The sequence below is a fragment of the Paraburkholderia phymatum genome, from assembly GCF_040965635.1.
Classification (GTDB): domain Bacteria; phylum Pseudomonadota; class Gammaproteobacteria; order Burkholderiales; family Burkholderiaceae; genus Paraburkholderia; species Paraburkholderia phymatum_B.
Genome location: NZ_JBFRCH010000006.1, coordinates 284,960 through 372,345 on the forward strand (window position 1 = coordinate 284,960; position 87,386 = coordinate 372,345).

Here is an 87,386-nt window from a genome sequence, read left to right on the forward strand (position 1 = left end):
CACTCCCTTGGTGTTCTTGACCAGCACCTTGACCGCGACGTCGAACAGCCGCCCCGGCTGCGGCGCCCACGCGACGTCGATCCAGCGGCCCGGGTCGCGCCTGTGAATGCGCTGAGCGACGCGGCAATCCGTCGTGTGGATCGCCATGCCGAGGCCGATGCCGATATAGCCCATGATGTCGTCGCCGGGAATGGGCCGGCAGCAGGCGGAAAGCTGCACCGACATCCCTTCCGTGCCCGTGATGACGACGGGTGGCGCAGTCGGCGCCGCGCCCTGCTCGGCACGCGGGCTCTCGTCGTCGGCTTCGTGGCCTTCGCGGCCGCTCATCAGCACTTCGATGCGCTTGGCCATCACCGCGGCGACGCGCCGGCCGAGGCCGATGTCCGCGAAGATTTCCTGACGGTTCTTGTTACCCGTCCACAGCACGAGCTTGTCCCAGACTTCCGGCGTGACGTCGGTGAGCGACAGTCCGTAGCCCTTGAGCGACTGATCGACGAGGCGTTCGCCCAACTGCACCGACTCGTTCAGGCGCATCGTCTTCAGATAGTGGCGGATCGCGGTACGCGCCTTGCCCGTGCGCACGAAGCCCAGCCAGGCGGGATTCGGCTTCGAATACGGCGCGGTGATCACTTCGACGATATCGCCGCTCTTCAGCTCGGTGCGCAGCGGCAGCAGTTCGTTGTTGATCTTCACCGCGACGCACTGGTTGCCCAGATCGCTGTGGATCGAATACGCGAAGTCGAGGGCCGTGGCGCCGCGCGGCAGCGCCATGATCTTCGACTTCGGCGTGAACACGTAGACGGCATCTGGAAACAGATCGATCTTCACGTGTTCGAGGAATTCGCTCGAATCGCCGACTTCGCTCTGAATGTCGAGCAGCGACTTGAGCCACTGATGCGCGCGCTTTTGCACGTCGTTCAGATCTGCGCCGCCGTTCTTGTACAGCCAGTGCGCGGCGACGCCCGCCTCCGCGATCTCGTGCATCTTGCGTGTGCGCACCTGGAACTCGATCGGCGCGCCGAACGGCCCCACCAGTGTCGTATGCAGCGACTGGTAGCCGTTGACCTTCGGAATCGCGATGTAGTCCTTGAACTTGCCCGGCACCGGCTTGTAGAGCGCATGCAACGCGCCGAGGCACGTATAGCATTCGAGCGCGTTCTCGACGACCACGCGAAAGCCGTACACGTCGAGCACCTGCGAGAACGACAGCTGCTTGTCGCGCATCTTCTTGTAGATGCTGAAGATGGTTTTCTCGCGGCCCGTCACTTCGGCGTCGAGCTTCGCATCCGAAATCGCGCGCTGCACGGATTCGAGAATCTTGCCGACCACTTCCCGGCGATTGCCGCGCGCCGCCTTCACGGCCTTTTCGAGCGTCGCGTAACGATGCGGATTGAAGTTCGCGAAGCTCAGGTCCTGCAACTCGCGATACGTGTTGTTGAGGCCGAGCCGGTGTGCGATCGGCGCATAGATGTCGAGCGTCTCGCGTGCGACGCGGCGGCGTTTTTCCGGCGGCACGGCGCCGAGCGTGCGCATGTTGTGAAGCCGGTCCGCGAGCTTCACGAGAATCACGCGCACGTCGCGCGCCATCGCGAGCAGCATCTTGCGGAAGTTCTCCGCCTGCGCTTCCTCGCGATTGCGGAACTCCATTTTGTCCAGCTTCGACAACCCGTCGACCAGTTCCGCGACCTTCGCGCCGAAGCGCTCCGCGAGCTCGGTCTTGGTCACGCCCTGGTCTTCCATCACGTCGTGCAGGAGCGCGGCCATGATCGACTGCGCGTCGAGCTTCCAGGCCGCGCAGATCTCCGCGACAGCCACTGGGTGCGTGATGTAGGGTTCGCCGCTTTGACGGTATTGCCCGAGGTGGGCTTCGTCGCTGAAGTGGAAAGCCGCTTTGACTTCCTTGATCTCTTCCGGGCTCAGATAGCCGGATAGCGCGGACGTCAGCTTGGCAATGGAGACGACGTCATGCCGGCGCGGCTGCTCTGGCGTGGCGGTCGGTCCGAACAGATGGCGAAACGATTGTTCGAGGACCGCGTCGATGTACTTGCGTGCAGACGATGGCGATTCGCTATCGTGTTCGTGGGCAGCGTGTTCCACTTCCGTTGCGGATGGCGAGGGGTTGGTGCTCATGGTCGCCTCCGTTTTGCGATTGTGCCGTCTGCACGCGTTGGGTTGAGTTACATGACGATCGAAAGTTGAAGCGCGCCTTAGACGGGCACCTTCTTCAGCATTTCGACGCCGACCTGGCCAGCCGCAATCTCACGCAGCGCGAGGACCGTGGGCTTGTCGCGGCTTTCGATTTTCGGCGTGTGGCCTTGAGCGAGCTGACGTGCGCGATAGGTCGCGGCAAGCGCCAGTTCAAAACGATTCGGGATCTGTTTCAGACAGTCTTCGACGGTAATGCGGGCCATGTTGAAAATTCCTTCTCTGTATGTCGGTTATTCTACCTTATGTCCTCGAGAGCTCGCCCGTATCAGGCGTGCGGCAAGTGAATGCCGAGCTGCATGAAGAGGTCCGTGTGGCGCGCGTATTGCGACGTGAAGCGCGAACGCGTCGCCGAGACGAGGCATTGCAGTTCGGCAAGCGCGTGATTGAAGTTTTCGTTGATCACGACGTACTCCGCTTCCGCTGCATGCGCCATCTCGCCACCCGCTGCGAGAAGGCGTCGCGTGATTACATTCGGCTCGTCCTGCCCACGCTTTTTGAGGCGCTCTTCGAGCGCTTCGAGCGACGGCGGCAAGATGAAAATCTCGACGGCATTGCGGAACTGCTTCTTCACCTGCTGCGCGCCCTGCCAGTCGATTTCGAGCAGCACGTCATGGCCGCTCTTCATCTGCTCTTCGATCCACACGCGCGAAGTCGCGTAGTAGTTGCCGTGCACTTCCGCGCTTTCGAGAAATTCGCCCGCATCGTGACGCGCGAGGAAATCTTCGACGGTCGTGAAGTGATAGTGCTCGCCGTCCTGCTCCTTCGGACGAGGCGGACGCGTCGTGTATGAAATCGACAGACGGATCGCCGGGTCGCGCGCGAGCAGCGCGTTGACGAGCGTCGACTTGCCGGCGCCCGACGGCGCGACGACCATGAACAGGTTGCCGGGATAGACGCCTGCGTACGGATTGCGCGGCGCGCTGCTTTCGCGTTTGGTTTCGGTCATGCTGGTGAGACTCCCGTATTACTCCAGGTTTTGTACTTGTTCGCGCATCTGCTCGATGAGCAGCTTGAGCGTCATCGACGAATCGGCGAGCTCCTTCGCGGCCGCCTTCGAGCCGAGCGTGTTCGCTTCGCGGTTCAGCTCCTGCATCATGAAGTCGAGACGCTTGCCGACCTTGCCGCCCTTCTGGATGACGTGGCGCGTTTCGTTCAGATGCGCGGTGAGGCGCGACAGCTCTTCCGCGATGTCGATGCGAATGCCGTACATCGTCACTTCCTGACGGATGCGCTCGGCGATCTCTTCGCGCGACACGATCGTTGCCGCCGTATCCGGCGCGGCGATGCCGAGCGCTTCCTGCAGGCGCTCGACGATCTTCTGCTGATGCTTCGCGATCAGATCCGGCACGAGCGGCGTGATCTTCGTGACGATGGCTTCCATCTCGCTGACGTTGTTGAGCAGCATCGTCGCGAGCTGCGCGCCTTCGCGGCCGCGCACGTCGATCAGATCGCCGATCGCCTGCTTGCCGCATTCGAGCACGGCATCGCGCAGCACTTCCGGCGACACGCCGCTTTCGGCGAGCACGCCCGGCCAGCGCAGGATTTCGCCAGTACGCAAACGTCCCGCGTCGGGAAACGCATCGAGTACCGCGCGTTCCAGCACCGCGAGCTGAGCGAGCGCATCGCGGTTGAGCGCGCCCGCGTTCGCCGCCTGCTCGCTGCGCTGCAGGTTGATGCGGATGTCGACCTTGCCGCGCGAGAGCTTGTTCATCAGCATTTCGCGCAGCGTCGGCTCGCAGACGCGCACGTCTTCCGGCATCCGGAAGTTGAGGTCCAGGAAGCGCGAGTTCACCGTGCGCAACTCCACGGACACGCTGACGCCGCCGTTGCCCGATGCCGCTGCGAGTTCGCGCGTGGCGCTCGCATAGCCAGTCATACTGTAGATCATGATCAGTCTCGCGATTGCGGTCGCGCGAATGTGCGATCACATTGCACGACCAGGGATTCGAGTCGCCCGGCGTGTACGAGACGCGAGGCGGAGAACGCGCATTATCCCATTTTTGCCGGGCCGGCCGGGCGCAGCGACCCGCCGGACGGCGTCTGCAGCCGAAGCCGGCCACGAGGCATTTTGCATGCGCTGCGACGCGAGCAAAAATCGCATAGCGCGACGGCGCTTGTATCGACGTCGTTCGGCGCTCGTGCTCGCCGCGCATGCGCCGATGCACCGGGCCGCGTGACTATCGGCGAGGCAGCCGGAAAGCAGTTGCGCATGGGCGTCGCCGGATCGATCGGCGGTAAAATTGCAGTTTCCTTCCGCCCCTTTCTTCCCTTTTGATTCCGACGATGAACGACATCACGAAACGCCCCAGCGGCCGCGCCGCCGATCAGCTGCGCGACGTGCGCATCACGCGCCACTATACGAAGCACGCGGAAGGCTCCGTGCTGGTCGAATTCGGCGACACCAAGGTGATCTGCACGGCGAGCATCGCCGAGACCGTTCCCGCGTTCCTGCGCGATCGCGGCCAGGGATGGCTCACGGCCGAGTACGGGATGCTGCCGCGCGCGACGCACACGCGCAGCGACCGCGAAGCCGCGCGCGGCAAGCAGACGGGACGCACGCAGGAAATCCAGCGCCTGATCGGCCGCGCGCTGCGCTCCGTGTTCGATCTCGAACGCCTGGGCACGCGCACGCTGAACATCGATTGCGACGTGATCCAGGCCGACGGCGGCACGCGCACGGCGAGCATCACGGGTGCCTTCGTCGCCGCGCACGATGCCGTCGCGAAGCTGCTTGCGACGGGCCGCATCGAAACGTCGCCGATCACCGACTACGTCGCTGCCGTGTCCGTCGGCGTGTTCGACGGCGTGCCCGTGCTCGATCTCGACTACGACGAGGACTCGCAGTGCGACACCGACATGAACGTCGTGATGACGGGCGACGGCGGCTTCGTCGAGATTCAGGGCACGGCGGAAGGCGTGCCGTTCTCGCGCGGCGAAATGAACGCGCTGCTCGATCTCGCGCAAAACGGTATCGCGGCGCTGATCGCGAAGCAGAAGGCGGCGCTGGAGATAAAGGATGAGTGATCGTCGCGAAAGCGCGGCGCTTTCGATGCAACCGGCGCTGCACAAGATCGTCCTGGCGTCGAACAACGCGGGCAAGTTGCGCGAGTTCGCGGCGCTCTTCGGCAAGGCGGGAATCGAGCTGATTCCGCAAGGCGCGCTGAACGTGCCCGAGGCGGAAGAGCCGCATCCGACCTTCGTCGAAAACGCGCTCGCGAAGGCGCGCCATGCGTCGAAGCTGACGGGCCTGCCCGCAATCGCCGACGATTCCGGCTTGTGCGTGCGCGCGTTGCGCGGCGCGCCGGGCGTGTATTCGGCGCGTTACGCGCAGCTCGCGGGCGGCGAGAAGAGCGACGCTGCCAACAACGCGCGCCTCGTCGAGCAACTGAAGGACGTGGTTGATCGTCGCGCGTACTACTTCTGCGTGCTCGCGCTCGTGCGCCACGCGGACGACCCAGAGCCGCTGATCGCCGAAGGCCGCTGGCACGGCGAGATTCTCGACGCGCCGCGCGGCGCGAACGGCTTCGGCTACGACCCGCACTTCTACCTGAGCGCGCTGAACGCGACGGCAGCCGAACTCGACCCTGCCGTGAAGAACGCGAGCAGCCATCGCGCGGTCGCGTTGCAGCAATTGTTCGCGCGGCTAAAGGAGGAAGCGTGAGCCACGCATCGACGACGGGAGCCGGCGTGATCAAGGCGTTCACGTCGCCCGGCAGCATCCGTTTGACGTCGCTGCCGCCGCTCGCGCTCTACGTGCATTTCCCGTGGTGCGTGCGCAAGTGCCCGTACTGCGATTTCAACTCGCACGAGTCGAAGGGCGGCACGTTCCCCGAGGACGATTACCTCGACGCGCTGCACAGCGATCTCGAACAGGCGCTGCCGCTCGTGTGGGGCCGGCAGGTGCATACCGTGTTCATCGGCGGCGGAACGCCGAGCCTCATGTCCGCGAAAGGACTCGATCGGCTGCTGTCGGACGTGCGCGCGCTGCTGCCGCTCGATGCCGACGCCGAGATCACGCTCGAAGCGAACCCCGGCACGTTCGAAGCCGACAAGTTCGCGCAGTTTCGCGCGAGCGGCGTGAACCGGCTGTCGGTCGGCATACAGAGCTTCAACGAAACGCATCTGAAGGCGCTGGGCCGCATTCACGATGCCGCGCAGGCACGCCATGCCGTCGAGGTCGCGACGACGACGTTCGACAATTTCAATCTCGATCTGATGTTCGCGCTGCCGAAGCAGACGCTGGCCGAATGCCAGGCGGACATCGAGACGGCGCTGTCGTTCGCGCCGCCGCATCTGTCGCTGTATCACCTGACGCTCGAGCCGAACACGCTGTTCGCGAAGTTCCCGCCGCCGCTGCCCGACGACGACGCTTCCGCGGATATGCAGGACTGGATTCACGAGCGCACGCGTGAAGCGGGCTATGAGCGCTATGAGGTGTCGGCGTATGCGAAGCCGCATCGGCAGAGCAAGCACAACCTGAACTACTGGCGCTTCGGCGACTATCTCGGCATCGGCGCGGGCGCGCATACGAAGCTGTCGTTTCCGAACCGTATCCTGCGGCAGATGCGCTTCAAGCATCCCGCGACGTTCATCGAAGAAGCGCGTTCGGGCAACGCCGTGCAGGAAGAGCATGAAGTCGGCGCGCGCGATCTGCCGTTCGAATTCATGTTGAACGCGCTGCGCCTGGTGGAGGGCTTTCCCGTGCATCGGTTCATCGAGCGCACGGGTCTCTCCATGACGTCGATCGAGCCTGCGTTGCAGGAAGCGGAGCGTCGCGGACTGATCTCTCGCGACCATGAGAAGATCGCGCCGACGCCGCTCGGACAGGCATTCCTCAACGATCTTCAAGCGCTCTTTCTGAAGGAGCCTTGATCGGCTCCTTCGTTTGTTGCCCGTGAGCGAAGCGTTTCAGGTTACAATTTCGGGCTCGGAGGGTTGGCAGAGCGGTTGAATGCACCGGTCTTGAAAACCGGCAAGGCTTTACGGCCTTCGTGGGTTCGAATCCCACACCCTCCGCCACCTCGCCTCAAGCAGCGCTTCGAGCGCCCCCGCCTCTCACTCCTCTCCTGGTTGCTTCAACCTTCGCTTGCGGACACGCGAAACCTCCTCATTCGAATTCCGGTCCTGCCCGCACCACACGATCGTCAAACAACGCATGTCGCTCAAGCCGCGAGAGAATGACGACAAGCAACGCCATCCTGCCACCGACGCCCCCATTGCGCGCTACCTCTCACATCCGTAGCAACGCTCATTGAATCGCAACATGCATCGCCTACGATGAAGAGACATCTCGCGTGCGAGTTATTGCGATGCCCATCCTCTCGCTTCACAGCCGCGTCCATCCAGCAATCAGGCGAGCGGCGGCACTCGCTATTGCGCTGTTCGGTACGGCAGCGTGCAACTTCACGATCACGCCGCCCCAACGGCCGGCGGCCGTCGTGCCGCCCGCCGCGATCAACAGCGCGACGCTCGATCAGTACCGTTCGGCCGTCGCGCAACGCATCGTCGAACGCAACCCGTCGTATGTGCTGCGCGGCAACCCGCAAGCGATGCTGCGCTCGCTCGTCGTCGTGTCGTTCGTCGTCGATCGCGATGGACAGATCGTGGCATCGTCGGTGTATCGCACGAACGGCGACGATGAAGCGGAGAGCACCGCGCTCGCCACGCTGCGACGCTCGGCGCCGTTGCCGCTGCCGCCCGTGAAACTGCTGAACGCGAAAGGCCAGGTCGAGTTGTTCGAAGATTGGCTCTTCAACGACAACGGCAAATTCCAGTTGCGTACGTTCGCATCGCCGCAGGCGCAGACGCTCGAGTAACAGAAAAGCGCGCCGCAGCCGGCCGCGCTCCGAACGCGCGCCTTGCTGCGCGCCACCCGCCGTCGCTATAATTTTTTAAACACCCGCCGGGTTCGCCGGCAATCGCTGCGTGTCACGAGCCTACCCGCTCGCCTCGCGCAGTCCGACCGCCACGTTGCCGCGCCACCCGCGCGCGCGTCCGTCCCGTTTGCATCGTGCTTCGCTTCGACGCTATGTGTTCTTCACGACGCTCGAAGACGTCAGCATGATGCAAGCTGTCGAATCGTTGCAGTTGCAACGTCTCGCGTCGCGAGTCCACCGCCTGAATCGAGCTTGCATCGCGCTTGCACCGTCTGCATCGCCGTTTGAACCACGGTTTGCACGCGACCCGTGCCACGGTTTGCATCGCGGTCTGTGCCACGGTTTGCACCGCCGTTTGCACCGCTGTTCGCACGATCACGCGCGCACCCGCTACGCTCACACCAGACACACAAAGACGCACCGCCCGCCCCTCGCGGCAGCGTCAACGACATTTGGAGACCCTGCATGTCCACCTCGCCCCTCTCCCGCGCGCAGTCCGGCGCGGGCCGCCAGAGCAGCGCTTCGCGCGTGATCTTCGCGAGCTTCATCGGCACCGCGATCGAGTTCTACGATTTCTATGTGTACGCGACGGCCGCCGCGCTCGTCATCGGTCCCGTGTTCTTCCCGCACGGCTCGGCGACGGCTCAGGCGCTGTCGGCGTTCGTCACGTTCGGCATCGCGTTCATCGCGCGGCCGATCGGCTCGTTTCTGTTCGGGCACTTCGGCGACCGCATTGGCCGCAAATCGACGCTCGTCGCCTCGCTGCTCGTGATGGGCGTGTCGACGACGCTGATCGGCTTCGTGCCCGGCTACGATTCGATCGGCAGCCTCGCGCCCGTGCTGCTGTGCGTGCTGCGCTTCGGCCAGGGCATCGGCCTCGGCGGCGAATGGGGCGGCGCTGCGCTGCTCGCTACCGAGAACGCGCCCGCAGGCAAGCGCGGATGGTTCGGCATGTTCCCGCAACTCGGACCGTCGATCGGCTTTCTCGCGTCGAACGGCCTGTTCTTCGGTCTCGCGCTGTCGCTGTCGGACGAGCAGTTTCGCAGCTGGGGCTGGCGCGTGCCGTTCATCGTCAGTGCGGTGCTGGTCGCGCTCGGCCTGTACGTGCGCCTGAAGATCGCCGAGACGCCCGCGTTCCAGGCCGCGATCGAGCGTCAGGAGCGCGTGCGCGTCCCCATCGCGACGCTGCTCGGCCGCCATCTGTCGCCGGTGTTGCTCGGCGCGTTGGCTATGGTCGTCTGCTACACGCTGTTCTATATCTCGACGGTGTTCTCGCTGTCGTACGGCGTGTCGACGCTGCACGTCTCGCGTCAGAGCTTCCTCGGCATGCTGTGCGTCGCCGTCGTGTTCATGGCGCTCGCGACGCCGCTCTCCGCATGGGCAAGCGACCGCTTCGGCCGCAAGCCGGTGCTGATCGTCGGCTGCATCGCCGCGATCCTGTCGGGCTTCACCATGGCACCGTTGCTCGGCAGCGGCTCGATGCCGCTCGTGCAGCTGTTCCTCATCATCGAGCTGTTCCTGATGGGCGTGACGTTCGCGCCGATGGGCGCGCTGCTGCCTGAACTGTTCCCGACCAACGTCCGCTATACGGGTGCGGGCGTCGCCTACAACCTCGGCGGGATTCTGGGCGCGTCGGTTGCGCCATACATCGCGCAGATGCTCGCCGCACAGGGCGGTCTGTCGTGGGTCGGCCTGTATGTGTCGGCTGCCGCTGTGCTGAGTCTGCTCGGCGTGCTTTGCATGCGCGAGACGCGCGATGCAAGGTTGATGTAACCTCTCGCGCCGCCATCGATTCCGACGATGCAAACGGCCCCGGCGCAAGCGATCTGCGCCGGGGCCGTTCTGTTTGAAGCCTCGCGCAATGCGAACCGCCAGATGCGGACACCGGCGCGGAAAACCCGACTCCGGGCGAACGCGGGCAGGGAAACTCCCGTTTTCGCGGCCCTTTTTGGCATGCCTATACTCGAATCGACAACAAGGCGGTTTGAGGGAGGCATCGATGGACTTACATCTTCACAACGCGGACGTCGTCGTGATCATCGCACTGGCGCTGCTCGGCTCGCTGCTGCTCGCGCTGCGCTTCAAGCCGGCGACGTGGAAAGGCATTGTCGTCGAAGCGGTTGCGGCGAACGCGGCGGCCATCGCCGCCGTCGTCGCCTTCGAAATGCTGATGGCCTGAGCGGCGTCCATCAGCATCCGTTACGCGATCAGCGATAGTAGTAGTCGTGATGATGGTGATAGCCGCCGCCTTCCGGCACCACGATACAGCCACTGAGCGATGCAGCCAGCAGCGCGCCCGTCACCAGAGCCAACATCAAGCGTTTCACGTTTTTTCTCCCTTTGAGTCAATGTCGTTATTCGAGCGAACCCCGAATGACCTCGATTGAACACGAACCCGTCCGGGACGAACGTTGCAATTTGTAAGCGTCCACCGAGGTTGTGTTACACGGGAGAAAAAGCCTCGCGACGCGCTGTGCCGTCGTCCGGCCGGCAATCCGCGCGCCGCGACCTGACCCGATCCGCATGAAGGCCGCCCGGAAAGCCTCGGCAGGCAGGCCAATGCGCGACCGGGGTGGCAACCGCGTCACTAGCCCGAGCCGATTGGTCGAAAGGCGGCGCTGACGGCGAATGAAAAGCGACAGTTTTAACAGCCGTGTAATGAGGGAAAACGGTGGGGAGCGAGGTGGGCGCAAAGTGCGGAAAGGTCCGCGGAACGGCAACAGACGAACGGCCGCGAGACCCGCGCTGAACCGGCATATAAGCGGCGCCTAAGGTCGCCGAAAAAAATCAAAATGGTTGAACTTGTCCGTACTCGCGTTGTCTTTACGGATGTTGTACCGGTTTGTTCTGCAGGTTTCCTCTCGGTCCGCGCTTAGGGCGCGGGCTTTTCAGAGGCGTTTCGCGACGGCGTCCGAAATTGGGCGAACTGCGCGTGCGCCTCTTTTCTTTTTTGCGGGTCAGCCTGATCCACGCGAACAGGCCTTAGGCCGCCGCTACCGACTTTCCGTGTCCGTTCAACGTCAGTGGGTCCGTGTGCACGTGATCGATGGCTGCGAGCGCCTCGGCGATGGGCGGCACCGAGTTGCCATCTCCAATCGACACTGACCGGAACGGCACGTTGTTGCCGAAGATTTCGCGCGACGTCGCGATGAAGATCATCACCGTGCGCTTCTGGAGCGCGTGCGCGAGGTGGACGAAGCCGGTGTCGACGCCGATCACGAAGTCCGACGCCGCAATCACCTGCGCGATTTCGGTGACGCTCAGTTGCGGCAGCAGTTCCGCACCTTCCACTTCGTTGACGATCGCAAGACCTTCTTCGCGCTCGGCAGGCGATCCCCACGGCACGGCGACATGAAAGCCGCGCCGCACGAGATCGCGCGCGATCGCGATCCAGTGATCGGCCGGCCACTTCTTGTCGTCCTTCGACGCAGCGTGAAACAGCATCGCGAGCGGCCGGCCGCCCGTGTCGACGAGTGGCTTTGCAGGCGCGGGAATGTGCAGGTTGTAGTCGGCGGGGCCTTCGAGCGGGTAGCCGAGCGCCGTGCTCACCGTCTCGCGCATGGCGTTCCAGGCGTTCCTGTCACGCGGCGGCGCGAAGCGGCCGGTGTACGCGAACGCAGCGCCGCGCTCGCCCAGGTCTTTCGACCGGTAACCGAGCCGTCGCCGCGAACGCGACAGGAACGAGATGATCGCGCTCTTGTAGACGCCGTGAATGTCGAGGGCGAAGTCGTAGCGGTACGCGCGCAATTCGCCGATGGACTGCGCGATGGCCTTGAAGTCTCCCCAGCGGCGCGCCTTCTTGAAGCGGCGCAGCGGCGCGCAGAGCACGCGGTCGGTGCCCGGATTCCAGCGGGCGATTTCCGCAAAGGATTCGTCGACGGCCCAGTCCACCTTTACGCCAGGAAACGCGCGCTTGAGGTCCGAGACGATCGGTTGCGCCTGTATTACGTCGCCCATGGAGGTGACTTTGACGATGAGAATTCGCTTCATTGATTGCCCATTGAGCCTGCGCGGTCGCAATCGACAATTTTAGCCGAGATCAAAAGAATTGCCTGAATTGCGTGCAGAGGCAATTCTTGCGAGCGCCGCTCTGTCGTTACCCGACGTTACGACTCTTGACGGACGGCCGCCGCCGGGCGCCCGCGAGGCTTCCTGCTGGCTCGCATCCGTCGCGGCCTTTTCGCGTGTGCATAGCGCGCCCATCGCGCCCGGTGCACCCATCACGCCCCTTTCGCGGCATCGACACGGCTCCCGCCACTATAATTTGCGCTTTGCCCTTCGCCCGATTTCCATGTCACGGACACCCATGCTGTCCTCGAGCATCGGCCGGCGCATACGGCGTCTTTGGCGCCAGTACGGCATCTTCTGGCTGGGCGCGATCGCCGTCGGCCTGACGGCCGTCTTTTATGCGCGGCTGATCGATCTGGGCTACAACGCTTTCCTCGGTCTGCAGAAAGAGCACTGGTGGCTGCCGCTGGCGTTGACGCCCGCCGTCGCGGCCGCGTCCGTGTGGCTCACGCGGCGCTTCTTCCCCGGCGCGGAAGGCAGCGGCATCCCGCAGGTCATCGCGACGCTGCACACGAACCCGGGCGCGTCCGGCGCGCGGCTGCTGACGTTCCCCATCCTGCTCGGCAAGATCGCCGTTTCGTTTCTCGCGATTCTCGGCGGCTTCACGATCGGACGCGAAGGGCCGACCGTGCAGGTCGGCGCGGCGCTGATGTTCAACCTGCGCCGGCTCTACCCGCGCTCGAACGCGCAGATCGAACGGCAGCTCGTGCTGGCGGGCGCGGCGGCGGGTCTGTCGGCGGCGTTCAACACGCCGCTCGCCGGAATCGTCTTCGCCATCGAAGAACTCACGCGCAGCTTCGAAGCGCGCGCGAGCGGCGTGCTGATCACGGCGATCATCATCGCGGGTATCGTCGCGCTCGGACTGAACGGCAACTACACGTACTTCGGCACGATCGACATCGGCACGCACTTTCTCGATCTGTTCGCGGTGGCCGTCGTCATCACGGGCATCGTCACGGGTATTGCGGGCGGCGTGTTCGGCTGGCTGCTGCTCAACACCGCGCGCTGGATTCCGGCGCCGCTGCGGCAGATGCACGCCGAGCGGCCGGTCGCCTTCGCCGCGCTGTGCGGCGTCGTGATTGCGCTGATCGGACTGATCTCGGGCGGCACGACGTTCGGCAGCGGCTACGCGGAAGCGCGCGGACTGCTGTACGGCAGTGAGCATCTGTCGGTGTTCTACCCGCTGCTGAAGCTGGCGTCGGTGGTCGGCTCGTATCTGCCGGGCATTCCGGGCGGCATTTTTGCGCCGTCGCTGTCGATCGGCGCGGGCTTCGGCAATGTGCTACACATGCTGTTCACCGACATGCCGCTGCCGATGCTGATTGCGCTTGCAATGGTCGGCTATCTCGCGGCTGTGACGCAGTCGCCCATTACGTCGTTCGTGATCGTGATGGAGATGATCAACGGGCATGCGCTCGTGATTTCGCTGATGGCGACTGCGCTGATTTCGAGCCGCGTCGCGAGGCTGTTTGCGCCGCCTTTGTACGAGGCGCTTTCGTTGCGCTATATGGCGCCGCTGCCGGCGCCCGCCGCTTCGCCGGAACTGCCCGCGGAGCCTTCCGAATCCGAAGCGCAAGGTGAGCATGAGTAGTCAGCAACCGCCGGCAACAGCAACACGCACGCGAAATAATCGGGCGCCGTCCCATGCGGAACGCGCGCCCGACCTCCCACAACGTCAATACACGACGACGCCCATCGGCTGATAGTAGACAGGGCGTGCCGGTACGACGACGCAACCGGCCAACGTGACCGCCAGCACGGCGATCGCGAGCAAGGTCCTTTTTCTCATGTGATGACTCCCTTGATGGTTGCGTATGCGCGCTCTCGGGCGCGTTCAGGCAACGGACATCGACGTGCCGCACGCAATGGCGTCAACGCGCGGCATCGACATCCGCTCAACGTTCATTCAGCCGATCAGGCCCAATGGCCCTCGATCCAGCGCCAGTTCGGACCATGCTCGACCCAGTGGCCAGGCACCCAGTGATACCCGACGCGCTGGACCTGCCAGTGACCCGGCACCCACGCGTAACGGCCGTGGTCCCAACGCCAGTGCCCCTTGTCCCATGCGTAGCCCGCGCGCGGTGCGGGCACGGCTTCGAAGCGCTCGACGGGCGGCGCGCCCGGCGCCACGACAACCACTTCTGCAGCCGATGCGGACGCGACGGCGGACAGCCCGGATACCGCGAGCACAGCGGAAGCGGCGAGCAGACGAATCGATCGGTTCATGTTTTCACCTCATGTGTCAGCGCCGGATGGTGGCGTTGTCCGTTCAATGCGCGAGGTGATGAAGGGGCTGACAGAAGCCGTGTTACGGCATGCCCTCAAGTGCAACGGTTTATTTCGGAGGAGCTTGAGAAGACGCGCAGAAAGAAGCGCAGAAGAACGCGCGCAAAGATAACGCCCGATGAAAACTCACGATGAATACGCACGCCGACGACGCGCGAACCGCACACACGAAAATGCGCGCCACCGTACGACGATGGCGCGCATCACGCGATAGACGAAGCTGAAGCTACGGGCCGATCAGGCCTGCGGAATCTCGATCTTGACCTCGAGCACTTCGAGATCGTCGTGGCGTTCGAGATTGACGCGGATATCGTCGTCCGAGATTTTCACGTACTTCGAAATCACGGCGACGAGTTCACGTTGCAACGCGGGCAGATAATCGGCGGGCGCTTTGCCGCCGACGCGCTCATGCGCGATGATCAGCTGCAGGCGTTCCTTCGCTATCGACGCGGACTTTTTCTTTTCGCCCAGCAAAAACGAAAGAATCGACATCAGGTGCGCCTCCCTTTACTTGGTGCCGAAGAGGCGCTGCAGCAGGCCCGGCTTTTGATAATCGGTAAAGCGAAGCGACTTCTGCTCGCCGAGGAAACGCGACACGACATCCTTATAGGATTCCGCGACATCCGTGCCGTCCATGTGCACGGCGGGAAGGCCCTGATTCGACGCGTGCAGCACAGCTTCCGATTCCGGGATCACGCCGATCAGCTCGATGCGCAGGATTTCCTGAATGTCGCTGAGCGACAGCATCTCGCCTTCGCTGACGCGCTTCGGGTTGTAGCGCGTGATCAGCAGATGCTCCTTGATCGGCTCCTTGCCTTCGATCGCGCGCTTCGTCTTCGACGACAGAATGCCGAGGATGCGATCCGAGTCGCGCACCGACGACACTTCCGGATTCGTCACGATCAGCGCTTCGTCGGCGAAGTGCATCGCGAGCAGCGCGCCCGATTCGATACCCGCCGGCGAATCGCAGATGATGTATTCGAAATCCATCTTGATCAGGTTGTCGATGACCTTCTCGACGCCTTCCATCGTCAGCGCATCCTTATCGCGCGTCTGCGACGCGGGCAGGATGTAGAGGTTCTCGCACTTCTTGTCCTTGATCAGCGCCTGGTTCAGATTCGCTTCGCCCTGGATCACGTTGATCAGGTCGTACACCACGCGACGTTCGCAGCCCATGATGAGATCGAGATTGCGCAGGCCGACGTCGAAATCGATCACCGCCGTTTTCGAGCCGCGCAGTGCGAGACCCGAGGCGAAACTCGCGCTGGTTGTCGTCTTGCCTACGCCACCCTTGCCCGAAGTCACCACAATGATTTTTGCCATTACCCTTTACCTTGTGTTCGTCAATTCGTCTATTGAGTCCGGCGGTAGTTCCATCGCGCGACACACGCACTGCATGCGCGGCCCACGCATCAGGTGAGCCGCAGCGGCTCGATCATCAGTTTTTCGTCTTCGAGCCAGATCTGCACCGGCTTGCCGTGCACGTCGGCGGGCAGCGGGTTTTCGGTCGTCCGGTAAATGCCCGCGATCGAGATCAGTTCCGGTTCGAGACACGTGCAGAAGATGCGCGCGTCGTGATTGCCGTGCACGCCCGCGAGCGCGCGGCCGCGCAACGGCGCATAAATATGGATATTGCCTTCGGCGATCACTTCGGCACCGTTGCTCACCATGCCGAGCACAACGAGATCGCCCTTCGCGTAAATGCGCTGGCCCGAGCGCAGCGGCTTGTCGACCACCATCGTCTGCGACGAAATGCGCACGGGTTCGGCAGCGGCTGACGGCACCTGCTCCGGCTCGGGCGCCGCGCTTTCGGCCGTGGGCGCCGCGCTTTTTTCCGCCGCGCTCTTTTCCGCCACACGCTTGCCCGCTTGATCGCCTGCTTCGTCGCCGTTGCCTTTGCTTGCGCGCGGATCGCGCGCATCGAGCAGCGGCAGCCCCGCTTCGTTCGCCCACGCGTGCTGCGTGCTGTCCGCGACGACGCCGATCGGCCGCATGCGCACGCTGTCGAGCAGCTTCGCGATGTCGGCGAGCGGCACGCGTTCATTCTCGGCGAGACGGCGCACGTCGATCGCAACGGTATCGTTGGCGAAGAATTCGGGCGTCGCCTCGAAGCGCCGGGTCAGTTCGGCACGCATCTCATCGAGGTTGGTCGTCTTGACGACAAACAGCAGCGTGTCGACCGCGCCACTGCGCAGTTCAAAAAATGGCGATTTCCTGGGCGACATAGCGTTCGGCAAAAAATTTTGCGTATTTTACAGGCGTCCAGGCGAACGGTGAGCTTTTTTGCCAATAAGTCTTCACGCGACAGCCAAATGCCGCGTGCGCGCTAGATCGGCGCGGTACAGATCGAAAAAAAGCCTGAAGAACGAGGCTGGCCGGAGCGCGCTGGACAGGCGCCCCGCGAAGCCGTCGTGCACGAGGCGGCTAGAGAGGCGCGTCGGTATCGTCGGCCGATGCCGCGTGGTGCGGCACGTGCCGAACGAGCAGTGTCTGAAACTGGGCCGGCGCGCGCGGAATGCGTTCGCGCTCGCCCGTCGGGCCAAAGCCGAGCCGCTCGTAGAAGCGCATCGCGTTGCGGTTCTCGTCGGCGATCCACGCGTAGATCTCCGTCGCGCCGCCTGCCGCGAGCCAGTCGCTCGCCGTGTTGACGAGCAGCTCGCCGCCGCGCAGATGCCGCACGGCGGGCGCCACCCAAAGCTCGCTCACGAACGCGCGGTGCGGCGCAGCGTCTTCGAAGCAGGCGCCGATCAGGCCGGCCGGATGGCCTTCCGTGTAGAGGATGAACGACGTCGACGTGGTGGAAGCAGCATGCCGCGCGGCCGTCTGTTCGAACGTGGACGCATCGGCGGACATCGCTTCTTCCAGTGTCTCGTCGAATGCGTAAGGCGCTTCGCGCAGCGATGCGGTACGAAGCTCACGGAAGACAGCACCCTGATCGGCTGCAATGCGGCGAACGGTGAGTGAAGGACTCATGCGGTCGAAATCCCTTGAAATCCCTTATGTCATCCGGGTGAAACGCTAGGGCGTAGCTTCAACCGAACGAGCGCGCGAGTCAAATCTTTAATTCGGCGCAGTGCGCGCGGGCGCGCATGGGTTGACAGCCGGTAACAAAGCCGTCACGCCTGTCCGCCCGTTTTTGTGCATTGCGTCGAGCGCGCGAAGCGCCCGCCGGGAGTCTGCTGCGCTCCGGCCTTGCCGCGCGCAACGACGCGAGCCGCCAGACGCCAGATACCAGACGCGAGCCAACCGACACAGCGCCGCGCGCGTCAGGGCGTCTCGTAGCGCCCCGTGCCGTCGGGCCACGGCGTGAGCAGCTCGTAGCCGTCGTCGGTGACGGCAACCATGTGCTCCCATTGAGCGGACAGCGAACGGTCTTTGGTAACGACAGTCCAGCCGTCGCGCATCACCGTCGTGCCGGCGCGGCCCGCGTTGACCATCGGCTCGATCGTGAACACCATGCCCGGCTTCAGGCGCACGCCCTGCCCCGGCTGGCCGTAGTGCAGCACCTGCGGGTCCTCGTGATACACCTTGCCGATGCCGTGTCCGCAGTAGTCGCGCACGATCGAGAAGCCCTCGCGTTGCGCGAGCTTCTGGATCGCATGGCCGACGTCGCCGAGCGTCGCGCCCGGCTTCACCTGGCGGATGCCCGCGAGCATCGCTTCATAGGTCGTGTCGATCAGTTGCTTCGCGACCGCGCTCGGCTCGCCGACCGTGTACATGCGGCTCGTGTCGCCGAAATAGCCGTCCTTGATGACGGCCACGTCGATGTTGATGATGTCGCCGTCCTTGAGAACCTCGCTGCGATCGGGAATGCCGTGGCACACGACGGAATTGACCGACGTGCAGATTGTCTTCGGAAAGCCCATATAGCCGACGTTCGCGGCAATCGCCTTCTGCGTGTTGACGATGTAGTCATGGCAGATGGCGTCGAGTTCGCCCGTCGAGATGCCGGGCTTCACGTGTTCGCCGATCATCGCGAGCACGTCGGCGGCGAGCCGGCCGGAAATGCGCAAACGCGCGAGGTCTTCGGAAGTCTTGTAGGTGATGGCCATGTCGGAAAAACGTTGGCGGCACGCAGCGCGCGGTGCGCGCAGGCTGTGCGATCAGGCGATCGTGCTGGCGCGCCGTCTTGCGTTGGTGGCGCTGGACGCGGCCCGCATCGCGGTCCTGCGCCCGGTTGTCGATCAGTCCATTGTACAGAGTCTTCCCGCGAGACCGGACCGCACTATGCGCCAACCACAGGCCAAACCATCCGCGAGACCACGCACCCGTCACGCCCCGTCACGCCGGCGCTCACCCCGGAGGCGAACGCCGGATCGCCTGGGCGATGTCGCGGCTCACCGACGCCAGCGCCCGGCTGTGCGCCGCCACGAGCGCCGCCTCGTCCGTGCCCTGCACCTGTTCGCGCACCGTCGAGCGGCCCGTCAGCAGCGCCGTGTGGCCGGCGAGGCGCACGGTCCACAGCGCGTCGATCGCGACCGCCTCGCCCGGCATCGAATCGAACTGCACGATATCGACGCGCACGCGGCAGGCCTCCGTGCCCGCCACCGTTTGCGACGACACCGACACACGCTGCGAGCCGAGCAGCCGCGACAGATCGGCGGCGATCACATCGGCGACGCCGCTCTTGAGCGGCTCGCCCCAGCGCGCGAATTCGTTGAGCCTCACCTCGTTGCCCGACATGCGCGTCACGAGCTGCGGCCGGTCGACGAGTTCCGGCACCGTCACGGGACCGACCACCACCGACATGGACAGCGGCGTGCCCGTGCTTTCGAGCGTCGCGTCGGAGCTCAACGTATAGAAGCTCGAACGCGGCGACCCGCACGCGGCCAGCACCGCCGCTGCCGCGACGCAGAGGCACGCGCCGCGCGAGAGCATCGATGGCGTCACTTTGCGTCCTCCCGCTTGCCGCGCAGCAGCGCTTCGGGATGCCGTTGCAGATAATCGGAAAGCGCGCGGAACGATGCCGCCGTGCGCGCAAGTTCGCGGATCGCATCGCTCGTGTCCTGCTGCAGCGCCGAATCGGGCTGAAGCGCGCTGTTTGCCGTATTGAGCGTGGTCTGCGCGGCCGACAGCGCGCCCTTCGCCTGCGGCACGACCTGCGTATTGAGGCTCTGCAGCAGCGCGCTGGCGTTGGCGAACGTCTGTTGCGTGTTCTTGCCGATCTGCTCGAGCGGCAGCTTGTCGATGCGCGCGACAATCCGGTTGACCGAGTCCTGCAGCGATTGCAGGCCGCTCGGCTCGGTCGGCAGTTCGGGCGGCGTGCGGCTCCAGTCGATCTTCGCCTGCGGCGCGTGCTGGAAGAAATCGAACGAGATGTACAGCTGGCCCGTCAGCAGGCTTCCCGTCCTGAGTTGCGCGCGGAAGCCCCGCGACACGAGGAAGTCGGCCACGGCTTTCGGATCTTTCACGAGGCGTCCCTCGGACGGCTCCGGATAACGCGACGTGAAGCGCTCCGGATAGAACTTGATCTCGACGGGAATGCTGATCTCCTTCGTCACGGGGTCGAAGCGCGTGTAGATGGCCGATACTTCGCCGATCACGATGCCCCTGAAGTCGACGGGCGCGCCCACCGTCAGGCCGCGCACCGACTGCTTGAACTCGAGCACGTACGTATCGACGATGCGGTCCTGCACCTTTAATGCATCGGCGCGCGTCGGGAAGAGCGTGAACGACGTGCGCACCTGCGCTTCGGGCTCCGAGAGCGACGACGAAGGCGTTTCGAACGCGAGGCCGCCGATCAGGATCGACACCAGCGATTGCGTGTTGATCTTCACGCCTTCCGTGCCCAGCGCGACGTCGATGCCGCCCGCCTCCCAGAAGCGCGAATTGCTCTTCACGTATTGGTCGTAGGGCGCGTTGACGAAAATATGCAACGTCACGCCGCCGCCGTTCTTGTCCAGTTCGAACGACGTGACCTGGCCGACGCGCAGGCGCCGGAAATAGACGGGCGAACCGACGTCGAGCGAAGCGAGGTTCTCCGCGTGCAGCACGAATTCGCGGCCCGGCACGTCGCTCGCGAACACAGGCGGCGTTTCGAGCCCGACGTAGTCGCGCCGCTCCTGCTTCGCATGGCCGATGTCCATGCCGATGAACGCCCCCGACAGCAGCGTGCTGATGCCCGATACGTTGCCGCCCGCGATGCGCGGACGCTCGACCCAGAAGCGCGTATCGTTGACCAGCATGTCGGTCGCGTCGCGCGTCAGTTCCGCCGTGGCGATCACGTTCTTGTAGTCCCGCGAAAGCGCTACCTTCTTCACGACGCCGATATCGACGGCCTTGAACTTGATCTTCGTCTTGCCCGCTTCGAGCCCTTCACCCGTCTTGAACTGGATCGTGATGGTCGGGCCTTGCGACAGCACGGCTTGCACGGCAAGCCAGATGCCGATCAGCACCGCGACGACGGGCACGAGCCAGATCCACTGGATGCGCCAACGCTTGCGCGGCACCGCCACGGCGTCGGGCAGATCGGGCGGCCTGCTCATTGCGTTTCCCTCGTGTCCCAGATGAGCCGCGGATCGAACGACATCGCGGAGAACATGGTCAGCACGACGACCGCGCCGAATGCGATCGCAGCGGGGCCGGCGCGCACGGTGGCGAGCGCATTGAATTGCACGAGCGCCGTGAGCATGGCGACCACGTAGATGTCGACCATCGACCAGCGCCCGATCAGTTCGACGATGCGATAGATGCGCGCGCGCTGATCGGGCTGCCACGTCGAGCGGAAGTTCGCCGACAGGGCGAGAAAGCTGATCGCGAGAATCTTCAGCATCGGCACGGCGATGCTCGCGATGAAGACCAGCACGGCAAGCGGCCACGAACCCGACGTCCACAGATAGACGACGCCGCTCATGATCGTGTCCTTCTGCGCGCCGAACAGCGAGCTCGTATCCATCACGGGCAGCACGTTCGCCGGGATGTACAGGATTATCGCGGCAATCAGATAGGCCCACGTTCGCGCAAGACTATCGGGCTTGCGCAGATGCAGATGCGCGCCGCAGCGCGGGCAATGGCCGGGATGCGCGTGCAGACGCAGGGGTGCGTGCACGTTCGCGTAGTCGCGCGCGTCGCGGGCTTCCGTGGGCGCGGCGCGCGTGAGCAGGCCGCAGTCGTGGCACACGCACAGGCCGCAGGCCGCTGCCGTCGCAGCGGGAAACGGCGTGTCGCTGTCGAACCCGGGACCGGCATCGGGTATCCCTTCGAGACGCGTCCACAGATCGTGCACGTCGAACGAGGACGCCGCGGCCGCGAGCATCAGCATCAGCGCGCCGAACGACCACAACGCCGGGCCCGTCACCACCGACGCGATATGCGCGAGCTTCACGAGCGCGACGAGCAGGCCGAGGATCAGCACCTCCGTCATGCCCCACTCCTGCGCGATGCGCAGCGTGCGGAACACGACGTCCGCGCGATACGGCGTGCGCCCGAGCCGCAGCGGCAACAGCAGCCACACGAGGCCCAGCGCCTGGCACGCGGGCATCAGTATCGTCGTAAAGAAGATCAGTGCCGACAGCGGCCACATGCCGTCCCGGTACAGAACGCGCACGGCGCCGAACAACGTCGTCTCGACGAGATCGCCGTTCACCGAAAGCCCAACGATCGGAAACGAGTTCGAGATGATCCACAGCACGCAGGCCGCAAGCGCATACGCGAGCGTGCGATCGAGGCTGTTCGCATGATGCCGGTACAGCGTCGCGCGGCAGCGGCAGCAGTGCAGCACGCCTTCGGGCGGCACGTCGCTCTCGCGCTGGAGCAGATCGCATTCGCGGCACGCGATCACGGGCATCGTCCGCGCCACATGCCCGAGATAGCCGGAAGACATTGCATCGCTCATTTCACGTCCTGCGGCGATGCATCGGCGGGACGGGTATCGTCGCTCGCATGCGCCGGCTGTGCCGCCGCTTGCGCCGCCTGTGTCACTTGTGCCACCTGCCCCGCTTGCGCCGCTTGCGTGGTGAGCCCTTCCGCATCGACGACCCAGCCGCCGCCCATCGCCTTGTACAGGCTCACATACGACACCAGCACGCCCGCCTGCGTCTGCGTCTGGCTCAGTTGCGCGTTGAAGAGACTGCGCTCGGCATCGAGCACTTCGATATAGCTCGTGTAGCCGCCCTCGTAGCGCAACCGCGCAAAGTGCGCGTAACTGGCGAGCGCATCGACCTGGCGTCCCTGCACCTCGAATTGCTCGCGCAGCTTCTGCGACGAGATCAACGCGTCATCCACTTCCTGGAACGCGACCTGGATCGCCTTGCGATACGAGTGCAGCGCCTGCTGCTGCACCGCTTCGGCCTGCTTCACCTGGCCCGTGATCGCGCCGCCCGTGAAAATCGGCTGCGTGACGGAGCCGGCGAACGACCACGCGCGCGCCGGCCCTGTGAAGAGCTTCGAGAACTGGCCGCTTTGCGTGCCGAACAGACCCGTCAGCGAAATCTGCGGAAAGTACAGCGCCTTGGCTGCGCCGATCTGCGCATTCGCCGCAATCAGGTCCTGCTCGGCCTGGCGCAGGTCGGGGCGCCGCTCGAGCAGATCCGACGGCAACCCGGCAGGCACCGCGGGCGCCACGAGTTCGGCAAGCGCGCGTCCGCGCAGGATGTCGCCCGGATTGCGCCCGAGCAGCACCGACAGCGCGTCTTCCTGCTGCGCGATCTGCGACTCGATCTGCGGAATCCGCGAGCGCGAGTCCTCGTATTCGGACTGGCTCTGCGCGAGCTCCATCTGCGAGACCTCGCCGCCCTTGAAGCGCAGCTCGAACACGTGCACGGAATCGGCCCGGCTTTCGGTGGTCGCCTTCGCGATCTCCAGTTGCCGGTCGAGACTGCGCAGATTGATATACGACGACGCCACCGACGACACCAGCGTCAGGATCGTGCCGCGCTTCGCCTCCTCGCTCGAAAGCAGGCTCGCGCGCGCGGACTCCGTGAGGCGCCGGTTATGGCCGAACAGGTCGATCTCCCATGACGCCGACAGCGCCGCCGCGTACGTGTTGAACACCGGGTTGTTGACGTTCGCGAGCAGCGGCGAGCCCGTCGGCAGACGCTGGCGCTCGGCGTCGAAGCTCGCGCCGACCTGCGGCAGCAGCGCCGCGCGGGTCGTGACGAACTGGCCGAGGAACTGGTCGACGCGCGCGGCGGCGACCTTCACGTCGTTGTTGTTCGCGAGCGCCGTCGTGATCAGGTCGTTCAGCACGGGATCGTCGAACTGCTTCCACCATTCGGTGTTCGCGACATCCGACGCGTAGTTGTCGGGGAAGCGATACGTCGCGGGCACGTCGAGCTGCGGGCGCGAGTAGTTCGGCCCGAGCAGGCAGCCGCTCAGCGCGAAGGTGCACAGCACGCACGCGAGCGCGCCGGCGACGGGCATAGGCAAAGCGTGGCGCAAGCGGCGCACGCGGAGCGGAGGAAGCGAAACGCGGCGCATGTCAGTCGCCCTCGCGTGGAGCGGACGGCGTGATCGTCGGTCCGCCCGTGCCCGCCCGTCCGGGCACCGAGGGCGGCACCGTCGTCGAAGAAGGCGGTGCTTCAGGCGAAGCAGGCGGCGTCTCCCCCTTCTTCTTGCCGCTCTTCTCCGACATCGATTCGAGCGCCCAGAAGAACATCGGGATGAAGAACACGGCGATCGCCGTCGCGCCCAGCATCCCGCCGATCACGCCCGTGCCGATCGAGTGACGGCTGTTGGCGGACGCGCCCGTCGCGATCGCAAGCGGCACGCAGCCGAGAATGAACGCGAGCGAGGTCATCACGATCGGGCGCAGCCGCTCCTCGGCCGCCGTCATCGTCGCGTCGAACACGGACTTGCCCGCCTCGCGGTTGATTACCGCGAACTCGAAGATCAGGATCGCGTTCTTCGCCGCGAGCGCCACCAGCATCGTGAGGCCGATCTGGAAGTACACGTCGTTGTTGAGCCCGCGCAGCATGATCGCGAGCAGCGCGCCGAAGAGCGCGAACGGCACAGCCATCAGCACGCCGAACGGCAGGCTCCACTTCTCGTACTGCGCCGCGAGGATCAGGAACACCATGATCAGCCCGAACACGAACACGAGCCCCGACGTGCCGCCCGACTGCTTCGCCTCGAACGCCTCGCCGCTCCACGCGATGCCGTAGTCCGATGGCATCGACGCAGCGAGTTCCTCGAGCGCGCTGATCACCTGGCCCGACGCGTAGCCGGGCGCCGCGTTCGCGGTGATCTTCACGGCCGGGAAGTTGTTGAAGCGCGTGATCAAGTCCGGACCCGTCACGTAGTGCGACGTCACCACCGACTTGAGCGGCACCATGCTGCCCGTCTTGCTGCGCACGAAGATCTGCGTGAGGTCTTCGGGCTTCAGCCGATACGACGGCTCCGCCTGCAGGATCACCTGCCACAGACGGCTCGAACGGTTGAACTGAGACACGTACAGCGAGCCGAACATCGTCTGCATCGCGCTGTAGACGTCCTCGACGGGCACGCCCAGCGTTTCGGCCTTGTCGCGGTCGACGTCCACGAGCAGTTGCTGCGAGTCCGCGTTGAAGGTCGACGTAACGCCCGTCAGCTCGGGGCGCTGCTTGGCCCTCGCGACGAAATCGTTGACGACGGCGGCGAACTGCGCGATGGTCGCGTCGCCCTTGCTCTGTATCCACATCTCGGTGCCGCCCGTCGTGCCGAGACCGGGGATCGACGGTGGATTCAGCGGCACGACGAGACCCTCGCGAATCTGCGACAGCGCCTTGTACGCGTCGACGAGCACGGCGCGCGCGTTCTGCGTGCGGATGTTGTCGGACTTGTAGCGCTCGTCGAAACTCTTGAAGCCCACGAAGAAGGTCGACGAGTTGTTCTTGTTCTGGCTGTCGAGAATGCTGAAGCCGTCGACGGTCGTGATGCTGCCGACGGCCGGCTGCTTCATGAAGTACTCGGACACGCGGTCCGACACCTGCCCCGTGCGGTCCAGCGACGCCGCATCGGGCATGATCACGGCGCCCAGCAAGTAGCCCTGGTCCTCGGGCGGCAGGAACGCGGTCGGGATCGAGCGCATCATCATGACGGCCAGCGCGATCATGCCGGCAAAGAGCAGCAGCGCGATCACGAAGCGCTTGATGATGACGCGCACTGCACGCGTGTAGCCTGCCGTCATCCGCGCGAACTGGTTGTCGAACCAGCGGAAAAAGCCCTTCTTCTCGTGATGCCCGGGCTTGAGCAACAGCGACGCGAGCGCGGGCGACAGCGTGAGCGCGACGATGCCCGAGATCACCACCGAAATCGCGATCGTGATCGCGAACTGCTTGTACATCTGCCCGGTGATGCCGCCGAGAAACGCCACGGGCACGAACACCGCGCACAGCACGAGCACGATCGCGACCACGGGGCCCGCCACTTCGTCCATTGCCTGCTTGGCGGCTGTTTTCGGGTCGAGCTTGTGCACCGTCATGTTGCGCTCGACGTTCTCGATCACGACGATTGCGTCGTCCACCACGATACCGATTGCGAGCACCATGCCGAACAGCGTGAGCATGTTGATCGAAAATCCGAGCGCATCCATCCCCATAAACGTGCCGACGATCGAAACGGGTACGGCCAGCACCGGAATCAGCGTCGCGCGCAGGCTCTGCAGGAACACGAACACGACGATCACCACCAGCACGACGGCCTCGAAGAACGTATGCACCACATCCGAGATCGACGCCCGCGTGAACTCGGTGGTGTCCATCGCGATCTCGTAGTCGATGCCCTCGGGGAACGACTTCTTCATCTCGGCGAGCGCCGCGCGCACCTGCTTCGACACGTCGAGCGCGTTGGCGCCCGGCTGCTGATAGACGGCGAGCACGGTGGCGGGCTTGCCCTGGAAGCGGCTGCGGATCGAATAATCCTTCTGGCCAAGCTCGGCGCGCCCAATGTCCTTCAGGCGCACGATCGCGGCGCCCCCGCTCTGCGCGCGAATGATGATGTTCTCGAACTCGGAGGGCTCGGTGAGCCGCCCCGATGTGGTCACGGCGAACGACTGCTCGACGGGGTTGCCCGTCGGCGACTGGCCGAGCCGCCCGACCGCGAACTGCTGGTTCTGGTTGGCGACGGCGCGCTGCACGTCGGAGGCTGTGATGCCTAGCTGCGCCATGCGGTCGGGGCGCAGCCAGATGCGCATCGCGTAGTCGGGCGTGCCGAAGATGCTCGACTGGTTCGCGCCGGGTATGCGCTTGAGCGCATCGAGCACGTAGACGTTCGCGTAGTTCGCGATGTAGGTCGCGTCGTAGCGCTCGGTGGGCGAGTAGATCGCGATCACCATCATGAACGCCTGCGACTTCTTCTGCACCTGCACGCCCTGCGCCGTCACCGACTGCGGCAGTTGTGGCAGCGCGAGATTCACGCGGTTCTGCACGTCGACCTGTGCGAGCTCGGGGTTCGTGCCGATCTCGAAGTACGCGTTGATCGTCAGGTTGCCCGTCGACGAGCTCGACGAGCTCATGTAGATCATGTTGTCCGCGCCGTTGACCTGCTGCTCGATCGGCGCGGCGACGTTGTTGGCGACCACGTCGGCGCTCGCGCCCGGATAGGTCGCGGAGATCGTGATCTGCGGCGGCGTGATGTCGGGGTACTGCGCGGTCGGCAGCGCGAGCATCGTCAGCGCGCCGCCCAGCGTGATGACGATCGAGATGACCGAGGCGAAGATCGGACGGTCGATGCAGAAGTGAGAGATGTTCATCGGATCGGTTGCGCCGAACGGCGTCGGGTCGTCATCGGATCAGGGACTTGTGCTGCTGCTCGTTCCGCTGCTGCCGGGATGCGCCTGCGTTTGTGTCTGCGTTTGTGTCTGCGCTTGTGTTTGTGGTTGTGCTTGTGGTTCTGCTTGTGCTTGTGTTTGTGCCTGGGCCAGCGTCGATGCCGGTGCCGACGCCGCGGCAGCAGGCGTGGATGCGGGCGCTGGAGCGCCAGGTGCAGCGGGTGCGCTCACCACCTTGATCGTCGAATCCGACGACACGCGGATCGCGCCGTCGACCACCACGCGCTCGCCCGCCTTCAGCCCTTCGTTGACGAACCAGTCGTCGCCGTGCCAGTCGCCGACATCGATCACGCGCTGATGTGGCTTCCCGTTCTGGTCGAGCACCCATACGAAGTGGCTCTTCGCGCCTTGCAGCACCGCGCGCTGCGGCACGAGAATCGCGTTCGGCCGCACGGCGCCCGACACCTTAGCGCGCACGAACTGGCCGGGCTTGAGCGTGCCGCTTGGATTCCCGAACACGGCGCGCACGAGGAAGGTGCCCGTCTCCTGGCTAAACGCGGGGTTCGTGAAGTCGATACGCCCCTGCTGCGGATAGATCGAGCCGTCGGCGAGTATCACCGTCACGTCGAACTGGTTGTCAGGTGGAAAGCGCAGCAGGCCTTTCGTGACCTGCTCGCGATAGCGCAGCAGCTCGTTCTCCGAGATGCTGAAGTTCACCCACATCGGATCGAGCTGATAAACGTAAGTAAGCAGCCCCGACTGCGTGGGCGTCACATAGCTGCCGTCCTGCACGCGCGCGAAGCTGGAAAGGCCTTTGAGCGGCGAGCGGATCGTCGTGTAGCTCAGGTTCAGCTCGGCCGTCTGCACTTCGCCCTGCGCGGCGATGACGGAGGCTTCTGCCTGCTTCTCGTTGCCCGTCGCATCGTCGAGGTCCTTCTTGCTCAACGCGTTCTGCGCGGCAAGCGGGACCACGCGCGCGAGGTTCTGCTTGGTCACGAGCAGGCGCGCCTGCTGTTGCGCGAGCGCGCCCTTCGCCGTTTGCAGCGCGGCCTCGAACGGCTTTCGGTCCATCACGAACAGCACCTGGCCGGGCTGCACGAGCGCGCCTTCCGTGTACATGCGCTTCTCGAGAAAGCCCTCGACGCGCGCGCGAATCTCGACCTCGCGCGAGCTTTGCGTCTGCGCGGTGAATTCGAATGCGACGGGTGTTTCCTTTTGCGCGACCGTGACAACCGTCACCTCGACGGGCGGACGGGCTGCCTCCGCGGGGGCCTTCTTGCAGGCGTTGAGGGAAAGGATGCACGCGAGCGCCGACGCCAGCGCGAGACGCGGCATCAGGCGGCCCGCGCGCCGCACGGCGGCTGAGTCCGCCCCGAACAACGCAACTTGCGATCGACAGTTCATCGTGGCCCCCTTCGATCGCCGCGTCATTGCACCGTATATCCGCGTCCGTTCATGCTTGCTGCAAGCGCGCGGTTCCATGTGGCCATCTGCTGCGACGTCTGCTGTTGAGCGGCCTGCTGCTGCTCCTGCGCGGCGGCCACCTGGCGGCGCTGTCGCGAGCCGCCCACTACCGTGCCCGCGATGGCGCCCGCTGCCGCGCCCTTGCCGGCGTCGCCCGCGATGGCGCCCGTCGCCGCGCCGCCTGCCGCGCCGCGCAAGCGCTGTCCCGACTGCTGGGGCGGCGGCTGATTCGCCGGGTTCTGCGCGAGCACGGCGGGATTGACGCCCGTGTTCTGCGTCGCCCAGCTCTGGCATTGCGATATGTCGTTAGCCTGCTTTTGCTGACTCTGGCCTTTGGCCGAGGAGAAGATCGGCTGCTGCGCCGATGCAACGTCTGCCAGCAGCAACGCGGCAAGCATCCACGTGACAGGAAGCGCTTGTTTCATGACCAATCTCCCCAAGTCGATACGATTGCGCCCGGCGCACCCGTTGCTCGCGCATCGCGCGGCGGGCCAATCCAGATGCGCCAGTCGGCCTGGCAACTCCAATGCAATGAAGTGTGGAATCCGGCCATGGCAAAGACAATTGGACCTTGGTCCAATACCCTTTTTTGGCCGCGCGGAACTTGCACGCAAGCGTTCGACGCCGTTCGTTCTCGCGACGAGAAGTGTCATAGCGGCGCAGCGATGCCGAGCACGGCACACACTGTCCTGATGAAAAGCACGTCGTTGAACGGCTTGCGCAGATACGCCCTCGCACCCGCCGCAAGCGCGGCTTCGCGCACGCCCGCGTCGTCGTGGGCCGTGATGAAAATGACGGGCACAGTGCTGCCCGCCAGCCGGCGCTGGACCTCGATCCCGTTGGAGCCGGGCATCTGCACATCGAGTATCACGCAGTGGGGGCGATACGCAGGCGTGGCCGACAGCACGTCGAGAAACTCATCGCCACTCGCGTACGTGTCGGCCGCAATCCCGACGGAGCGCAACAGACGCTTGATCGCCCTGCCCACCGACGCATCGTCGTCGACGACGACGACGAATGGTTGGTCTGTGCCCATTCTGAATAGTCCATTGACCGGCCACGCGCACGCAGCGATACGTGAACGCTTCAGCAATAGACTATGAGACTGCGGGCGCTCGCGGTATTGGACCTTGGTCCCGTATCCGCGCGCGTGTGTCCTCACGCGCAACGTGAGGTGCGCTCGTATGCGGTACCTGCGGACTGAAGGGATTGCGTGTGACACTCGCGACGGCAATCTTGTCGACGATACGTACGAGCTCGGCGAGCGAACCGACTTCCATCTTCTGCATCACGCGCGCGCGATGCGCCTTGACGGTCTTCTCGACGGTGCCGAGTTCGCACGCAACCTGCTTGTTCAGACGGCCGAGCACGATGAGATTCATCACCTCGCGCTCGCGCACTGTCAGACGCCCGACGCGGCCGAGCAGCACTTCGAGCTCGTGCATCGCGTTCGACACTTGCACCGAATGCGCGAGCGCCTGTTCGATCGCGCGCAACAGGTCGTCGTCGCGCACGGGCTTGGTGAGGAAATCGGTCGCGCCCGCCTTGATTGCGCCGACCGTCATCGCGATGTCGCCGTGTCCCGTCAGAAAGATGATGGGCAAACGCTCATCGAGTTCGCGCTGCAATTCGAGCCCGCTCAGATCGGGCAACTGCACGTCGAGGACCACGCAGGCGGGCGCATGCCCGGCGCACGCATGATCCAGAAAGTCGCGCGCCGAGCCATACGCCTCGACGCCGTAGCCGGCGGATTTCACGAGACGCGACAGCGCGCGGCGCACCGACGGGTCGTCGTCGACGACATAAACGAGCGCGGCAGCTTCCGTCGCGGATTCGCTGACCGTGCCGCTCATGTCGCTTATGTCGCTCATGACGTCACCTGCGCAACGCCCGCTTTGCATGCGTCTCGCGATATGGGCAACGCGATATAGAACGTCACGCCCCGGTCCGGATTGGTCTCGGCCCACAAGCGGCCGCCGTGCATCTGCACAATCGAGCGGCTGATCGACAGACCGAGCCCCAGCCCCTGCGGCTTCGACGTGACGAACGGCTTGAAGATGCATTCGAGCTTGTCGTCCGTCAGTCCATGTCCCCGGTCTCGTACGGCGATACGTACCATGCCCTCGCGATCGAGTTGCGCAAAGAGCGCAACCACGCGGCTGGGCGCGTCGCACTCGCTGACGGCATCGAACGCGTTGAGCAGCAGATTGAGCAGCACCTGCTGGAGTTGCACCTTGTCGCCGCGCACGGGCGGCAGTCCGTCGTCGATCACATGCGACACATGGATGCCGCGCGCGACGGCATCGCTATGCACGAGCAACGCCACATCGCGCAGCAATCCGCCGGCATCGAGATTCGCGAGTTGCTGTTGCTCTTCCTTCTTCACGAATGCGCGCATCCGGCGTATCACTTCGCTCGCGCGGCCGCTGTCGTCGACGATGTCCTTGAGGATGTCGCGCACCTCGGCGAGGTCGATCGGCTCCTTATCCATGAAGCGCTGCGCGGCCTGGCCGTTGCTGAGGATAGCCGTCAGCGGCTGGTTCAATTCGTGCGCGAGCGACGCTGCAAGCTCGCCCATCATCGATACGCGCGTCAGATGCGCAAGCTCCCGTCGATTACGTTCGAGCTCGAAGCGCTCGGTCGTGTCGGTGATGAACGCGATGGTCGCGACACGTCCTTCGTAGCGAATCGTGCTCGTCGCGATCTCGACGGGAAACTCGCTACCGTCGCGGCGACGCGCGCGCAGGTTGCGCGTGGCGGTCACGGCCGGCCCGCTCACGTTATGCGCCCCGGTGCCCGCGCGGCGCTCCTGCGACAGCGCCGGCGCGACGAGGCCGACACACGCGCCGCTCAGCGCGCCGCGTCGATAGTCGAAAAGCCACTCGGCCTGCGCGTTGGCGAGCACGATCACGCCATGCTCGTCGAAGACGACGGACGCGACGGGCAAACAGTCGAACACATCGGCAAGCTCCGTCATCGTGCCGGGCTGACGATGCGCGACGGCAAAGAGACCGGCCGCGCCGCGCGTCGTCCGCAAGTGCGCAACGGCGTCCGTCACGCGATGAAGCATCGGTGCAACAGACATGCCATTGCGCGTATGCGCGAACGCCCCTTCGCGCGCGGAGGCGACGCGCCGCGGATGAAGCGACCACCAGATGACGATTGCAGCCACCGCGACCGTGACAGCAGAAATGGCGATGTGCATGGCTTACCGTTCCTCAAGACGTTTGCACCTGAAAAGCCGCGGCAAGTACGGACGTCTTCGTTGTTGTGCGCAGTACAACGGGTGCGACGGCGCGGGAATCCGGCGCGCGACGACTCACCTTCACGAATAAAGCTGCAACGACGTGTTACTAATGCATTCCGTCGCTCAATGAATGCAATGACATGAAGCAGAAAATAGAATCCGACTGCAGCGATTGCTTCATATGAATCTTCATATGGACGGTAAATATTCCGCGAAGCTATTCCGTCAATAATTGCGATTAATTTTTACTTGTTCACCTGACTCCTGGCGGAAAAAAGTGCAACTTCATCCTAGGCACAAAGCGCACCTTAGTAAAGCGCAGATCAGCGAATCAACGAGAAAATAAGCCTTGCTTTATTTAGCGCCTGACGAAGCCATTTATCAAAGCGCCGAATCCGAATGTTTTGAAAACCGGAACGATTTAAAGCAGAGTTTGATGCACGGTCCGAAACGACAAATCACTTTATTTCGTTTTCGGGACCGCTGGGCGGATAGAGGATGGTTAATGCAGCCGTTCGGCGTTGCGCGAAGCCGGATGGCCCCGGCGGAGGTACGCTTGCTGGCGGATCTTCATTGCCCGGATGCTGGTCGGTTGGCCTGTCGGGCGGACAAACATATGTCGAAACTGCTTCATCGAAACGTTGATAAGGAAAGCATAAAGACCGGCCAGCTATGCACTTGTATTTGTAAATCGCGGCCCTGATGATTGCGTGACGTCGCATGCACGCAGATTGATACATGAAAAATGCGCGCACAAACGAAAACAGGCCCCGAAGGGCCTGTGTCGCTTTGCATCTTGGCGGAAAGGGTGGGATTCGAACCCACGATACGGTATAACCGTATACCGGATTTCGAGTCCGGCGCATTCGACCTCTCTGCCACCTTTCCTGATTCTTTGACTTCCCACCAAGGTGGTCTTGTCTGCTTTACAACTTCACACCAAGCGGGTCGCTGCTTGCGTGAGACGAAGATTATAGAGTACCTGCTTTTGAATTCCAAGCCCTTTTTCGCAGAAAGTTGAAAAAGGACCTGGACGACCGGGGCGAGCCCCGTTCGCTCAGCGCGCCGCCGTCGCTTCCAGGCGCTCGATACCGCCCAGATACGGACGCAGCGCCGCCGGCACCGTCACCGAGCCATCGGCATTCTGGAAGTTCTCCAGCACGGCGACGAGCGTCCGGCCCACGGCCAGCCCCGATCCGTTGAGCGTATGCACGAGTTCCGGCTTGCCCTGCGGGTTGCGATAGCGCGCCTGCATCCGTCGCGCCTGGAACGACTCGGTATTCGAGCAGCTCGAAATTTCGCGATACGTGTTCTGCGCGGGCAGCCACACTTCGAGGTCGTACGTTTTCGAAGCCGAGAAGCCCATGTCGCCCGTGCACAGCGTGATCACGCGATACGGCAGTTCGAGCTTCTGCAGAATCGTCTCCGCGTGCGTGACCATCTGCTCCAGCGCGTCATACGACGTTTCCGGCGACACGATCTGGACCATCTCGACCTTGTCGAACTGATGCTGGCGGATCATGCCGCGCGTGTCGCGACCATATGAACCCGCTTCCGAGCGGAAGCACGGCGAATGCGCCGTCAGCTTGATCGGCAGTTCGCTCGCGTCGACGATGCTCTCGCGCACCGTGTTCGTCAGCGAGATTTCGGACGTCGAGATCAGATACTGCGTGACCGTGTTTTCACCGCCGCCCTTTTCGACGCGGAACATGTCGTCGGCGAATTTCGGCAGCTGGCCCGTGCCGAGGAGGATTTCGGGATTGACGATGTACGGCGTATAGATTTCCGTGTAGCCGTGCTGCTGCGTATGCGTGTCGATCATGAACTGCGCGAGCGCGCGATGCAGGCGCGCAATTTGTCCGCGCAGCATCGTGAAACGCGCGCCGGAAAGCTTCGCGCCCATCTCGAAGTCCAGACCGAGCGGCGTGCCGACGTCGACGTGATCCTTCACCTCGAAGTCGAACTGGCGCGGCGTGCCCCAGCGGCGCACTTCGACATTTTGCGTTTCGTCGTTGCCGACGGGAACGCTCTCATGCGGCAGATTCGGCACGTCGAGCAGCAGATCGGACAAACGCTTCTGGATCACTTCCAGCTGGAGCGCCGACGCCTTCATCTCGTCGCCGAGGCCGCCCACTTCGGCCATCACCGCTGAAGTGTCTTCGCCGCGCCCTTTCATCGCGCCGATCTGCTTCGACAGACTGTTGCGCTTCGCCTGGAGCTCTTCGGTACGGGTCTGGATCGCGCGGCGTTCGGCTTCGAGCGCGGAGAAAGCCGCGACGTCGAGGTTAAAGCCGCGATCGGCGAGGCGTTTCGCGACGCCGTCGATATCTTTGCGCAGCAGCTGGATGTCAAGCATGGGATGGGGCAACAGTTCGTTGTGTGAATGGGCGATTTTAGCGCACCGGCGTGGGTCGCCGGCGGCATTGTCGGCTCTGGCGCAAAGCGCGCTTGATCAACTCTTCTTCCTGTTCCCGCTTCGCCATTGCGCATCGAGTTCGGCAAGGCGCGTGAGCTTCTCGCCGATCTTGCCTTCTAGCCCGCGCGGCGTCGGCTGGTACCAGTGCGGCTCACGCATGCCGTCGGGCAGATAGGTCTCGCCCGCAGCATATGCGTCCGGTTCGTCGTGCGCGTAGCGGTATTCGTGGCCGTAGCCGAGTTCCTTCATCAGTTTCGTCGGCGCGTTGCGCAAGTGGATCGGCACCGCGCGCGACTGGTCCTTGCCGACGAAACTGCGCGCCGCGTTGTACGCGTTGTAGCCCGCGTTCGACTTCGGCGCGACGGCCAGATAGATCACGGCCTGTGCGAGCGCGAGTTCGCCTTCGGGCGTGCCGAGGCGCTCGTAGGTTTCGGCGGCGTCGAGCGCGATGCGCGCGGCGCGCGGATCGGCGAGACCGATGTCCTCCCACGCCATGCGCACGATGCGCCGCGACAGATAGCGTGGGTCCGCGCCGCCGTCGAGCATGCGGCAGAACCAGTACAGCGCGCCGTCGGGATTGCTACCCCGCACCGACTTGTGAAGCGCGCTGATCTGATCGTAGAACGCGTCGCCGCCCTTGTCGAAGCGGCGCAGGTTTTCGGCGAGCGCGCTCGCGAGCAGTTCGCCGTCGATCTCCGTCTTGTTCTGCCGGGCCGCCGCGCGCGCGACGATTTCCATGTTGTTCAGCAGCTTGCGGCCGTCACCGTCGGCGGAACCGATCAGCGCGTCGCGCGACTCGTCGGTGAACGTGAAGCCGCCCAATTCCTGTTGCGCGCGGTCCAGCAGTTCGCGCTGCTCGTCGGTATCGAGGCTCTTGAGCACGTAGACGGCCGCCCGCGACAGCAACGCGCTGTTCACCTCGAACGACGGGTTCTCCGTCGTCGCGCCGACGAACACGAACAGACCCGACTCGACATGCGGCAAGAACGCGTCTTGCTGGCTCTTGTTGAAGCGATGCACTTCGTCGACGAACACGAGCGTCTGGTGGCCGTTCGCGCGATGGATCTGCGCCGTCTCGACGGCTTCGCGAATGTCCTTCACGCCCGAGAGCACCGCCGACAGCGCGATGAACTCCGCATCGAACGCGTCGGCCATCAGGCGCGCGAGCGTCGTCTTGCCGACGCCCGGCGGGCCCCAGAGGATCATCGAGTGCGCTTCGCCGGACTCGAACGCGACACGCAGCGGCTTGTTCGGGCCTAGCAGATGCTTTTGTCCGATGACTTCGTCGATGCTGCGCGGCCGCAAGCGCTCGGCGAGGGGAACGTTGGCGCGGGTTTCTTCAAACATGGCGTTTTGGGGATAATCTCAGCTTTTCGGGTATAAACCGTCACGATGCACCACATGCACTGATAGGACACGCGACGATCTGCCCCTGAACGGCATGCAACCGCGTCGAACCGCCAACAAGCGAACGGCGACGCATGCAGAGTTGTGCATTATGACAGCCGCAGCGCGGCAAGGCCGGCGGCAAACGTCATAGGCACTTTCTGATAGGCGGGCCGCAATGCGCGTACCGTGACGGAACGCGGCCGCAACGACGACGACCGACAACGACAGACAGGAAAGAGATTCGATGGCTCAGGATTCCATGACCGGCGAGGCCGGTTCGACTTACGCACCGCTCAAGCCGGTGCCGGATTCGCGCCGCGCGTTCAGGACGGGCGACGCATTCGCGCTGTGGTTTTCGCTCGGCATCGGCCTGCTGGTCGCGCAGGCCGGCGCGCTGCTCGTGCCCGGGCTGTCGCTGCCGCACGCGCTGCTGGCGATCGCGATCGGCAGCGTGATCGGCGTCGTGCTGCTCGCGCTCGCGGGCGTGATCGGCACGGATACGGGGCTCGCGGCGATGTCGTCGCTGCGTCCGACGCTCGGCGTGCGCGGCGCGTCGATTCCCGCCGTGCTGAATATGATCCAGCTGGTCGGCTGGGGCGCGTTCGAAGTGATCGTGATGCGTGATTCCGCCGACGCGCTGTCGAAGCAGGCCTTCGGCTTTTCGGCGCCGCTGATCTGGACGCTGATCTTCGGCGTGCTCGCGACGCTGCTCGCGATCAGCGGCCCGCTGTCGTTCGTGCGGCGCTTTCTGCGCACGTGGGGCATCTGGCTGCTGCTCGCGGGCGCCGCGTGGCTGACCTACGCGGTGCTGGCGCAGCACGATGTCGGCGCGCTGATGCATCGTCCGGGCAATGGCGAGATGTCGTTTGGCGGCGCCGTCGATCTCGTCGTCGCGATGCCGCTGTCGTGGCTGCCGCTAATCGCCGACTACACGCGTTTCGGCCGAAAGGCTGGCGAGACGTTCCGCGGCACGATCTTCGGCTACGGCATTGCGAATATCTGGTTCTACGCACTCGGCGCGGTGTACGGGCTCGCCGCGGGCGGCGACGACGCGCTGCTGACGACGGCGCTCGCGCAAGCAGGCGGCGGCCTCGCGCTGCTGCTGGTGCTGATCGACGAAATCGACAACGCGTTCGCCGACGTGCACTCGGCAGCCGTCTCGACGGGCACGTTCTGGACGCGCGCGAGCGTCCCAATGTTGTCGGCCGGGTTCGGCGCGCTGTGCACGCTGATCGCGCTGCTCGTGCCGATGGCGAAGTATCAGAACTTCCTGCTGCTGATCGGCTCGGTGTTCGCGCCGCTGTTCGGCGTGGTGCTGGCCGATCACTTCATCGTGCGCAGGCGCCGCATCGACGCAGACTCGCTCGCCGATACGCAAGGCCGCTATTGCTTCTCGGGCGGCTGGCACGTGAGCGCGTTCGTCGCGTGGGCGATTGGCATTGCCGCGTATCAGGCGATCAATCAGTGGCTGCCGAATCTCGGTGCGACGCTGCCCGCGCTGGCGATCGGCGGGCTGTGCTATCTCGCGTTCGTGTCGACGCGCAAGCAGGCTTACGCGTAGGTCACATCCGTTCGATCAACAAGCGGGCGCGCGTTGGCGCGCCGACCACGCTTCGAGCGCGAGCTTCACGCGCTCGATCACCTCGCCCCACTCGCCGGGCTGCCGCTGATGAAAGAGACGTGCGCGCGGATACCACGGCGTATCGTCGCGATCATGCAGCCATCGCCAGCAACCGTCGTAGCGCGACAGAATCCACACGGGCTTGTCGAGCGCACCCGCCAGATGCGCGATCGACGTATCGACGGTAATCACCAGGTCCAGTTGTTCGATGATCGCAGCCGTGTCGGCAAAGTCGTGCACGTCGTGCATCGGATCGAATGGACGCAGTTCCGCTGGCAACGTATCGATTTGCGGCTGCGTCGACGCGCCCTTTTGCAGACTCACGAATGAGACGCCGGGCACGCACAGCAACGGCAGATAGGCGCGCGCGTCGAGCGAGCGGCGGCGATCGACCGCGTTGATCGCCGGTTGATCGGGGCGCGGATCGCCAGCCCACACAAGCCCCACGTTGAACTTGCCAGCGGGCAGCCTGCCTTTCCATCTGGCCGCGCGCGACGGCGGCACCCGCAGATAAGGCGTCGCGCCTGGAATGCTCGCGAGCGTGGTGTGCAAGCGGCGCGGCAGGCTCATCGTCAAGCACGCAAAGTCGTGCGGCGGAATTTCATGCTCGCCGTCGAGCGGAATGCATTCGTCCACGCCTTCGATGGTTTCGAACAGACTCTGCAACACAGGCGAACACGCGAAACTCAGCTTCGCAAGGCCTTGCGCCTTGAGCATCGGCAAATAGCGGCAGAACTGGAGGCTGTCGCCGTGCCCCTGCTCTGGCCATACCAGCGGCGACTTGCCCGCGAGCGGCTCGCCGCGCAACATCGGAAAATCGACAGGCGGCGGCGCTATCTTGCGCTGCGGCCACGCGGGATCATAGCGAGCTTCGAACAGCGCCCATCCTTCGTCGAGACGTCCAACGGTTATTAGCAGATGAGCGAGGTTGATCTTCACCTCGAAGTAGTCCGGACGCAGTGCGAGCGCCTGTCGGTACGAGGCTTCCGCTTCGGCGAAACGCCGTTGCATCTTGAGCACCACGCCCAGATTGAAATGCGCCTTGACCTCGCGCGGATCGGCGGCAAGGGCGTTGCTGTACGCCGCCTCGGCTTCGGGCAGACGCATCTGGTCCTGATACAGCACGCCCAGATTGACGTACGTATCGCCGTCGCGGGGCTGAAGTGCGAGGGCGCGCAGATAGAAGGATTCCGCTTCATCCGGACGGCCGAGTTGCGCAAAGAGCCGCCCGAGATTCACGTGTGCGCCCGCATGGTCCGGCGCGATGGACAGCGCCTGCCGATAGCACACCTCGGCTTCCATCAGGCGGCCCAGTTCCTTGAGCACGACGCCCAGGTTGTTGTGCGCGTCGCAGTAATCGGGCCTCGTGTCGATCGCGCGCCGCCAGTACGCCTCGGCATCGTTCAGACGTCCGATCGACAGATGGCACGCGGCAGCCAGATTGAGAACCTGCGCATCGACCGGCTGTGCGTGCAGCAACGGCTCGATCAGCGCCAACGCTTCGTCGAAACGGTCTTGGCCATACAAAGACACGGCGGCTGAATAACGGTCGATGGCGGGGTCGAGATTCTGCAAGTCGCCGTACATGACTTGATCCTGAGAGATGGTTTCAGAAGAAGTGCGAGAGGATTCGAAGCGGGCCGACGCGCTTTGCGACAAACCCGGTGTAGCGTAGCGACACGGGGGGCGGGTCTCTAGCTCACTATTCTGAAATTGCGGTCTTGTCGCGTTGCCGCGCGATGGCAGCAGAAACGACAATGCCCATAACGGACGTCATGGGCGTTCTATCGACGATATTCGGAACCGTCTCGTTGCCGACGACGCGTTACAGCCGCCGCCGTCATGTACTACGGGTTATCGCGTCGCTGGCCGATACTCGACACCCGGCAGCACGCACAGCATTTCGAACGCGAGATTGGCGCCGAGCAGCGCCGTCGTGCCGAACGGATCGTACGCCGGCGCGACTTCCACCAGATCGCAGCCCACGATATTCAGCCCGTGCGCGCCGCGAATGATCTCGAGCGCTTGCGGCACAGTCAGCCCGGCGATCTCGGGCGTGCCCGTGCCCGGCGCGAAAGCGGGATCGATGCCGTCGATATCGAACGTGATGTACACCGGGCCGTCGCCCATCTTCTCGCGCACGCGCGACATCAGCGGCGTCAGCGACTGGTTCCAGCACGCTTCCGCCTGCACGACCTCGAAGCCCTGGTCGCGGCACCAGTCGAAGTCTTCGGCCGCGTAGCCCGTGCCGCGCAGGCCGATCTGCACGACGCGCTCGCAATCCAGCAGGCCCTCTTCGACCGCGCGCCGAAACGGCGTGCCGTGCGCGATCTTTTCGCCCATCATCGTGTCGTTGACGTCCGCGTGCGCGTCGACGTGAATCAGACCGACCTTGCCGTATTTGCGATGAATCGAGCGCAGGATCGGCAGCGTGATCGTGTGATCGCCGCCCAGCGTGATCGGCTTCGTCCCGTGTTGCAGGATTTCGTCATAAGCGCGCTCAATGCGGCCGATCGAATCCAGGAGGTTGTACGGATTGATTGCAACATCGCCGATGTCCGCGACGCGCAGCGAATCGAACGGCGCGGCGCGCGTCGCCATGTTGTACGGGCGCAGCAGCACCGATTCGGCACGGATCTGACGTGGACCGAAGCGCGCGCCCGTGCGGTTCGACGTGCCGAGATCGAACGGCACGCCGACGAAACAGACATCGAGCCCTTGCGGCGACCCGACGTTCGGCAGCCGCATCATCGTGGCGATGCCGCCCGCGCGCGTCATCGCGTTGCCCGACAACGGCTGCGGGCGCTCCGTGAGGTCTGGGGAAACGAAGTTCGAGGAAGTATTCATCGTAGTTCGCCAATGGCAAGCACAGCGTCTCAATAAAGCGAGGAATCCAGACGCCGCAAAGCGCGCGACGCCGGGGCATTTCTCATTTTTGTGCGCATTCGGCGAACATAAAATGCCGACAAAATAAACTTCACATCGATCCCCGTCGATGTATCCTGCCGCATGTTCGCCCAACTGACCGATCTCGATTTGCGCCTGATCCGCGTGTTCCTCGCCATCGTGGACGCGGGCGGTGTTTCGCCTGCTCAGGCTACATTGAACGTAGGACAGTCGACAATCAGCACCCAGTTATCGACGCTGGAAACGCGACTCGGCTACCGCCTGTGCGAACGCGGCCGCAGCGGTTTTAGCCTGACCGCGCGAGGCGAGCAGTTCGTCGACGCAGCGCGTACGCTGCTTTCCGCCGTCGATGCGTTCGGCGTGCAAGCGCGCAATGTCGGCCGGAAGCTGGTCGGCACGCTCGGAATTGGGATGATCGGTCATACGCCGGTGTCGGAAAGCGCCAGGATCAGCGATGCGATTGCGCGTTTCCGTGCTCGCGACGAATCCGTGCGATTTTCGATTCTCGTGCGCTCGCCCGGCGAACTCGAAGAGCTGCTGTTGAGCGGACGGATTCAAATCGGCATCGGATATTTCTGGCATCGCGTGCCGTCACTTGAGTACACGGAGATCTTTTCCGAGGAACAGCTCGCGTATTGTGCGAAGGGGCATCCGCTGTTCGCTCAGGCGGGCAACGTGACGCCGGCGCAAGCCGCGCAGCACGAATGGGCGTGGCGCAGCTATCCGCTGCCCGAGGCCGAAGCATCGACGACGCCGGGCAACGTCACCGCCGTCGCCGACAACATGGAAGCCGTCGCGATGCTCGTGCTGTCGGGCCATCACCTCGGCTATCTGCCGGGGCACTTCGCCGCGCCGTATGTGAACGAGCGTTTGCTCGCCGCGCTGAACCCGCAGCAGATGAGCTACCGCGTCGCGTTTCATATGGTCACGCGCACGCGGCAGCATCGGACGGATATCGTCGATGCGTTTATCGACGATATGAAGGCCGCGCATCCGGCGCCAGGCCTTCAAGGATGAACGCGGCGTTTAGCCGTTGATCACGTCGGCGCCCTTCGGCACCGTGAACTTGAACGCGTCGGCGGGCAGCGGCGGGTTCTTCTGGATGTTCGAGAATTTCAGCAGCGTCACGTTGCCGAAGACGTCGTGCAGTTCCATCGCTTCGAGATTGCCGTCACGAAAGCCGATACCGACGCGCTGAAACTGCGTGTCCTTCGACTTCGGAATCAGTTCGAGCCAGTCGATGCCCGCCTTCACGCCCGCGTCCTTCAGCGTGAAATTCTTCTCGAGATCGTTGCTGCCGAACAGGATCGCCGCCGGGCTCGCGCCGAGCGCGCCACCCAGCTTGCGCACCGTCACCTGGTTCAGATCCTTGTCGTAGACGTAGAGCTTGTCGCCGTCTGCCTGCAGCAGTTGTGCGTACGGCTTCTCATACGCCCAGATGAACTTGCCCGGCCGCGCGAACGTGAACGTGCCGCTCGACACTTTGTTCTGCGTCGCACCTTGCGTTGACAGGACGCCGCTCGCCTGTTGCTGTGCATTGCTCGGCGCACGCACTTCGGATTGCACGAATTCGCCGCGCGCCGAACGCACTTGCGAGACGAACTGCTTCAGTTGCTCCGTGCCGCTTGCGAATGCCTGCGACGCGACGAGCATCGATGCGCCGAACGCCAGCGTGCGCATCAGACTGCCAAGACGGGTCTTAGACCCAACGATTTGCAGCATGTTGTTTTCTCCCTTGTGTCGTACAAGCTCGTCGCTTGTATCGTTCCGATGCGCACGGAATGTGAAACCAAAACAGCGGCCACGCTTCAACGCGTGCCGCTGTCCGTCATCAGTCGCATGAATGAAGCGCCGAGTGTCAATCCGTCTCGCGCGCGGGCACCAGAATTTCGCGATTGCCATTCGACGACATCGCCGACACCAGCCCCGACTGCTCCATCTGTTCGAGCAGACGCGCGGCGCGGTTGTAGCCGATGCGCAGATGCCGCTGCACGAGCGAGATCGACGCGCGGCGGTTCTTGATGACGATTTCGACCGCCTGATCGTACAGAGGGTCGGACTCGCCGCCGCCCGCTCCGGTTCCCGCAGCATCCGAGGAACCCTCGTCGCCTTCGCCCGACACGCCGCCTTCCAGCAGCCCTTCGATGTAGTTCGGCTCGCCCTGCTCCTTGAGCTTGTCGACGACGCGATGCACTTCGTCGTCGGACACGAACGCGCCGTGGACGCGAATCGGCAGACCCGTGCCCGGCGGCAGATATAGCATGTCGCCCATGCCGAGCAGCGATTCCGCACCCTGCTGATCGAGAATGGTGCGCGAGTCGATCTTCGACGACACCTGGAACGCCATCCGCGTCGGCACGTTGGCCTTGATCAGGCCGGTGATGACGTCGACGGACGGACGCTGCGTCGCGAGAATCAGATGGATGCCCGCCGCGCGCGCCTTCTGTGCGATACGCGCGATCAGTTCTTCGACCTTCTTGCCGACCACCATCATCAGGTCAGCCAGTTCGTCGATCACGACAACGATATTCGGCAGACGCGACAGCGGTTCAGGATCGTCCGGTGTCAGGCTGAACGGATTCGGAATCTTCTCTTCGCGCTTCGCCGCTTCGTCGATCTTGTTGTTGAAGCCGGCAAGATTGCGCACGCCGAGCTTGCTCATCAGCTTGTAGCGGCGCTCCATTTCGGCAACGGTCCAGTTCAGCGCGTTGCCGGCCTGGCGCATATCCGTGACGACGGGACACAGCAGATGCGGAATGCCTTCATAGACACTCATTTCGAGCATCTTCGGATCGATCAGGATCATCCGCACCTGCTCGGCGCTCGCCTTGTAGAGCAACGAGAGAATCATCGCGTTGATACCGACCGACTTGCCCGAACCCGTCGTACCGGCAACCAGCAGGTGCGGCATCTTCGCGAGGTCCGCGCACACGGGCTTGCCGCCGATGTCCTTGCCGAGGCCCATCGTCAGCGGCGAACCGGCGTCGGCATAAACGGTCGAGCCAAGGATCTCCGACAGCCGCACCGTCTGACGACGCTGGTTCGGCAGTTCGAGCGCCATGAAGTTCTTGCCAGGAATCGTCTCGACGACTCGGATCGACGTGAGCGACAGCGAGCGCGCGAGGTCCTTCGCGAGATTCACGATCTGGCTGCCCTTCACGCCGACAGCCGGCTCGATTTCGTAGCGCGTGACGACAGGACCAGGATAAGCGGCGACCACGCTCACGTCGACGCCGAAGTCCTTCAGCTTCTTCTCAATGAGACGCGAGGTGAATTCGAGCGTATCGGCGGAAATGGTTTCCTGCGTCGCGGGCGCGGGATCGAGCAGCGAGATGGCGGGCAACGTCGAATCGCCGGGCAGGCTCTCGAAGAGAGGCACCTGACGTTCTCTCTCGACGCGCTCCGACTTCTCCGGCTTCGTCACAGGCGGCACGATCACGACAGGCTCGTGCTCCTCGGCCTTCACGCGGCTCTGCTCGACCTTGCCTTCGCGCTTCACGGCAGCCGCCTCGCCGAGCTTGCGGTCGCGGCCGGCTTCGCGGCGCAGTTTCGCGAGCGTCACGCCGGAGAGGATCGAATCGCCGACCTTCTCGCACACCGACAACCACGAAAAACGGAAGAACAGCGACAAGCCGATGGCAAGCGCAATCAGCAGCGCCAAAGTGCCGCCCGTGAAACCGAGCGCATGCGACACGCCCTTCGCGACCGCCTCGCCGATCACGCCGCCCGGCGCGCGCGGCAACTGCACTTTGAGCGACCACATGCGCAGCGCCTCGATGCCGTCGCACGCGAGCAGCACAAGCGCGAACGCGAACACGTCCGCGAGCCAGCTGTTGTCGCGCGGCGCGTTTTCGTCGGGCTCTTCGTGACGCGTGATGCGCTTGTAGTTCGCCGAGATGCGGCGCGCGAGCAGCACGAGCCACCACCAGGCGGAGAGGCCGAAGAGCAGAAGGAGAATGTCGGAGGTCCAGGCGCCGACGCGGCCGGCCCAGTTCGAGATGTGATCGACCTGCGCCGCGTGCGTCCAGCTCGGGTCGCGGCGGCTGTAGCTGATCAGCGCCATCACGAGGAAAACGCCGAGCGCCAGCTGGAGAATCCAGCGGATTTCGGTGAAAAGACGCGACATGCGGTGAGGCAATGCCTGCGAGTTCGCGGAATAGGGAGCTTTTGCCATTGAGCCTGTTGCGTGTGCGGCCTGCAGCGGTTTCAGGTGCCGGTTCAGTTGCCCTTCAATTCGCCGTCGGGGACCGGTTCAGGTGCCGACGGAGTCACTCGCATCCTGCCGGCAAGCCGCCTGTCGTTCATCGGCGACTATTGTAAACGCACTGTTGCGCGCAAGGCTGTAAATGACGGTAACGTCAGCCGAACGGCCAGGAATGTCGTAATTCCCATACGCTTTCCGGCGAAATCGGCGTGTTTTCGCCCGACTTTCGCGCCGATGCCGTTGGCATCCGCTATCGCGTTGATCGCAAAGCTTCATGAAGCAGCCGCTTGCCCCGCCCTTTATAATACGGGGCTGATACCCATCTATCGTGTCAAGCAGGTTTCCCGGCTCGACGCCAGTACCGCCGGTCATTGCAGCCGATGTTCCACCCCTGACCGACGCTTTTAACGGATTTCGATCATGCCAGCTTCCCCGACTAAACACGCGAAGGTTTTGATTCTCGGTTCCGGCCCTGCCGGTTACACGGCGGCCGTCTATGCGGCGCGCGCCAACCTGTCGCCGGTGCTCGTCACGGGCCTTGCGCAGGGTGGCCAGCTGATGACCACGACGGACGTCGAAAACTGGCCCGCCGATGCCAAGGGCGTGCAAGGTCCGGAGCTTATGACACGCTTCCTCGAGCACGCCGAGCGCTTTAACACCGAAATCGTGTTCGACCACATCCACACGGCCAGGCTGGACGAGAAGCCGATTCGCCTGATCGGCGATTCGGGCGAATACACGTGCGATTCGCTGATCATCGCGACGGGCGCATCGGCGCAATATCTCGGCTTGCCGTCGGAAGAGCTGTACATGGGTCGCGGCGTGTCGGCGTGCGCGACCTGCGACGGCTTCTTCTACAAGAACCAGCACGTCGCCGTGGTCGGCGGCGGCAATACGGCCGTTGAAGAAGCGCTGTATCTCGCGGGCATCGCGAAGAAGGTGACGGTGATCCACCGCCGCGACAAGTTCCGCGCCGAGCCGATCCTGATCGACCGTCTGCTGGAGAAGGAAAAGGAAGGCGTCGTCGAGATCAAGTGGGACCACGTGCTCGACGAGGTGAAGGGCGATGACGGCGGCGTCAACGGCCTGCGCGTCAAGAACGTGAAGACGGGCGCGACCACCGATATCGATCTGCAAGGTCTGTTCGTCGCGATTGGCCACAAGCCGAACACGGATATCTTCGAAGGCCAGCTGGAGATGAAGAACGGCTACATCATCACGAACGGCGGCCTGAGCGGCAATGCAACGGGCACGAGCGTGCCGGGCGTGTTCGCTGCCGGCGACGTGCAGGACCACGTGTACCGTCAGGCGATCACGAGCGCGGGCACGGGCTGTATGGCCGCTCTGGATGCGCAGCGTTATCTGGAAAGCATTCACGAGTCGATCGGCGAGCGCGCGATGAGCGCCGAGGCTGAGCGTTCGATTTGATGCTTTTTCCGTGGTCTCGTCCGGTAAATGGTTTGCGTGGAACGGGGAACGCGGATCGGTAGAATAGCGGCATGCAGCAGGCTTGCCGCGCTTGTTGAGATTCTCAATGTCTGAAAGGGCCGCGGCGTGATGCCGGCGGCCCTTTTTGTTTTCTGCTTCGATCGCCATGCCTAAGAATCTGCCCCATCCGAGCGAACCGAAACGGCCGCGTACTGCGGCTTCCAGTCCTGCTAACGCTGAAGCGCCGTCTGACGCTGGTGCTTCGGCTTCTTCGTCTTCGTCGAAGAAGCCTTTGGTAGAGGCTGGCGCGGGGTTGGCCGGGCTGGGTGGTTTGCGCGATGCGTTGAAAGGCGCTGCTCAACGCGCTCAGCGTGAGAAGGCTGCGGCGGTCCAAGCGTCGCGTGAAGCGGCCGCGGATGCCGAACTGTTTCGGCGTGAAATCGGCGAAGTCGCGCCGCTCAGCGCGAAACCTCGCGCGTCGGTGACGCGCACGCCGCCAGCGCCCGTTCCGATGCAGACGAAACTCGACGAAGAAGCCGTGCTGCATGAAGCGATCTCCGACGAGTTCGATCCCGAAGTGCTGCTCGATACCGATGAGTCGCTTTCCTACTGTCGTCCGGGCGTGAGCCAGGAAATCGTTAAGAAGCTCCGACGCGGTGCGTGGATCGTGCAGGCGCAGCTTGATCTGCATGGGATGCGTCGTGAGGAAGCGCGTGAGGCTTTGTCTGAGTTCATCCGTGAGGCGAGCAAGAAAGGCCTACGCTGTCTGCGCGTAATTCATGGGAAAGGGCTGGGGTCGGTTGGGAAAGAGCCTGTGCTGAAGGGCAAGGTTCGTGCGTGGCTCGTGCAGAAGGAAGAAGTCATCGCGTTTTCGCAGGCTCGTCCGCATGATGGCGGCGCGGGTGCTGTACTTATTCTGTTGCAGCCTGGATCGGTGGGATCTGGTGCTGGCTCCGGCTCGGGGACTTCTTCGCCGTCTTCGTCCGGTAAAGTCTGAAAAGGCTTTTCAACGATGCATCCTCGACTCACTCTCGCGCTTGCCATCATGGAAGCGCTGGCTATTCTCGCCTACGCGATCTCCGGTTTTATCGAGGCTCGTACGAAACGGCTCGATGCTGTTGGGACTTTTCTTGTGGCGATGGCTACGGCGTTTGGTGGCGGGACGGTTAGGGACGTGTTGCTCGATCGGAGGCCGTTCTATTGGGTCGAGCATCAGTGGTATGCGATTCTGATCTTCGCTCTTTCATTCTTCGCGCCGTTTGTGCTTAAGACTTACACGCGGGTTTTTAATGAGCGCGTGCTGCTGGTGGCTGATGCGGTTGGGCTTGGGCTCTTCAGTATCTCCGGGACTTCTCTGGCGCTCGATGCTCAGATGCCGTGGTTCGTGGCTTCGATGATGGGTGTTGCTACGGGCGTGTTCGGCGGGATTATGCGCGATGTGATCTGCAATGAGGTTCCGTTGATTCTCCGGGACTCACGGCCTTATGCGACTTGTGCGCTTGCTGGGTGTTGGGTCTATCTGCTGCTGGATTACTTCAACTTCGATACGGTCTACAGCGTGTTGATTGCTACGGGGTTTATTCTTGTGGCGCGGTTGGTGACGTTTAAGCTGGATGTCAGGTTGCCCCACTGAGGGCAACAGGCGAAAGCTTGTGCGAGCGTTTGTAGTGGATGCCTCATTCGGACTCCCAAACCCGGTAACATAAATGACCGTCCACCCACCGCCCCTTCACCCACTGAAGCGGAACCCAAGTCCCCAAAAAAGCAAAGCCCCGAACGGACCTTAACCGCCCGGGGCTTCCCTCGAAACAACTCAACTACATCAACCAACCCTTAAGCAATCCGCTGCTCCGTCTGCGGATCGAACAGGACAGCCTTAGAAACATCAAACATCAGCGACATATTCTGATCCGGCTGCGGATTAGCACCCGGGTGAACACGGCTAACGATCCGTTTGCCGTTCACTTGAGCGAATACCAAAGTATCCGGCCCAGTAGGCTCGATCACATCGACCTTAACGTCGATCGGCTGATGCTTGCCGTCATCGACGTTGTGCGCATTCCGCGTATCGGTAATCCGCTCAGGGCGCAGTCCAAGAATCACTTCCTTGCCGACATGCGACTTCACGGCGCCATCGAAGGGCAGATTCAACACACCGCGCTTAACCCCCGTATCGAGTTCAAGCCCAACGCCAGAACCTTGCTCAACGACTTTACCTTGAATGAAGTTCATCGGCGGCGCACCGATAAAGCCGGCAACGAACAGATTCGAGGGTGAGTCATAAATCTGTTGCGGCGCCCCGAACTGCTGAACGATACCGTCCTTCATCACAGCGATACGATCGCCCAGAGTCATGGCTTCGATCTGATCGTGCGTCACATAAACGATCGTGGTGCCAAGACGCTGATGCAGCAGCTTGATCTCCGAGCGCATCTCGATCCGCAGCTTGGCGTCCAGGTTCGACAGAGGCTCATCGAACAGGAACATCGCGGGATCACGCGCAAGAGCACGCCCCATAGCAACCCGCTGCCGCTGACCGCCAGAGAGTTGACCAGGCTTCCGATCCAAAAGATGTTCGATTTGAAGCAGCTTGGAAACGCGCGAAACGATCTGATCCTGCTCCCCCTTCGGCACCTTGCGGATATTCAAACCAAAGGAAATGTTGTCGCGCACCGTCATCGACGGATACAGCGCATACGACTGGAACACCATTGCGATATCGCGATCTTTCGGCGACAGGTTGTTCACCGTCTTGCCGCCGATCTGAATATCGCCCTTCGTCACGGTCTCGAGACCGGCGATCATATTGAGCAGTGTCGACTTACCACAGCCCGAGCCGCCGACGAGAATCAGGAACTGGCCGTCTTCGATGTCGATGTTGACACCCTTCAGGACAGGCACCCCGTTCGGGTAGGTCTTGTACACGTCACGGATGGAAAGGCTTGCCATGCTGTGAATCCTCTAGTCTCTGTACTGCTGATGCGCCGCTAGCTGGCGACGCAGGCCGAATGCCGTTCAGGCCGTCGCTCGCATCGACACGCGAGCGACACGCCAACAAGAAAAATTAGCCCTTCACCGCGCCCGCCGTCAGGCCGCGCACGAAGTAGCGGCCGGCGATCACGTAGACGAGCAGCGTCGGCAGTGCCGCGATGATCGCGCCCGCCATGTCGACGTTGTATTCCTTCACGCCCGTCGACGTATTCACAAGGTTGTTCAGCGCCACGGTGATCGGCATCGAATCGACACCGGAGAACACGATACCGAACAGGAAGTCATTCCAGATCTGCGTGAATTGCCAGATCAGGCACACCATGAAAATCGGCAGCGAAATCGGCAGCATGATCTTCGAGAAGATCATGAAGAACCCGGCGCCGTCGATACGCGCCGCCTTCACGAGTTCAGCGGGAACGCTCACGTAGAAGTTGCGGAAGAACATCGTCGTGAACGCGATGCCGTACACGACGTGCACGAGCACCAGCCCGCCGATCGTGTTCGACAGGCCGAAGAAGCCTTGCAGTCGCGCCATCGGCAGCAGGATCGCCTGGAACGGAATGAAGCAGCCGACCAGCAGCATCGTGAACAGCGCATCCGCGCCGCGAAAACGCCAGTGCGTGAGCACATAGCCGTTGAACGCGCCGATGATCGACGAGATCAGCACGGCGGGAATCACCATCTTCACCGAGTTCATGAAGAACGGCTGCATGCCCTCGCAGCGCACGCCCGTACACGCTTCGCTCCACGCCTTCACCCACGGCGCGACCGTCCAGTGCGACGGCGGCGTGAGCAGGTTGCCCGAGCGCAGCTGATCGATGTCCTTGAACGACGTCGACAGCATCACGTACAGCGGGAACAGGAAGTACAACGCAAACAGGATCAGTGCCGCGTAGATGACAGCACGGCTGATGTTCATCTTAGGCTGCATTGCGCGTGCTCCTCGATTCCAGATACATCAGCGGCACGAGCACGGCCACGACGGTTGCGAGCATCATCATCGACGAAGCCGCGCCGACGCCCAGTTGCCCGCGGTTGAACGAAAACGTGTACATGAACATCGCGGGCAGCGACGACGACGTGCCCGGACCGCCCGCCGTCAACGCGACGACGAGGTCGAAGGTCTTGATCGTGATGTGGCAGAGAATCAGCAGCACCGAGAAGAACACGGGGCGCATGCTCGGAATCACGATCTTGCGATAGATGGTCGGCAGCGTCGCGCCGTCCACTTGCGCCGCCTTGAAGATTTCGCTGTCGACGCCGCGCAGGCCGGCAAGGAAGAGCGCCATCACGAAGCCCGTCGATTGCCACACGGCCGCGATCACGACGCAGAAAATCGCCTTGTCAGGGTCGCCCAACCAGCCGAACGAAAAGCTCGTCCAGCCCCAGTCGTGCAACACCTTCTCAATGCCGAGGCCAGGATTCAGAACCCACTGCCATGCGGTGCCCGTCACGATGAACGACAGCGCCATCGGATACAGAAACACGGCGCGCAATGCGCCTTCGTTGCGGATCTTCTGGTCGAGCAGGATCGCAAGGAACAGACCGAGGCCGACGCAGATCGCGATAAACGGAATGCCGAACCAGCCGAGGTTCGCCGCAGACGTCCACCAGACGTCGTTATCGAACAGTTCGGCGTACCGGTCGAAGCCCGCGAAATCGTAACGCGGCATCAATCGCGAACTCGACAGCGACAGATAGCCGGTAACCAGAATGAAACCGTAGACGAAGACAAGGCTGATCACGATGCTGGGCGACAACACCAGCTTCGGAATCCAGCGGTCGGCGAGCGCCGCCATCGGCGACGTGCGGCGCGCGACGGGCGCCGTGCCTTTTGCGTTTCCGCTAATAGAAGCAGTCACAACTCGACTCCTGGAACTGTACCGTCATCGTCATCGTCGGGCGATGCCGGAACGGCAGAGGCGCGGGTGATGCATCGCACCATCGTCGTCCGGCGCACGCGGTCTCGCATGTATCGGTCTCGCACGAATTGCAGACCATGCGAAAGACCACGCGCGTCGGGCGTTCTGCTACAACTGTGTGCTACGACTGCTTACTTGGTCTTCGCAGCCTTCGCGAGTGCGGCAACCGCGCTCTTCGAGTCTTGCGACGAGTTCATGAACTTCGTCACGACGTCCGAGATCGCGCCTGCTGCTGCGTCCGGCTGAGCCATGCCGTGAGCCAGCGACGGCACATAGCCGCCCGACTTGATGGCCGTCTGTTCATCAGCGTAGGACTTCTTCGCGCAGTCGTCGAATTTATCCATCGACACGCCCAGGCGAACCGGGATCGAGCCCTTGTACAGGCTGAACTGCTCCTGGAAATCCGGGCTCATGATGGTCTTCGCGAGCGCCAGCTGGCCCGGCGTTGCCGCCTTCTGGCCCTTCTGCTGGAAGAACACGAACGAGTCGACGTTGAACGTGTACGACTTCTCCGTACCCGGCACCGCAGCACAGATGTAGTCCGAGCCAGCCTTCTTGCTCGCGTTCGCGAACTCGCCCTTCGCCCAGTCGCCCATGAACTGCATGCCGGCCTTGCCGTTGATGACCATCGCCGTCGCCAGGTTCCAGTCACGGCCCGTGCGGCCGCTGTCGAAATAGCCCTGGATCTTGCGGACCGTGTCGAACACCTGGACCATCTTGTCCGAAGTCAGCGTCTTCTGGTCGAGGTCGACGAGCGCCTTCTTGTAGAAGTCCGCGCCTTGCGACAGCACGACGTCTTCCCACAGCGTCAGGTCCTGCCACGGCTGGCCGCCCATCGCGATCGGCATGATGCCGGCCGCCTTCATCTTGTCGGCGACGGCGAAGAACTCAGGCCACGTGGTCGGCACCTTGCCGCCTGCCTTGTCGAGTGCCGCCTTGTTGATGTACAGCCAGTTGACGCGGTGCACCGAGAACGGCGCCGCGACGTAGTGGCCTTCCGCGTGCATGATCTTGTCGATTTCCGGCGGCAGGTTCTTCTTCCAGTCGCCAGCGACGGAGTCGATATTCACGAGCACGCCTTGCGATGCCCATTCCTGGATCAGCGGGCCCTTGATCTGAGCCGCGCTCGGCGCGTTGCCCGAGATCACCTGGGTCTTCAGCGCCGTCATGGCCGCTGCGCCTGCACCGCCTGCCACCGCGAAGTCCTTCCACGTGTAGCCCTGTTTCGTCATGTCGTCCTTCAACACGCCGACGGCCTTCGACTCGCCGCCCGATGTCCACCAGTGCAGCACTTCGACGGATTCGGCCGCCTGTGCCGTGGCGACGCCACACATCAGACCTGCGGCGCACAGGGCGCCCATGATCGCGCGGAATTTCATTGCTTATCTCCTCCAGACACCTGAACTAAAAACGAGTGGCCCCTGATGTCACCAGGGTGCGATGGTTGGTCAAACAGGCAATGCGCTGGACGGTCGAGCGTCGGACAGGCACGAGGTGAAGTGGATGTGCCGGCGTGCCGAGGTTCGGCCGCGTGACGCTCAAGAGATGAGTGGTTTGCAATGCAAGAACTGTCTCCTCTTCTGATTTTTGCCTGCTCCGCCTTCTGACTGCGGCGCGTTGCAGACTCGAGGTGGTCCGCGCACGTCATTCGCTGAAAACGCCCGTTTCGGCCATCGTGCGCCGCCTGCGAAAGGCACTCTGGCGCATGCCGGAACGCGTTGTCCGTTAACATGCAGGGAAGCTACGTGCACCGCGAAAAGGCGCTTGTTCACAAGCCCCGCACGCTTTTTTCGCCGAATTCACGTTACCTCTTGATTTGGATTGTAGTTAAACTACAATTCAGTGTCAAAAAAAATTTTATCGGACTACGGGCGCCTTACAGGCCCACCAGATATCCCACGGAGACTCATGCAAACCGACTCCAGCTTCACCTTCGTTCTCTTCGGCGGAACCGGCGACCTGTCGATGCGCAAGATCCTCCCCGCTCTGTATGAAGCGCACCGCGCGGGCATGCTCGAGGCGAGCGGCAAGATCATTGCCGTCGCGCGGCATGAGGAAGACCGTAACGGCTATCTGCAGTGGGTCAACGAACACGTGAAGGCGCACGTCTCGAAGAACGGCATCGACGAAAACGCGTGGTCGAGCTTTCTCGAACGCATCGAGTACGTGAAGCTCGATCTCGGCAAGGCCGAAGACTTCGTCAAGCTGCGCGACGCGATGCAGGACCTGCCCGGCACGCGCGTGTTCTATCTGGCGACGGGCCCGTCGCTGTTCGTGCCGATCTGCCGCGCGCTCGCGTCGGTGGGTCTCAACGAAAACGCGCGCATCGTGCTCGAAAAGCCGCTCGGCTACGACCTGCGTTCTTCGAATGCGATCAACGATGCCGTCGGCGAGATCTTCGCCGAAGGGCAGATCTACCGTATCGATCACTACCTCGGCAAAGAGCCCGTGCAGAACCTGTTGGCGCTGCGCTTCGGCAATGCGCTCTTCGAGCCGCTGTGGCGCCGCGAGTGGGTCGAGAGCATTCAGATCACGATCGCCGAAGAACTCGGCGTGGAAGCGCGCGGCGACTTCTACGACAATACGGGCGCGCTGCGCGACATGGTGCAGAACCATTTGCTGCAACTGCTTTCGATCGTCGCGATGGAGCCGCCGCATTCGATGGATTCGGATTCCGTCCGCGACGAAAAGCTGCGCGTGCTGCGCGCGCTGAAGCCGATCGATCCGCGCGACATCGGCAAGGTCGCCGTGCGTGGCCAGTATCATGCGGGCGTCATTCGCGGCGCGTCGGTGCCGGCGTATGCAACGGAACCCGGCGTGAAGACGGACAGCGCGACAGAAACGTTTGTCGCGCTGAAAGTCGAGATCGAGAACTGGCGCTGGGCGGGCGTGCCGTTCTTCCTGCGCACGGGCAAGCGGCTGGCCGATCGCGTCGCGGAGATCGTCGTGAACTTCCGCGCCGTGCCGCATTCGGCGCTGGGTTCGTCGGCGCCGCGGCCGGGCGCGAATCGTCTCGTGATCCGCCTGCAGCCGAACGAAACGATCCGCCTCTACTGCCTCGCGAAGAAACCGGGCGAAGGGATGAACCTGTCGAGCGTGCACCTCGATCTCGCCTTCGACCAGTTCTTCAAGGAAGGCCAGATGGAGGCGTATCAGCGTCTGCTGCTCGACGTGATCCACGGGCGTCTCGCGCTCTTCGTGCGTCGCGACGAACAGGAAGCGGCATGGAAGTGGGTCGAGCCGATCCTCAACGAGTGGGCCGCGTCGGGCAAGCCGAAGCCTTATGCGGCGGGCACGTGGGGGCCGGCGGCCGCAAGCGCGATGCTCGCGCAGCACGACACCTGCTGGCTCGAAGAAGAGAATTGACGAAGTACCGCGCGTTTTGTTTTGTCCTGCGATGATCGATGTCTTTGCATCGATCTTGCACCCGATGCGCCGCTTGCAGTACGGCATGAACGGCCGGACGGGAACCCGGTAAAGCAGATGACACCGGACCCGTCGCGGCAGCAGCGGGACAAGGCAGCATCGGGCAGCATCGGGCCGCGTCGGCTTTCGTGATCGCCGATGCCGCCCCCGCAGCACCTCAGATCTAACAAAGAAAGCAGCATGGAGGAGAAGTGATCGAGCTTCACGCTTTCGACGACCCGCGCGCCCAATCCGACGCGCTGGCGAAGGCGGTCGGCGACGCGCTACAGGCGTCGCTCGCCGCCCGTGCGAGCGCAACCCACGCGCACCCGACGACGCTTGCCGTGTCCGGTGGCACGAGTCCGCGTCCGTTTCTGCAAACGCTATCCACGCAGCCGTTCGACTGGAAGCGCATCGCCATCACGCTCGTCGACGACCGCTGGGTGCCCGAGACGGATGACGCGAGCAACGCGCGCCTCGCCCGTGCGACGCTGTTGCAGAACGCCGCGCGTGAGGCGACCTTCCTGCCGCTCGTCGACACGGCGCAATCGCTCGATGCTCATGTTGCCGCGTTGAATCGCGACGTCGCGCGCGGCGATCGTCACCTGCCCGATGTGGCCGTGCTCGGCATGGGCGAAGACGGCCACACGGCGTCGATTTTCGCGGACGCGCCCGAATGGGAGCACGCAGTTTCGACGGCCGATCCGTTCGTCGCCGTGCATCCCGGCGCCGCGCCGCATGCGCGCGTGAGCTGGTCGATGTCCGCGTTGAAGAAAATCGACCGGCTGTTCCTGCTGATCGCCGGTCAGAAAAAGCTCGACGTGCTCAAAGCCGCCGCAGCCGCCCCACAAAAAAATGCCATCTCGACGTTGGCGAACGACAAGGGAGTAAGACTCGATGTCTACTGGTGTGCAAACTAAGGCTGCCCCTGGCGCGGGCCAGCACGCCGACGGACCGAGGCTGCTTGCCGACATCGGCGGCACCAATGCGCGCTTCGCGCTTGAAACCGGTCCCGGCGAAATCACGCAGGTTCTCGTCTATCCGTGCGCGGACTATCCGGGTGTCGCAGAGGTCATCAAGAGGTATCTGAAGGACAGCAAGATCGGTCGCGTGAATCATGCGGCGATTGCGATCGCGAATCCCGTCGACGGCGATCAGGTCAGCATGACGAATCACGACTGGACGTTCTCGATCGAAGCGACGCGCCGTCAGCTCGGCTTCGACACATTGCTCGTCGTGAACGACTTCACCGCGCTCGCGATGGCGCTGCCGGGCCTCACCGATTCGCAGCGTGTGCAGGTCGGCGGCGGCACGCGCCGGCAGAACAGCGTGATCGGCCTGCTTGGACCGGGCACGGGCATGGGCGTGTCCGGCCTGATTCCCGCCGACGACCGCTGGATCGCGCTCGGCAGCGAAGGCGGCCACGCGACGTTCGCGCCGATGGACGAGCGCGAAGACCTCGTGCTGCAATACGCGCGCAAGAAGTGGCCGCATGTGTCGTTCGAGCGCGTTGCCGCTGGGCCCGGCATCGAAGTGATCTATCGCGCGCTCGCGGCTCGCGACAAGAAGCGCGTGCCCACGACGCTCGAAGTGTCGGAGATCGTCAAGAAGGGCCTCGACGGCGATCCGCTTGCCGCCGAGACAATCGACGTGTTCTGCGGCATCCTCGGCACGTTCGCGGGCAACATCGCGGTGACGCTCGGCGCGCTGGGCGGCATCTATATCGGCGGCGGCGTCGTGCCGCGTCTCGGCGAAGTGTTCGCGCGCTCGTCGTTCCGTCAGCGCTTCGAGGCGAAGGGCCGCTTCGAGGCGTATCTGAAGAACGTGCCGACGTACGTGATCACGGCGGAGTATCCGGCGTTTCTCGGCGTATCGGCGATTCTCGCGGAGCAGCTGTCAAATCGCGCGGGCGGCAGTTCGTCCGCCGTGTTCGAGCGCATCCGGCAGATGCGCGATGCACTGACGCCCGCCGAGCGCCGCGTCGCGGATCTCGCGCTCAATCACCCGCGCTCGATCATCAACGATCCCATCGTCGACATCGCGCGCAAGGCGGACGTGAGCCAGCCGACCGTGATCCGCTTCTGCCGCTCGCTCGGCTGCCAGGGTCTGTCCGATTTCAAGCTGAAGCTGGCGACGGGTCTGACGGGCACGATTCCCGTCTCGCACAGCCAGGTGCATCTCGGCGATACGGCGACGGACTTCGGCGCGAAGGTGCTGGACAACACCGTCTCCGCGATCCTGCAGTTGCGCGAGCATCTGAACTTCGAGCATGTCGAAACGGCCATCGATCTGCTGAACGGCGCGCGGCGCATCGAGTTCTACGGACTCGGCAATTCGAACATCGTCGCGCAGGACGCGCACTACAAGTTCTTCCGCTTCGGCATTCCGACGATCGCTTATGGCGATCTGTACATGCAGGCGGCGTCGGCGGCGCTGCTCGGCAAGGGCGATGTGATCGTCGCGGTGTCGAAGTCGGGCCGCGCGCCGGAACTGCTGCGCGTGCTCGAAGTGGCGATGCAGGCGGGCGCGAAGGTGATTGCGATCACGTCGAGCAACACGCCTTTGGCCAAGCGCGCGACTGTTGCGCTCGAAACCGATCACATCGAGATTCGCGAGTCGCAGTTGTCGATGATCTCGCGCATTCTGCATCTGCTGATGATCGACATCCTGGCTGTCGGCGTGGCGATCCGTCGTGCGGCGCCGGCCGCGGAAGTCAGCGCCGCCGTGACGAAGGCGCGCAAGGACGCCGACGACGATACGACGGCCGTGCTCGATTGGCTCAGTCACGGAGCGGCGGCCTCGCCGAAGGACTAGCCTGCGCCCGTGCTCGGGGCAGTGAGTTTCAGCAGTAAAAAAGCCGGACCTTTTGCCATTCAGCAGCAGGTTCGGCTTTTTGTTATTCGCCGATTCGCTCGCGCGTGAATTAGCGCGTGGTCTCGCGCGTTGTCTCGCGCGTGTAAGTCAGGCCGCAGAAGTCTGCGACACCGGCCGCCCATGCCAACGCATCACGAGGAACCGTCCGACGAAGCACAGCGATCCCGCGACGGCAATCGTCACGCCCATCCCTTGCGGCGAACCGTCATGCCACAGCCCGACGGCGAAGCTCGACAGCGCGCCGAGCGCAAGCTGCATCGCGCCGAACACGGCCGCCGCCGCGCCTGCATTCTGCGGATAGCGATGCATCAGATCGGTCGTGCAATTGGCCGACAGCACGCCGACCACGCCCACCACGAAGAACAGCCCGACGACGATCGACCACAGCCCGCCCCACCCCGTCAGACACATCAGCGCGACATACAGCGACGCGACGAAGCTGATCGCCGCGGCGACCGAGATGACGGGCAACGGCCCCGTGCTTCCGACGACGCGCGTGTTCACGAAGTTGCCGAGCATGATGCCGATGATGTTCAGCCCGAACAGAAAGCCGTAGTGCTGCGGCGACACATGGAAGTACTCGATATAGACGAACGGCGTGGCGGTGATGTACGCGAACATCGACGCGAACGCCATGCCACCGCACAGCATGTGCCCCCACGTGACAGGGTCCTTCAGCAGCGTGCCGTACGCGGCGAACGACTGGAGCACCGCGCCATGCGCGCGCTTCTCGCGCGGCCAGGTTTCCGGCACACGCATGAACGCGGTCGCGGCGCACAGAGCGCCGAAGATCGTCAGCGCGATGAAGACGACGCGCCAGCCGCCGAGCAGGAGCAACTGCCCGCCGATCAGCGGCGCAAGCAACGGCCCGATCGACGTGACGATGGCGAGCATCGACAGCACGCGGGCTGCGTCGGTCGGGCCGTGCGCATCGCGGGCGATCGCGCGCGCGAGCACGGAAGCCGCGCCCGCGCCGAGCGCCTGCACGAAGCGGAACGTGACGAGCGCGCCAATCGACAGCGACACCGCGCAGGCGATCGTCGCGAGCGTGTACATGATGATGCCGCCGAGCAGCACAGGGCGCCGCCCGTACGCATCCGACATCGGCCCATACAGCAGCATGCCGATCGAGAAGCCGAGCATGAAGCTGGTCAGCGTGCCCTGCGCCGCGCCCGCGCTGACGTTGAACGCCTGCGTGATCGACGGCAGACTCGGCAGATACATATCGATCGAAATCGGCCCGCACGCGGCCAGCGCGCCGAGCAGCAGAATCAGCCGGGCATCCGGCCGGGATCTGACGACGTGAGACATGGGAATCCAGTGAAAAGCGACGCGCAAAGATCGGTCGATGGGCGATCCAGCGGACCGTGCGGGGTCGCGGATACGGCCTGAGATTGTAACCGACGTTTAAATATCGCCCCGTTTGTCGCCGACCCGGCGCCCCGCTGCAGACAGGCCTAGGACAGGCCTTCGCCGCCTGATCGGTTAAGCTGGTCGTCCGTTTCTTCCACACTGACATTCGACGCAGATGACCGCCTTTCTGCTGATCTGGAGCCCCAGGAAGTGGCCGTGGCCCGAATTGCCGGACGTGGCAAAGCGCGTCGCGGCTGGCGAGGCCGTCACCGACGTCTGGGGCTGCGGCTTTTCGCGCAGCATCCTGCCGGGCGACCGCGTGTTCATTCATCGCGTGACGCTGGAGCCCAAAGGCGTGTTCGCGTCTGGATATGTGACGCGCGCCCCATACGAAGTGCCCGACGCGACCAAGAAGCGCGGCTACCGGCTGTGCATCGACTTCGTGTACGACTATCTGGTCGATGCACATCATGAAGTCGTGATCTCCCGCGACGAACTGCGCCAGCACCCTTACTCCGTCCAGACGTGGGACGCGCAAACCTCGGGCATCTCGATCAAGCCGATCGCCGAGGGCGCGCTCGAAAAGCGCTGGCTCGAACGGACGGGCAAGCGGCCGAGGCCTGCCGTCGCACCACATGCGGACGAGCCGGCGAAATCGACGAAGGAGCAAGCGACGCAAGCATGGAGCGAAGCGAACAAGGCGGCTGCCGGCAAACGCGCAGCGCGGGTCGCGATGTACTTCGGCAAGGCAAAGCGTCCAGGCGGCGCGCCCGGCGACGGCGAAGGCAATAACGGCGGCAACTCGGGCGGCAACCGCGGCGGTGGCACCTGAACGCATACGGCGGCGCCCCGTCGCGCCTTCCCGCTCACGGCCGATTCCACACGACTCCGGTACAATTTCGTGAGGCCATTCTTACGGTCGTGCGTTCGTTGCGCGCTTGCGCGTGCCCGTTCGCAGCGCATCGATACCGCCCTTGTACCGCACTCGCGCGAGTCGCAGCCATTCGGCGCGCGAGCCCAACCCAAGCAGGTCCAACGCTCATGTCCAGCAATCAAGAACTCTTCGACCGCGCCCAGAAAACCATTCCGGGCGGCGTCAACTCGCCCGTGCGCGCCTTCCGTTCGGTCGGCGGCACGCCGCGTTTCATCGAACGCGCGCAAGGCGCGTACTTCTGGGACGCCGAGGGCAAGCGCTATATCGACTACATCGGCTCGTGGGGGCCGATGATCGTCGGCCACGTGCATCCGGAAGTGCTCGAGGCCGTGCAACGCGTGCTGGTTAACGGCTTCTCGTTCGGCGCGCCGACGCAAGCCGAGGTCGAAATCGCCGAGGAAATCTGCAAGCTCGTGCCTTCGATGGAACAGGTGCGGATGGTATCGAGCGGCACGGAAGCGACAATGAGCGCGCTGCGCCTCGCGCGCGGCTTCACGAACCGCAGCCGCATCGTCAAATTCGAGGGCTGCTACCACGGCCACGCGGACAGCCTGCTCGTGAAGGCGGGCTCCGGCCTGCTGACGTTCGGCAACCCGACGTCGGCGGGCGTGCCCGTCGATATCGCGAAGCACACCACCGTGCTCGAATACAACAATGTCGCGGCGCTGGAAGAAGCGTTCAAGGCGTTCGGCAACGAGATCGCTTCCGTGATCGTCGAGCCGGTGGCGGGCAACATGAACCTCGTGCGCGCGACGCCCGAATTCCTCGGCGCGCTGCGCCGCCTCTGCACCGAATACGGCTCGGTGCTGATCTTCGACGAAGTGATGTGCGGGTTCCGCGTCGCGCTGGGCGGCGCGCAGCAACTGTATGGCATCACTCCGGACCTCACGTGTCTTGGCAAGGTGATTGGCGGCGGCATGCCGGCAGCGGCCTTCGGTGGACGGCGCGACATCATGGCCCATCTCGCGCCGCTCGGCGGCGTCTACCAGGCGGGCACGCTGTCGGGCAACCCCATCGCGGTCGCGGCGGGTCTCAAGACATTGCAACTGATCCAGGCGCCGGGCTTCTACGACACGCTCTCGCGTCAGACGACGCGTCTCGTGCACGGCCTCACGGAAGCCGCGCGCGAAGCGAAAGTGCCGTTCACCGCGGATTCCGTCGGCGGCATGTTCGGTCTGTATTTTTCGGCGAACGTGCCGGGCAGCTTCGCGGAAATCTCGCGCTGCGACGTGCCGCGCTTCAACGCGTTCTTCCACAAGATGCTGGATGCGGGCGTGTACTTCGCGCCTTCCGCATACGAGGCAGGCTTCGTGTCGAGCGCACACGACGACGCGATTATCGACGCGACCATCGATGCCGCGCGCGGCGCATTCAAGTCGCTCGCGTGAACCGCGTTGACGAAACATTGAACGGATAACGCCAAACCGATGTTCTCGCAGACCGATTTCGTCCACATGGAGCGCGCGCTGGCCCTCGCCTGGCGCGGCCTGTACACGACCGACCCGAATCCGCGCGTCGGCTGCGTGCTGGTGAAGAACGGCGAGGTGATCGGCGAAGGCTACACGCAGCCCGCCGGTCACGATCACGCGGAAATCCAGGCGCTGAAGGACGCACGCAAGCGCGGCAACGATCCGCGCGGCGCGACTGCTTACGTGACCCTGGAACCGTGCAGCCACTTCGGCCGCACGCCGCCTTGCGCGAACGCGCTGATCGAAGCGAAAGTTGCGCGGGTGGTCGCCGCAATGGAAGACCCGAATCCGCGCGTGTCGGGGCGCGGCCTGTCGATGCTGCGCGAGGTGGGCATCGAAGTGCGTTGCGGCCTGCTCGAAACGGAGGCGCGCGAACTGAACATCGGCTTCGTGTCGCGGATGACGCGCGGCCGCCCGTGGGTGCGGATGAAGGTGGCGGCGTCGCTGGATGGGCGCACGGGCTTGCCGTCGGGCGAGAGCCAGTGGATCACGAGCGAGGCGGCGCGCAATGACGGCCACGCATGGCGCGCCCGCGCGTCCGCGATCCTGACGGGCATCGGCACAGTGAAGGAAGACAATCCGCGCATGACCGTGCGCGCCGTCGATACAACGCGCCAGCCGCACCGCGTGCTGATCGACAGCCAGCTCGAAGTTCCGCCCGATGCGCAGATTCTCGCGGGCGCGCCGACGCTGATCTTCTGCAGCAGGCTCACGCCGCTGCTCGAAGAACGCGCCGCCGCGCTGCACGACCGTGGCGCCGAAATCGTGCCGCTCGCGAACGAGAACGGCAAAGTCGACTTGCCTAAGATGCTGGAAGAGCTCGGCAAGCGCGAAGTCAACGAACTGCACGTGGAGGCGGGCTACAAGCTGAACGGATCGCTGTTGCGCGAAGGCTGCGTCGACGAGCTGCTCGTCTATCTCGCGCCGAGCCTGCTCGGCAACGACTCGATGAGCATGTTCAATCTCGCCGCGCCGGGTTCGCTCGACGCGCGCACGCAACTCGAATTTCATGCCGTGGACCGGATCGGCAGCGACGTGCGGATTCTCGCGCGCCTGATGCCGAAGCCGCCCGGACACTGACGGATAGATATAGGAAACGACACGATGTTTACGGGAATCGTCGCGGCTGTCGGCCGCATCGCATCGATCAAGCCGCTCGGCAGCGAACCGGACGCGGGCGTGCGCCTGACCGTCGACGCGGGAGGCCTCGATCTGGAGGACGTGCAACTGGGCGACAGCATCGCGATACAGGGCGCGTGCATGACCGTGATCGAAAAGTCGTCGACCTCGTTCGACGTGGACGTCTCGCGCGAAAGCCTGAACCGCACGGCGGGCCTTGCCGATACGGGCGAAGTGAACCTGGAAAAGGCGCTGCGCTCGCACGACCGGCTGGGCGGCCACATCGTGTCGGGCCATGTGGACGGCCTCGGCACGGTGACGCGCTTTGCGCGTGTCGGCGAATCGCACGAGCTGCGCGTGCTCGCGCCGCGCGACATCGGCAGGTACCTCGCGTACAAGGGCTCGATCACCGTGAACGGCGTGAGCCTCACCGTGAATTCGGTGACGGACCTCCACGACGGTTGCGAGTTTTCGATCAATCTGATTCCGCATACTGTTGAAGTAACCACGCTGAAGGCGTTGAAGGAAGGCGCGAAGGTGAACCTGGAGATCGACCTGATCGCGCGCTACGTCGAGCGGATGCTCAACGCACCGAAGTAATTTCGCGTTCCAGTCTCGCGTATGTGAGCGTGGCTGAACATTCGTCCGAACGGCATATGCCGTTCGGACGGGCGACTTGCCGGGCGGCGTGGCGTAAAATACGCGCTTTCCCAAACTTCTCGCCAACATGACCCTCGCCTCCACCCTTGAAATCATCGCCGAGCTCAAAGCCGGCCGGATGGTGATTCTTGTCGACGAAGAAGACCGCGAAAACGAGGGCGACCTCGTCATCGCAGCTGAATTCATCACGCCGGAAGCGATCAACTTCATGGCCCGCTACGGCCGTGGCCTGATCTGCCTGACGCTCAGCCAGGAACGCTGCAAGCTGCTGAACCTGCCGCTGATGACGCACCGCAACGGCACGCAGTACGGCACGGCGTTCACGGTCAGCATCGAGGCGGCCGAAGGCGTCACGACGGGCATTTCGGCGGCGGACCGCGCGCATACCATCGCCACGGCCGTCGCGGCGAACGCGCGCGCCGACGACATCGTCCAGCCGGGCCACGTGTTTCCGATCATGGCGCAGCCGGGCGGCGTGTTGGTGCGCGCGGGCCACACGGAAGCCGGTTGCGATTTCACGGCGCTCGCAGGTCTCACGCCGGCCGCGGTGATCTGCGAAATCATCAAGGACGATGGCACGATGGCGCGCCTGCCCGACCTGCTGACGTTTGCACAAGAACACGGCCTGAAGATCGGCACGATCGCCGACCTGATTCACTATCGCAGCCGCACGGAATCGATCGTCGAGCGAGTGTGCGAACGCACGATGCAGACCGTGCACGGCCCGTTCCGCGCGGTGATGTACCTCGACCAGCCGAGCGGACAGCCGCACATGGCGCTGGTGCGCGGCACACCCACGCCCGAGCGCGAAACGCTGGTGCGGGTGCACGAGCCGCTGTCTGTGCTGGATCTGCTCGAAGTGGGCCGCTCCACGCACTCGTGGACGCTCGACGCCGCGATGAAGGAAATCGCCACGCGCGATCAAGGCGTAATCGTCCTGCTCAATTGCGGCGACTCGAAGGATCATCTGATCGACGTATTCAAGGCATTCGACGAAAAGAGCCGGGCCGAAGCGCTCAAGCGCCGCCCGGTGGACTTCAAGACGTATGGCATCGGCGCGCAGATTCTGCGTGAACTCGGTGTCGGCAAGATGCAGGTGCTTTCGACCCCGCGCAAGCTGGGCAGCATGTCCGGCTACGGGCTCGAAGTGACCGGCTTTGTACCGATGCCGGGCGGCGCGGCCGAAAAACCGCAAAACTGCTGAACGCTTCTACCGCTTCACGCTCAGTTACCGCTCAGTTTTCGCTAACCTGCGCTCAACCAACACACTACGGACCTCATATGGAAATCGGACAATACCAACCGAATCTCGACGGCGACGGTCTGCGCATCGGCATCGTCCAATCGCGCTTTAACGAACCCGTCTGCAACGGCCTCGCTGACGCGTGCATCGAAGAACTCGAACGACTCGGCGTGACGGGTGAAGACGTGCTGCTCGTCACCGTGCCGGGCGCGCTGGAAATCCCGCTGGCGCTGCAAAAGCTCGCGGAAAGCGGCCAGTTCGACGCGCTGATCGCGCTCGGCGCGGTCATCCGCGGCGAGACGTATCACTTCGAACTCGTGTCGAACGAGAGCGGCGCGGGCATCTCGCGCATCGCGCTGGACTTCGGCATCCCCGTCGCGAATGCCGTGCTGACGACCGAAACGGACGAACAGGCCGTCGCGCGCATGACCGAGAAGGGTCGTGACGCGGCTCGCACCGCTGTCGAAATGGCGAACCTCGCGGTCGCGCTCGAGCAGCTGGACGGCGACGAGGACGAGGAAGGCGAAGACGAGGACGACGAAGAGGAACGGGCATGAAGAGCGCACGCCGACGCTCCCGCGAACTGGCCACGCAGGGGCTCTATCAGTGGCTGCTGTCGGGTTCGCCGGCAGGTGAAATCGACGCCCAGCTGCGCGGCGCCCAGGGTTTCGACAAGGCCGACCACGACCATCTGGACGCCATCCTGCATGGCGTGATCCGCGACTCCGAAGCTCTGACCGCGGATCTCACGCCGTGCCTCGACCGCCCGATCGACCAGTTGTCGCCCGTTGAACGCGCCGTGCTGCTGGTCGCCGCCTACGAGCTGAAGAATCAGGTCGACATTCCGTATCGCGTCGTGATCAACGAGGCCGTGGAGCTGGCAAAGACCTTCGGCGGCGCGGACGGCTACAAGTACGTGAACGGCGTGCTCGACAAGCTGTCGGCGAAACTGCGCGTCGCCGAGACGCAGGCGGCCGCTCGCAAGCAGTGAGCGTGGCTGGCTTCAGCCATAGCTGATGCAGGCGGGCCCGGTATAACGCCGGCCCGCCTTTGTTTTTTTGCGCGGCTGTCTTTGCGCTCAGTTTGAACTGGACTCATCGAATGAACAGCATCACCGAACCTCTCGTGAAACTGGCCGCCCGCGTCGACGCGATCCAGCCGTTCTACGTGATGGAACTGGCCAAGGAAGCGGGGCTGCTGGAGCGCGCGGGGCGCGACATCATCCATATGGGTATCGGCGAGCCCGACTTCACGGCGCCGGAACCCGTCATCGTGGCCGCGACGGAGGCGTTGCGGCGCGGCGTCACGCAGTACACGAGCGCGCTCGGCATTCATGCGTTGCGCGACGCGATCGCCGGTCATTACAAGCACGCATACGGGCTCGATATCGATCCGGCGCGGATCGTCGTCACGGCGGGAGCGTCGGCGGCGCTGCTGCTGGCGTGTGCGGCGCTCGTCGATCGCGATGACGAAGTGCTGATGCCCGATCCCAGCTATCCGTGCAACCGCCATTTCGTCGCCGCCGCCGAGGGCAAGCCGGTGCTCGTGCCGAGCGGCCCGGCCGAGCGTTTTCAGCTGACGGCAAGCGACGTCGAGCGTCTGTGGAACGAGCGTACACGCGGCGTGCTGCTCGCGTCGCCGTCGAATCCGACCGGCACGTCGATCGAGCCGGCCGAACTGAAGCGCATCGTCGAGACAGTCCGCGCGCGCGGCGGCTTTACGATCGTCGATGAGATCTATCAGGGCTTGAGCTATGACGCGCCGCCCGTGTCGGCGCTTTCGTTCGGCGACGATGTCGTCACCGTCAACAGCTTCTCGAAGTACTTCAACATGACGGGCTGGCGGCTCGGCTGGCTCGTGGTGCCGCCGGCGCTCGTCGGCGCGTTCGAGAAGCTCGCGCAGAATCTGTTCATCTGTGCATCGGCGCTCGCGCAACATGCCGCGCTGGCCTGCTTCGAGCCGGAAACGCTCGCGATTTACGAATCGCGCCGGTTGGAGTTCAAGCGCCGCCGCGATTTCATCACGCCTGCGCTCGAATCGCTAGGCTTCACTGTGCCCGTCATGCCGGACGGCGCGTTTTACGTCTACGCCGACTGCCGCAGCGTCGCGCATCCGGCCGCGGGCGATAGCGCCGCGCTGACCAGGGCGATGCTGCACGACGCGGGCGTCGTTCTCGTGCCTGGCATGGACTTCGGCTCGTACCAGCCGCGCGAATACATCCGGCTGTCGTACGCGACCGCGTATTCCAAGCTCGAAGAGGCTGTCGAGCGTCTGCGCACGCTGTTCGGCAGTTGATCCCGGCGACACGGAGCCGCGCGTGAGGCGGCTCTCGTCGAGCGGAAGAACCGGACGCCGATGCGGCAGAAACCGGCGAGACAATGACAAAGGGCACCCGTAGGTGCCCTTTCTTTCTGCTCGATGCCTAGTCTATGCGCTTCTTACTGCGCTCCTTCCGCGATCAAGCGCCCAGTTCCGGCTGCTGCGTCGCATGCTTCGCCGTGTTCGCGCTCGCATCGTCCTGTTCCGAATCCTTGATCGCCGGCGTCTGCGCCGTCTTCGCCTGGGCGAGCGGATGACCGTCGAGCGTCGCCTGCACGCGCTTGTTCGAAGCGTTCGACGCTGCTGCCGACGTCGAGTTCGAGGCCTGCACAGTGGCGGGCGCCTGCGGCGAGTTGATCGGTACCTTGCGGCCGCGCGCGATGTCGCGCAGACGCGTACGCTCGGCCATCACCTTCGCGCCATAGCCGCCGTCATCCGGTGACGTCGAACCGACGTACAGACGCAGACCGCCCGGCAGCGAGCCGCCGCGCGCGATGCAATCCTTCAGCACGATCGCACCGACCTTGATGTTCGCGAGCGGCTCGAGCGCCGCCGACTGGCCGCCGAAGTAGCGGAATTTGTCCGAGTGAACCGTCGACATGACCTGCATCAGGCCCTTCGCGCCGACACCGCTCTCCGCATACGGATTGAAGCCCGATTCGATCGCCATCACGGCGAGCAGCAGCAGCGGATCGAGACCGACTTCGCGACCCGTGTCGAACGCGGCCTTCACGAGCTCGCTGACAGGCTCCTGAGCGACGCGATAGCGGCGCGAGAGGAAGGACGCGACGAGGTCCTGCTCACGTGTGGAAATCAGCACGCGGTCGTCGCGGGCATCCGCCGCCACGCGTTGCGACGGAATCATCGAAGCGATCGTGCCCACGCTCGGCAGCGTGCGCGGATCGAGTCCGTTCAGCGCGGCCGACGAAAGGCCCGTGCTCGCCGGAGCTGAAAAACTGGAGTTGTCGCCTGCAACGCTGAAGCCGGCGTCAGCGGCCTTGGCCGGGCCGTTGGCGTTGTCTCCCGTATTCGACGACGTCGAGAGCGTATCGTCCTGAGGCGCCGCATTGCCGCGCTGTGGCGGGGCGAACGACGGCAGCGGATTGCCCTGCAGCAGACGGGCGGGGCCAGCCTGCACGGCGGTCGAGATGAAAGGCATCAGCCGCGTGGCCAGCATGAGGCGCCAGCCGGGCATCAGCCACAGCGAGAGTGCGAACAGGACTGCGAACCCGCCAACTACGCTGAATAGATGATGACTCAAACGCGTCCCCTGACGCAGCGCGCCGCGCATGACCTGCGCGATCCGCTCGTTGGGACGCCATGATAACCAGGCGTTCATTCAGATCTCCCATGTTGCTGGCCCTGCGAACGCCGTAAAAACGACCGGCTTGGGACTACTGTTCGCAAAACCAAGACGCCGCGTGCTCTGGTTAAGGCAACGACGACGTCGGGAAAACGGCAAAAAGTACCGTTGGGGAGCCAAAAACCTGAAAAAGGGCCGCCTGCATGCCCAAAGGCACGCATTCGGTGGCTCCCACGCGAAAAACCAGCGTCGAAGTGCGCTGGTGGAGACTACTTGTGACCGTCAATACCGTGCAGGGGGCGGTAAGAGTGACGCGTTGCGTCTGAGGACCGGGGGACGGTGGTAAAAACTATCAATTCCCTGCAACCAATGTGACCGGATTCTAACAGGGTTTTATAGATCGTCAACACTATAAAAGTCCGAATTTATAACCAATTGTAATTATGAACGGTGTTCAGGGAGCGCAATCCCACTGCGGAAGGGCTTTTCCAGCCGATCTGCATTTTCTCTATTCAGCGTGCGCTTCCTAACGCATGTAAAATCGACAATCCGTTCGGCATGGCGGCGCATTTCTGCGCCGTCTGCTCTCGCCACTGTTTTCAGCTCTTGCGCCCGCCGCTTCGCGGCCGCCAACCGGACCGATGAAATACAAAGACCTGCGTGACTTTGCGAGCCGCCTCGAATCGCTCGGCGAGTTGCGCCGCATCCCGCAAAACGTGTCGCCCGTTCTGGAAATGACCGAGTTGTGCGACCGCGTGCTGCGCGCCGGCGGCCCAGCGCTGCTGTTCGAGTCGAAGCAGCGCCATGCGTTCCCGGTGCTCGGCAATCTGTTCGGCACGCCGCGACGCGTCGCGCTGGGCATGGGCATCGACGCCGCCGCGCAAGGCGACGCGAGCAGCGATCAGGCGTCGCTGGAGTCGCTGCGCGACGTCGGGCGTCTGCTGTCGGCGTTGAAGGAGCCGGAGCCGCCCAAGGGCCTCAAGGACGCGGGCAAGTTGCTGTCGCTCGCGAAGGCGGTCTGGGACATGGCGCCGAAGACCGTCAACGCCCCGCCCTGCCAGGAAATCGTCTGGGAAGGCAACGATGTCGATCTGGCGAAGCTGCCCGTTCAGACCTGCTGGCCCGGCGACGCCGGGCCGCTGATCACATGGGGCCTCACCGTCACGCGCGGCCCGAACAAGACGCGCCAGAACCTTGGTATCTACCGCCAGCAGGTGATCGGCCGGAACAAGGTCATCATGCGATGGCTCGCGCATCGCGGCGGCGCGCTCGACTTCCGCGAATTCGCGCTGAAGAACCCGGGCAAGCCGTATCCCGTCGCCGTCGTGCTCGGCGCCGATCCGGCGACGATCCTCGGCGCAGTCACGCCCGTGCCCGACACGCTATCCGAATATCAGTTCGCCGGACTGCTGCGCGGCGGCCGCACGGAGCTCGCGAAGTGCATCACGCCGGGCGTCGACACGCTGCAGGTGCCCGCGCGCGCAGAGATCGTGCTCGAAGGCTTCATCTATCCGCAGGAAGGCGAGCCGGCGCCCGCGCCGGATGGCGCGCCGCCGCGTCCGTCGAAGGGCGCGAGCGCCGCTTACGAGCATGCGCTCGAAGGCCCGTATGGCGATCACACCGGCTACTACAACGAGCAGGAGTGGTTCCCTGTCTTCACGATCGAGCGCATCACGATGCGCCGCGACGCGATCTATCACTCTACTTACACGGGCAAGCCGCCCGACGAACCCGCCGTGCTCGGCGTCGCGCTGAACGAAGTGTTCGTGCCGCTGCTGCAAAAGCAGTTCGCCGAGATCACCGACTTCTATCTTCCGCCCGAAGGCTGCAGCTACCGGATGGCGATCGTGCAGATGAAGAAGAGCTATCCGGGCCACGCGAAGCGGGTGATGTTCGGCGTGTGGAGCTTCCTGCGGCAGTTCATGTATACGAAGTTCATCGTCGTCGTGGATGAAGACGTGAACATCCGCGACTGGAAGGAAGTGATCTGGGCGATCACGACGCGCATCGACCCGTCGCGCGATACGGTGCTCGTCGATAGCACGCCGATCGACTATCTGGATTTCGCGTCGCCCGTCGCGGGTCTCGGTTCGAAGATGGGCCTCGACGCGACCAACAAATGGCCGGGCGAAACCGACCGTGAATGGGGCCGGCCGATCGTGATGGACGACGCCGTGAAGGCACGCATCGATAGTCTGTGGAACGAGCTCGGTCTTTGAGTCGCGCGGTTCGCGAACCTGAACTCAGCGGCCGGATTTTGACGCATTCAGGTTCGCGAAATCGCAAAGGCGAAGCGTCGTTCGCATCCCGCGTTGCCTTGAACAACAACAATTCATTCTGAGCGGTTGGTCGGATGCATAGCTTGTCGATGTTGTCGGACGGTTTTTTTCTGTCGCTGTCGTTGTGCCTCGATATCGGTCTCGTCAACGTCGCGATCATTTCGCTGACGTTGTCGCATGGCTTCAGGCCCGGTTTCTGGCTCGGGCTCGGCTCGTGTTTCGGCGATCTGCTGTATGCGGCGCTCGCCCTCGCAGGTATGGCGGCGCTGTTGCAATTCGAGTCGGTGCGCTGGGTGGTCTGGATCGGCGGCGCGGCCATTCTGCTGTTCCTCACGTGGAAGATGGCGCGCGAAGCGTTGTTTCCCGCCTCCGCGCCGCCCGTCGAAGGCGAAGCCGACCCTTCGACGCCGCATCTCGATCCAAAGCGCGGCTTCGTGCGCGGCGTGTTGCTCGCCATCTCGTCGCCGAGCGCGATCCTGTGGTTCGCGGCCGTGGGCGGCGCGCTGATTGCCAAAGCAGGCGCGACATCGGTGACGACGGCACCGGTGTTTCTCGGCGGCTTTTTCCTGGGCGGCTTGTGCTGGACGCTCTTCGTATGCGGGCTCGCGAGCCACGGACGCAAGCGCGCGGGCACGGGCCTGCTGCGAGTCTGTCACGTGCTGTCGGCGTTGCTGTTCGCGTACTTTTCGTACAGCGTGATCGTCAACGGATACCGCGATCTGATCGTGCAGACGGCGCACGCGGCGAGCTGACCCGCCGCTCGCGTCCCACGCATCGATACGCTGACGGCGTTCGAGCGATACCCGTCAGCGTTGCCTCGGAGAACCTCAGCGCAAGAACTCGCCCAAGCGCTGCAGATCCACATTCCCGCCGCTGATCAACACGCCGACGCGCTTGTCTTCGACGGGCACCACCTTCTCCAGCACGGCCGCCGCCGCGAGACATCCAGTCGGCTCGACGACGATCTTCATCCGTTGCGCGAAGAACTTCATCGTGTCGACGAGTTGCGCGTCGCTGACCGTCACGATCTGCTCGACGTTGCGCTTGATGATTGGAAAGTTGTAGTTGCCGAGATGCGTGGACGCCGCGCCATCGGCGATCGTATGCGGCACATCGATATGCACGATTTCGCCTTTTGCGAGCGACTGCTGACCGTCGTTGCCCGCCTCCGGCTCGACCCCGATCACCCGGCACTGCGGACTCAACGCCGCCGCGGACAACGCGCTGCCCGCGAGCAGCCCGCCACCGCCCAGACAGACGAACAGAAAGTCGAGCGGCCCCGTTTCGTCGATCAGTTCCTTCACCGCCGTGCCCTGTCCCGCGATCACGTGCGGATGGTCGTACGGCGGAATCAGCGTCATGCCGCGCTCTTGCGCGAGACGCCGGCCGATCTCTTCGCGGTTTTCCTTGTAGCGGTCGTAGCTGATGACTTCGCCGCCATAGCCTTTCGTCGCGGCAACCTTGGCGGCAGGCGCGTCGTGCGGCATCACGATCGTCGCGTGAATCCCGGCGAGCCGCGCCGACAGCGCGATGGCTTGCGCGTGATTGCCCGATGAATACGTCAGCACGCCCGCCGCGCGTTGCTCGGCATCGAAGTGGGAAATCGCGTTGTACGCGCCGCGAAACTTGAACGCGCCCATGCGCTGGAAGTTTTCGCACTTGAAGAAGAGCGATGCGCCCGTGCGCTCGTTCGCCGTGGTCGACGTGAGCACCGGCGTGCGATGCGCGATGCCCTCGATGCGCTGGGCGGCGTCGACGACATCTTCGTAGGTGGGAACGGACAACGCGTGCATGGGCGGATGACTCCAAGGCTTGAGAAAGCGCTTATTCTCCCAGCTTCCGCGATGTATGTGCGTACGGGACGCACCGGACGTGCGGGCCGAATCGCCCGAAGCTCGTAGGCGAAATTCACAAGCAGATCAAGTCACAAGCCCCAAAGTCACAGGCCGAAATGCAAACGGCGCAACGCGGCGTCGAGCCGGCGTTGCACCGTTGTACAAGTTGGCGCGCGCAGCGGTTGAGCTGCGCGGCGAACAACTATACCGCGTTAGTACCGGTAGTACGGGCGACCCCAGTACCCGTGGCGATAGTACGGACGGTGATAATACCCGCCGCCCACTACGACTGCCGGCGCGACCACGACGGGCGGCGGCGCGTAATACACCGGCGGCGGCGCGTAATACACGGGCGGCGGCGCCGAATAGACGGGATAAGCGGGAGCGACGGGCACACCGATGCCGATACCCACCGACACGTGAGCCTGGGCCGCAGTGGTCAATCCAACCCCGAGTACGGCAGCAGCGATAAACGGAACGATCTTCTTCACTTGTATCTCTCCTGGCGGCACGGCCCTGTTATTGACCGAGTCGCATGACGGACATGCTCTGATTCCAATCTATCGAAAAAGCCCGCGCGCCGTAGTCTGTATTTGTTGCAAATTGCAATTGCGGGAAAGCGGTTCGTCAACCGAGGCTTTTCATACGTCTGCTAGATGGCCTTCGCGGCATCGAAAATCAACGATTTTGCCGCCAATCCGCTGTTGATCGGGCAAGTTGACCGTGTCGGCCGATCACGCTCCGCGCACTTCGGTAATCTTTGATTACAAATTCGCGCAGCGCCGTTGCTGGCGCGCGTCACACGGCGCTCGACGCGCCCACGACCGCCAACGAAAAACGCCTGGCGGCTGGCCAGGCGTTTTGCATGATCCGATACGAACGAACGTCAACCGACTTTCACATACGTGAATTCGCGGGTGACGTTCGGCGGTACGTACGCACCACTGATCTTGACCCGAGGGCTGAGGCGCTTCCTCTGATCCCACCAGCAGCGGCGTTGAGAATGCGTGAGGAACCGTAAGTGCTTTCGGTAAGAAAAGATACTCATCGTGACCTCCCGAATCTGACTGCGAGATATTAAAAACTAGGGTGACTGCTCATCCGCTCCGACGGAAATCGCCAAGCAGTTTTCGCGCCTATTTGCTCGTACTATGCTTTCGTGCGCCTCGCCAACGGCACCGGGAGTGCCAGTCAACCGCGAAATGCACATCTGCATGCGCCCAAACCACCTACGAAAGCCGCCAGTTCTCGCCCGCTATTATTTGAGGGCGATCCTCCAGCTTCCTTCTTCAGTCCCGTTGGGAGCAGGAAACGTATCCCAGCCCTCCTTGCCGCGCCCTGGTTCGTCGGTGCGGGCCGGATCGCGCGGTGTCTTGCGCTCGGCTTCGCACGCGCCGGGTATCCCGTCACGGCCATTGCGAGCCGCACGCCGGAATAGGCACGGCGGCTCGCCAGTCAGATCGGATTCTGCGCCGCGTATGACGAACCCCAGCGGGTCGTCGAGTCGGCGGACAAACTCTTTTTAACCATCCCCGATGACAGCATCGGTACGACAGCGAACACACTCGATTTCTCCTGCCACGCGGTCCCGCCGAGAGGTGCGTGGGCCGTCGTGCATTGCAACAGTGCGTCGCCCGTCGAGCTGCTTGCCCCCGGCTCGGAACCAGGGCGCGTTGAACAGCAATCTTCATCCACTTTACCTGTTCAGCGTCGATTTGACAGATGTCGATCGCATCGCTGGCTACTCCGTGACGATCGAAGCCGAAGGCGCGCTCCAGGACGATCTGATAGCGCTCGCCGCCGCACTGCGCCGCCATCCGCTGTCGATTCCGCCGGGCGGTCGCCCGCTGTATCACGCGGCAGCACATTGCGCCGCCAGCTTCACCTTATGCAGTCTGGCTGAGAACGTAAACCTGTGCCGCAAGCCGGGATTCGACGAAAACGATGCGCTGCGCGCGCTGTTGCCGATGATGGCCGGCATGCTCGAAACGGCGCGCGACAGAGAGCTCGGCAACGCGTTTGGCGGGACCGGTTTCAAGCGGCGAGGCGCGCGTGGTGGAAAAGCAACTGTCGCTGATGGAACAATTCGGCGGCGATCACGCGGCGCTTTTCGGCCGATGTCGCGACGGGCGGTGGCGCTCGCGCGCGCCCGGGCGACGCCGCCCGCCGCCATCGACGCGCTCGGCGCGGCCGTCGAGCGGTCGCTCAACCGTACGCTGAAAGGCGCGGCGACAGGTGCAAGCGCCGAGTAAGCCGTGATAATGTGACGACCGGCATCAACGGGACCACGGCGACTTGCGCACATCCATCGGAGCATCGGAGTCGCAGGCCATATCGCCGCCCGTCCGGCCAGCACGACCAGGACCAACACGCGCGCAACGACGCGATCAGGCGCACTGCGCCTCACCCGCGCTTCGTGAGCAACCGACGAGAACGCACAATGATCAAGGTCAGCATCCTCTATCCGTATCGGGAAGGCGGACGTTTCGACATCGACTATTACTGCGGCACGCATATGCCGCTCGCCGCGAAGCTGTTCGGCGCATCGCTGAAGGGCTGGTCGGTCGATGCCGGCATCAATGCCGGTCCGCCAGGCTCGCCGCCGCCGTTCGTCGCCGCGGGGCATTTTCTGTTCGATACCGTCGAGGCGTTTTACGCGGTCTTTAAACCCGCCAGCGACACATTGCTCGCCGACATTCCCAACTACACGGACGGCGGCAACGGCACAATCCTGATCAGCGAAGTCAAGGTCGCCGTCTGACGCGGCCGTCTGCGCAGCGCCGCCGCGAGCGGCATGCGCGAGCATTCTGGCGAGCCGCGCGGCGTACGGCGCGCGCTCGGGGTTTCCAACCGTCCGCCGGCTTGCCGGCGTCATGCGTCCCGCTTCGCGCGAGACGTCTTCTGAAGGAAAGGATCGACGATGTTCGGCGATATCGCCCGTTTTCTGCTCAATACCATCTTCACGCTGTTCGGCGCGGCCCTGCTGCTGCGCGCGTGGCTCCAGTTCGTGCGCATGCAGCCGTACAACCCAGTGTCGAGCGCCGTGCTGCAAGTGACCAACTGGCTCGTGCTGCCGTTGCGCAAGATCATCCCCGGCGTGCGCGGCATCGACTGGGCGAGCATTGTCGCTGCGCTGATCACGTCGATTGTCTACGTGGTGCTGATGGTGGTGATCGTCGGCGTCGATCCGCTCGGGCTGATGCCGTCGCTTCTGATCGTCGCACTACTGACCGTCGTCAAGTGGGCGTTGAACCTGCTGATCTGGCTGACGATCCTGATGGCGCTGCTGTCGTGGCTCAATCCCCGCTCGCCCGCGATGCCGATCCTGTATGAGCTGACGGCGCCGTTTCTCGACCCGCTGCGCAAGATCATGCCGCGCCTGGGCGGCATCGACCTGTCGCCGATTCTGCTGTTCGTGATCGTGCAAGTGCTGCTGATGGTCGTGACGCGGGCCGCCGTATCGCTGACGCTGTTCGGCATCTGACCGGTTCGTGTCCCGCGCCGGGCGCGTGCATGCCCGGCGATTTACCCAAATCCGCCGAAACCGCGTAAAATGGCGCGCTCTGCGGGCGTCGTATAATGGCTATTACCCTAGCTTCCCAAGCTAGAGACGTGGGTTCGATTCCCATCGCCCGCTCCACTTTCAGCCGCTCCCTCTGCCGCGCAACGAACAGGCGGAGAGACGAGGCGGAGAATCCAGCGTGAGAGCCGCCTCCATGAAGGCGGCTTTTTTGTGGTGCGCTGTCTGTCGAAGAACCGCGCCCGCCCTCACGCCCAGCCGTTCCCGCCGCCACACCCTTGTCTTCATCCACGATGATTCACGATCCGAACGAAGCCGGTCTGCCGCGCGACACCTCCCAGATTTCCAGCGACGCCCCGTCCGCGTCCGCCGAAGCCCCGGAAACCTCCGACGCCACTGCGCCGCAAGAAGCGCTGCACCTGCGCCGCATCCGCAGCTTCGTGACGCGCGCGGGCCGTGTGTCGACGGGCCAGCGCCGCGCAATGGACGAACTCGGCCCGCGTTTCGTCGTGCCGTACGCGCCCGAGCAGCCGGACTGGGACGCCGTGTTCGGCCGCCGCGCGCCGCGCATCCTGGAGATCGGTTTCGGCATGGGCGCGACGACGGCTGAGATCGCCGCGCATCGTCGCGACGACGATTTCCTTGGCGTCGAAGTGCACGAGCCGGGCGTCGGCGCGCTGCTGAAGCTGATGGGCGAGCAGAACCTGTCGAATATCCGCATCGTCCAGCACGACGCAGTCGAAGTGCTCGAGAACATGATCGCGCCGCAGAGTCTGGACGGCGTGCACATCTTCTTCCCTGATCCGTGGCACAAGGCGCGCCATCACAAGCGGCGTCTGATCCAGCCGAAGTTCGTCGCGCTGCTGGTGTCGCGCCTGAAGCCGGGTGCGTACATCCACTGCGCGACCGACTGGCAGAATTACGCGGAACAGATGCTCGAAGTGCTCGGCGCGGAGCCCGCGCTGGAGAACACCGCCGACGATTACGCGCCGCGTCCCGACTATCGTCCCGTGACGAAGTTCGAGAAGCGCGGCCTGCGACTCGGGCACGGCGTGTGGGATCTTATTTACCGGCGTCGCGCGAACGCCTGAGCGACGCGGGCGGAAGCATAAACAGAAACGGCCTGCCGTTCACGAACGGCGGGCCGTTTTCATTTGCAACGCGTCGATCCCGACCGCAGCCTCAATCCGCCCAGCTCAATCCGCCGCTGTAGCCGATCAGAAGGATCAGCAAGCCAAAGCCGATCCGATACCACGCGAACGCGCTGAAATCGTGCGCCGCGATATAGCGCAGCAGCCAGCGCACGCACGCAAACGCGCTGACGAACGCCGCGAGAAAGCCGATCGAAAAAAGCCCGAGCGCGTCGGACGACAGCGCCTGCCAGTCCTTGTGCAACTCATAAACGGTCGCGCCGAAGATGATGGGTATCGCGAGAAAGAACGAGAACTCCGTCGCGACGCGCCGGTCGAGCCCGAACAGCATGCCGCCGATGATCGTCGAACCCGAGCGCGACATGCCCGGAATCAGCGCGAAGCATTGCGCGAAACCGACCTTGAGCGCATCGAGCGGTCTCAGGTCGTCCATCGAATGCACGCGCGGCTGAAGGTCTTGCCGGCCGCGCTGGCGCGACTCGACCCACAGAATCAGCACGCCGCCCACGACGAGCGCAAACGCGACGGGCACGGGCGAAAACAGCACGGCCTTGATCGCCTTCTCGAACAGCAGGCCGAGCACGATGGCGGGAATCGTCGCGATGATCACGTTCAGCGTGAAGCGGCGCGCGTCGGGCCGCGTCGCGAGTCCGGCCACGACATTGCCGATTCGCTGACGGTACTCCCAGCACACGGCGAGAATCGCGCCGAGCTGGATCACGACGTCGAAAGTCTTTTCCTGCGGCGTGTCGAAATTCAGCAGACTGCCGGCTACGATCAAATGGCCTGTGCTCGACACGGGCAAGAATTCCGTCAAGCCTTCGACGATGCCGAGAATCAGCGCTTTCAGTGTGAGTATCCAGTCCATCCGTGGCCCTCTTCGTTAGGGGTTGACGATGCGCGGACGCGTCAGCAACGATGGCGCGGCCCGCCCGGCTGCGCGTACGTCACTTTTCGACGATCTGAACGCGTATGCCGTTTGTAAGGACCGTGATTGTACCTGGTTCGTAAGTCACCCCGGCAAATTGCAGCTGGTCGGGCTTGAAGGTGTAGACGGGATAGTTGGTGAGCAGTTGCGTCGCGAGCATCGCGGCGGCGGCGTTGATCTGCTGCGTGTAGGCCTGCGCGTCGCCGTCGACGCTCACGTTCTCCACATTCGGCGCGCGCAGCACGACTGAACGGCTCTGCGGATCGTATTCGAGCTGGCTCGACAGCGTGAACACGCCGTTGACCGGCTGCTGCAGGAACGGACTTGCGAGCCGCGCATCGAGCCGCACCGACACGCGGTTCGTATCCGGCAGCAAGCCAACGACAGGATGCGTCAACGCGACCTCGAACACCTGCGATACCGTGCGCTGATATGGGAACTTGCGCTGCACGGCTTCCTGCACCTGCTTCTGCGAAAACGTGTAGTGATCCGGAATAAACGGGAACGTCGACGTCGCGCACGCGGCGAGTGAGGTCGTCAAGCCACCGATTGCGCACGCGGACAGCGCCGAAATCAGGAAGCGGCGCCGTGCGGGCGCAGCGGGATGGGTCATGCAGATTCTCCTTGTGACGCAGCGGGCGTGCCGCATCGGTGTTGCTTGTGTCGCTTGTGTTGCTGGAAAGGGGTGTTTCAGGTTCGCGCGATGGTCTTGCCGTGCGAGCGCTTCGGCTAACGGCGCGCAGCCATCATGTCATGGCCGCGTATCGGCTTCGAGACGCGTGAGCCAGATCAACGCTTCGTCGCTCGAGTTACCGCACATGTCGGCCTGCGGCTGTAGACCCGAGCAGCAGGCCGGACGTTCCGGCTTGGCGAAGATCGCGCAACGCAGGTCGTCGCCGAGTTGCACGCAGCGCACGCCTGCCGGCTTGCCGTCCGGCATGCCGGGAATGGGACTCGAAATCGACGGCGCGATGCAGCACGCGCCGCAGTTGGGACGGCACGCGTGATCCGCTGTCGCGGACAGAGCTTGAGACAAATCGACAGACACTGCGCTTTCCTGAACGACAAACACTCGACGAACCCGGCCCACCGCGGATGAGGTGGCCCGCCGCTCAACCCACATTGTGCCATTTGACGCATGCGACCTTTTTACACAAGCTTGCGCGCGTCGGCTCCCGTAAACTCATTTGCATACTTTTGCAACAAATACCACGCCTCGCAAGGCGCCTGCCCTTTTCCACCGAGCACACATCGAGCCGCCACGGCAAGCAACGACCAGGCGGTTCGCGCATTATCCGGCAGGCGTCGGGATACGAATCCGATGACTACCGCTCCTTCCGCCGACGCCCTCTTCCGCCCCGACCTGCTCGCGAAATACAGCTCGAACGGTCCGCGCTACACGTCCTATCCGACGGCCGTCCAGTTCCGCGACGACTTCGATCCCGGCGACTACCGCCGCGCCGCCGCCGACAAGGGCGCATCGGACACGGATCTCTCGCTGTACTTCCACATTCCGTTTTGCGACACCGTCTGCTTCTATTGCGGCTGCAACAAGGTCGTGACGAAGAACCGCGCGCGCTCGCGTCCGTATCTCGAGCAGCTCAAGCGCGAGATCGCATTGCAGGCGCCGCTCTTCGACACCGCGCGGCCCGTGTCGCAACTGCATTGGGGCGGGGGCACGCCGACGTTTCTGTCGCATGACGAAATGACCGAGCTGATGGCCGCCACGCGCGAACACTTCTCTCTGTGCAGCGATTCGGAAGGCGAGTTTTCGATCGAAGTCGATCCGCGTGAAGCGTCGCCAAAAACCATCGTCCATTTGCGCAATCTCGGCTTCAATCGCCTGAGTCTGGGCGTGCAGGACTTCGACCCTGTCGTGCAGCGGGCAATCAATCGCATCCAGCCGCTCGAGATGACGGCGAGCGTGATGCGCGCCGCGCGCGCAACGGGCTTTCATTCGATCGGCGTTGATCTGATCTATGGCCTGCCGTATCAAACCGTCGACAGCTTCAGCAGGACGCTCGACACCATGCTCGCACTCGCGCCCGACCGGCTCTCGGTGTTCGGCTACGCGCACATGCCACAGCTCTTCAAGATGCAGCGGCAGATGGACCCATCCACGATGCCGTCTCCCGCCGAACGGCTCGCGATCTTGCGCCGCGTCGTCGAGCGGCTGACGGACGCAGGCTATGTCTACATCGGCATGGACCACTTCGCGCTGCCCACCGACGAGCTCGCGCGCGCCCAGGCCCAGCGTACGCTGCATCGCAATTTCCAGGGCTATAGCACGCGCGCGGAATGCGATCTGATCGGCTTCGGGGCGTCGTCGATCGGCAAGGTCGGCGACGTCTACGCGCAGAACGCGAAGGACCTGGTGGGCTACGCGGCAGCCATCGACAAAGGCCAGCTCGCGATCAGTCGAGGCGTGCGCCTTTCGCTCGACGATCGCCTGCGGCGCGACGTCATCACGCAACTGATGTGCAATCTCGAACTGCGCTTCGACGAGTTCGAAGCCGCGTACGGCATCCGCTTTGACGACACGTTCGCGCCGGAACTGGAGCGCCTTCGCCCGTTCGAGGATGACGGGCTCGTGAAGATCGACGCACGGCGGATCGACGTGCAACTGGCGGGACGGATGCTCGTGCGCAACATCGCGATGGTGTTCGACCGGTATCTGGGCCAGCAGCCGTTGCAGCGGTTTTCGCGCACGATCTAGCGACCGCTGGGCGACGCGATCGGGCATCGGCTTGCCCGCCGACGCGTTTTCCGTCATAATCTGCGTCTTCGTCTTGCGAGGCGCCGGGGTTCAATCGGCGACCAGGCATGTCGAAAGACGAAGAAGCGACGACGAAGAAGCGACGAGGTTCAAAACAAGCCCAGGTGGTGAAACAGGTAGACGCAGGGGACTCAAAATCCCCCGCCGCAAGGCGTGCCGGTTCGAGTCCGGCCCTGGGCACCAGAATTCCTAAGCGGTTGATTCTAAAGGCTTAACTCTGAGCCTTTACTACTCAGCCCTAAGCCGCACTTTTCCCCGACTTCTCAACTTTTCCGCGATTTTTCCGCAGCAGCGGAGCCGCGACTATAGCGGACGCGGGAGTGCAGCGTCTATCCCTTCCCTACTCGCGATCTACGGGCCGCGCGGCGAGCCTTGTAAACCGTGCGCGGAGCGCCTTGTCCGTCTCGTAAATCGGTACAATCTGCGGCGATCCTCAAACATAAGAAGGAATCGCCATGCAGGTCGATACGTGGGCAGTTGTTCTTGCGACTTTCTTCGGGCCGATAGCCGCCCTACTTATCACTTTCTTTCGGGATTGGCGCTCGCAGAAGTACAACCGCCGCCTGCACGTCTTTCGAGTTCTCATGGCTACTCGAAAGACCGCGATATCAAACGATCACGTTAACGCGCTGAACCTTATCGAAGTCGAATTCTACAAATGTAAGAATGTAGAGGCGGCTTGGAAGTCGTATCTGGAACATCTGAACAGCCGCTTCCCAATCGAGGATGAGGCGGGATCGATGGCTTGGGTCGAGACGAAGGAGCGGCGCTTGGCGGAACTATTGTTCCAGATAGCGAAGGTGCTCAAGTTCAATATCTCGGCGCTCGATATGTTCAAGGGCGGCTACGCTCCGCAAGGTTGGGCGCACAAAGAGGCGCGGCAGAACGAAATGCTCGAATACGTTCACGATTTGGCTATAGGCCAAAAGAATATACCTCTTTGGATAAAGGGAATGACGCCACCTGAGCAGCAAGTCGAGCCGCCCGCACAGCGCCGCCAACAGTAGGAGCAGCCTAGAGAAAATGAGCGAACAAAAAGGCTTTTGGAATAATGCAACCGTCAGCGCGATTGCTTCGGGGATCACACTCTCTATACTGACCGCCATTGCGCACTTTGCCGGAATAACGGTAGCCAGCGCCATCGCATGGCTAAAGCGGGTGGCCGCGTTTTGGTCCGCAGACGTAACCTTGAGTCGATGGGCCTTCTGGTCGTGGGTGGTCGTTACCGCGCTCGCGGCTGTCTTCATCGCCTTGCAAATATATTTCAACCTTCAGGAAACTGACGCGCCGGTAAGGGCTGACAAGAAGCCCGTCTCATTTGCCGACTATAAGACGGACATATTTTTTGGTCTGCGCTGGCGTTGGACCGTTTATGCCGGCGGAAGCGTTGGCAAGATGAGTGTGTACTGCCCTAAGTGCGACTATGAACTGAGTCCGGCAAACGTTGAGCGCGGACAGAGTTGGGGCGAGCACATCTGTCGATGCGAGCATTGCGGCTACCACTGTCAGATTGGAGACTCGGCCTTATACCAACTAGCCAAAAAGGCTGAGAAAGCAGCTGAGCGCAAAATTAGAACAGGCGAATGGAAGAAGGCGGCTGAAGTGTAGCCTGGCGGCTTCTACCCGACAGGCGAACGCCGCGCGCCACAACACTGGCCGAGTGCAAAGAAGGCCGCGCCTACTCCCGTCCGAGAGTCCAGCGCGGCCCGTTCTATCGCGTGCGCAGCGGCCAGTTAGCCGCCCCTAGCCTTCGATTTCGCGTCCTTTTGCGCCTGTTCCGCTTCCTCTGCGGCCTTCACTTTCGACACCAGAAGTTGGTGATGCATCTTGAACGCATCCTCCAGCGAGTAGTCCTCTTGTAACTCGCGCCAAGTCGCCTTCCCTTCCACGAACAGCCAAGCGAGTACCGGGTGCGTGCCGTCCGGATCGTCATGCGGCGCGACTTTCGAACGGAAGCGATGCGGCACGCGATACTTCGGCACCTTAAACCCGAAGTTGTACTGCTTGACGAGCGACATGAGCGCTTCGAGGGCTTCGTGCGGCCTAACCTCGCCGCACACGTCCCTTACAAACCTGTCGATGTTCTGCGGCGTTCCGAGCGAGTGCCATTCCTCCCCGTCCTTCACTTCGGTAAGCGCCAGCAATTCGGTCGGGTCAATCTCGTCCAGCCGCCCGAACATACCGACCGCGCCGTACGCGGCGAAATGTCGCGCCCGATAGTTGACCCCAAACATATTGAAGTTTGTCGCTTCTCTCATTTTTGTTCTCCGGTCCTTCAAGCTGGCGGGCACGCACTTACGTGACAATAGAAAGGCGTGTCGCGCGAGTGAAGCTCATAAACGATTTGCATCATGACGTACTTTCCGTTAAGTGACGGATTGAGCAGTGACGTTATGTTTGCGGCCTGCGCGAGCTTAATGGTCGGATCGCAAAGCACGGTGAAATCTACGCCCCACTCATTCCAGCACGGCACCCCGATGAACTCGCTCAGGCTCACGGTATCGCTCGGATTCAGAATCGCGTAGCGATCCTTAACGATCAGGAAATTATCATCGATGTACGCCGCGATATCCGGGTAATAGTACTGTTCGAGATAAAGCGGAAGATCACCCGCCACGACATTCGAGCGCGCGGCGTTTTGTACGATCTGATCGTCCTTGGACGTGTTGCATCTAACGTGGTCCGTATCGAAGCCCATCACGCCGCCCGCCCAAATCGCCAGTTCTTTGAACGTCATGCTATATGGCGGCGGTTGATCGATCTGAGTAACCTTATCGATTTGGTGCGTGTAGCACTTGATACGAACGGTCACGTTGGGCGGCGGAGCCACGAGGTCGCACTCCACGACTTGACCGTGATAGATGGTCGAAACCGTGCTCTCCCCGTTCGCGGAGACGTACCCTGCGGCAATCTCCATATCGAGATAGACGGGTGCGATTTGGCCCTCTGCCGTCTTGCGCCGATTGAACGCTGTGAACTGCGATAAGAGTTGCTGCCGCAAGGAGGCTGTCAAGTTGGCGACTTCGATGACCGCTTCGTTCTGAGAAGACATACAGTCCTTGATAACGTGAACCTTCATACTCAAAGACTCGTCCAGAACTACGTCACCTCCCGGCATATGAAAGGTGACTTTGAGTTTTCGTTCGCTGAGTGCCATGTTTCGCTCGCCTCTTATCGTTTAACTGCTGTCGTGCGGCTATTCGCCACCGATCCGAGTGCATTTCCTAATGCGCCGTTAATTTCACTCTTAACGATCTTCAACAGTTCGGTGCCTTCGATCTTGATGACCACCTGTGTCGGAGTCTGACCCGTCGTATTCGCGCGGCCACCTTCCTGCGTATTCGCCAGAATCTGTGGCATATAGCGCGACATATTCAGAATCTGAAGATCAACCGTCTTAAGGTTCCCCATAAGCTGGCCGCGCTGCATATCGGTTAGTCCTGCCGCGCCTAGACCCTGCTTAATGGCGAAGCGGCTATTAACCAACTCCGACATGTAATTCTGGCCCGCGAAATTGACGTCACCCCAGAAGGCATTCCGCGTCTGAAGCTGGCCGAGGGACACGCCCGCACGCGCGGCGATGGTCGCTTGGAGGTCTTTGAGTTGGGAGCTTTCGAACGATTCACCGAGTCCAGCCGCGAGCGCTGTTGGCCCGCTGAACCGCCACGGCCCTTTGTAATTAGGGTCCATCGCGATGGCTCGCGGCCCTGTAAGCGTCGTGCCGCCCAGAACCTTGTCGGGATACGCGGCGTTCTGCGGGCCCCACTTGCTACGGTTGAAACCACCGTTGTAGTAGCGGAGGGCCAAGTTTTGATCGCCGTTCGCCTTCTTCAACATGGCGGCGTAAATGGCCGTGCCAGCACCGATGTTCGCAGTCGGGTCGTTCCAATTCGTCTCGTTCATGCCGTACGCCTTCCAGTTCACGCGATTCACGCCCATAAGGCCGAACGAAGAATCACTGTGAGCACTCGGATTCCACGTGCTCTCCGCTCCGATGATCCCGCGAATAATGTTCTCCGGCACGCCCGTTTTCGCGGAGGCTTGCTTAATGATCGAATCGTATTGGCCGCTGCTCGCCGCGCCATAGTTGTACATCGCGTTTGCGGCGTTCGAATCGAAGTTGATCGAGCCGGGAGACTCGCCATAGCCGAGCTGCTTATGGCCGCTTTCCGAAATGCCGCCCGCCAACCCTGCCGCGCCAGCCCAAGCCGCGCGGACTTGTTGCGTGCTTAGCGTATGACCGAACTGCGAGACGGAAGCGCCGAAAGCGTTAATGATCAATTCCATTTGGCTTACCGAGCCTTGGAAATCGGCATTGCCCTTCTCTTCCTGCGCGGCCAGTTCTTGCTTCTGGCGCTGTTCCGCTGCGGCCTGCGCTTGCTGTTCTTGGTATTGATGTTCCTGCTTCTTCCAAAGGTCGCGTGACGCTTCCCGGTCCGTATTGGCCGCCGCTTCGCGCTCCGCTTTATCGTTCACGTACGCTGCGGCGATCCCGCTCGTGGCGTCCTCGCCAGCCGTCAATTGATGATTCAGACTCGAAGCCGCGCCCGCGTCCGTAGTCGGAAGCTTCGCGTCATTAATCATCTTCAGGAGAGTTGTAACGCTCGTAAGAACAGGGCCGGCGAACTTCTCGCCTAGCTGCGTGATCTGCTCGTTGAATCGTGCGAGTTCATCGTTAAGCGTGTGGACATTCTTAGCAACGTCCAGATACGCTCGCATGTCCTTCAGCGACATTCCGATTTCACCGATGGACGCGCCCAACTCCTTCATCTTCAGCGCTACGTCCTTGTCCATGCCGACCATTTGCGCTTCCGCTTCCACGGTCGAATCGCTCTGACCGTGCCACCGCGTAGCGAGCCGCGTGAGGAAGTCCGTATTGGTGATAGGAGCGCCGCCCGCCGCTGGGTTAATACCTAGCATCCCCAGGAGCCGGTTAGCCGGTCCTATGCGGCTAGGATCAGCGTACGCGCCGCGAAGAAACGACTGCGAACCCGTTACGGCCCGCGCTATCGAGTCGCGCGAGACATTCCCCGAAGCCATGCGGCGCTGCCAATCTTCGAGCCGCACAGCCGACACGCCCGCGTCAGGCGATTGGGTGCGCTGCGCGTTGAACTGGTCCCGGACGCGCATGGCGTTATAGATTGCGCCGCCCGCTAACGCTGCGCCCGCCGACACAAGGCCGAATTCCGCCGTAATCGACTTGAGAACGCTCGACAGCTTATTCAGAGTGGGGAGTGCGCCGCCCAAGTTACTCGTAATCGCTTCACCGAACGCGCCCACGGCCTTCTCGCCCGCGTTCGCGGCCTTGTTGGTCGTTGCGACCTGATCGTTAAGCTTCGCCAGATTCTGGATCGCGGCGTTAACCTGAATCTTGTAATTGATCGTGAACTGATCAAGATCGTTCGACATTATTGCTTACTCCCTTTTTCGAGTTGTTCCATGTGCGCGGCGAACAACTTGTCAGCGGACGCCCAGAACGCTTTCGCCATTTGCGAGCCGACCAACACGAGGTCATCGCGCAGCACTTGTTCCGCCGCGATATCGATTCCGTTGTGCTCCAGAACGTACCGACCGCGCCAGAGAGAAAGCGCGCGATAACGGCGTAATGCTTCACGACTGGGACAAGGGCTGGTGCTTCTCGCTTCTGGAGGAAAAGGTAATCCTGCCCGGCCATCGCCGCCTGTATAGCCAGAAGGCGTTCAATGCTGCGTTCGCGCCGGTTATGAAGAAGCTTGCGGACGATATGAAGAATGAGGGTGATGGCGAGAAGAAAGCCGCCCTGCCGCCCGCCTACACCTATGTACAAAACGGCCAGGGGTTCGATGTGGTTGATGGAACGATGTATGTCGCGGGCCATCCCGAAGTATTCGAGTTCAACGGCGGAAAGTATGTGAACCGCTTCCTGCCGCGCTCGATACCGGAGACTGCGAAGGAGTACACGGACGAAGGATGGGCCGCAGTCGAGACGGTGCGGCACCACCTGAACGTCCTGTTCGGCGATGCGGACGCGGTAGCCTATGTCGAATCGTGGATCGCCATGAACGTTCAGCAACCGGGCAAGCTCATCGGTATCGCGCCACTGATTAAAGGCATTGAGGGTGATGGTAAGACGATCATCTTTCACGGACTGATGGAAGAGCTGATGGGCGAAGCGAACGTTGGTTTGGTGTCGAACGAGGAAGTGACCGACAAAAACACCGGCTGGGCGAACGGCGCGGCGGTCGTGGCGATTGAAGAACTCAAGGCGAAAGCGGGCGAGAACCGGCACCACGTAACGAACAAGCTGAAACCGTATATCACCAATCCGAAGGTCGAGATTGTCGATAAGTACGTCAAGCGTCACACAGCGATCAACTCGACAAATTACGTGGCGATGACCAACTTCGAGAACGCGCTGCCGCTCGGAAACACCGACCGCCGATGGCTCGTCCTGTTCACCCAGTGGAAGTCGATTTCCGAACTGATCGAAGCGGAAGGGTCATACAAGGCGTACTTCACGCGTCTCGCCGCGGCCATCCACGATCACGCCGCCGAGTTGCGTAAGTTCTTCATCGAGTACAAGCTCCACCCGAAGATGCACTGGGATATGCGCGCGCCCGATACCAAGTGGAAGGCTGTGATGCAAAGCCACGAATCTGCGGACAGCGGCATGGATCTGATCAAGTCCTATATCGAGGAAGGCGAGTTGGGCGTATGCGCGGAAGTCATTTCGACTGTGTACCTTGGCGCCCACCTGCTCCGCGATACCCAAGACAGCCGCCCGCGCACGCGTCAGATCGCGGCGATGCTGGTGGACCTTGGATATATCCGGCTGCCCTGGCCGTTCAAGTGGGAAGGCGCGAAGCATACCCTGTATGTGAAGGATGCGAAGTCGATCGATCCGGGCAAGGACGGCGGCGGGCGTGAGATTGTTAACGTGCGACTTCGGAAGCTACTGGACGATACTAAGACTGACGAGAACAAGGCGTCTTACGTCCCTACGCCCGCGCAGAAGAAAAATCACGCGTTTTGATGGTCACGTGTACTGGCGGTAGTCAAAGGCGGATTGCTGAGAGGCGTCTGCCTTTTGTCTTTTTATGGGTCGTTTCGACCTTGGCGGCGCGGGTTCCTAATTCCGAGGGTTCCGAATAGAACCTGTGGTAACTTGCTGATTCGTATATGGTTTTTCGCTTCGAGGTTCTGGTTCTATATTGGGCACAACTCTTGTTTTCTATTCTTCCCCCGCCCGTCTCCCCGCGATACTAGGACACTAAATTACGTTTCCTGTTTATATACCTAATATAGAACCTAGAACCTTGAATTGGTCCGAGTCCAGCCCGCTAAGGGATTGCCAAGGTTCCTAGTCGGATTTGGATTCGGAACTCTGCGGCCTGTCTTAGGGCAATGCTGATCAAGTCCACCGTTCATGGCTGTCATGCGTTATTGCGTAGACATGCAACGGTAAAAAAAATGAAGAACCAACTGACACTGGCGATGGCGGTCGATCAATGCGGAGGATTCGGAGCG

73 protein-coding genes, 4 tRNA genes and 1 pseudogene (1 of these 78 cut by a window edge) are annotated in these 87,386 nt (G+C 63.2%); 36 read left to right on the plus strand and 42 right to left on the minus strand.

Features of this window, described 5'->3' with window-relative positions:
- The 4 genes from AB4Y32_RS14945 to AB4Y32_RS14960 form a co-directional block, all read right to left on the minus strand.
- Positions 1-2,130, minus strand: partial view of a bifunctional (p)ppGpp synthetase/guanosine-3',5'-bis(diphosphate) 3'-pyrophosphohydrolase gene (locus tag AB4Y32_RS14945; protein ID WP_368722055.1) — the 5' portion only. It extends 258 nt beyond the left edge of the window; 2,130 of the gene's 2,388 nt are visible here — the first part of the coding sequence; it begins with the start codon at positions 2,128-2,130; the stop codon falls past the left edge of the window.
- A gap of 77 nt (positions 2,131-2,207) precedes the next feature.
- A complete protein-coding gene (gene rpoZ / locus AB4Y32_RS14950; RefSeq protein ID WP_087737994.1) occupies positions 2,208-2,411 on the minus strand; it encodes a DNA-directed RNA polymerase subunit omega in 204 nt (67 codons plus the stop codon).
- A 62-nt stretch (positions 2,412-2,473) separates the two neighbouring features.
- Positions 2,474-3,154, minus strand: coding sequence for a guanylate kinase (gene gmk / locus AB4Y32_RS14955; protein ID WP_368722056.1), 681 nt, complete (start codon positions 3,152-3,154; stop codon positions 2,474-2,476).
- A gap of 18 nt (positions 3,155-3,172) precedes the next feature.
- Positions 3,173-4,096, minus strand: coding sequence for a YicC/YloC family endoribonuclease (locus AB4Y32_RS14960; RefSeq protein WP_087737992.1), 924 nt, complete (start codon positions 4,094-4,096; stop codon positions 3,173-3,175).
- Between the two features lie 395 nt (positions 4,097-4,491).
- Here AB4Y32_RS14960 and rph point away from each other — a divergent pair, with 395 nt between their 5' ends.
- The 7 genes from rph to AB4Y32_RS14995 all read left to right on the plus strand — a co-directional run bounded on the left by rph (position 4,492) and on the right by AB4Y32_RS14995 (position 10,263).
- Positions 4,492-5,232 (plus strand): ribonuclease PH, encoded by a 741-nt coding sequence (rph, locus tag AB4Y32_RS14965; protein ID WP_368722057.1) that lies wholly within the window; start codon positions 4,492-4,494, stop codon positions 5,230-5,232.
- The gene (gene rdgB / locus AB4Y32_RS14970) at positions 5,225-5,869 is read left to right on the plus strand and encodes an RdgB/HAM1 family non-canonical purine NTP pyrophosphatase (RefSeq protein WP_368722058.1); all 645 of its coding nucleotides are present in this window, start codon (positions 5,225-5,227) and stop codon (positions 5,867-5,869) included. The genes rph and rdgB overlap by 8 nt, the downstream gene beginning before the upstream one ends.
- Positions 5,866-7,080, plus strand: coding sequence for a radical SAM family heme chaperone HemW (gene hemW, locus AB4Y32_RS14975; RefSeq protein ID WP_368722059.1), 1,215 nt, complete (start codon positions 5,866-5,868; stop codon positions 7,078-7,080). The genes rdgB and hemW overlap by 4 nt, the downstream gene beginning before the upstream one ends.
- A gap of 57 nt (positions 7,081-7,137) precedes the next feature.
- Positions 7,138-7,227, plus strand: a tRNA-Ser gene (locus AB4Y32_RS14980).
- Between the two features lie 290 nt (positions 7,228-7,517).
- Complete coding sequence (locus AB4Y32_RS14985; protein ID WP_368722060.1) at positions 7,518-8,024, plus strand: energy transducer TonB; 507 nt, start codon at positions 7,518-7,520, stop codon at positions 8,022-8,024.
- 525 nt (positions 8,025-8,549) lie between these two features.
- On the plus strand, positions 8,550-9,857 hold the full coding sequence (locus AB4Y32_RS14990) for an MFS transporter (protein WP_368722061.1): 1,308 nt from the start codon (positions 8,550-8,552) through the stop codon (positions 9,855-9,857).
- Positions 9,858-10,083: 226 nt separating this feature from the next.
- Positions 10,084-10,263, plus strand: coding sequence for a hypothetical protein (locus tag AB4Y32_RS14995; RefSeq protein ID WP_087737987.1), 180 nt, complete (start codon positions 10,084-10,086; stop codon positions 10,261-10,263).
- A gap of 803 nt (positions 10,264-11,066) precedes the next feature.
- On the opposite strand, the gene waaC is transcribed toward AB4Y32_RS14995, so the two are convergent.
- Positions 11,067-12,074: a lipopolysaccharide heptosyltransferase I gene (gene waaC, locus AB4Y32_RS15000; protein WP_368722062.1), complete on the minus strand. Its 1,008-nt coding sequence runs from the start codon at positions 12,072-12,074 to the stop codon at positions 11,067-11,069.
- Between the two features lie 301 nt (positions 12,075-12,375).
- Between waaC and AB4Y32_RS15005 the strand changes: the two genes are divergently transcribed.
- Positions 12,376-13,743 carry a chloride channel protein gene (locus tag AB4Y32_RS15005; protein WP_368722063.1) on the plus strand — a complete coding sequence of 456 codons (1,368 nt, stop codon included), beginning with the start codon at positions 12,376-12,378 and terminating at the stop codon, positions 13,741-13,743.
- A 323-nt stretch (positions 13,744-14,066) separates the two neighbouring features.
- Here the strand turns inward: AB4Y32_RS15005 and AB4Y32_RS15010 are convergent, their stop codons facing one another.
- From AB4Y32_RS15010 to AB4Y32_RS15095, 19 genes are all read right to left on the minus strand, one after another.
- Positions 14,067-14,378: a hypothetical protein gene (locus AB4Y32_RS15010; RefSeq protein ID WP_368722064.1), complete on the minus strand. Its 312-nt coding sequence runs from the start codon at positions 14,376-14,378 to the stop codon at positions 14,067-14,069.
- Between the two features lie 297 nt (positions 14,379-14,675).
- Complete coding sequence (gene minE, locus AB4Y32_RS15015) at positions 14,676-14,930, minus strand: cell division topological specificity factor MinE (RefSeq protein ID WP_007583338.1); 255 nt, start codon at positions 14,928-14,930, stop codon at positions 14,676-14,678.
- A gap of 15 nt (positions 14,931-14,945) precedes the next feature.
- On the minus strand, positions 14,946-15,761 hold the full coding sequence (gene minD, locus AB4Y32_RS15020) for a septum site-determining protein MinD (protein ID WP_368722065.1): 816 nt from the start codon (positions 15,759-15,761) through the stop codon (positions 14,946-14,948).
- Positions 15,762-15,850: 89 nt separating this feature from the next.
- A complete protein-coding gene (gene minC, locus AB4Y32_RS15025) occupies positions 15,851-16,663 on the minus strand; it encodes a septum site-determining protein MinC (protein ID WP_368722066.1) in 813 nt (270 codons plus the stop codon).
- 199 nt (positions 16,664-16,862) lie between these two features.
- On the minus strand, positions 16,863-17,411 hold the full coding sequence (locus AB4Y32_RS15030; protein ID WP_368722067.1) for a GNAT family N-acetyltransferase: 549 nt from the start codon (positions 17,409-17,411) through the stop codon (positions 16,863-16,865).
- Positions 17,412-17,704: 293 nt separating this feature from the next.
- Entirely contained in the window at positions 17,705-18,490 is a 786-nt protein-coding gene (gene map / locus AB4Y32_RS15035; protein WP_368722068.1) for a type I methionyl aminopeptidase, read from the minus strand.
- Between the two features lie 241 nt (positions 18,491-18,731).
- A complete protein-coding gene (locus tag AB4Y32_RS15040) occupies positions 18,732-19,328 on the minus strand; it encodes a PqiC family protein (protein WP_368722069.1) in 597 nt (198 codons plus the stop codon).
- On the minus strand, positions 19,325-20,923 hold the full coding sequence (locus AB4Y32_RS15045) for an intermembrane transport protein PqiB (RefSeq protein ID WP_368722070.1): 1,599 nt from the start codon (positions 20,921-20,923) through the stop codon (positions 19,325-19,327). Before AB4Y32_RS15045 ends, AB4Y32_RS15040 begins: the two co-directional genes overlap by 4 nt.
- A complete protein-coding gene (locus AB4Y32_RS15050; RefSeq protein ID WP_368722071.1) occupies positions 20,920-22,272 on the minus strand; it encodes a paraquat-inducible protein A in 1,353 nt (450 codons plus the stop codon). Before AB4Y32_RS15050 ends, AB4Y32_RS15045 begins: the two co-directional genes overlap by 4 nt.
- Positions 22,269-23,798: an efflux transporter outer membrane subunit gene (locus AB4Y32_RS15055; RefSeq protein ID WP_368722072.1), complete on the minus strand. Its 1,530-nt coding sequence runs from the start codon at positions 23,796-23,798 to the stop codon at positions 22,269-22,271. Before AB4Y32_RS15055 ends, AB4Y32_RS15050 begins: the two co-directional genes overlap by 4 nt.
- Positions 23,799-23,856: 58 nt before the next feature.
- Positions 23,857-27,105, minus strand: a complete 3,249-nt coding sequence (locus AB4Y32_RS15060) for an efflux RND transporter permease subunit (RefSeq protein ID WP_368722073.1) — start codon at positions 27,103-27,105, stop codon at positions 23,857-23,859.
- 39 nt (positions 27,106-27,144) lie between these two features.
- Complete coding sequence (locus AB4Y32_RS15065; protein ID WP_439899791.1) at positions 27,145-28,458, minus strand: efflux RND transporter periplasmic adaptor subunit; 1,314 nt, start codon at positions 28,456-28,458, stop codon at positions 27,145-27,147.
- A 92-nt stretch (positions 28,459-28,550) separates the two neighbouring features.
- Positions 28,551-29,012: a glycine zipper family protein gene (locus tag AB4Y32_RS40690; protein WP_439899790.1), complete on the minus strand. Its 462-nt coding sequence runs from the start codon at positions 29,010-29,012 to the stop codon at positions 28,551-28,553.
- A gap of 224 nt (positions 29,013-29,236) precedes the next feature.
- The gene (locus AB4Y32_RS15070) at positions 29,237-29,623 is read right to left on the minus strand and encodes a response regulator transcription factor (RefSeq protein ID WP_368722075.1); all 387 of its coding nucleotides are present in this window, start codon (positions 29,621-29,623) and stop codon (positions 29,237-29,239) included.
- 61 nt (positions 29,624-29,684) lie between these two features.
- Complete coding sequence (locus tag AB4Y32_RS15075) at positions 29,685-30,458, minus strand: response regulator transcription factor (protein WP_368722076.1); 774 nt, start codon at positions 30,456-30,458, stop codon at positions 29,685-29,687.
- Positions 30,455-31,792 (minus strand): nitrogen regulation protein NR(II), encoded by a 1,338-nt coding sequence (locus tag AB4Y32_RS15080; RefSeq protein WP_368722077.1) that lies wholly within the window; start codon positions 31,790-31,792, stop codon positions 30,455-30,457. The genes AB4Y32_RS15075 and AB4Y32_RS15080 overlap by 4 nt, the downstream gene beginning before the upstream one ends.
- An 839-nt stretch (positions 31,793-32,631) precedes the next feature.
- Positions 32,632-32,722 (minus strand) — tRNA-Ser (locus tag AB4Y32_RS15085).
- 169 nt (positions 32,723-32,891) lie between these two features.
- The gene (serS, locus tag AB4Y32_RS15090) at positions 32,892-34,190 is read right to left on the minus strand and encodes a serine--tRNA ligase (protein ID WP_368722078.1); all 1,299 of its coding nucleotides are present in this window, start codon (positions 34,188-34,190) and stop codon (positions 32,892-32,894) included.
- A 96-nt stretch (positions 34,191-34,286) separates the two neighbouring features.
- Positions 34,287-35,597 carry a replication-associated recombination protein A gene (locus AB4Y32_RS15095; protein ID WP_368722079.1) on the minus strand — a complete coding sequence of 437 codons (1,311 nt, stop codon included), beginning with the start codon at positions 35,595-35,597 and terminating at the stop codon, positions 34,287-34,289.
- 286 nt (positions 35,598-35,883) lie between these two features.
- Between AB4Y32_RS15095 and cytX the strand changes: the two genes are divergently transcribed.
- Positions 35,884-37,200, plus strand: a complete 1,317-nt coding sequence (cytX, locus tag AB4Y32_RS15100; protein WP_368722080.1) for a putative hydroxymethylpyrimidine transporter CytX — start codon at positions 35,884-35,886, stop codon at positions 37,198-37,200.
- A 15-nt stretch (positions 37,201-37,215) separates the two neighbouring features.
- Here cytX and AB4Y32_RS15105 read toward each other — a convergent pair whose 3' ends face one another.
- Both AB4Y32_RS15105 and speB read right to left on the minus strand, forming a co-directional pair.
- Positions 37,216-38,847 carry a tetratricopeptide repeat protein gene (locus AB4Y32_RS15105; RefSeq protein ID WP_368722081.1) on the minus strand — a complete coding sequence of 544 codons (1,632 nt, stop codon included), beginning with the start codon at positions 38,845-38,847 and terminating at the stop codon, positions 37,216-37,218.
- 267 nt (positions 38,848-39,114) lie between these two features.
- A complete protein-coding gene (gene speB, locus AB4Y32_RS15110) occupies positions 39,115-40,107 on the minus strand; it encodes an agmatinase (protein WP_368722082.1) in 993 nt (330 codons plus the stop codon).
- Between the two features lie 162 nt (positions 40,108-40,269).
- On the opposite strand from speB, the gene AB4Y32_RS15115 reads away from it, so the two are divergent.
- Positions 40,270-41,184 (plus strand): LysR family transcriptional regulator, encoded by a 915-nt coding sequence (locus tag AB4Y32_RS15115; protein WP_368722083.1) that lies wholly within the window; start codon positions 40,270-40,272, stop codon positions 41,182-41,184.
- 9 nt (positions 41,185-41,193) lie between these two features.
- Here AB4Y32_RS15115 and lolA read toward each other — a convergent pair whose 3' ends face one another.
- Positions 41,194-41,889: an outer membrane lipoprotein chaperone LolA gene (gene lolA, locus AB4Y32_RS15120; RefSeq protein WP_368722084.1), complete on the minus strand. Its 696-nt coding sequence runs from the start codon at positions 41,887-41,889 to the stop codon at positions 41,194-41,196.
- Positions 41,890-42,025: 136 nt separating this feature from the next.
- Positions 42,026-44,341, minus strand: a complete 2,316-nt coding sequence (locus AB4Y32_RS15125; protein ID WP_368722085.1) for a DNA translocase FtsK — start codon at positions 44,339-44,341, stop codon at positions 42,026-42,028.
- A gap of 450 nt (positions 44,342-44,791) precedes the next feature.
- Between AB4Y32_RS15125 and trxB the strand changes: the two genes are divergently transcribed.
- The 3 genes from trxB (at position 44,792) to AB4Y32_RS15140 (ending at position 47,432) form a co-directional block, all read left to right on the plus strand.
- A complete protein-coding gene (gene trxB, locus AB4Y32_RS15130) occupies positions 44,792-45,799 on the plus strand; it encodes a thioredoxin-disulfide reductase (RefSeq protein WP_368722086.1) in 1,008 nt (335 codons plus the stop codon).
- Between the two features lie 166 nt (positions 45,800-45,965).
- Positions 45,966-46,796, plus strand: coding sequence for a Smr/MutS family protein (locus AB4Y32_RS15135; RefSeq protein ID WP_368722087.1), 831 nt, complete (start codon positions 45,966-45,968; stop codon positions 46,794-46,796).
- A gap of 15 nt (positions 46,797-46,811) precedes the next feature.
- Positions 46,812-47,432, plus strand: a complete 621-nt coding sequence (locus AB4Y32_RS15140; RefSeq protein WP_368722088.1) for a trimeric intracellular cation channel family protein — start codon at positions 46,812-46,814, stop codon at positions 47,430-47,432.
- 200 nt (positions 47,433-47,632) lie between these two features.
- Here the strand turns inward: AB4Y32_RS15140 and AB4Y32_RS15145 are convergent, their stop codons facing one another.
- From AB4Y32_RS15145 to AB4Y32_RS15160, 4 genes are all read right to left on the minus strand, one after another.
- Positions 47,633-48,748 carry an ABC transporter ATP-binding protein gene (locus tag AB4Y32_RS15145; RefSeq protein WP_368722089.1) on the minus strand — a complete coding sequence of 372 codons (1,116 nt, stop codon included), beginning with the start codon at positions 48,746-48,748 and terminating at the stop codon, positions 47,633-47,635.
- 115 nt (positions 48,749-48,863) lie between these two features.
- The gene (locus AB4Y32_RS15150; RefSeq protein ID WP_087733849.1) at positions 48,864-49,721 is read right to left on the minus strand and encodes a carbohydrate ABC transporter permease; all 858 of its coding nucleotides are present in this window, start codon (positions 49,719-49,721) and stop codon (positions 48,864-48,866) included.
- The gene (locus AB4Y32_RS15155; protein WP_087733848.1) at positions 49,711-50,652 is read right to left on the minus strand and encodes a carbohydrate ABC transporter permease; all 942 of its coding nucleotides are present in this window, start codon (positions 50,650-50,652) and stop codon (positions 49,711-49,713) included. The genes AB4Y32_RS15150 and AB4Y32_RS15155 overlap by 11 nt, the downstream gene beginning before the upstream one ends.
- Before the next feature lie 191 nt (positions 50,653-50,843).
- Complete coding sequence (locus AB4Y32_RS15160) at positions 50,844-52,091, minus strand: ABC transporter substrate-binding protein (protein WP_368722090.1); 1,248 nt, start codon at positions 52,089-52,091, stop codon at positions 50,844-50,846.
- A gap of 529 nt (positions 52,092-52,620) precedes the next feature.
- Between AB4Y32_RS15160 and zwf the strand changes: the two genes are divergently transcribed.
- From zwf to AB4Y32_RS15175, 3 genes are all read left to right on the plus strand, one after another.
- Positions 52,621-54,078, plus strand: coding sequence for a glucose-6-phosphate dehydrogenase (gene zwf / locus AB4Y32_RS15165; RefSeq protein ID WP_368722091.1), 1,458 nt, complete (start codon positions 52,621-52,623; stop codon positions 54,076-54,078).
- Between the two features lie 251 nt (positions 54,079-54,329).
- Positions 54,330-55,037 carry a 6-phosphogluconolactonase gene (gene pgl / locus AB4Y32_RS15170; protein ID WP_368722092.1) on the plus strand — a complete coding sequence of 236 codons (708 nt, stop codon included), beginning with the start codon at positions 54,330-54,332 and terminating at the stop codon, positions 55,035-55,037.
- A complete protein-coding gene (locus tag AB4Y32_RS15175; protein WP_368722093.1) occupies positions 55,015-56,931 on the plus strand; it encodes a bifunctional transcriptional regulator/glucokinase in 1,917 nt (638 codons plus the stop codon). Before pgl ends, AB4Y32_RS15175 begins: the two co-directional genes overlap by 23 nt.
- A 147-nt stretch (positions 56,932-57,078) precedes the next feature.
- Here AB4Y32_RS15175 and AB4Y32_RS15180 read toward each other — a convergent pair whose 3' ends face one another.
- Entirely contained in the window at positions 57,079-58,302 is a 1,224-nt protein-coding gene (locus AB4Y32_RS15180) for a Bcr/CflA family multidrug efflux MFS transporter (protein ID WP_368722094.1), read from the minus strand.
- Between the two features lie 217 nt (positions 58,303-58,519).
- On the opposite strand from AB4Y32_RS15180, the gene AB4Y32_RS15185 reads away from it, so the two are divergent.
- The 8 genes from AB4Y32_RS15185 to AB4Y32_RS15220 all read left to right on the plus strand — a co-directional run bounded on the left by AB4Y32_RS15185 (position 58,520) and on the right by AB4Y32_RS15220 (position 66,064).
- Positions 58,520-59,176 (plus strand): hypothetical protein, encoded by a 657-nt coding sequence (locus AB4Y32_RS15185; RefSeq protein WP_368722095.1) that lies wholly within the window; start codon positions 58,520-58,522, stop codon positions 59,174-59,176.
- Between the two features lie 209 nt (positions 59,177-59,385).
- Positions 59,386-60,666 carry a glutamate-1-semialdehyde 2,1-aminomutase gene (gene hemL, locus AB4Y32_RS15190; RefSeq protein WP_368722096.1) on the plus strand — a complete coding sequence of 427 codons (1,281 nt, stop codon included), beginning with the start codon at positions 59,386-59,388 and terminating at the stop codon, positions 60,664-60,666.
- Between the two features lie 39 nt (positions 60,667-60,705).
- Positions 60,706-61,827 carry a bifunctional diaminohydroxyphosphoribosylaminopyrimidine deaminase/5-amino-6-(5-phosphoribosylamino)uracil reductase RibD gene (ribD, locus tag AB4Y32_RS15195; protein ID WP_368722097.1) on the plus strand — a complete coding sequence of 374 codons (1,122 nt, stop codon included), beginning with the start codon at positions 60,706-60,708 and terminating at the stop codon, positions 61,825-61,827.
- A 24-nt stretch (positions 61,828-61,851) separates the two neighbouring features.
- A complete protein-coding gene (locus tag AB4Y32_RS15200) occupies positions 61,852-62,466 on the plus strand; it encodes a riboflavin synthase (RefSeq protein WP_368722098.1) in 615 nt (204 codons plus the stop codon).
- Between the two features lie 127 nt (positions 62,467-62,593).
- Positions 62,594-63,730: a bifunctional 3,4-dihydroxy-2-butanone-4-phosphate synthase/GTP cyclohydrolase II gene (ribBA, locus tag AB4Y32_RS15205; RefSeq protein WP_368722099.1), complete on the plus strand. Its 1,137-nt coding sequence runs from the start codon at positions 62,594-62,596 to the stop codon at positions 63,728-63,730.
- A gap of 77 nt (positions 63,731-63,807) precedes the next feature.
- Positions 63,808-64,326, plus strand: a complete 519-nt coding sequence (gene ribH, locus AB4Y32_RS15210) for a 6,7-dimethyl-8-ribityllumazine synthase (RefSeq protein WP_087733837.1) — start codon at positions 63,808-63,810, stop codon at positions 64,324-64,326.
- Entirely contained in the window at positions 64,323-64,760 is a 438-nt protein-coding gene (gene nusB / locus AB4Y32_RS15215) for a transcription antitermination factor NusB (RefSeq protein WP_368722100.1), read from the plus strand. The genes ribH and nusB overlap by 4 nt, the downstream gene beginning before the upstream one ends.
- A gap of 110 nt (positions 64,761-64,870) precedes the next feature.
- Positions 64,871-66,064: a pyridoxal phosphate-dependent aminotransferase gene (locus AB4Y32_RS15220; RefSeq protein ID WP_368722101.1), complete on the plus strand. Its 1,194-nt coding sequence runs from the start codon at positions 64,871-64,873 to the stop codon at positions 66,062-66,064.
- Positions 66,065-66,227: 163 nt separating this feature from the next.
- Here AB4Y32_RS15220 and AB4Y32_RS15225 read toward each other — a convergent pair whose 3' ends face one another.
- Positions 66,228-67,427, minus strand: coding sequence for a transglycosylase SLT domain-containing protein (locus AB4Y32_RS15225; protein ID WP_368722102.1), 1,200 nt, complete (start codon positions 67,425-67,427; stop codon positions 66,228-66,230).
- A gap of 605 nt (positions 67,428-68,032) precedes the next feature.
- On the opposite strand from AB4Y32_RS15225, the gene AB4Y32_RS15230 reads away from it, so the two are divergent.
- Positions 68,033-69,610, plus strand: a complete 1,578-nt coding sequence (locus AB4Y32_RS15230; RefSeq protein ID WP_368722103.1) for a UbiD family decarboxylase — start codon at positions 68,033-68,035, stop codon at positions 69,608-69,610.
- Between the two features lie 134 nt (positions 69,611-69,744).
- Entirely contained in the window at positions 69,745-70,422 is a 678-nt protein-coding gene (locus tag AB4Y32_RS15235; RefSeq protein WP_368722104.1) for a LysE family translocator, read from the plus strand.
- Between the two features lie 75 nt (positions 70,423-70,497).
- Here AB4Y32_RS15235 and AB4Y32_RS15240 read toward each other — a convergent pair whose 3' ends face one another.
- Complete coding sequence (locus tag AB4Y32_RS15240) at positions 70,498-71,463, minus strand: threo-3-hydroxy-L-aspartate ammonia-lyase (protein ID WP_368722105.1); 966 nt, start codon at positions 71,461-71,463, stop codon at positions 70,498-70,500.
- Between the two features lie 254 nt (positions 71,464-71,717).
- Positions 71,718-71,996 carry a hypothetical protein gene (locus AB4Y32_RS15245; RefSeq protein WP_368722106.1) on the minus strand — a complete coding sequence of 93 codons (279 nt, stop codon included), beginning with the start codon at positions 71,994-71,996 and terminating at the stop codon, positions 71,718-71,720.
- Between the two features lie 807 nt (positions 71,997-72,803).
- On the opposite strand from AB4Y32_RS15245, the pseudogene AB4Y32_RS15250 reads away from it, so the two are divergent.
- The 5 genes and pseudogenes from AB4Y32_RS15250 to trmB all read left to right on the plus strand — a co-directional run bounded on the left by AB4Y32_RS15250 (position 72,804) and on the right by trmB (position 76,116).
- A pseudogene (locus tag AB4Y32_RS15250) lies at positions 72,804-73,757 on the plus strand (Rossmann-like and DUF2520 domain-containing protein).
- A 188-nt stretch (positions 73,758-73,945) separates the two neighbouring features.
- Complete coding sequence (locus tag AB4Y32_RS15255) at positions 73,946-74,266, plus strand: EthD family reductase (RefSeq protein ID WP_368722107.1); 321 nt, start codon at positions 73,946-73,948, stop codon at positions 74,264-74,266.
- A gap of 159 nt (positions 74,267-74,425) precedes the next feature.
- Positions 74,426-74,989 (plus strand): YggT family protein, encoded by a 564-nt coding sequence (locus AB4Y32_RS15260; RefSeq protein WP_087733827.1) that lies wholly within the window; start codon positions 74,426-74,428, stop codon positions 74,987-74,989.
- 81 nt (positions 74,990-75,070) lie between these two features.
- Positions 75,071-75,145: transfer RNA gene (locus tag AB4Y32_RS15265), tRNA-Gly, on the plus strand.
- A gap of 173 nt (positions 75,146-75,318) precedes the next feature.
- Positions 75,319-76,116, plus strand: a complete 798-nt coding sequence (trmB, locus tag AB4Y32_RS15270; protein ID WP_368722138.1) for a tRNA (guanosine(46)-N7)-methyltransferase TrmB — start codon at positions 75,319-75,321, stop codon at positions 76,114-76,116.
- Positions 76,117-76,207: 91 nt separating this feature from the next.
- Here the strand turns inward: trmB and AB4Y32_RS15275 are convergent, their stop codons facing one another.
- From AB4Y32_RS15275 to AB4Y32_RS15285, 3 genes are all read right to left on the minus strand, one after another.
- Entirely contained in the window at positions 76,208-77,044 is an 837-nt protein-coding gene (locus AB4Y32_RS15275) for an undecaprenyl-diphosphate phosphatase (protein WP_368722108.1), read from the minus strand.
- 79 nt (positions 77,045-77,123) lie between these two features.
- On the minus strand, positions 77,124-77,717 hold the full coding sequence (locus AB4Y32_RS15280; protein ID WP_368722109.1) for a DUF1439 domain-containing protein: 594 nt from the start codon (positions 77,715-77,717) through the stop codon (positions 77,124-77,126).
- Between the two features lie 138 nt (positions 77,718-77,855).
- Positions 77,856-78,152, minus strand: a complete 297-nt coding sequence (locus tag AB4Y32_RS15285; protein WP_368722110.1) for a YkgJ family cysteine cluster protein — start codon at positions 78,150-78,152, stop codon at positions 77,856-77,858.
- Positions 78,153-78,425: 273 nt separating this feature from the next.
- Between AB4Y32_RS15285 and hemN the strand changes: the two genes are divergently transcribed.
- The 4 genes from hemN to AB4Y32_RS15305 all read left to right on the plus strand — a co-directional run bounded on the left by hemN (position 78,426) and on the right by AB4Y32_RS15305 (position 81,488).
- A complete protein-coding gene (gene hemN, locus AB4Y32_RS15290) occupies positions 78,426-79,820 on the plus strand; it encodes an oxygen-independent coproporphyrinogen III oxidase (RefSeq protein ID WP_368722111.1) in 1,395 nt (464 codons plus the stop codon).
- A 158-nt stretch (positions 79,821-79,978) separates the two neighbouring features.
- Positions 79,979-80,063, plus strand: a tRNA-Leu gene (locus tag AB4Y32_RS15295).
- 272 nt (positions 80,064-80,335) lie between these two features.
- On the plus strand, positions 80,336-80,887 hold the full coding sequence (locus AB4Y32_RS15300) for a DUF6680 family protein (RefSeq protein ID WP_368722112.1): 552 nt from the start codon (positions 80,336-80,338) through the stop codon (positions 80,885-80,887).
- A gap of 16 nt (positions 80,888-80,903) precedes the next feature.
- Positions 80,904-81,488, plus strand: a complete 585-nt coding sequence (locus AB4Y32_RS15305; protein WP_368722113.1) for a hypothetical protein — start codon at positions 80,904-80,906, stop codon at positions 81,486-81,488.
- Positions 81,489-81,613: 125 nt separating this feature from the next.
- Here the strand turns inward: AB4Y32_RS15305 and AB4Y32_RS15310 are convergent, their stop codons facing one another.
- From AB4Y32_RS15310 to AB4Y32_RS15320, 3 genes are read right to left on the minus strand one after another with little or no spacing between them, the layout of a single operon-like run.
- Positions 81,614-82,138 (minus strand): hypothetical protein, encoded by a 525-nt coding sequence (locus tag AB4Y32_RS15310; RefSeq protein WP_368722114.1) that lies wholly within the window; start codon positions 82,136-82,138, stop codon positions 81,614-81,616.
- 17 nt (positions 82,139-82,155) lie between these two features.
- Positions 82,156-83,037 (minus strand): baseplate hub protein, encoded by an 882-nt coding sequence (locus tag AB4Y32_RS15315; RefSeq protein ID WP_368722115.1) that lies wholly within the window; start codon positions 83,035-83,037, stop codon positions 82,156-82,158.
- Between the two features lie 14 nt (positions 83,038-83,051).
- Positions 83,052-85,289, minus strand: a complete 2,238-nt coding sequence (locus AB4Y32_RS15320) for a transglycosylase SLT domain-containing protein (protein WP_368722116.1) — start codon at positions 85,287-85,289, stop codon at positions 83,052-83,054.
- A 196-nt stretch (positions 85,290-85,485) separates the two neighbouring features.
- Here AB4Y32_RS15320 and AB4Y32_RS15325 point away from each other — a divergent pair, with 196 nt between their 5' ends.
- Complete coding sequence (locus AB4Y32_RS15325; protein WP_368722117.1) at positions 85,486-86,892, plus strand: primase-helicase family protein; 1,407 nt, start codon at positions 85,486-85,488, stop codon at positions 86,890-86,892.
- Positions 86,893-87,386: the final 494 nt, after the last annotated feature.

Excerpts from the sequence above, each read along its gene's own strand:
- rpoZ (WP_087737994.1), bottom strand. The coding sequence starts at position 2,411 with ATGGCCCGCATTACCGTCGAAGACTGTCTGAAACAGATCCCGAATCGT.
- gmk (WP_368722056.1), bottom strand. The coding sequence starts at position 3,154 with ATGACCGAAACCAAACGCGAAAGCAGCGCGCCGCGCAATCCGTACGCA.
- AB4Y32_RS14960 (WP_087737992.1), bottom strand. The coding sequence starts at position 4,096 with ATGATCTACAGTATGACTGGCTATGCGAGCGCCACGCGCGAACTCGCA.
- rph (WP_368722057.1), top strand. The coding sequence starts at position 4,492 with ATGAACGACATCACGAAACGCCCCAGCGGCCGCGCCGCCGATCAGCTG.
- rdgB (WP_368722058.1), top strand. The coding sequence starts at position 5,225 with ATGAGTGATCGTCGCGAAAGCGCGGCGCTTTCGATGCAACCGGCGCTG.
- AB4Y32_RS14985 (WP_368722060.1), top strand. The coding sequence starts at position 7,518 with ATGCCCATCCTCTCGCTTCACAGCCGCGTCCATCCAGCAATCAGGCGA.
- AB4Y32_RS14990 (WP_368722061.1), top strand. The coding sequence starts at position 8,550 with ATGTCCACCTCGCCCCTCTCCCGCGCGCAGTCCGGCGCGGGCCGCCAG.
- AB4Y32_RS14995 (WP_087737987.1), top strand. The coding sequence starts at position 10,084 with ATGGACTTACATCTTCACAACGCGGACGTCGTCGTGATCATCGCACTG.
- waaC (WP_368722062.1), bottom strand. The coding sequence starts at position 12,074 with ATGAAGCGAATTCTCATCGTCAAAGTCACCTCCATGGGCGACGTAATA.
- AB4Y32_RS15005 (WP_368722063.1), top strand. The coding sequence starts at position 12,376 with ATGTCACGGACACCCATGCTGTCCTCGAGCATCGGCCGGCGCATACGG.
- AB4Y32_RS15010 (WP_368722064.1), bottom strand. The coding sequence starts at position 14,378 with ATGAACCGATCGATTCGTCTGCTCGCCGCTTCCGCTGTGCTCGCGGTA.
- minE (WP_007583338.1), bottom strand. The coding sequence starts at position 14,930 with ATGTCGATTCTTTCGTTTTTGCTGGGCGAAAAGAAAAAGTCCGCGTCG.
- minD (WP_368722065.1), bottom strand. The coding sequence starts at position 15,761 with ATGGCAAAAATCATTGTGGTGACTTCGGGCAAGGGTGGCGTAGGCAAG.
- minC (WP_368722066.1), bottom strand. The coding sequence starts at position 16,663 with ATGTCGCCCAGGAAATCGCCATTTTTTGAACTGCGCAGTGGCGCGGTC.
- AB4Y32_RS15030 (WP_368722067.1), bottom strand. The coding sequence starts at position 17,411 with ATGAGTCCTTCACTCACCGTTCGCCGCATTGCAGCCGATCAGGGTGCT.
- map (WP_368722068.1), bottom strand. The coding sequence starts at position 18,490 with ATGGCCATCACCTACAAGACTTCCGAAGACCTCGCGCGTTTGCGCATT.
- AB4Y32_RS15045 (WP_368722070.1), bottom strand. The coding sequence starts at position 20,923 with ATGAGCAGGCCGCCCGATCTGCCCGACGCCGTGGCGGTGCCGCGCAAG.
- AB4Y32_RS15050 (WP_368722071.1), bottom strand. The coding sequence starts at position 22,272 with ATGAGCGATGCAATGTCTTCCGGCTATCTCGGGCATGTGGCGCGGACG.
- AB4Y32_RS15055 (WP_368722072.1), bottom strand. The coding sequence starts at position 23,798 with ATGCCCGTCGCCGGCGCGCTCGCGTGCGTGCTGTGCACCTTCGCGCTG.
- AB4Y32_RS15060 (WP_368722073.1), bottom strand. The coding sequence starts at position 27,105 with ATGAACATCTCTCACTTCTGCATCGACCGTCCGATCTTCGCCTCGGTC.
- AB4Y32_RS15065 (WP_439899791.1), bottom strand. The coding sequence starts at position 28,458 with ATGCCGCGTCTCGCGCTGGCGTCGGCGCTCGCGTGCATCCTTTCCCTC.
- AB4Y32_RS40690 (WP_439899790.1), bottom strand. The coding sequence starts at position 29,012 with ATGAAACAAGCGCTTCCTGTCACGTGGATGCTTGCCGCGTTGCTGCTG.
- AB4Y32_RS15070 (WP_368722075.1), bottom strand. The coding sequence starts at position 29,623 with ATGGGCACAGACCAACCATTCGTCGTCGTCGTCGACGACGATGCGTCG.
- AB4Y32_RS15075 (WP_368722076.1), bottom strand. The coding sequence starts at position 30,458 with ATGAGCGACATAAGCGACATGAGCGGCACGGTCAGCGAATCCGCGACG.
- AB4Y32_RS15080 (WP_368722077.1), bottom strand. The coding sequence starts at position 31,792 with ATGCACATCGCCATTTCTGCTGTCACGGTCGCGGTGGCTGCAATCGTC.
- serS (WP_368722078.1), bottom strand. The coding sequence starts at position 34,190 with ATGCTTGACATCCAGCTGCTGCGCAAAGATATCGACGGCGTCGCGAAA.
- AB4Y32_RS15095 (WP_368722079.1), bottom strand. The coding sequence starts at position 35,597 with ATGTTTGAAGAAACCCGCGCCAACGTTCCCCTCGCCGAGCGCTTGCGG.
- cytX (WP_368722080.1), top strand. The coding sequence starts at position 35,884 with ATGGCTCAGGATTCCATGACCGGCGAGGCCGGTTCGACTTACGCACCG.
- AB4Y32_RS15105 (WP_368722081.1), bottom strand. The coding sequence starts at position 38,847 with ATGTACGGCGACTTGCAGAATCTCGACCCCGCCATCGACCGTTATTCA.
- speB (WP_368722082.1), bottom strand. The coding sequence starts at position 40,107 with ATGAATACTTCCTCGAACTTCGTTTCCCCAGACCTCACGGAGCGCCCG.
- AB4Y32_RS15115 (WP_368722083.1), top strand. The coding sequence starts at position 40,270 with ATGTTCGCCCAACTGACCGATCTCGATTTGCGCCTGATCCGCGTGTTC.
- lolA (WP_368722084.1), bottom strand. The coding sequence starts at position 41,889 with ATGCTGCAAATCGTTGGGTCTAAGACCCGTCTTGGCAGTCTGATGCGC.
- AB4Y32_RS15125 (WP_368722085.1), bottom strand. The coding sequence starts at position 44,341 with ATGGCAAAAGCTCCCTATTCCGCGAACTCGCAGGCATTGCCTCACCGC.
- trxB (WP_368722086.1), top strand. The coding sequence starts at position 44,792 with ATGCCAGCTTCCCCGACTAAACACGCGAAGGTTTTGATTCTCGGTTCC.
- AB4Y32_RS15135 (WP_368722087.1), top strand. The coding sequence starts at position 45,966 with ATGCCTAAGAATCTGCCCCATCCGAGCGAACCGAAACGGCCGCGTACT.
- AB4Y32_RS15140 (WP_368722088.1), top strand. The coding sequence starts at position 46,812 with ATGCATCCTCGACTCACTCTCGCGCTTGCCATCATGGAAGCGCTGGCT.
- AB4Y32_RS15145 (WP_368722089.1), bottom strand. The coding sequence starts at position 48,748 with ATGGCAAGCCTTTCCATCCGTGACGTGTACAAGACCTACCCGAACGGG.
- AB4Y32_RS15150 (WP_087733849.1), bottom strand. The coding sequence starts at position 49,721 with ATGCAGCCTAAGATGAACATCAGCCGTGCTGTCATCTACGCGGCACTG.
- AB4Y32_RS15160 (WP_368722090.1), bottom strand. The coding sequence starts at position 52,091 with ATGAAATTCCGCGCGATCATGGGCGCCCTGTGCGCCGCAGGTCTGATG.
- zwf (WP_368722091.1), top strand. The coding sequence starts at position 52,621 with ATGCAAACCGACTCCAGCTTCACCTTCGTTCTCTTCGGCGGAACCGGC.
- AB4Y32_RS15175 (WP_368722093.1), top strand. The coding sequence starts at position 55,015 with ATGTCTACTGGTGTGCAAACTAAGGCTGCCCCTGGCGCGGGCCAGCAC.
- AB4Y32_RS15180 (WP_368722094.1), bottom strand. The coding sequence starts at position 58,302 with ATGTCTCACGTCGTCAGATCCCGGCCGGATGCCCGGCTGATTCTGCTG.
- AB4Y32_RS15185 (WP_368722095.1), top strand. The coding sequence starts at position 58,520 with ATGACCGCCTTTCTGCTGATCTGGAGCCCCAGGAAGTGGCCGTGGCCC.
- hemL (WP_368722096.1), top strand. The coding sequence starts at position 59,386 with ATGTCCAGCAATCAAGAACTCTTCGACCGCGCCCAGAAAACCATTCCG.
- ribD (WP_368722097.1), top strand. The coding sequence starts at position 60,706 with ATGTTCTCGCAGACCGATTTCGTCCACATGGAGCGCGCGCTGGCCCTC.
- AB4Y32_RS15200 (WP_368722098.1), top strand. The coding sequence starts at position 61,852 with ATGTTTACGGGAATCGTCGCGGCTGTCGGCCGCATCGCATCGATCAAG.
- ribBA (WP_368722099.1), top strand. The coding sequence starts at position 62,594 with ATGACCCTCGCCTCCACCCTTGAAATCATCGCCGAGCTCAAAGCCGGC.
- ribH (WP_087733837.1), top strand. The coding sequence starts at position 63,808 with ATGGAAATCGGACAATACCAACCGAATCTCGACGGCGACGGTCTGCGC.
- nusB (WP_368722100.1), top strand. The coding sequence starts at position 64,323 with ATGAAGAGCGCACGCCGACGCTCCCGCGAACTGGCCACGCAGGGGCTC.
- AB4Y32_RS15220 (WP_368722101.1), top strand. The coding sequence starts at position 64,871 with ATGAACAGCATCACCGAACCTCTCGTGAAACTGGCCGCCCGCGTCGAC.
- AB4Y32_RS15225 (WP_368722102.1), bottom strand. The coding sequence starts at position 67,427 with ATGAACGCCTGGTTATCATGGCGTCCCAACGAGCGGATCGCGCAGGTC.
- AB4Y32_RS15230 (WP_368722103.1), top strand. The coding sequence starts at position 68,033 with ATGAAATACAAAGACCTGCGTGACTTTGCGAGCCGCCTCGAATCGCTC.
- AB4Y32_RS15235 (WP_368722104.1), top strand. The coding sequence starts at position 69,745 with ATGCATAGCTTGTCGATGTTGTCGGACGGTTTTTTTCTGTCGCTGTCG.
- AB4Y32_RS15240 (WP_368722105.1), bottom strand. The coding sequence starts at position 71,463 with ATGCACGCGTTGTCCGTTCCCACCTACGAAGATGTCGTCGACGCCGCC.
- AB4Y32_RS15255 (WP_368722107.1), top strand. The coding sequence starts at position 73,946 with ATGATCAAGGTCAGCATCCTCTATCCGTATCGGGAAGGCGGACGTTTC.
- AB4Y32_RS15260 (WP_087733827.1), top strand. The coding sequence starts at position 74,426 with ATGTTCGGCGATATCGCCCGTTTTCTGCTCAATACCATCTTCACGCTG.
- trmB (WP_368722138.1), top strand. The coding sequence starts at position 75,319 with ATGATTCACGATCCGAACGAAGCCGGTCTGCCGCGCGACACCTCCCAG.
- AB4Y32_RS15275 (WP_368722108.1), bottom strand. The coding sequence starts at position 77,044 with ATGGACTGGATACTCACACTGAAAGCGCTGATTCTCGGCATCGTCGAA.
- AB4Y32_RS15280 (WP_368722109.1), bottom strand. The coding sequence starts at position 77,717 with ATGACCCATCCCGCTGCGCCCGCACGGCGCCGCTTCCTGATTTCGGCG.
- hemN (WP_368722111.1), top strand. The coding sequence starts at position 78,426 with ATGACTACCGCTCCTTCCGCCGACGCCCTCTTCCGCCCCGACCTGCTC.
- AB4Y32_RS15300 (WP_368722112.1), top strand. The coding sequence starts at position 80,336 with ATGCAGGTCGATACGTGGGCAGTTGTTCTTGCGACTTTCTTCGGGCCG.
- AB4Y32_RS15305 (WP_368722113.1), top strand. The coding sequence starts at position 80,904 with ATGAGCGAACAAAAAGGCTTTTGGAATAATGCAACCGTCAGCGCGATT.
- AB4Y32_RS15310 (WP_368722114.1), bottom strand. The coding sequence starts at position 82,138 with ATGAGAGAAGCGACAAACTTCAATATGTTTGGGGTCAACTATCGGGCG.
- AB4Y32_RS15315 (WP_368722115.1), bottom strand. The coding sequence starts at position 83,037 with ATGGCACTCAGCGAACGAAAACTCAAAGTCACCTTTCATATGCCGGGA.
- AB4Y32_RS15320 (WP_368722116.1), bottom strand. The coding sequence starts at position 85,289 with ATGTCGAACGATCTTGATCAGTTCACGATCAATTACAAGATTCAGGTT.
- AB4Y32_RS15325 (WP_368722117.1), top strand. The coding sequence starts at position 85,486 with ATGCTTCACGACTGGGACAAGGGCTGGTGCTTCTCGCTTCTGGAGGAA.